General features: G+C 53.1%; 105 protein-coding genes and 1 pseudogene (2 of these 106 cut by a window edge). 62 read left to right on the forward strand and 44 right to left on the reverse strand.

Annotated elements, in window-relative coordinates; genetic code table 11:
• The 4 genes in view from moaC to E4Z61_RS00910 are tightly spaced (at most 44 nt apart) and all read left to right on the forward strand, a layout consistent with a single transcriptional unit that may run on beyond the window.
• Positions 1-268: the 3' portion of a cyclic pyranopterin monophosphate synthase MoaC gene (moaC, locus tag E4Z61_RS00895; protein ID WP_096757777.1), read on the forward strand. The gene continues 218 nt to the left of window position 1, outside the view; the window shows 268 of its 486 coding nt (coding positions 219-486); its start codon lies off the left edge, out of view; it ends in the stop codon at positions 266-268.
• The gene (moaD, locus tag E4Z61_RS00900; protein WP_135321113.1) at positions 261-506 is read left to right on the forward strand and encodes a molybdopterin synthase sulfur carrier subunit; all 246 of its coding nucleotides are present in this window, start codon (positions 261-263) and stop codon (positions 504-506) included. The genes moaC and moaD overlap by 8 nt, the downstream gene beginning before the upstream one ends.
• 1 nt (position 507) lies before the next feature.
• A complete protein-coding gene (moaE, locus tag E4Z61_RS00905; protein ID WP_135321114.1) occupies positions 508-960 on the forward strand; it encodes a molybdopterin synthase catalytic subunit MoaE in 453 nt (150 codons plus the stop codon).
• 44 nt (positions 961-1,004) lie between these two features.
• Positions 1,005-1,709, forward strand: a complete 705-nt coding sequence (locus E4Z61_RS00910; RefSeq protein ID WP_040230421.1) for a Bax inhibitor-1/YccA family protein — start codon at positions 1,005-1,007, stop codon at positions 1,707-1,709.
• Positions 1,710-1,748: 39 nt separating this feature from the next.
• On the opposite strand, the gene E4Z61_RS00915 is transcribed toward E4Z61_RS00910, so the two are convergent.
• From E4Z61_RS00915 to E4Z61_RS00925, 3 genes are read right to left on the reverse strand one after another with little or no spacing between them, the layout of a single operon-like run.
• Positions 1,749-2,711, reverse strand: a complete 963-nt coding sequence (locus E4Z61_RS00915; RefSeq protein WP_135321115.1) for a lysylphosphatidylglycerol synthase domain-containing protein — start codon at positions 2,709-2,711, stop codon at positions 1,749-1,751.
• The gene (gene clsB / locus E4Z61_RS00920; RefSeq protein ID WP_135321116.1) at positions 2,711-3,952 is read right to left on the reverse strand and encodes a cardiolipin synthase ClsB; all 1,242 of its coding nucleotides are present in this window, start codon (positions 3,950-3,952) and stop codon (positions 2,711-2,713) included. Before clsB ends, E4Z61_RS00915 begins: the two co-directional genes overlap by 1 nt.
• Positions 3,949-4,710 carry an endonuclease/exonuclease/phosphatase family protein gene (locus tag E4Z61_RS00925; protein ID WP_135321117.1) on the reverse strand — a complete coding sequence of 254 codons (762 nt, stop codon included), beginning with the start codon at positions 4,708-4,710 and terminating at the stop codon, positions 3,949-3,951. The genes clsB and E4Z61_RS00925 overlap by 4 nt, the downstream gene beginning before the upstream one ends.
• Positions 4,711-4,840: 130 nt before the next feature.
• Between E4Z61_RS00925 and E4Z61_RS00930 the strand changes: the two genes are divergently transcribed.
• A complete protein-coding gene (locus E4Z61_RS00930; RefSeq protein ID WP_135321118.1) occupies positions 4,841-5,251 on the forward strand; it encodes a YbhQ family protein in 411 nt (136 codons plus the stop codon).
• On the opposite strand, the gene E4Z61_RS00935 is transcribed toward E4Z61_RS00930, so the two are convergent.
• From E4Z61_RS00935 to cecR, 5 genes are read right to left on the reverse strand one after another with little or no spacing between them, the layout of a single operon-like run.
• Positions 5,213-6,319 (reverse strand): ABC transporter permease, encoded by a 1,107-nt coding sequence (locus E4Z61_RS00935; protein ID WP_096757769.1) that lies wholly within the window; start codon positions 6,317-6,319, stop codon positions 5,213-5,215. The two genes, E4Z61_RS00930 and E4Z61_RS00935, sit on opposite strands and share 39 nt — an antisense overlap.
• A 10-nt stretch (positions 6,320-6,329) precedes the next feature.
• Positions 6,330-7,463 (reverse strand): ABC transporter permease, encoded by a 1,134-nt coding sequence (locus E4Z61_RS00940; protein ID WP_135321119.1) that lies wholly within the window; start codon positions 7,461-7,463, stop codon positions 6,330-6,332.
• Positions 7,456-9,192: an ATP-binding cassette domain-containing protein gene (locus tag E4Z61_RS00945; RefSeq protein WP_135321120.1), complete on the reverse strand. Its 1,737-nt coding sequence runs from the start codon at positions 9,190-9,192 to the stop codon at positions 7,456-7,458. The genes E4Z61_RS00940 and E4Z61_RS00945 overlap by 8 nt, the downstream gene beginning before the upstream one ends.
• Positions 9,185-10,180 (reverse strand): secretion protein HlyD, encoded by a 996-nt coding sequence (hlyD, locus tag E4Z61_RS00950; RefSeq protein ID WP_135321121.1) that lies wholly within the window; start codon positions 10,178-10,180, stop codon positions 9,185-9,187. Before hlyD ends, E4Z61_RS00945 begins: the two co-directional genes overlap by 8 nt.
• Positions 10,177-10,854: a transcriptional regulator CecR gene (gene cecR / locus E4Z61_RS00955; RefSeq protein WP_135321122.1), complete on the reverse strand. Its 678-nt coding sequence runs from the start codon at positions 10,852-10,854 to the stop codon at positions 10,177-10,179. Before cecR ends, hlyD begins: the two co-directional genes overlap by 4 nt.
• A gap of 229 nt (positions 10,855-11,083) precedes the next feature.
• Here cecR and rhlE point away from each other — a divergent pair, with 229 nt between their 5' ends.
• Positions 11,084-12,427 (forward strand): ATP-dependent RNA helicase RhlE, encoded by a 1,344-nt coding sequence (gene rhlE, locus E4Z61_RS00960; RefSeq protein WP_135321123.1) that lies wholly within the window; start codon positions 11,084-11,086, stop codon positions 12,425-12,427.
• Positions 12,428-12,462: 35 nt separating this feature from the next.
• Here the strand turns inward: rhlE and E4Z61_RS00965 are convergent, their stop codons facing one another.
• Positions 12,463-13,197, reverse strand: a complete 735-nt coding sequence (locus E4Z61_RS00965; protein ID WP_135321124.1) for a GntR family transcriptional regulator — start codon at positions 13,195-13,197, stop codon at positions 12,463-12,465.
• Between the two features lie 201 nt (positions 13,198-13,398).
• On the opposite strand from E4Z61_RS00965, the gene E4Z61_RS00970 reads away from it, so the two are divergent.
• From E4Z61_RS00970 to E4Z61_RS00990, 5 genes are all read left to right on the forward strand, one after another.
• Entirely contained in the window at positions 13,399-14,751 is a 1,353-nt protein-coding gene (locus E4Z61_RS00970; RefSeq protein ID WP_135321125.1) for a class-II fumarase/aspartase family protein, read from the forward strand.
• Positions 14,752-14,784: 33 nt separating this feature from the next.
• Positions 14,785-16,206 carry a DASS family sodium-coupled anion symporter gene (locus tag E4Z61_RS00975; protein WP_135321126.1) on the forward strand — a complete coding sequence of 474 codons (1,422 nt, stop codon included), beginning with the start codon at positions 14,785-14,787 and terminating at the stop codon, positions 16,204-16,206.
• Positions 16,207-16,394: 188 nt separating this feature from the next.
• Entirely contained in the window at positions 16,395-18,545 is a 2,151-nt protein-coding gene (gene dinG, locus E4Z61_RS00980) for an ATP-dependent DNA helicase DinG (RefSeq protein WP_135321127.1), read from the forward strand.
• A gap of 29 nt (positions 18,546-18,574) precedes the next feature.
• Complete coding sequence (gene ybiB, locus E4Z61_RS00985; protein WP_135321128.1) at positions 18,575-19,543, forward strand: DNA-binding protein YbiB; 969 nt, start codon at positions 18,575-18,577, stop codon at positions 19,541-19,543.
• A 173-nt stretch (positions 19,544-19,716) separates the two neighbouring features.
• Positions 19,717-20,802, forward strand: a complete 1,086-nt coding sequence (locus tag E4Z61_RS00990; RefSeq protein ID WP_135321129.1) for a malate/lactate/ureidoglycolate dehydrogenase — start codon at positions 19,717-19,719, stop codon at positions 20,800-20,802.
• A gap of 94 nt (positions 20,803-20,896) precedes the next feature.
• Here E4Z61_RS00990 and ybiJ read toward each other — a convergent pair whose 3' ends face one another.
• From ybiJ to mcbA, 5 genes are all read right to left on the reverse strand, one after another.
• Positions 20,897-21,157 (reverse strand): DUF1471 family protein YbiJ, encoded by a 261-nt coding sequence (gene ybiJ, locus E4Z61_RS00995; protein WP_005123702.1) that lies wholly within the window; start codon positions 21,155-21,157, stop codon positions 20,897-20,899.
• A 301-nt stretch (positions 21,158-21,458) separates the two neighbouring features.
• Complete coding sequence (locus tag E4Z61_RS01000) at positions 21,459-21,725, reverse strand: DksA/TraR family C4-type zinc finger protein (protein ID WP_135321130.1); 267 nt, start codon at positions 21,723-21,725, stop codon at positions 21,459-21,461.
• A 77-nt stretch (positions 21,726-21,802) separates the two neighbouring features.
• A complete protein-coding gene (gene ybiX / locus E4Z61_RS01005) occupies positions 21,803-22,480 on the reverse strand; it encodes a PKHD-type hydroxylase YbiX (protein WP_135321131.1) in 678 nt (225 codons plus the stop codon).
• 43 nt (positions 22,481-22,523) lie between these two features.
• On the reverse strand, positions 22,524-24,809 hold the full coding sequence (locus E4Z61_RS01010) for a catecholate siderophore receptor Fiu (RefSeq protein ID WP_135321132.1): 2,286 nt from the start codon (positions 24,807-24,809) through the stop codon (positions 22,524-22,526).
• Between the two features lie 290 nt (positions 24,810-25,099).
• Positions 25,100-25,360, reverse strand: coding sequence for a DUF1471 family periplasmic protein McbA (mcbA, locus tag E4Z61_RS01015; protein ID WP_135321133.1), 261 nt, complete (start codon positions 25,358-25,360; stop codon positions 25,100-25,102).
• Positions 25,361-25,571: 211 nt separating this feature from the next.
• Between mcbA and rlmF the strand changes: the two genes are divergently transcribed.
• A complete protein-coding gene (gene rlmF, locus E4Z61_RS01020; RefSeq protein WP_135321134.1) occupies positions 25,572-26,498 on the forward strand; it encodes a 23S rRNA (adenine(1618)-N(6))-methyltransferase RlmF in 927 nt (308 codons plus the stop codon).
• Here rlmF and ybiO read toward each other — a convergent pair.
• The 6 genes from ybiO to rhtA form a co-directional block, all read right to left on the reverse strand.
• On the reverse strand, positions 26,495-28,729 hold the full coding sequence (ybiO, locus tag E4Z61_RS01025; RefSeq protein WP_135321135.1) for a mechanosensitive channel protein: 2,235 nt from the start codon (positions 28,727-28,729) through the stop codon (positions 26,495-26,497). The genes rlmF and ybiO overlap by 4 nt on opposite strands.
• Before the next feature lie 118 nt (positions 28,730-28,847).
• Positions 28,848-29,570 carry a glutamine ABC transporter ATP-binding protein GlnQ gene (glnQ, locus tag E4Z61_RS01030; protein WP_115258988.1) on the reverse strand — a complete coding sequence of 241 codons (723 nt, stop codon included), beginning with the start codon at positions 29,568-29,570 and terminating at the stop codon, positions 28,848-28,850.
• Positions 29,567-30,226 carry a glutamine ABC transporter permease GlnP gene (glnP, locus tag E4Z61_RS01035; RefSeq protein ID WP_135321136.1) on the reverse strand — a complete coding sequence of 220 codons (660 nt, stop codon included), beginning with the start codon at positions 30,224-30,226 and terminating at the stop codon, positions 29,567-29,569. The genes glnQ and glnP overlap by 4 nt, the downstream gene beginning before the upstream one ends.
• Before the next feature lie 109 nt (positions 30,227-30,335).
• A complete protein-coding gene (gene glnH, locus E4Z61_RS01040) occupies positions 30,336-31,082 on the reverse strand; it encodes a glutamine ABC transporter substrate-binding protein GlnH (RefSeq protein ID WP_096757752.1) in 747 nt (248 codons plus the stop codon).
• 365 nt (positions 31,083-31,447) lie between these two features.
• Positions 31,448-31,951 (reverse strand): DNA starvation/stationary phase protection protein Dps, encoded by a 504-nt coding sequence (gene dps / locus E4Z61_RS01045; RefSeq protein WP_096757751.1) that lies wholly within the window; start codon positions 31,949-31,951, stop codon positions 31,448-31,450.
• Between the two features lie 304 nt (positions 31,952-32,255).
• Positions 32,256-33,143 carry a threonine/homoserine exporter RhtA gene (rhtA, locus tag E4Z61_RS01050; protein WP_135321137.1) on the reverse strand — a complete coding sequence of 296 codons (888 nt, stop codon included), beginning with the start codon at positions 33,141-33,143 and terminating at the stop codon, positions 32,256-32,258.
• Positions 33,144-33,496: 353 nt separating this feature from the next.
• Here rhtA and ompX point away from each other — a divergent pair, with 353 nt between their 5' ends.
• Positions 33,497-34,012, forward strand: a complete 516-nt coding sequence (ompX, locus tag E4Z61_RS01055) for an outer membrane protein OmpX (protein ID WP_135321138.1) — start codon at positions 33,497-33,499, stop codon at positions 34,010-34,012.
• A 64-nt stretch (positions 34,013-34,076) separates the two neighbouring features.
• Here ompX and E4Z61_RS01060 read toward each other — a convergent pair whose 3' ends face one another.
• Positions 34,077-35,663 (reverse strand): phosphoethanolamine transferase, encoded by a 1,587-nt coding sequence (locus tag E4Z61_RS01060; protein WP_135321139.1) that lies wholly within the window; start codon positions 35,661-35,663, stop codon positions 34,077-34,079.
• Between the two features lie 275 nt (positions 35,664-35,938).
• Complete coding sequence (mntS, locus tag E4Z61_RS01065) at positions 35,939-36,067, reverse strand: manganase accumulation protein MntS (protein WP_135321140.1); 129 nt, start codon at positions 36,065-36,067, stop codon at positions 35,939-35,941.
• A 186-nt stretch (positions 36,068-36,253) separates the two neighbouring features.
• Between mntS and mntR the strand changes: the two genes are divergently transcribed.
• Positions 36,254-36,727, forward strand: a complete 474-nt coding sequence (gene mntR, locus E4Z61_RS01070; RefSeq protein WP_135321141.1) for a manganese-binding transcriptional regulator MntR — start codon at positions 36,254-36,256, stop codon at positions 36,725-36,727.
• Positions 36,724-37,833: an anion transporter gene (locus tag E4Z61_RS01075; protein WP_135321142.1), complete on the forward strand. Its 1,110-nt coding sequence runs from the start codon at positions 36,724-36,726 to the stop codon at positions 37,831-37,833. The genes mntR and E4Z61_RS01075 overlap by 4 nt, the downstream gene beginning before the upstream one ends.
• Positions 37,834-37,895: 62 nt before the next feature.
• Here the strand turns inward: E4Z61_RS01075 and ldtB are convergent, their stop codons facing one another.
• Positions 37,896-38,816: a L,D-transpeptidase gene (gene ldtB / locus E4Z61_RS01080; protein ID WP_135321143.1), complete on the reverse strand. Its 921-nt coding sequence runs from the start codon at positions 38,814-38,816 to the stop codon at positions 37,896-37,898.
• A gap of 224 nt (positions 38,817-39,040) precedes the next feature.
• On the opposite strand from ldtB, the gene E4Z61_RS01085 reads away from it, so the two are divergent.
• Positions 39,041-40,633, forward strand: coding sequence for an ABC-F family ATPase (locus E4Z61_RS01085; protein WP_135321144.1), 1,593 nt, complete (start codon positions 39,041-39,043; stop codon positions 40,631-40,633).
• Between the two features lie 143 nt (positions 40,634-40,776).
• On the opposite strand, the gene E4Z61_RS01090 is transcribed toward E4Z61_RS01085, so the two are convergent.
• Positions 40,777-42,039, reverse strand: coding sequence for a DUF1479 domain-containing protein (locus E4Z61_RS01090; protein ID WP_135321145.1), 1,263 nt, complete (start codon positions 42,037-42,039; stop codon positions 40,777-40,779).
• 274 nt (positions 42,040-42,313) lie between these two features.
• Here E4Z61_RS01090 and E4Z61_RS01095 point away from each other — a divergent pair, with 274 nt between their 5' ends.
• Positions 42,314-44,245, forward strand: coding sequence for a M48 family metallopeptidase (locus E4Z61_RS01095; protein WP_135321146.1), 1,932 nt, complete (start codon positions 42,314-42,316; stop codon positions 44,243-44,245).
• Between the two features lie 45 nt (positions 44,246-44,290).
• Here E4Z61_RS01095 and E4Z61_RS01100 read toward each other — a convergent pair whose 3' ends face one another.
• The 3 genes from E4Z61_RS01100 to E4Z61_RS01110 form a co-directional block, all read right to left on the reverse strand.
• Entirely contained in the window at positions 44,291-45,106 is an 816-nt protein-coding gene (locus tag E4Z61_RS01100) for a Cof-type HAD-IIB family hydrolase (protein ID WP_135321147.1), read from the reverse strand.
• A 120-nt stretch (positions 45,107-45,226) separates the two neighbouring features.
• A complete protein-coding gene (locus E4Z61_RS01105; RefSeq protein ID WP_135321148.1) occupies positions 45,227-47,659 on the reverse strand; it encodes a glycyl radical protein in 2,433 nt (810 codons plus the stop codon).
• A gap of 5 nt (positions 47,660-47,664) precedes the next feature.
• Entirely contained in the window at positions 47,665-48,564 is a 900-nt protein-coding gene (locus E4Z61_RS01110; RefSeq protein ID WP_135321149.1) for a glycyl-radical enzyme activating protein, read from the reverse strand.
• Between the two features lie 132 nt (positions 48,565-48,696).
• Here E4Z61_RS01110 and fsa point away from each other — a divergent pair, with 132 nt between their 5' ends.
• The gene (gene fsa, locus E4Z61_RS01115; RefSeq protein ID WP_135321150.1) at positions 48,697-49,359 is read left to right on the forward strand and encodes a fructose-6-phosphate aldolase; all 663 of its coding nucleotides are present in this window, start codon (positions 48,697-48,699) and stop codon (positions 49,357-49,359) included.
• Between the two features lie 70 nt (positions 49,360-49,429).
• On the opposite strand, the gene moeB is transcribed toward fsa, so the two are convergent.
• Both moeB and moeA read right to left on the reverse strand, forming a co-directional pair.
• The gene (gene moeB, locus E4Z61_RS01120; protein ID WP_135321151.1) at positions 49,430-50,179 is read right to left on the reverse strand and encodes a molybdopterin-synthase adenylyltransferase MoeB; all 750 of its coding nucleotides are present in this window, start codon (positions 50,177-50,179) and stop codon (positions 49,430-49,432) included.
• Between the two features lie 2 nt (positions 50,180-50,181).
• Positions 50,182-51,417 carry a molybdopterin molybdotransferase MoeA gene (gene moeA / locus E4Z61_RS01125; protein ID WP_135321152.1) on the reverse strand — a complete coding sequence of 412 codons (1,236 nt, stop codon included), beginning with the start codon at positions 51,415-51,417 and terminating at the stop codon, positions 50,182-50,184.
• 201 nt (positions 51,418-51,618) lie between these two features.
• Here moeA and iaaA point away from each other — a divergent pair, with 201 nt between their 5' ends.
• The 5 genes from iaaA to gsiD are packed head-to-tail and all read left to right on the forward strand — an operon-like array spanning position 51,619 to position 57,886.
• A complete protein-coding gene (iaaA, locus tag E4Z61_RS01130; RefSeq protein ID WP_135321153.1) occupies positions 51,619-52,584 on the forward strand; it encodes a beta-aspartyl-peptidase in 966 nt (321 codons plus the stop codon).
• Complete coding sequence (gsiA, locus tag E4Z61_RS01135) at positions 52,571-54,442, forward strand: glutathione ABC transporter ATP-binding protein GsiA (protein ID WP_135321154.1); 1,872 nt, start codon at positions 52,571-52,573, stop codon at positions 54,440-54,442. Before iaaA ends, gsiA begins: the two co-directional genes overlap by 14 nt.
• Before the next feature lie 23 nt (positions 54,443-54,465).
• Entirely contained in the window at positions 54,466-56,004 is a 1,539-nt protein-coding gene (gene gsiB, locus E4Z61_RS01140) for a glutathione ABC transporter substrate-binding protein GsiB (protein WP_135321155.1), read from the forward strand.
• 47 nt (positions 56,005-56,051) lie between these two features.
• Entirely contained in the window at positions 56,052-56,972 is a 921-nt protein-coding gene (gsiC, locus tag E4Z61_RS01145) for a glutathione ABC transporter permease GsiC (RefSeq protein ID WP_135321156.1), read from the forward strand.
• A 2-nt stretch (positions 56,973-56,974) separates the two neighbouring features.
• The gene (gene gsiD, locus E4Z61_RS01150; protein ID WP_096757731.1) at positions 56,975-57,886 is read left to right on the forward strand and encodes a glutathione ABC transporter permease GsiD; all 912 of its coding nucleotides are present in this window, start codon (positions 56,975-56,977) and stop codon (positions 57,884-57,886) included.
• Between the two features lie 78 nt (positions 57,887-57,964).
• On the opposite strand, the gene rimO is transcribed toward gsiD, so the two are convergent.
• A complete protein-coding gene (gene rimO, locus E4Z61_RS01155; protein WP_135321157.1) occupies positions 57,965-59,272 on the reverse strand; it encodes a 30S ribosomal protein S12 methylthiotransferase RimO in 1,308 nt (435 codons plus the stop codon).
• A gap of 481 nt (positions 59,273-59,753) precedes the next feature.
• On the opposite strand from rimO, the gene glgP reads away from it, so the two are divergent.
• Positions 59,754-62,204, forward strand: a complete 2,451-nt coding sequence (gene glgP / locus E4Z61_RS01165; protein WP_135321159.1) for a glycogen phosphorylase — start codon at positions 59,754-59,756, stop codon at positions 62,202-62,204.
• A 32-nt stretch (positions 62,205-62,236) separates the two neighbouring features.
• Here the strand turns inward: glgP and E4Z61_RS01170 are convergent, their stop codons facing one another.
• A complete protein-coding gene (locus E4Z61_RS01170) occupies positions 62,237-63,163 on the reverse strand; it encodes a LysR family transcriptional regulator (protein WP_135321160.1) in 927 nt (308 codons plus the stop codon).
• Between the two features lie 231 nt (positions 63,164-63,394).
• Here E4Z61_RS01170 and bssR point away from each other — a divergent pair, with 231 nt between their 5' ends.
• Both bssR and E4Z61_RS01180 read left to right on the forward strand, forming a co-directional pair.
• Complete coding sequence (bssR, locus tag E4Z61_RS01175; RefSeq protein WP_135321161.1) at positions 63,395-63,778, forward strand: biofilm formation regulator BssR; 384 nt, start codon at positions 63,395-63,397, stop codon at positions 63,776-63,778.
• A 102-nt stretch (positions 63,779-63,880) separates the two neighbouring features.
• Positions 63,881-64,993 carry a PQQ-dependent sugar dehydrogenase gene (locus E4Z61_RS01180; RefSeq protein ID WP_135321162.1) on the forward strand — a complete coding sequence of 371 codons (1,113 nt, stop codon included), beginning with the start codon at positions 63,881-63,883 and terminating at the stop codon, positions 64,991-64,993.
• A gap of 17 nt (positions 64,994-65,010) precedes the next feature.
• Here E4Z61_RS01180 and E4Z61_RS01185 read toward each other — a convergent pair whose 3' ends face one another.
• The gene (locus E4Z61_RS01185; RefSeq protein ID WP_135321163.1) at positions 65,011-65,637 is read right to left on the reverse strand and encodes a glutathione S-transferase family protein; all 627 of its coding nucleotides are present in this window, start codon (positions 65,635-65,637) and stop codon (positions 65,011-65,013) included.
• Between the two features lie 325 nt (positions 65,638-65,962).
• Between E4Z61_RS01185 and dacC the strand changes: the two genes are divergently transcribed.
• Positions 65,963-67,165: a serine-type D-Ala-D-Ala carboxypeptidase gene (gene dacC, locus E4Z61_RS01190; protein ID WP_135321164.1), complete on the forward strand. Its 1,203-nt coding sequence runs from the start codon at positions 65,963-65,965 to the stop codon at positions 67,163-67,165.
• Positions 67,166-67,222: 57 nt separating this feature from the next.
• Here dacC and E4Z61_RS01195 read toward each other — a convergent pair.
• Positions 67,223-67,497, reverse strand: a pseudogene (locus tag E4Z61_RS01195) (MFS transporter); the annotation flags it as partial.
• A 219-nt stretch (positions 67,498-67,716) separates the two neighbouring features.
• On the opposite strand from E4Z61_RS01195, the gene E4Z61_RS01205 reads away from it, so the two are divergent.
• From E4Z61_RS01205 to hisP, 6 genes are all read left to right on the forward strand, one after another.
• Complete coding sequence (locus tag E4Z61_RS01205) at positions 67,717-68,286, forward strand: UbiX family flavin prenyltransferase (RefSeq protein WP_135321165.1); 570 nt, start codon at positions 67,717-67,719, stop codon at positions 68,284-68,286.
• Positions 68,287-68,573: 287 nt separating this feature from the next.
• The gene (gene argT / locus E4Z61_RS01210; RefSeq protein ID WP_135321166.1) at positions 68,574-69,356 is read left to right on the forward strand and encodes a lysine/arginine/ornithine ABC transporter substrate-binding protein ArgT; all 783 of its coding nucleotides are present in this window, start codon (positions 68,574-68,576) and stop codon (positions 69,354-69,356) included.
• A 238-nt stretch (positions 69,357-69,594) separates the two neighbouring features.
• Positions 69,595-70,377 carry a histidine ABC transporter substrate-binding protein HisJ gene (gene hisJ / locus E4Z61_RS01215; RefSeq protein ID WP_135321167.1) on the forward strand — a complete coding sequence of 261 codons (783 nt, stop codon included), beginning with the start codon at positions 69,595-69,597 and terminating at the stop codon, positions 70,375-70,377.
• A 91-nt stretch (positions 70,378-70,468) separates the two neighbouring features.
• Positions 70,469-71,155, forward strand: a complete 687-nt coding sequence (locus tag E4Z61_RS01220; protein ID WP_135321168.1) for a histidine ABC transporter permease HisQ — start codon at positions 70,469-70,471, stop codon at positions 71,153-71,155.
• On the forward strand, positions 71,152-71,865 hold the full coding sequence (gene hisM, locus E4Z61_RS01225) for a histidine ABC transporter permease HisM (RefSeq protein ID WP_135321169.1): 714 nt from the start codon (positions 71,152-71,154) through the stop codon (positions 71,863-71,865). Before E4Z61_RS01220 ends, hisM begins: the two co-directional genes overlap by 4 nt.
• Positions 71,866-71,872: 7 nt before the next feature.
• Positions 71,873-72,646 (forward strand): histidine ABC transporter ATP-binding protein HisP, encoded by a 774-nt coding sequence (gene hisP / locus E4Z61_RS01230; RefSeq protein ID WP_135321170.1) that lies wholly within the window; start codon positions 71,873-71,875, stop codon positions 72,644-72,646.
• Between the two features lie 36 nt (positions 72,647-72,682).
• On the opposite strand, the gene E4Z61_RS01235 is transcribed toward hisP, so the two are convergent.
• The 4 genes from E4Z61_RS01235 to yfcG all read right to left on the reverse strand — a co-directional run bounded on the left by E4Z61_RS01235 (position 72,683) and on the right by yfcG (position 75,228).
• Positions 72,683-73,192, reverse strand: a complete 510-nt coding sequence (locus E4Z61_RS01235) for a GNAT family N-acetyltransferase (RefSeq protein WP_135321171.1) — start codon at positions 73,190-73,192, stop codon at positions 72,683-72,685.
• Positions 73,193-73,262: 70 nt separating this feature from the next.
• Positions 73,263-74,156, reverse strand: coding sequence for a TIGR01777 family oxidoreductase (locus E4Z61_RS01240; RefSeq protein ID WP_135321172.1), 894 nt, complete (start codon positions 74,154-74,156; stop codon positions 73,263-73,265).
• A gap of 19 nt (positions 74,157-74,175) precedes the next feature.
• Positions 74,176-74,538, reverse strand: a complete 363-nt coding sequence (folX, locus tag E4Z61_RS01245; RefSeq protein WP_135321173.1) for a dihydroneopterin triphosphate 2'-epimerase — start codon at positions 74,536-74,538, stop codon at positions 74,176-74,178.
• 54 nt (positions 74,539-74,592) lie between these two features.
• Complete coding sequence (gene yfcG / locus E4Z61_RS01250; RefSeq protein ID WP_135321174.1) at positions 74,593-75,228, reverse strand: GSH-dependent disulfide bond oxidoreductase; 636 nt, start codon at positions 75,226-75,228, stop codon at positions 74,593-74,595.
• A 136-nt stretch (positions 75,229-75,364) separates the two neighbouring features.
• Between yfcG and yfcF the strand changes: the two genes are divergently transcribed.
• Genes yfcF through yfcD form a run of 3 tightly spaced genes read left to right on the forward strand, consistent with a single transcriptional unit; the run spans position 75,365 to position 77,227 of the window.
• Complete coding sequence (gene yfcF, locus E4Z61_RS01255; protein ID WP_135321175.1) at positions 75,365-76,009, forward strand: glutathione transferase; 645 nt, start codon at positions 75,365-75,367, stop codon at positions 76,007-76,009.
• A 55-nt stretch (positions 76,010-76,064) separates the two neighbouring features.
• Complete coding sequence (yfcE, locus tag E4Z61_RS01260) at positions 76,065-76,616, forward strand: phosphodiesterase (RefSeq protein ID WP_135321176.1); 552 nt, start codon at positions 76,065-76,067, stop codon at positions 76,614-76,616.
• A 56-nt stretch (positions 76,617-76,672) separates the two neighbouring features.
• Positions 76,673-77,227, forward strand: a complete 555-nt coding sequence (gene yfcD / locus E4Z61_RS01265; RefSeq protein ID WP_003839343.1) for an NUDIX hydrolase YfcD — start codon at positions 76,673-76,675, stop codon at positions 77,225-77,227.
• A 56-nt stretch (positions 77,228-77,283) separates the two neighbouring features.
• On the opposite strand, the gene yfcC is transcribed toward yfcD, so the two are convergent.
• The 3 genes from yfcC to ackA form a co-directional block, all read right to left on the reverse strand.
• Positions 77,284-78,804 carry a putative basic amino acid antiporter YfcC gene (gene yfcC / locus E4Z61_RS01270; RefSeq protein WP_135321177.1) on the reverse strand — a complete coding sequence of 507 codons (1,521 nt, stop codon included), beginning with the start codon at positions 78,802-78,804 and terminating at the stop codon, positions 77,284-77,286.
• A gap of 198 nt (positions 78,805-79,002) precedes the next feature.
• The gene (gene pta, locus E4Z61_RS01275) at positions 79,003-81,147 is read right to left on the reverse strand and encodes a phosphate acetyltransferase (protein WP_135321178.1); all 2,145 of its coding nucleotides are present in this window, start codon (positions 81,145-81,147) and stop codon (positions 79,003-79,005) included.
• A 75-nt stretch (positions 81,148-81,222) separates the two neighbouring features.
• Complete coding sequence (gene ackA, locus E4Z61_RS01280) at positions 81,223-82,425, reverse strand: acetate kinase (protein ID WP_135321179.1); 1,203 nt, start codon at positions 82,423-82,425, stop codon at positions 81,223-81,225.
• A 339-nt stretch (positions 82,426-82,764) separates the two neighbouring features.
• On the opposite strand from ackA, the gene yfbV reads away from it, so the two are divergent.
• From yfbV to E4Z61_RS01300, 4 genes are all read left to right on the forward strand, one after another.
• A complete protein-coding gene (gene yfbV / locus E4Z61_RS01285; protein ID WP_045445597.1) occupies positions 82,765-83,220 on the forward strand; it encodes a terminus macrodomain insulation protein YfbV in 456 nt (151 codons plus the stop codon).
• 83 nt (positions 83,221-83,303) lie between these two features.
• Positions 83,304-83,798 carry a YfbU family protein gene (locus E4Z61_RS01290; RefSeq protein ID WP_135321180.1) on the forward strand — a complete coding sequence of 165 codons (495 nt, stop codon included), beginning with the start codon at positions 83,304-83,306 and terminating at the stop codon, positions 83,796-83,798.
• Positions 83,791-84,468 carry a sugar phosphatase gene (locus tag E4Z61_RS01295; protein WP_135324850.1) on the forward strand — a complete coding sequence of 226 codons (678 nt, stop codon included), beginning with the start codon at positions 83,791-83,793 and terminating at the stop codon, positions 84,466-84,468. The genes E4Z61_RS01290 and E4Z61_RS01295 overlap by 8 nt, the downstream gene beginning before the upstream one ends.
• Before the next feature lie 77 nt (positions 84,469-84,545).
• Entirely contained in the window at positions 84,546-86,378 is a 1,833-nt protein-coding gene (locus E4Z61_RS01300) for an SLC13 family permease (protein ID WP_135321181.1), read from the forward strand.
• A gap of 48 nt (positions 86,379-86,426) precedes the next feature.
• Here the strand turns inward: E4Z61_RS01300 and yfbR are convergent, their stop codons facing one another.
• Together yfbR and alaA are read right to left on the reverse strand one after the other, a co-directional pair.
• The gene (gene yfbR / locus E4Z61_RS01305; protein ID WP_135321182.1) at positions 86,427-87,026 is read right to left on the reverse strand and encodes a 5'-deoxynucleotidase; all 600 of its coding nucleotides are present in this window, start codon (positions 87,024-87,026) and stop codon (positions 86,427-86,429) included.
• An 84-nt stretch (positions 87,027-87,110) separates the two neighbouring features.
• Positions 87,111-88,328: an alanine transaminase AlaA gene (gene alaA / locus E4Z61_RS01310; protein WP_135321183.1), complete on the reverse strand. Its 1,218-nt coding sequence runs from the start codon at positions 88,326-88,328 to the stop codon at positions 87,111-87,113.
• 926 nt (positions 88,329-89,254) lie between these two features.
• Between alaA and lrhA the strand changes: the two genes are divergently transcribed.
• The 14 genes from lrhA to nuoN all read left to right on the forward strand — a co-directional run bounded on the left by lrhA (position 89,255) and on the right by nuoN (position 105,776).
• Positions 89,255-90,193 (forward strand): transcriptional regulator LrhA, encoded by a 939-nt coding sequence (lrhA, locus tag E4Z61_RS01315; RefSeq protein ID WP_135321184.1) that lies wholly within the window; start codon positions 89,255-89,257, stop codon positions 90,191-90,193.
• 625 nt (positions 90,194-90,818) lie between these two features.
• A complete protein-coding gene (nuoA, locus tag E4Z61_RS01320) occupies positions 90,819-91,262 on the forward strand; it encodes an NADH-quinone oxidoreductase subunit NuoA (RefSeq protein WP_003028077.1) in 444 nt (147 codons plus the stop codon).
• Positions 91,263-91,277: 15 nt separating this feature from the next.
• Positions 91,278-91,940: an NADH-quinone oxidoreductase subunit NuoB gene (nuoB, locus tag E4Z61_RS01325; RefSeq protein WP_003028075.1), complete on the forward strand. Its 663-nt coding sequence runs from the start codon at positions 91,278-91,280 to the stop codon at positions 91,938-91,940.
• An 85-nt stretch (positions 91,941-92,025) separates the two neighbouring features.
• Positions 92,026-93,828: an NADH-quinone oxidoreductase subunit C/D gene (gene nuoC / locus E4Z61_RS01330; RefSeq protein WP_096756372.1), complete on the forward strand. Its 1,803-nt coding sequence runs from the start codon at positions 92,026-92,028 to the stop codon at positions 93,826-93,828.
• Positions 93,829-93,830: 2 nt separating this feature from the next.
• Positions 93,831-94,331, forward strand: coding sequence for an NADH-quinone oxidoreductase subunit NuoE (nuoE, locus tag E4Z61_RS01335; RefSeq protein ID WP_003028069.1), 501 nt, complete (start codon positions 93,831-93,833; stop codon positions 94,329-94,331).
• Positions 94,328-95,665, forward strand: a complete 1,338-nt coding sequence (gene nuoF / locus E4Z61_RS01340; protein WP_135321185.1) for an NADH-quinone oxidoreductase subunit NuoF — start codon at positions 94,328-94,330, stop codon at positions 95,663-95,665. The genes nuoE and nuoF overlap by 4 nt, the downstream gene beginning before the upstream one ends.
• Before the next feature lie 80 nt (positions 95,666-95,745).
• Positions 95,746-98,472, forward strand: coding sequence for an NADH-quinone oxidoreductase subunit NuoG (gene nuoG, locus E4Z61_RS01345; RefSeq protein ID WP_135321186.1), 2,727 nt, complete (start codon positions 95,746-95,748; stop codon positions 98,470-98,472).
• The gene (gene nuoH / locus E4Z61_RS01350) at positions 98,469-99,446 is read left to right on the forward strand and encodes an NADH-quinone oxidoreductase subunit NuoH (protein ID WP_003028063.1); all 978 of its coding nucleotides are present in this window, start codon (positions 98,469-98,471) and stop codon (positions 99,444-99,446) included. Before nuoG ends, nuoH begins: the two co-directional genes overlap by 4 nt.
• A gap of 14 nt (positions 99,447-99,460) precedes the next feature.
• The gene (gene nuoI / locus E4Z61_RS01355) at positions 99,461-100,003 is read left to right on the forward strand and encodes an NADH-quinone oxidoreductase subunit NuoI (protein ID WP_135321187.1); all 543 of its coding nucleotides are present in this window, start codon (positions 99,461-99,463) and stop codon (positions 100,001-100,003) included.
• Between the two features lie 11 nt (positions 100,004-100,014).
• A complete protein-coding gene (gene nuoJ / locus E4Z61_RS01360; RefSeq protein ID WP_135321188.1) occupies positions 100,015-100,569 on the forward strand; it encodes an NADH-quinone oxidoreductase subunit J in 555 nt (184 codons plus the stop codon).
• Complete coding sequence (nuoK, locus tag E4Z61_RS01365; RefSeq protein ID WP_006683663.1) at positions 100,566-100,868, forward strand: NADH-quinone oxidoreductase subunit NuoK; 303 nt, start codon at positions 100,566-100,568, stop codon at positions 100,866-100,868. Before nuoJ ends, nuoK begins: the two co-directional genes overlap by 4 nt.
• Positions 100,865-102,706 (forward strand): NADH-quinone oxidoreductase subunit L, encoded by a 1,842-nt coding sequence (gene nuoL, locus E4Z61_RS01370; protein ID WP_135321189.1) that lies wholly within the window; start codon positions 100,865-100,867, stop codon positions 102,704-102,706. Before nuoK ends, nuoL begins: the two co-directional genes overlap by 4 nt.
• Before the next feature lie 76 nt (positions 102,707-102,782).
• Positions 102,783-104,312 (forward strand): NADH-quinone oxidoreductase subunit M, encoded by a 1,530-nt coding sequence (gene nuoM, locus E4Z61_RS01375; protein WP_135321190.1) that lies wholly within the window; start codon positions 102,783-102,785, stop codon positions 104,310-104,312.
• Between the two features lie 6 nt (positions 104,313-104,318).
• Entirely contained in the window at positions 104,319-105,776 is a 1,458-nt protein-coding gene (gene nuoN, locus E4Z61_RS01380; protein WP_135321191.1) for an NADH-quinone oxidoreductase subunit NuoN, read from the forward strand.
• A gap of 58 nt (positions 105,777-105,834) precedes the next feature.
• On the opposite strand, the gene E4Z61_RS01385 is transcribed toward nuoN, so the two are convergent.
• Together E4Z61_RS01385 and rbn are read right to left on the reverse strand one after the other, a co-directional pair.
• Positions 105,835-106,839, reverse strand: coding sequence for a chemotaxis protein (locus E4Z61_RS01385; RefSeq protein WP_135321192.1), 1,005 nt, complete (start codon positions 106,837-106,839; stop codon positions 105,835-105,837).
• A 64-nt stretch (positions 106,840-106,903) separates the two neighbouring features.
• Positions 106,904-107,821: a ribonuclease BN gene (gene rbn, locus E4Z61_RS01390; RefSeq protein ID WP_135321193.1), complete on the reverse strand. Its 918-nt coding sequence runs from the start codon at positions 107,819-107,821 to the stop codon at positions 106,904-106,906.
• A gap of 67 nt (positions 107,822-107,888) precedes the next feature.
• Here rbn and E4Z61_RS01395 point away from each other — a divergent pair, with 67 nt between their 5' ends.
• From E4Z61_RS01395 to menE, 8 genes are all read left to right on the forward strand, one after another.
• The gene (locus tag E4Z61_RS01395; protein WP_135321194.1) at positions 107,889-108,350 is read left to right on the forward strand and encodes a GNAT family N-acetyltransferase; all 462 of its coding nucleotides are present in this window, start codon (positions 107,889-107,891) and stop codon (positions 108,348-108,350) included.
• Positions 108,351-108,403: 53 nt separating this feature from the next.
• Positions 108,404-108,709 carry a stress response protein ElaB gene (elaB, locus tag E4Z61_RS01400; protein ID WP_135321195.1) on the forward strand — a complete coding sequence of 102 codons (306 nt, stop codon included), beginning with the start codon at positions 108,404-108,406 and terminating at the stop codon, positions 108,707-108,709.
• 104 nt (positions 108,710-108,813) lie between these two features.
• The gene (menF, locus tag E4Z61_RS01405) at positions 108,814-110,112 is read left to right on the forward strand and encodes an isochorismate synthase MenF (protein ID WP_135321196.1); all 1,299 of its coding nucleotides are present in this window, start codon (positions 108,814-108,816) and stop codon (positions 110,110-110,112) included.
• Positions 110,113-110,196: 84 nt separating this feature from the next.
• A complete protein-coding gene (gene menD / locus E4Z61_RS01410; RefSeq protein WP_135321197.1) occupies positions 110,197-111,867 on the forward strand; it encodes a 2-succinyl-5-enolpyruvyl-6-hydroxy-3-cyclohexene-1-carboxylic-acid synthase in 1,671 nt (556 codons plus the stop codon).
• Positions 111,864-112,622, forward strand: a complete 759-nt coding sequence (menH, locus tag E4Z61_RS01415; protein ID WP_135321198.1) for a 2-succinyl-6-hydroxy-2,4-cyclohexadiene-1-carboxylate synthase — start codon at positions 111,864-111,866, stop codon at positions 112,620-112,622. Before menD ends, menH begins: the two co-directional genes overlap by 4 nt.
• Positions 112,623-112,636: 14 nt before the next feature.
• Complete coding sequence (menB, locus tag E4Z61_RS01420; RefSeq protein WP_096756386.1) at positions 112,637-113,494, forward strand: 1,4-dihydroxy-2-naphthoyl-CoA synthase; 858 nt, start codon at positions 112,637-112,639, stop codon at positions 113,492-113,494.
• Complete coding sequence (gene menC, locus E4Z61_RS01425) at positions 113,494-114,456, forward strand: o-succinylbenzoate synthase (protein WP_135321199.1); 963 nt, start codon at positions 113,494-113,496, stop codon at positions 114,454-114,456. Before menB ends, menC begins: the two co-directional genes overlap by 1 nt.
• A protein-coding gene (gene menE / locus E4Z61_RS01430; protein WP_135321200.1) for an o-succinylbenzoate--CoA ligase crosses the window boundary here: on the forward strand, positions 114,453-115,343 show its 5' portion. The gene runs 522 nt beyond the window's last position; only the first 891 of its 1,413 coding nucleotides appear in the window; it begins with the start codon at positions 114,453-114,455; the stop codon falls past the right edge of the window. The genes menC and menE overlap by 4 nt, the downstream gene beginning before the upstream one ends.

Genomic DNA, 115,343 nt, shown 5'->3' on the forward strand with positions numbered 1-115,343 from the left:
CCCGCTGTGTCACCCACTGATGCTGAGCAAAGTGGAAGTCAATTTGCGCGCCGAGCCGGAACACAACCGCGTACGCATTGAATCGCTGTGTCGACTGACCGGCAAAACCGGCGTCGAAATGGAAGCGTTAACGGCGGCCTCGGTGGCGGCGCTGACCATCTACGATATGTGCAAAGCAGTACAAAAGGATATGGTGATTGGTCCGGTGCGCCTGCTGGCAAAAAGCGGCGGCAAATCGGGCGATTTTAAGGTGGATGCAGATGATTAAGGTGCTTTTCTTTGCCCAGGTGCGAGAACTGGTGAATACAGATGCGTTAGAGGTAGTCGCCGATTTTCCGACGGTGGAAGCGCTGCGCCAGCATCTGGCAGCACAAAGCGATCGTTGGTCGCTGGCGCTGGAAGACGGCAAACTGTTGGCTGCCGTAAACCAGACGCTGGTGAGTTTTGACCATCCCCTCAATGCAGGTGATGAAGTGGCCTTCTTCCCACCGGTAACCGGAGGCTGATATGGCTGAAACGAGAATTGTTGTTGGGCATGCGCCGTTCAGCGTTGGGGAGGAATATCCCTGGCTTGCCGAGCGCGATGAAGACGGCGCGGTGGTCACTTTTACCGGTAAAGTTCGTAATCACAATCTCGGTGACAGCGTGCAGGCGTTGACGCTGGAGCATTACCCTGGCATGACCGAAAAAGCGCTGGCGGAAATCGTCGTTGAGGCGCGTGAGCGCTGGCCGCTGGGTCGCGTGACGGTGATTCACCGTATTGGTGAACTGTGGCCGGGCGATGAAATCGTCTTCGTTGGTGTGACCAGCGCACATCGCAGCAATGCCTTTGAGGCCGGGCAGTTCATTATGGATTACCTGAAAACGCGTGCACCGTTCTGGAAGCGCGAAGCTACGCCGGAGGGCGAACGTTGGGTCGACGCCCGCGACAGCGATAAGCAGGCGGCAAAACGCTGGTAGAGTAGTACACTTGTTTTAGGCTCATACTGATTCAGGAGATTGTCATGGACCGATTCCCACGATCCGATTCTATTGTGCAGGCCCGTTCCGGCCTGCAAACCTATATGGCGCAGGTATACGGCTGGATGACCTGCGGGCTGTTGCTGACGGCGTTTATTGCCTGGTATGCGGCGAATACGCCAGCGGTGATGATGTTTGTCTTTTCCAGCAAAATCACCTTCTTTGGGCTGATCATCGCCCAGCTTGCGCTGGTGTTTGTCCTTTCCGGCATGGTGCAAAAACTTAGCGCCGGCATGGCCACCACGCTATTTATGCTCTATTCGGCATTAACTGGGCTGACGCTGTCGAGCATCTTTATCGTCTATACCTACTCGTCAATCGCCAGCACCTTTGTGGTTACAGGCGGGATGTTCGGTATCATGAGCCTGTACGGTTACACCACCAAACGCGATCTCAGTGGCTTCGGCAATATGCTGTTTATGGCGTTGATCGGTATTGTACTGGCCTCGCTGGTTAACTTCTGGCTGAAGAGTGAAGCGCTGATGTGGGCAGTGACCTACATTGGGGTGATAGTGTTTGTTGGCCTGACCGCCTATGACACGCAGAAGCTGAAAAATATCGGCGAGCAAATTGACCTGCGCGACAGTTCCAACCTGCGTAAATACGCGATCCTAGGGGCGTTAACGCTGTATCTGGACTTCATTAACCTGTTCCTGATGCTGCTGCGTATTTTCGGTAATCGCCGCTAATAATCTGTTGCCGGATGGCGTAAGCCGCCATCCGGTGAATTATTTCGCCATCGCCTTTTCGTTTTTTGCCCGCAGCTTTTTCGCCCGACTCTCCAGCAGAAGATAGCTCATTAACGCCAGCAGGAGCGGGATAAAATAATAGAGCATGCGATATGCAAGCAGGGCAGCGATGATCGTACCCTGCGAGATATTCTCTCCGGCCAGCAACGCCATAAATACTGCCTCCAGTACGCCGATCCCTGCCGGAATATGCACGATAACGCCGGCGATACTGCTCACCAGCAGCACGCCCAGCACGAAGAAATAGTTGATATTCTGACCCAGCAACAGCCAGATAATCATCCCCATAACCATCCAATTAGTGCCGGAGATGGCCATTTGCGCGAGGGCAAATTTCCAGGAGGGCAGCACCAGTTTTTGCCCTTTAATCGTAAGATGGCGATGTTTGGCGAAGGTGCAACACCATAGGTACACAGCAATAACCAGCAGCAGCGACACGCCCAGAATGCGCAGAGTGCCCTCGTCGATGTACCAGTGCGCGGGCAGTTGAACGACGCCGAAGGTAAAAATAAATCCGCCCAGCAGAATATAGCCCAGCCAGTTGGTGGTAATGCTGAGTGAGAAAATGCGAGTGATCGTGCTGCCCGGTAATCCGAGACGGTAATAGAGTCGATAGCGCATACCAATGCCGCCCACCCAAGTGCTTAACGTCAGGTTAAAGGCATAACAGATAAACGACACCAGCATCACCTGGCGTTTTGCCAACTTATGTCCGCAGTAATAGCGCCCGAGCAAATCATAACAGCCATACAGCAGATAGCTGACGATCACCAGACCAATAGCGCTGAGCAGGACGAGCCGGTTGTAATCACGGATAACCGTCCAGACCTCTTCCCAGTTAACCTTGTAGGCATAAACCACCAGCAGCACGATCACCGCGATAAAAAACAACCAGGTGAGGATCTTTTTTACCAGTCGCCAGCGCGGGGATGCTTTTGCCATCAGGGTTTCCCTCCTGCATCCTCAGTCTGAATACGGTTCTGCGTTTCCAGGGTTGGCTGCGCGGGCGGATCGACCTCGGTGAGGTGCGGTGTATGCGCCGGTAGCCAGCCGATCAGCGCCGGAAAGTGGCGTAAAAAGTGGAACGCCAGCACGCTTTTGGTCAGGTTCCACCAGGTGCGCCTGGGCAACATGGACTCATTCACCTGCTGACAATCCTCGGCAATAATAGGGTTCAGATTATCCCTCAGGACCTGGTTAAACGCGCGGTCATGAATAATGATGTTTGCCTCCAGATTGAGCGACAGGCTCAGCGGGTCGAGGTTGCTGGAGCCCACCGTTGCCCAGTGATCGTCCATTAGCGCAACTTTGCCGTGCAGGGGTTTGCGACGGTATTCATAAACCTGTACGCCGCCTTTCACCAGATAGTTGTACAGCAGGCGAGCGCCGACTTTCACAATTGGCATATCCGGTTCTCCCTGCACTATCAGTTTTACCCGTACACCGCGCCTCGCCGCCTTGCGTAGTGCATGCAGAAGGCGATAACCGGGGAAGAAATAAGCATTGGCAATGATCACTTCGCGTTTGGCCTGGGTGAGCATTTTCAAATAATGGCGTTCAATATCATCGCGATGTTCTTCGTTATCACGCCAGACAAACAGCGCCTGCGCTTCGCCGGGCTGGCGATTTTCGATTGCCCGATGATGACGTCGCCACCAGCGGCGCACGGCGCTTTGCCCCGGCAGGTTTTCTAGCACAAAGGTCAGGATGTCTACCACGATAGGACCTTCAATACGTACGGCATAATCCTGCTTGGCCTCCGGGCCGTAATCGGACATATGCTCTGCGGAATAGTTAATCCCGCCGACAAAAGCGACACGATCGTCAATCACTACAATTTTGCGGTGCATCCGGCGAAAAAGGTTGGTGCGCATGCCGAACAGACGCGGGCGCGGATCGTAATAGCGGAAAACCACACCGGCTGTGGTGAGTTCGTCAACAAAGCCATCGCTGAGGTCCGGTGACCCGTAGCCATCGAGTAGCACTTCGGCTTTGACACCACGCTGAGCTGCACTGAGTAGCGCCGCATGAAGTTGCTTTCCGACCTCGTCTTCAAACCAGATAAACGTCTCGAGGATGATTTTTTGCTGCGCTTGCTCAATGGCCTTAAAGACGGCGGGGTAGTACTGGTCGCCGTTTTCCAGTAGTTGAATTTGATTGCCTTCACGCCAGCCATATTTCATAAATGAATCTCCGCGCTCAGGGGGGCATGGTCAGACAAATGTCGCCAGTGACGCAGCGCCAACGCCGTTGGGGTACTGGCATTGGCGTTTTTCACATAGATCCTGTCGAGGCGCAGTAGCGGAAAACGCACCGGAAAGGTTCGCGCCGGGCGTCCGTGGGCACGGGTAAAAATCTCGTCAAGACCAGCTTGAACTTTCAACGGATAATTGGCTGTTTGTCGCCAGTCGTTGAAATCACCGGCCACCACTACGGGCTCTGCGTCCGGCAAGGCATTGACCCAATCCGCCAGCATGGTCAACTGCGCCTGGCGATGGGCCTCACGCAAACCGAGATGCACACACATCACATGAATCGGGTGAGGGAGCATTGGCGGCACGATGCGGCAGTAAAGCACGCCGCGCTTTTCAGTGCTCCCGACTGATACATCGTGATTTTCATAATGTTCAATGGGATAGCGCGACAGGACCGCGTTGCCGTGATGCCCCTGCGGGTAAACGGCATTGCGTCCGTAGGCAAAATCGCGCCACATGGTATCTGCGAGAAATTCGTAGTGTGTGGTATCGGGCCAGTTTTCCACGTGCAGGGAATGAACCGCATGCGCGCCCATCACTTCCTGCAGGCATACAATGTCTGCGCCGACTGACCTGACGGCGTCCCGTAGCTCAGGCAAAATAAATCGCTTATTAAAGGCGGTAAAACCTTTGTGGGTATTAATTGTGAGCACATTGAATGAAAATCGATCTGCTGGTTCGGCCATAGGTCTCCTGTCGGCGTCATTTTTCTTTTAAATAGTGTAGTAGGCGTCACAAAAGGGTGCGGTGTTACGGAATTTTCCGTAAAGTCCGGTACTCTGAATAATTAGTTAAAGATCCTTCAGGAGAAAAGCCATGAAGTGGCAACAACGTGTTCGTGTCGCAACAGGTCTTAGTTGCTGGCAGATTGTGTTGCATTTACTGGTAGTGGCATTGCTGGTAATGGGCTGGATGAGCGGCACGCTGGTGCGCGTCGGCCTGGGATTATGCGTCGTTTACGGCGTCACGGTTTTATTAATGCTGGCGTTGCAGCGTCATCATGAACAGCGCTGGCGTGATGTCGCCGACGTACTGGAAGAACTGACTACCACGTGGTATTTCGGTGCGGCAATGATCGTACTGTGGCTGCTGTCCCGCGTACTGCAAAACAACGTCTTACTGGCGTTGGCGGGGCTGGCTGTCCTTGCCGGACCCGCGGTGATTTCGCTGCTGGCGAAAGACAAAAAACTACATCACTTTGCGTCTAAACATCGCATACGCCGCTGACCCGGTCGTGGCCGCTATCACCAACAGCGGCCACAAACTTCCCCAGACAATCTTCAGACTCGCATCCTTCAGGTAAATCTGTTTCGTGATATCCGTAAAGTGGCGGATTGGGTTTATCCATGTCAGATTCTGCAGCCAGACCGGCATATTTTCGACCGGAGAGACGTACCCTGACAGCAAAATCGCTGGCATCATAAAGACGAACACACCGATAAACGCCTGCTGCTGTGTTGAACACAGCGATGAAATCAGCAGACCAAAGCCCACCAGCGACAGCCCGTAAATCACCATCGTAAAGTAGAACAAACCCAGTGAACCGGCAAACGGAATGTGATAAGCCCAGATGCCAATCGCCAGCACAATGGTGGCCTGAAAGGTGGCTACGATCAGCGCGGGCACGGCTTTGCCAATGAATATTTGCCAGGTCGTGAGCGGAGAAACCAATAGCTGATCCAGCGTGCCTTGCTCACGTTCACGGGCCACTGACAGCGAAGTGACGATCATCACACCGATGGTGGTGATCATGGCGATCAGCGACGGAACGACGAACCATTTGTAATCCAGGTTCGGGTTATACCAGTTACGTACCACCAGTTCGCTGTTGTTCGGCTTCGCTTTACCGTCCATCAGCTCCTGCTGGTATTCCTTGACGATCTGTTGCAGATAATTTGCCGCGATCTGCGCGCTGTTGGAGTTGCGTCCGTCAAGGATCAGCTGCATTGGTGCCTGCTGGAAGGTATCCAGATTACGCGAAAAGTCGGCTGGAAAGCGCACCAGCAGCAGCGCCTTTTGCGTGTCGATAGTGGGCTGGATCTCCTGTGGGCTTTTCAGCAGTAGGATATGAGTAAAGGCACTGGCGCGGGCAAAGCGCTGGGTTAATTCCACCGAATGTTTGCCGTTGTCTTCGTTATAGATGGCGATGGTGGCGTTGGTCACTTCTAACGTTGCCGCAAACGGAAACAGGATGACCTGAATCAACACCGGTAAAATCAGGATTGCTCGCGTCTGCGGCTCGCGTAACAGCGATTGCAGCTCTTTGCGAATTAATGTCCATAAACGATGAAACATGCCTGTCCCCTTAATCTAGCCGACGTTTGGTTTTAAGCCACGTCAGACCAATAAACATCACCGCCGAAGCGATTAAAAACAGCACGTTGATAATCAACACCACCGGAATATTTCCCGCCAGAAACAGGCTTTGCAAGGTGCTGACGAAATAGCGTGCGGGAATGATATAGGTCACCGCGCGAATAATGGCGGGCATGCTGTCTATCTGGAAGATAAAGCCCGACAGCATAATCGACGGCAAAAACGCTGCGTTTAACGCGACCTGTGCGGCGTTAAACTGGTTGCGGGTGATGGTGGAGATCAGTAATCCCATACCAAGCGTACTGAGCAGAAACAGGCTGGTGATAAAAAATAGGATCAGCAGCGAGCCGCGATAGGGCACGCCAAGAATAAATACCGACACCAGCATGCACAGCAACATCGCCAGCATGCCGAGAAAATAATAGGGGATCAGCTTACACAGCAGTAATTCGACGCGGGTGACTTCCGTAGACAGCAGTGCTTCCATGGTGCCGCGCTCCCACTCACGCGCGACCACTAATGAGGTCAGGATCGCGCCGATGACCGTCATAATAATGGTCACTGCGCCTGGAATGATAAAGTGCTGACTGATTGCTGCCGGGTTAAACCAGTAGCGGGTTTGCACGTCGATCAACGGCTCGAACGATTCCCCGCGATCTTCTGCCCGCTGTTTTTGCCAAATCTGCCAGATGCCTTCGACATAACCCTGCACAAAGTTGGCAGTATTCGGTTCGCTGCCATCGGTGATCACCTGAATGGGCGCAATGTCGTTTGGCCGCGCCATCTGCTGGGCAAAGTCCACCGGGATCACCACCAGCCCGCGAATGCGCCCGGCCTGCATCTTCTCAACCAATTCCTGGCGGTTATCACTGATGGTGGCGTCAATATACGGAGAGCCGGTCATGGTATGAGTAAAATCCAGCGCTTCTTCGCTTTGTTGTTCGAGTAAAATCCCCACCCGAAGCTTGCTGGAGTCGAGGTTAATGCCGTAGCCGAAGATAAACAGCAACAGCAGTGGGATCACCACGGCAATCAGCCAGCTACTGGGATCGCGCACGATCTGCCGCGTTTCTTTAATGCACAATGCACGCACGCGTCGCCATGAAAGAGAGTGATTACTCATGCGCATGCTCCTTATCCCAGTCATTGATAAGCGTGATAAACGCCTGCTCCATGGTTGGGTCCGGCGTATCATTATCGGCGGCTTGCGCCTTCAGGTCATCCGGCGTGCCGCTGGCAATCAGCTTGCCACGGTACACCAGTCCGATACGGTCACAATATTCCGCTTCGTCCATAAAGTGGGTGGTGACCATCACCGTCACGCCTTTCTCCACCATGCTGTTGATATGCAGCCAGAACTCCCGACGGGTGAGGGGATCGACCCCGGAGGTCGGTTCATCGAGGAACAGAATATCGGGTTCATGCATCAGCGAGCAGGCCAGTGCCAGCCGCTGCTTAAAACCTAGCGGCAGTTCGTCGGTGGCGTGGGAAGCGATGCTTTTCAGACCGAACGCCTCGCTCATACGATCGATTTTGTCTTTCTGCGCCCGACCGCGCAGGCCGTAGACGCCGGAGAAAAAGCGCAGATTCTGTTCAACCGTCAGGTTGCCGTAGAGAGAGAATTTCTGTGCCATATAGCCCAGATGCTGGCGTGCTTTCCCTGAACTGACTTTCAGGTCCATATCCAGCACTAGTGCCTTACCGGAGGTGGGGACCAGCAGGCCGCACATCATTTTAAAGGTGGTCGACTTGCCCGCACCGTTGGGACCTAACAGGCCAAAAATCTCACCGCGCTGCACGGCAAAGTCCACATGGTCGGTGGCGGCAAAATCACCAAATTTTTTGGTCAGCGCTTTGGCTTCAATCACCGTTTCACCCGCTGTACCTTCCACGGTATGCAGGATAGCGCCCAGTGGAGATTCAGACGTTCCCGCACCGCCGAGTAAATCAATAAATGCATCTTCAAAGCGCGGGGCGGTGCTGGTGATGGTGATTTCCGGCATGCCTTGAGCCTGGCGAATATCCTCCGCCGTAGCCTCTTTTTTCAGGATCAGGCGAACAGATTTCCCCTGAATCATGCCGTCGCTGACCTGCGGCAGTTTGAGCGTGCGTTGTAGCAGTTTGCGGTTATTTTCCTGCGGGCTGCTCATTAAAAAACTACGCCCCGCCATGGTTTGCGTGAGCTGAGTCGGATCGCCCTGATATAACAATTCACCCTCGTTCATCAGCAGCACATCACGGCACTGCTCGGCTTCATCCAGATACGAGGTACTCCAGAGGATCAGCATGCCATCCCCGGCCAGTTCATGCACCATTTGCCACAGCTCGCGGCGGGAGATTGGGTCGACGCCCACGCCCGGCTCATCCAGCAGCAGCACTTTAGGCTCACCGACCAGCGTACAGGCAAGGCCTAGCTTTTGCTTCATCCCGCCGGAGAGTTTGCCCGCCAGACGCCCGGTAAATGGCCCCAGCGAAGTGAATTCCAGCAGGCGGGCAAAGGTTTTTTCCCGCGCTTCACCGGTCACGCTGCGTAAATCGGCATAGAGATTGAGGTTCTCCATGACGGTCAAATCTTCATACAGGCCGAATTTCTGCGGCATATAACCCAGTACCGCATGCAGGGCGCTGTCGTTAACGATCGGATCAAAGCCAATCACCGTCGCGCTGCCGTCGTCCGGTTTCAACAGACCCGCCAGCATCCGCATCAGCGTGGTTTTCCCTGCGCCGTCAGGACCTACCAGACCGGTGACATAGCCTGCGTGAATCGTGCAGTTGAGCGGGGCGACTGCCGGTTTTTCCATCCCGGCGAAGCGCTTAACCAGCCCGTTAAGGGTAATGACTGCGTCATTCATGCCGCGCCTCGTCACCGAACTTCACCGTCACCGGCATCCCTTGACGTAGCGCGTCGTCAGCATCGGTCACCACAATACGCAGGCGATACACCAGATCGGTGCGCAGGTCCGGTGTCTCCACTGTTTTCGGGGTGAACTCTGCTGTGGGTGATACAAAGCCGATTTGACCGTGGTACGGTTTGTCCGGCCGGCCATCGGTGTAGAGCAGAATCTCGCGGCCCGGCTGCGCCTGGCTTAGATTGCGTTCGTCAACATAGGCGCGAACCCAGACCGGTCGGGTAAGCGACAGCGTCAGCACTGTGCCTCCTGCGTTCAGCATACTGCCGGGCTCGACCGCACGGGTAAGCAGCGTGCCGTCAGACGGGGAAGTCAGCGTGGTGTCATGCAGATCGAGTTCAGCCTGCGCCAGTTGTGCCTGGGCCTGTTCGAGGGTCGCTTTCGCCTGGGCGATATCCTGCGGACGATTACCACTACGGTACTGACTGAGTTTATCCTGCGCAGATTTCAGCGTCGCCAGCGCCTGGTCACGTGATGAACGGGCATTTTCCAGATCGTTGGCGGAGATGGTGCGGCTTTTCCACAATCCTAGCTGGCGATTATAAAAGTTCTGCGCGTAGTCATACGCCGCCTGCGCCTGTTTCACGGCCGCCGCGGTTTGCGCGATCTCTTCTGCACGATACCCTGCCAGCATCAGGTCATACTGCGCCTGCGCGGCGGCAACGTTGGCTTTAGCCTGCATCAGTGCGTTTTCGTACGGCGCATGGTCCAGTTCGCCCAGTACCTGACCGGCGGTAATCGCATCGCCTTCGTCAACCGCCAGCGAGGCCAGCCTGCCGCCTACGCGAAAACTTAAATTGACGCTGCGGATATCGACGTTGCCGTACAGGGTCAGGCCGTTATCTTGTTGGCTTTGATACCACCACGTTCCACCGGCAATCACGGCAACGAGGGCCGCGATAACCAGCCCGAGAACGACAGGTTTTTTCATGACTCCAGACTCCTTTGCGTTAAACCTTGCAGAATAAGATCAATGTGACAGGTGATCGTTTGGTTAATCAGTGCGGTTTTATCCTCATCAAATTGTGACCAGCCCGTGCGCAGCAGAATGGTTTCTTTCCCCAGACGGAAAGCCAGCACCTCACCCAGTATGGCGTGGGTGTGCAGGATCATTTGGGTATCACTGGCATCGCGACCCGTATAGGCAGCAATCAGGCGGGTCAGGTGGCTGTGCAACGGGTTAATCACCTGGTCGTGCACCAGTTGATAGGCTGCGGTGGGTGAGAGCTGTTCGCGTGAGATAAACTTGCTAAGGTTAACCGTATCGTCTTGGGTTAATAACATGATCATGTTTTTGCAGGCGCGGAGGATCAGTTCGCGCATGGCGGCCCGGTCCGGCTCTGGTTGGGCAAACAGGCGCTCGGCTTCTTCAGCGTGGGGGCGAAACTGTGAACCGATAAAATCCGCAATCCACTGGGCGCAGGCGAGATATAAATCCTCTTTTGACCCAAAATAGTAGGTAATCGCGGCGATGTTCTGTCCGGCCTGGGCGGCAATATCACGCGTGGTGGCATGCAGGCCATATTCACCAAACTGTGCCAGCGCAGCGGCAATAAGCTGGTTCTTTGCCTGTTCACCTTTGGTTGTCATGGTGGATGTATTCATGGCGTGGCCAAATTATTAATCAATCGATTGATTAAGATTATGACTGATATCTGCACTTGTCTAGTCTGGTAGCTTATTTTGTTTTTCGCGGCTGGCGGGATAATTTATGCGGTACATCACAAAAACTGCTACACTCCGCCCCTTCATGACATTGTGGTTTTTGTCATCTCTTTTGCGAGCATCTCCCTGAAAACTACACCGGTAACGGTCAGGGCGGTTCGGAGTAGTTATGTCTTTTGATTCCCTTGGTTTAAACCCTGATATCTTGCGCGCTGTTGCCGAGCAGGGTTACCGTGAACCTACCCCTATTCAGCAGCAGGCTATCCCTGCGGTGCTGGAAGGCCGCGATCTGATGGCGAGCGCCCAGACCGGTACGGGTAAAACGGCAGGTTTTACCCTGCCGCTGTTACAACATCTTATTACTCATGCACCGCATGGCAAAGGCCGTCGTCCGGTGCGTGCGCTGATCCTGACGCCAACCCGCGAACTGGCGGCTCAAATTGGCGAAAACGTCCGCGATTACAGCAAATATCTGAACATTCGCTCACTGGTGGTTTTCGGTGGTGTGAGCATTAACCCGCAGATGATGAAACTGCGTAGTGGTGTAGATGTGCTGGTGGCAACGCCAGGCCGTTTACTCGATCTGGAACATCAAAACGCAGTGAAACTGGATCAAGTTGAGATCCTGGTACTGGATGAAGCTGACCGTATGCTGGATATGGGCTTTATCCATGATATTCGTCGCGTGCTGGCTAAACTGCCGGCTAAACGTCAGAACTTGCTGTTCTCCGCAACGTTCTCTGACGACATTAAATCGCTGGCAGAAAAACTGCTGCATAACCCGCTGGAAATTGAAGTCGCGCGTCGCAATACCGCGTCTGAGCAGGTCAGCCAGTTTGTTCACTTCGTGGATAAAAAACGCAAACGTGAATTGCTGTCACAGATGATTGGTCAGGGTAACTGGCAGCAGGTGCTGGTCTTTACCCGTACCAAGCATGGTGCAAACCACCTGGCAGAACAGCTGAATAAGGATGGCATCCGCAGCGCGGCAATCCACGGCAATAAATCGCAGGGTGCACGTACGCGTGCGCTGGCCGATTTTAAATCTGGCGATATTCGCGTGCTGGTGGCGACCGACATTGCTGCGCGTGGGCTCGACATTGAAGAACTGCCTCACGTGGTGAACTACGAGCTGCCAAACGTACCGGAAGATTACGTCCACCGTATTGGTCGTACCGGTCGTGCTGCGGCAACCGGTGAAGCGCTGTCTCTGGTGTGCGTTGATGAGCACAAACTACTGCATGACATCGAGAAACTGCTGAAAAAAGAGATCCCACGTATTGCCGTTGATGGCTATGCGCCGGACCCGTCGATTAAAGCAGAGCCAATCCAGAACGGACGCCAGCAGCGTGGTGGCGGCGGTCGTGGACAAGGCGGAGCGGGTCGCGGTCAACAGCCTCGTCGTCAGGACGGCGGTGCGCCAAAGGCGAAACCGCGTAGTAGCGAAGGTAAACCGGCAGGCGACAAGCCGCGGCCACCGCGTCGCCCGCGCAGACCGTCTTCAGCGCAGTAAGCGAATTAAAAACCTGCCAAATCGGCAGGTTTTTTTTACTCTCCAGAACTCTGCGATTTCAGCACTATCGAGCAGGTATAGCGCCCTGCTGGATGGATCGAGATCGTCGTTTCAAAGACCTTTCCTTCTCTGTCCAGATAGCGGCGCACAATTCGCATTGCTGGTGACTCAGGCTCCACGTTAAGGATTTTTGCCACTTTTTTGGGTACACCTACCGCGGTGATTGTCTGATGCACTTCATGACTTTTAATGCCGTAGTGCGTTTCGATCAAATCGCTAATCAACGAATGCGGATCATCGCGAATGTAAGTACGCAGCTTCGCATACTCTGTACTGGCGTAGCTGTCCGTCCAACAGATTGGCGCATCCGGGTTTTGTGCATCTTCGCGGGTACTGGCAATGTGCAGCCAGCGTGAGCCTGGCGGACAGCCAATCATCTGAGAAAGCTCGATATCAGCCACAATCTCATCAATTTTCTTGATGACACGCAGATTATTTTTGGCCAGCAGCAACAGATCCTCAAGGTGCGAAAGCGGGTGATTAACACCGTTGGTTTGCGGTTCGCAAACACGGGTTCCTGCACCCTTACGCCGTGAAATCAGCCCCTGTTCCGTTAATTCCCTCAACGCTTCTCGTATGGTGTGGCGACTGACCTGCCATGTTTCACACAGTTCCATTTCTGTGGGGAACAGCGAACCGGGGGCAAATGTGCCCACTGAAATTTGCTGTGCCAGTTCACGTGCTATTCGTTTGTACAGAGATTCTTTCATCGCAGTTTCGTCAAAAATTAATGATCACTGTCACAAAAATATGTACGGGCTATTCCATACATTCCTTATGAATATTATAAATGTCCGGACATTTAAATGTACGGACATATTGTTATGTCTGGACATTTGATCGGTGTTTGTACTTCCAACAAACGACCTAAGATACGCATCTTATCATTATCAGATTTTCCAGGGGGATTTATGGCTTCGAATGTACTTGATTCTATTCTGTTCAGGGATTCTTTCGGTACGCCCGCTATGCGCGCGGTGTTTGACGATCGTGAACTGGTTCGCAAATACGTGGAAGTGGAGGTGGCATTAGCGAAAGCCCAGGCTCGCTGTGGCGTGATCCCGTTGTCAGCGGCGCAGGAAATTGCTGAGAAATGTAATGCCGACACGCTTGATTTTGATTTGCTGAGACATGAAACGGAAATCGTTGGCTACCCGATTCTGCCTTTAGTGCATCAGATTTCAAAACAGGCTGGGGAGTCCGGAGGTTATGTGCACTGGGGGGCAACCACTCAGGACATTATGGATACGGCGGTAGTCCTGCAAATTCGTGATGCCTTTGAATTAATCGAATCCGATATGAACACACTCCGCGCAACGTTGGCTGACCTTGCACGCCGTTACCGCGATACGCCAATGGCGGGAAGAACCCATTTGCAGCAGGCGCTACCAGTCACCTTCGGTTATAAAGCGGCCATTTGGCTGGATATGTTTGAACGTCATACCGAGCGTCTTGCGCAGATGCGTCCGCGCGTGCTGGTCGGTGAGTTTGCGGGGGCGGCGGGGACGTTGGCATCACTGGGTGACAAGGGGTTGGCGGTACAAAAAGCCATGATGGAAGAACTTGGGCTTAATGTTCCGACGTCTACCTGGCATGTGGCGCGTGACGGTTTTGCGGAAGCGGTGAATCTGCTGGCAGTGATAACCGGTTCGCTGGGCAAAATTGCCTATGATGTGATGCTGATGGCGTCTAATGAATTTGGCGAGCTGTATGAACCGTTTGTCAAAGGACGTGGTGCCAGTAGCACTATGCCGCAAAAACGTAACCCCATCTCCAGCGAATTGATGCTGGCGTGTGCCAAAGGTGTACGTCAGCAGGCGGGGCTGATGCTGGATGCGATGGTGCAGGATCTGGAACGGGCGACCGGACCATGGCATGCGGAATGGATTGCGATCCCGGAAAGTTTTGTCCTCAGCGCGGGGGCGCTGCATCAGGCTAACTTTATGCTGGCAGGACTGGTCGTTGACGAAGCGGCGATGAAGCGCAACCTCGGTATGACGAACGGACTGATTGTGGCTGAAGCGGTGATGATGGGCCTGGCTCCGTACATCGGCCGTCAGGATGCGCATGACGTGGTGTATGACGCGTGCCGTATCGTCAACGAACAAGGAGGACGCCTCGCCGATGTGCTGAATGCCATGCCATCGGTCGCTGAACGCCTTGACCCACAGATTATCGAAGGGTTAACCGATCCGGCGAATTATCTGGGGATGGCGCCTGCCATGGTGGATCAGGTACTGGCCAAATATATGTCGCGGAAATGAATGCTCTCGGGCTAACGGAATGAGGATATTTTTATGTCAACGAATTCTGTCGCGGGAAAATCCATTCTGTCGTTCCTGATACCGCTGGCGATTGGCGGAATCATTTGGTTTTATCCCGTACCTGAGGGACTGACGCCTCAGGCCTGGCATATGTTTGCTATTTTTGCAGCGACCATTGCCGCCATTCTGACCCAGCCGCTCCCTTCGGGGGCGGTCATGTTGATTGCGCTTTGTGTAGTGATTTTTACCAAAACGCTACCGGAAGCCAAAGCCCTTTCCGGTTTTGCTTCCGGTACGGTGTGGCTTATCTTTTGCGCCTATGTTCTTTCTCTGGGGTTTGTTACCTCGGGGCTGGGAAAACGTATCGCGTATAAGATGCTGTCGCTTTTTGGGGGAAGTAGCCTTGGCATTGCGTATTCGCTGGGCGTTTCCGATCTGATTATGGCCCCGGCTATGCCTTCGGTGACCGCGCGTTCTGGCGGGATTATTTTTCCGATCACCCGCTCAATCAATGACGTTCTGGGATCGGCTCCGGGAGTAACGGGTAAGCGTATTGGCGATTTTTTAACCATGGTATGTTTCCAGTTCACGCCGATCACCGGGGCGATATTTCTCACCGGGATGGCCGCCAACCCGCTGGTGGCAAGCCTGGCAAAGTCCTCGTTAGGCGTTGAGATAACGTGGGGCGGATGGTTTATTTCCGCAGTGGTCCCGGCGATGGTCTGTTTCTGCCTGATGCCGCTACTGGTTTATAAGTTGTTGGATCCAGAGCTTAAGCGTACGCCAGAGGCAAAAGCAATGGGCAAGCAGGCGCTGGGCGAGCTCGGTGTGATGAGCAGTAACGAGAAAAAAGTCGCCTTTGGCTTTGTGCTGGCACTCGTCGGCTGGGGCACCAGTTTGATTACCGGATTATCCGCAACGTCTGTCGGGCTGGGGCTTGCTGCTTATCTGTTTGCCTCTGGTGCAGTAAGCTGGAAAAGTCTGCTCAATGACCATGCCGCGTGGGATACGGTCATCTGGTTTAGCGTCATTATCAGTCTGGCGACCGGACTTGCCGATCTGGGTTTTATCAAATGGATGACGGTAAAACTGGGCAGCGGTATCCAGGGATTTGGCGCGATTGAGTCCTTTGTTATGCTGGGGGTTCTTTATATTTACGTCCATTATCTCTTTGCTACCGCAACCGGGCACGTGGCTGCGCTGTACGCTCCTTTTGCCGCAACGGCAATCGCTGCGGGTGCGCCGCCGATGATGGTGGCTATCTGCTTTGGTATCTTCAGTAACCTGATGTGGGGAAATACGGAGTATGGCGGCGGACCCGGGCCAATCTATTTTGCGCAAGGTTATTTTGAGCGACCGCGTTTTTACAAAATCAACCTCTGCGTAGTGACGGTGAATGTGATCATCATTTTTGCCGTGGGCATGCTGTGGTGGAAGTTGCTGGGATATTATTAAACGACGCGCTGTACTGTGCTTATCAGGTCTACGTTGACGCATCTGTAGGCCTGATAAGGCGTTTACGCCGCCATCCAGCAATGCGTATCAAAGTTGCGAGCTGTTTTCCAGAACCCGGGAAAAAGGTACAGTCAGTGCCTGAAATGTGCCACAATAGTGGCTGTTTATACAGTATTTCAGGTTTTCTCATGGCATTAACAGCGGCGCTGAAAGCGCAAATTGCCGCCTGGTATAAGGCGCTTCAGGAACAGATCCCCGACTTTATCCCCCGAGCACCGCAGCGGCAGATGATTGCTGATGTCGCTAAAACGCTGGCTGGGGAAGACGGGCGACATCTGGCTATCGAAGCGCCGACCGGCGTCGGGAAAACGCTCTCCTATTTAATTCCGGGAATTGCCATTGCCCGTGAAGAACAAAAGACGCTGGTGGTCAGTACCGCCAACGTTGCGCTGCAGGATCAAATCTACAGTAAAGACTTACCGCTGCTGCGCAAAATCATCCCGGACCTGCGATTTACCGCCGCGTTTGGGCGCGGGCGTTATGTTTGTCCGCGTAACCTGGCGGCGCTGGCCAGTAGCGAACCCAATCAGCAGGATCTGCTGGCGTTTCTTGACGATGAACTGACGCCAAACAACCAGGAAGAACAAAAACGCTGCGCCAGGCTCAAAGGCGATCTCGACACCTACAAATGGGACGGGCTGCGCGATCACACTGATATCGCCATTGATGATGGGCTCTGGCAGCGCCTGAGCACCGATAAAGCCAGTTGCCTGAACCGCAACTGTCACTACTACCGAGAATGCCCGTTTTTTGTTGCCCGCCGAGAAATCCAGGAAGCCGAAGTGGTGGTGGCAAACCATGCGCTAGTGATGGCGGCTATGGAGAGTGAGGCTGTCTTGCCGGAACCGAAAAACCTGCTGCTGGTGCTCGATGAAGGCCACCATCTACCGGACGTCGCGCGCGATGCGCTGGAAATGAGCGCAGAAATCACCGCGCCCTGGTATCGGCTCCAGTTGGATTTATTCAGCAAATTAGTGGCTACCTGCCTGGAGCAGTTCCGCCCGAAAACTACGCCGCCTTTGGCCAATCCAGAGCGTCTGAACGCCCACTGCGAAGAGCTGTATGAACTAATCGCTTCATTAAACAACATCCTTAATCTGTATCTGCCTGCCACCCAAGAAGCCGAACACCGCTTTGCAATGGGCGAGTTGCCTGCGGAAGTGATGGAGATTTGTCAGCGTCTGGCCAAACTCACTGAAATGCTGCGCGGGCTGGCGGAGCTGTTCTTAAACGATCTCAGTGAAAAAACGGGCAGCCACGATATTGTGCGTCTGCATCGGGTTATTTTGCAGATGAACCGGGCGCTGGGTATGTTTGAAGCGCAAAGTAAGCTGTGGCGGCTGGCTTCTCTGGCGCAGTCATCAGGCGCACCGGTGACCAAATGGGTGACGCGCGACGTGCGTGACGGACAACTCCACGTCTGGTTCCACTGCGTGGGGATCCGCGTTAGCGATCAGCTTGAGCGCCTGCTGTGGCGCAGTGTGCCGCATATTATTGTTACCTCCGCAACGTTGCGCTCGCTCAATAGTTTCTCGCGCCTGCAGGAGATGAGCGGCCTGAAAGAAAAGGCCGGGGACCGCTTTGTGGCGCTGGACTCACCGTTTAATCATGTCGAGCAAGGCAAAATTGTCATTCCGCAGATGCATTACGAACCGTTGATGGAGAACGAAGAGCAGCATATTGCCGAAATGGCGGCCTATTTCCGCGAGCAGGTGGAAAGCAAAAAACATCAAGGTATGTTGGTGCTCTTTGCCAGCGGTCGCGCGATGCAACGTTTTCTTGAGCACATGACCGATCTGCGTCTGCTGTTGCTGGTGCAGGGCGATCAGCCGCGTTACCGTCTGGTGGAACTACACCGTAAGCGGGTGCAAAACGGTGAGCGTAGCGTGCTGGTCGGGCTGCAATCCTTTGCCGAAGGTCTCGATTTGAAAGGCGACCTGTTGACTCAGGTGCATATTCACAAAATCGCGTTTCCACCCATCGACAGCCCGGTGGTGGTGACCGAGGGGGAGTGGCTGAAAAGCCTGAATCGTTACCCCTTCGAGGTGCAGAGCTTACCTGCAGCGTCGTTCAACTTGATCCAGCAGGTTGGGCGACTCATTCGTAGCCACGGTTGCTGGGGCGAAGTGGTGATTTACGACAAGCGTTTATTGACCAAAAACTATGGTCAGCGTTTACTGAATGCGTTACCCGTATTTCCGATAGAGCAACCTGCTGTGCCAGACGTTATAGTAAAACCAAAAGAAAAAGCGAAACCCACGCGCCGCCGTCGGCGTTAACGATGTGAGCAACAGGCAAGGAGTTATCGATGGATTACCGCAAAATCATCAAAGAGATCGGGCGAGGTAAAAATCACGCGCGTGACCTGGATCAGGATACCGCTCGTGGACTGTATACCCACATGTTGAACGGCGACGTGCCTGACCTTGAGATGGGGGGCATATTGATTGCTCTGCGCATTAAAGGAGAAGGTGAGGCGGAAATGCTGGGCTTTTATGAGGCGATGCAAAACCATACCATGCGCCTGACGCCGCCCGTCGCTAAACCGATGCCTGTTGTCATTCCCAGCTACAATGGTGCGCGTAAGCAGGCGAATTTGACGCCGTTGCTGGCTATTTTGCTGCATAAACTGGGTTTTCCGGTGGTGGTGCACGGAGTGAGTGAAGATCCGACCCGCGTGTTGACGGAAACTATTTTTGACTTGATGGGCATTGCGCCAACCCTGCATGCGGGGCAGGCGCAGGCAAAACTAGAAGGGCATGAACCGGTGTTTATCCCGGTGAGCGCGCTGTGTCCTCCGCTGGAGAAACAGCTGGCGATGCGCTGGCGAATGGGGGTGCGTAACAGTGCGCATACGCTGGCGAAATTAGCCACGCTGTTTGCCGAAGATGCGGCACTGCGTCTTGCCAGTGTTTCGCACCCGGAATACGTATCGCGCGTGGCGAAATTCTTTGGCGATATCGGCGGACGCGGCCTGCTGATGCACGGTACGGAAGGGGAAGTGTACGCCAACCCTCAGCGTTGCCCGCAGATAAGCCTGATAGATTCGTCCGGCGTGCGAGTGTTGCAGGACCGTCAGAGTGAAATGCCTGACGAGCCGGTACCGCTGCCGGTGGCAAAAGATCCGGAAACCACGGCGCGCTGGATAGAGCGTTGCCTGGACGGAAGCGAGCCGATACCGGCCTCGTTGAAGATTCAGATGGCGTGTTGCCTGGTGGCAACCGGCGAAGTTGCCACGCTGGCTGAAGGATTTACCCGCGTCGAACAATGCTTCTGATGCGCTAACGTTCCCGGCGGACCTGTTTTGCAGGCCCGCCGATGCCCTCTATTTTTACCATTCCTGCAATGTGAAATTTCTGCACGTTTATTGACCTCCTGACCGTCGTGGCGCAGCATAGTTTGTTGAAAAATAAGAAACACAACAAACACGCAACACAACAGGAGATAACGATGAACAGTGGACACCGCTTTCATGCGCCCGCGCTGCACGCCTTTATTCAGGCTATTTTCCGTCATATGGGCAGCGAGGAGCAGGAAGCGCGCTTAGTGGCCGATCATCTGATCGCCGCGAACCTCGCCGGGCACGATTCCCACGGCATTGGCATGATCCCAAGCTATGTTCGCTCATTCTCGCAGGGACATCTGCAGATCAACCGTCATGCCAAGGTGGTCAAAGATGCGGGGGCGGTGGTAACGCTTGACGGCGATTGCGCGTTTGGCCAGGTGGCGGCGCATGAGGCTATCGCACTCGGAATCGAAAAAGCACGCCAGTATGGTATCGCCGCTGTGGCGTTACATAATTCGCACCATATTGGACGCATTGGTTATTGGGCTGAGCAATGCGCCGATGCAGGTTTTGTCTCCGTGCATTTTGTGAATGTGGTGGGGATCCCGATGGTCGCACCGTTTCATGGCCGTGATAGCCGTTTTGGCACCAATCCCTTCTGCGCCGTGTTTCCACGTAAGAATGACTTCCCGCTGCTGCTGGACTACGCAACCAGCGCCATTGCCTTTGGTAAAACGCGCGTCGCGTGGCATAAGGGCGAACCAGTTGCTCCGGGGTGTCTGATTGACGCAGACGGTGCGCCCACAACCGACCCGGCTGTGATGCAAGAGTCTCCGTTGGGCTCGTTGCTTACCTTCGCCCAGCACAAAGGCTACGCGCTGGCGGCGATGTGCGAAATTCTTGGTGGTGCGCTTTCCGGCGGTAAAACAACGCACGAAGAGAGTTTGCAGGACAGTGCTGATGCGATCATTAACTGCATGACGACAATTATTCTTAACCCGACGTTATTTGGGGCACCGGATTGCGACAATCAGGTTGCGGCATTTGCGAAATGGGTCAAAGCTTCGCCGCATGCCGAGGAGACTCCAATTCTGTTACCGGGGGAGTGGGAGGTGAATACCCGCGAGGCACGACTGGCGCAGGGCATCCCGCTGGACGCCGGAAGCTGGCAAGCGATTTGCGAAGCGGCGCAGCAAGTGGGGATGCCGGACGCGGCGTTGCAGGAATTCCGTCAACAGCTGGAACAGTAAGCAAAAAAAAGCCCGTCCAGTGGACGGGCAAACAAAGGGTAACAAACAGGGTCAATGAGGGTTGGAGCATTGGGTCGTGCAGGTAATTCGTCGGTTATTTGTAGATAACCGCAGTGCCGCTCATTTTGTCTTTGCCGACAGCGGACGTAATGCTGTAGCCACTTGCACCTGCAGCGGCAGCTTTTTCAGCCAGTTTTGCTTCCAGGCCATCCAGCGTAGTTGCGCCATCAGCAGATACCACACCAATTTTATTCATGCTTTGTGCCTGAGTGGAAGAAACCGGCTCGGCAGCGAAAACGCCAAATGACAGGGTAGACAGGGCGATGGCGGCAACAGCAAATTTGATATTTTTCATGATTAATCTCTCGCAGGTTATTCTGTTAGTCAGTTGTTTTGTTCGGTAGACGTTGTTCTGTCGATGTGAGAAGTATCACGTTTTTTTATGTGAGAGAAAATCGAATAGAATTGACGGCATCAATCAAAAAAATTGAATGACAAATAACTTATTGAATATTAATAAATTCAGGCGACGGATTTACAGTTCTTATCATTGCGCTTTACAGAGCAAGTGACAACGGCACATTTTGCTACACCCGTCGCGAAAAACCGTGCTCGTAAAGGAAATCGTATGCGCTGAAATTTTTGGTAAAGAAGGGTCAGCGTAGCTGGCTGTCTTTCGATCCTCTGCGATTATATCCTGAGTATGTGGAATTATGTGAATCTTTATCCTGTTGGCAGGTTATGCATAAACGTACCCCTGGAACCGCCTCTCGTCGGGCCTGAGGGATAGGATTGCCACATTCTTCGCATTCATACAGGCTTTCTCCCGTGGGTAACTCGCCACGAGCACGTGCGACAGCATCTTCAATAGTATTGTTGATCTGTTCGTTCACTGCGTCGTCATTTGCCCATCCAGATGCCATAGTCACCTCCATACATTCGGGTTGTATAATAATTATAGTGAATGGTATGGGCAAAAAACGAACACGCAAGCACGACTTCAGATTTCAGACCATTCGCGCAGCAGGTTATGATAAAGATTAAGGAGAGATGGGATCTCGGCGCTTTCGCCATGGCGCGCTTTCAGGGACTGGATGTTCTTATCCAGTTCAAAGAGCATGGCGCGTTTTTTATCGTCACGGATCATCGACTGGATCCACATAAACGAGGCCACGCGGACGCCGCGCGTCACAGGAGTCACACAGTGCAGGCTGCTGGAAGGGTAAAGCACCAGGTCGCCCGCCGGGAGTTTTACCGCATGCTGGCCGTAGGTGTCATTGACCAGCAGTTCCCCGCCCTCATAGCTGTCGGGATCGCTTAAGAATAACGTGGCGGAAAGGTCGGTACGCATCCAGCCGCTTTCCGGATGGCTACGCACCGCACCATCGACGTGAAAGCCGTAGGTCTCAGCGTTCTGATAACGATTGAACAACGGCGTGGAAAGCGTTTTGGGTAACGCGGCGGCAAAGAACAGCGCACTATTGTTGACGGCGGCCAGCACCTCTTTCTGTAACATGGCATAGCGCTCGCTACGGGTATCAACTTGCTGGTTATTTTTAACCTGTGCACCCTGAGCGCCGGTGGTGGCGCGGCCATCTATCCATTCTGCTGTGTCCAGTTGTTCACGAAACCAGGCAACGTCCTGCGGCGATAAGACGCCAGGAATGTGGTACATCATCAGTGTCTCTCCTGAAAGTGGGGCTTACGCCCCACGCGATAAATCAGAAATGCATATTGGCGGTGAGCAGGAAGGTTCTTGGCTCACCCGGGTGGTAACGGTATCCGCTCTTGTTGATCGAGGAGACATAATCGGTGTCGAACAGGTTGTAGACGTTGAGCTGGAAATCAAGATTGCGGTTTACGCGATATCCCAGTTTGGCATCAGCGACCCAGTAGCTTTCGGTAAAGGATGGCGTGCCTACTGCACCGTCAGCGCCGCGATGCATACTGCCCACGTAGCGTGCGCCTGCGCCAACGGAAATATCATCAGTGGCCTGATACTGACTCCACAGGGTGAACGCATGTTCCGGCGTATACGGCAGGGAGGATGAACCATCCTGAGCGACGTCTTTGCCACTATGTACCGTGGCACGCTGCTGGGTATACCCGCCAATCACCTGCCATGCCGGGGTAATGTTCCCGGCGACAGAAAGTTCGTATCCTTCAACGCGTTTCTCGCCGTACTGGGAATAGGTGCCGTCGTCGTTCTGTTCGACTTCGTTCTCAATGTCGGTGCGGAAAATTGCGGCGGTTAACAGCAGGCGTTTATCCAACACTTCCCATTTGGTACCAATTTCGCTGGTCTTCGCTTTTTGCGGTTTAAAATCGGTACGGTTGGCGCTATTGCCGGTACCGCTCTGGGCGAGGGCAAAGTTGCTGCCGCCTGGCGGTTGCTGCGAGACGGCATAGTTAATGTAAACATTGCCGTTATCCGTCAGATGATAAAGCGCCCCGGCTTTCCAGTTCACCAGGTTACCGGATTTAGTGGTATCAATGGTGGTGACCGGTGATCCTTTTGCTACGCCTGTCGGGCAGGCGACGGCACCGCGTCCGGAAGCCCCACATGCGGTAGCGCTGTCATACTCGGTGCGGTAGTTATCGAGTCGAATGCCGCCGTTCAGTTCAAATTCACGGGTAATTTGTAAGGTATCGAACGCATAAATGCCGAAGGTATCGGTCTGACCGTTGGCGTTGGCACCGTTACGGTTCAACCCGCCCACGCTGACGTTGCTGTTGGGATGGTAAATATTCACCGGCGGCGGTGTGATCGGCGCTACGCCGTAGTTGGTCTGTGTTTCGCGCGTAAACTCCACGCCGGTGCTGATGTCATGACCGATGGCACCAGTATAAAATTTTGACGTCAGATTGGTCTGGTTGGTGAGGATTTTGTTGCTGACATCTTTGGTGTTCGCAACCCGCGACCAGCTCCAGGTGTCAACGCTGCTGGTGGGTTGGGTGATATTTGACGCACCGCCCATCACCGCTGTCATCAGGTAATCTTGTTTTACACGTGACCAGCGTGTGGTGTTGCGCACGGTGGTGGTGTCGTTCAGGTCATGCTCAAAACGCATTGTTGCGGTATCGGTCGTTGAGTCGTCGTAATCCGAATCGGTGCCGTAGAAGTTATTTGTATCTACTTTCCCGGAATGGTTCAAGGCAGAAGTCCCCGCAGAAGGCGCGGAATAACCCGGCAGGCCGATGGTGGGAATGCCCCCGTCCGGCGTGTTGTGCTGGGTGACGTGCAGATAGTTCAGATACAGGCGGTTTTCAGTACCTAAACCAAAAGCGACAGACGGCGCAACGCCGTAGCGTTCGTTTTTAACGTTATCGCGTCCGGCGTCGTGTGTTTTTTCACCCATCAGGTTTAACCGTGCGGCGGTGGTGTCGCCAAGGACCTGATTGATGTCCAGTGTGCCGCGGCGCAGCCAGGCGCTGCCGACGCTGGCAGAAGCATCAATACCTGAGTCGGTGCGCGGTTGTTTGCTGATCATATTGATCGAGCCGGTCGGCGCGCTGCGGCCATAATCGGTGCCGGAAGGACCCTTGATGACTTCAACCTGTTCGGTATTGAAGGTATCGCGCGTAACGCTGCCGATATCGCGAACACCGTCGATGTAAATGCTGTTTGAAGTGTCTGCCCCACGCATATAAATAGCATCACCGGTGGTGGAGTTCCCGTTTTCACCGGCGAAAAATGCGCCCACGCCCGGAACGTTCTTCAGCGCATCGGTCAGGTTTGTTGCCCCCTGATCCTTGATAACCTGCTCAGAAATCACCGTCATGGTGCGCGTAGTATCAGCAACCGGACGGGAGAATTTCGGATCGGCAGAGTGTGTGGGAGCGTACAGCGATGGCTTGGCTGCTTCTACGACCAGCGTATCTTCTTGTTTCTTATCCTGATCGCCAGCGGCAACAGCTTGAGCTACCGGAGACAGACTGATACACAGACCGGCAAAAAAGGTCAGCGAATGGAAACTACTGGACGGCAGGTTGCGATTTTTATCCATGTTAATGAGTAACTTATTATTTTTTGAGTAGAAGGTTTCACTCGTGCGAAGGGACATCTCTCTGGATGTTATGCCTGCAGGTCTCGCCGTAATGAAATGCGCAATTGATAATGATTTTGATAAGCATTATTAATCAGGGCAACTTTTTAGCATTCATTAATTCAAAAATAAATACATTTATTTACATTGGAATCAAAATTCGAACATGATGGTTACAGTTTGTGCAGAGGTTGCGCTGAGGGCAGAAAAGAAAACTGCATTCAGGATGAATGCAGTTAGGCTGAGGGAGGTTATTTGTAGATCGTTGCTGTACCGTACATCTGGTTTTTACCGCCAGCAGAATTAACCACATAGCCTTTTGCGCCTTGCTCTTTCGCTTTTTCAGCCAGTTTATCTTCAAGATCGCTCAGACTTGAAGCGCCGGTAGCCGATACGGTTCCGGAGGCTTGCAGCGGACCGGTGGCAGGGTTGGTGTTAGGCGGGGCAGCAAAAGACGCAAATGTCATGCCGGTGAGTACGGTAGCGGCAAGGAATGTGAGGCATTTCTTCATGATGATATCCTCTGAGAGACAACAGGTGGTGCCTGATAAGTTTAGGACGTCATGGCATGATAATTACGGCAAAAAATCGATGATCAACTGCTCATTTTTCGAGCAATTCATTTTGCGTAAATCAGGCAAAAATTATCGATTTTCCCTGTTGTGTGTGTTTACCGCGTGGCGTTATGCGGGTATCTTACGCCGCTGTTAAAAGGAGAATGTTATGCCCCCCCAGAAACCGGGATTACACCCACGCAACCGCCACAATGGCCGTTACGATCTTGCTACGTTATGCCAGGTTACGCCCGAATTGACGCAATTTCTCACGCTTACGCCAGGTGGCGAGCAGAGCGTTGATTTCGCGAACCCATCGGCCGTGAAGGCGCTGAATAAAGCACTGTTGGCACATTACTATGCGGTGGCTAACTGGGATATTCCGCAAGGCTTCCTGTGCCCACCGGTACCGGGTCGGGCTGATTACATTCACCATCTGGCCGATCTGTTGGGTGAAACGACAGGTACTATCCCTGTTAATGCGAGCGTGCTGGACATCGGCGTTGGGGCAAACTGTATTTATCCGCTAATTGGCGTGCATGAGTATGGCTGGCGGTTTACCGGTAGCGAGACCAGCCAAGAAGCGTTGAGCAGCGCACAGGCGATCATTAACGCCAATCCGGGTTTAACCCGAGCTATCCGCCTGCGCCGTCAGAAAGTGCCATCGGCTATCTTCAGCGGAATCATTCATAAGAATGAACAGTTCGAAGCCACGCTTTGTAATCCTCCGTTCCATGACTCTGCTGCTTCAGCCCGTGCCGGAGGCGAGCGCAAGCGTCGTAACCTGGGACAGGATAAAGACGATGCCCTGAACTTTGGCGGCCAACAGCAGGAGTTATGGTGTGAAGGCGGCGAAGTAGCATTTATCAAAAAAATGATCGCGGAAAGCCAGACCTTTGGTCGCCAGGTCATGTGGTTCACCACGCTGGTTTCACGGGGTGAAAACCTGCCGCCGCTGTACCACGCCTTGACGGATGTGGGGGCGGTGAAAGTGGTCAAAAAAGAGATGGCCCAGGGACAAAAGCAAAGCCGCTTTATTGCCTGGACCTTTATGGATAACGATCAACGTCGCCGTTTTATGGCGCGTCAACGCTAAATCGTCGACTCCGTCGGCGGCAGCGGATCAGCGGCTGCCGTGGGGCCATTCGCCGGTGCAGGCAGGACCTGGTAGGTCTGTACTGGCGTACGCACGTAGGCCTGGTCAAAATGTTTTTTCACCTGACTGTCGAGCGCAAAGCGTACTGCCCACTGCTTCAGCGGTAAGGTGGTAAACGAAACCCGCAGCGTAAACGCCGTATTGGTTAATCCCACAATCCCGGCAAATGACGGCTCGCCAATAATAAATCCGCGAATATCTTCCATTTCCATTACTGCCGCGACCGCGTCTTTCAACGCCTGATTGGCTTTTTCCGCATCCTCATGACGGTCCACGTCGTAATTGGCGACGACCGATCCGATGCCGCGCACAAAGTTGGCGAAGGTGGTTATCGAAGACCATGGGATAATATGGTACGCCCCGGTGTCCTGGCGTACGCCCACTGAACGAATCGACATTCGCTCAACAGTGCCGGTTAGCGGACCGATGGTTACTAAATCTCCGGTATTCATGCCATTTTCAAACTGGATAAAGATCCCGGTAATAATATCCTTCACCAGCGTCTGCGAGCCGAACGATATCGCCAGCCCCAGCGCGCCAGCACCCGCCAGTAACGGGGCAATATTAACCCCAATTTCTGACAGCACGATCATAATAGTAATGGTGCTGATAATCACCGCCAGCGCGTTGCGAAACAGCGTCAGTAACGTGCGGGTACGCGCACTGGGCAGGGGCCGTCCATGGATATCCGAGGTCAGACGATTTTCAATCAGGCTGGCGAGCAGGGTCCAGCCGATGGCGGAGAAGAATAAAATTAGCGCGATGCGGATCAGGATATCTACCGTTTTTTCGCCTGCGCCGTAATGCAGCCAGTTCCAGAAATCGAACAGCCCCCAGGCGTTGAGGAGCAGCATTACGGCGACACAGACCGTCAGGATCCGTGCGATGCTTAACGCCGTAGACAGCCAGCCATTCAGTCGTTTTTGCAATTCCGGGTAGCTGCGCTGGGTATGTGGTGAAAGCGTAATAGTTTTGGCGATCCAGCGGGAAAACATGCCGGAAACAAAGGCGGCGATGCCGATAATCACCAGGCTGCGCAGCGTTGCCCCCATCATAAATTTCAGGCTGTTACCCGGATCAAACAACGAGAAGAAAAATAGCACGATGAAATAGGCGCTGGCCAGCCAGTGCCATACCAGTGCAAAGGCGCGGATAAACAGACTGAAAAAAGCCAGTGACCTTTCAGCCAGATTCTGCAAATGCTGGGTGATATCTCTTTTGTTCCTGAAGATTAGATACAGCGCCCACAGCGTAATGCACAGCATGATGATGACGTTAGCCATGGCGCCAACCTGCACATTGACCTGATTAGAGATAATGGGCACCACTACGATAAGTCCATAGCCAATCAGGCTGCTTAGTGCGCTCAGGCGACGATTCCAGTAGCGTGCCCCCGCATCCTGAATATTGAACGGACGCAACTCTGCCACCGTCGGGCAAAATATCAGACGCAAAATGGCCTTGAAGAACTCGATCAGCGCGAAGGCATTGAGAAACAAACTTTGCTGGAAAGCGATGGTGCGGCTGCCGGCATTCATTCTGTCGCTCAATATCTGCCCAACGAACAGCGTCAGCGCCAGCAGCAATAAATCGATGATGAACGCACCAATAATCATTGCGGGAAGCTGTAGCCAGTTGCTGCGCTCGCGATTTTTTTGCCGCGCCCATTGTCCCATTTTGCGATACAGCGGCAACGCACATAAGCGTATCAGCCCGTAAAACCCGAACACGGACACTGCCAGCATGAAGAAGTGGGTCAGGGCATTGGTGAAAGATTGCGGATTAAATGATTTGTGCGGTGCGTCGGTGATGTTGCGATAAAGCTGGGCAAATCGGCTGGAGAGGGCTTCCCCGTAGTGGCGACTGACATCGGTCACGTTCTCGAGTACCGTTTTTTCCTCCGTTAGCGTGGGAGGAACGATAGTCGGTACCGGGTCAGGTGGAGGCGTTGCCGCTACTTTTCGCAGTTGACCTATCAACTCCTGGCGTGAGGCGTCATTCTCCAGCACGTCGGCCAGGGCACCGTAAGCGGCCTTCTTTTGCTCAATGTCAGGTTCTGCAGCAGGCTCGGCTGGCGGGTTGGCGGATGCTGTGGTCGTTACGCCGGGTATGGTGACCGCCTGAGCCGGGACGCTCAGCAGAAAAAAGCAGATGAACAAGATCCACCGCATGACTCCTCCCATGAGAAACAAACACAAAAGGATAAGTATAGATGTCAGGGCGGGAGGAGCGTGAAATCAGAAGATTCTGGGGAGGAACCTCCCTTCGGGGGGAAGGGAGGTGTCAGCATCAGGAAACGTGCTGTAAAAATTCCTGCAGGCGCTGGCTGGGCGGATTTTCAATTAAGGTTTGCGGATTACCGTCTTCGGCAATGCGGCCCTTATCAATGAAGATCAGGCGTGAGGCCACTTTTTCGGCAAAGCCGATTTCGTGGGTCACAATCACCATCGTCATGCCTTCTTCCGCCAGATCCTGCATAACTTTCAGCACTTCGTGACGCAGTTCCGGATCAAGGGCTGAGGTTGGCTCATCAAACAGCATCATTTTTGGCTTCACCGCCAGCGCACGGGCGATCGCCACGCGCTGCTGCTGGCCGCCGGATAGCTCAGAAGGATAGTGATGAGCACGCTCAGCAAGGCCCACTTTAGCCAGTAACTCTTTGGCCTGTTTCTCAGCCTGATCTTTCTTCGCCCCACGTACGCGCAGCGGCCCAAACATGACGTTTTCCAACGCCGTCAGGTGTGGGAACAGATAGAACTGCTGGAACACCATCCCGGCTTCCTGGCGGATTAACCGCTCGTCGACCTTCGGATCGTTGACCTTTAGTCCGTCGACAATTAGCTCACCGGAGGTTATCTCTTCCAGCTTGTTAATGCAGCGCAGTAGGGTGGATTTACCGGAACCGGAAGGGCCGATAATCACCACCACTTCACCCTGGCCAATATTCAGATCAATGTTATGCAGCACCTGGGTGGGACCAAAATGCTTAGAGACGTTTTTAAATTCAATCACAGGATTTTCATCCTTCTTTCCAGACGACGCAGAACGAAGCTCAGCACCAGCGTAATAATCAGATAGAACACCGCAACGGCGCTCCAGATTTCCAGTGCGCGGAAGTTACCGGCAATTATTTCCTGACCCTGACGAGTCAGTTCAGCGACGCCAATGACAATAAACAGCGAGGTATCTTTAATGCTGATGATCCACTGGTTGCCCAGCGGCGGCAGCATACGACGCAGCGCGAGAGGCAAAATAACGTGGCGAATAGTCTCTGTACGCGAGAGACCCAGCGCCAGCCCGGCTTCGCTGAAACCTTTATGAATTGAGAGCACTGCGCCACGGGTAATTTCTGCGATGTAGGCACCGGAGTTAATCATGATGGTGACGACGGCGGCGCTGAAAGGATCAATGCGCAAATCGTTAAAGGCCATCGGCAGGGCAAAGTAGATAAACATCACCTGCACAACGATGGGCGTGCCGCGGATGACTTCGATAAATACCAGCGCAACGTGGTTGGCTATCCAACCGCCGAAGGTACGTGCAAACCCTGCTGCAAGTCCGATGATCAGACCGCCAGCCAGACCGAGGACCGAAATCCACAGAGTCATTTTGGCGCCTTCAATCAAGAGCGGAATGGCGGGCCAAATGGCACTCCAGTCAAACTGCATATGTCGTTCCTGTTACCGTGGTGAGAAAAACAATGAGCCATAACGTGATGACTCAAAAATTGTAGGCCCGGTACGCGTTAGCGCCACCGGGCGTTACAGAAGGCCATTTTTATTTAGGTTCAGTACCGAACCATTTTTTGTAGATTTCGTTGTATGTGCCGTTCTCTTTCAGCGTTTTCAGCGCGCCGTTTACTTTCTCACGCAGTTCGTCGCTGCCTTTCGGGAAGGCAATACCGTACTGCTGGGCTTCCAGAGAGTCGCCTACGGCTTTAAACTGACCGTTACCTGCAGTTTTGATGAAGTAAAGAATGTTTGGCGTGTCGTGCAGCACGGCGTCTGCGCGGTTAGTACCCAGTTCCATATATGCGTTATCAATGTTCGGGAACTGACGCAGATCTTTGGTTTTGATGTTCGCTTTTGCGTAATCGACAGAACCGGTTCCGCCTTTCACTGCAACCACTTTACCATCCAGATCTTTAACGCTTTTCACGTCGTTATTGTTTGCTTTAACCATTACTAACAGGCCGCTTTTGTAGTAGCCGTCAGAAAAATCGATCGCTTTTTTACGTTCTTCGGTGATGGTGATACCTGCCAACGCCAAATCGATATTTTTGGTTTGCAGTGCCGGAATGATGCCGCTGAAATCCATCGGTTTCAGTTCATAATCCAGCTTCAACTCTTTGGCGACAGCAGCCCACAGATCCACATCAAAACCGACGTATTTGTCACCCTGCTTAAATTCAAACGGAACAAAAGCAGTGTCGGTTGCGACAACGAGTTTCTTATCCGCGGCATGAGAAGACACCGCAAAAGCCAGGGTAAGTGCAGCCAGTGAAACTTTTAATACAGACTTCATAGGATTTCCTTTTATATCCACGGGGCGATCCCCTGCGAGAACATATGGCTTAATGAAAAAATCGTGCCAATTTTGCAACTTATTGTTTTAACAAGAAGGTGCTACGTTTTGCTGCACAATAAGTAGGGCAAAGCAGGCTGCCTGCACCATTCTGGGGCACTTATTTGGTGCGCGAAGGGAGCGATGCAAACGATATGACTATTTAGCGTAAAAATTGTTGATAAAACAATCTTTCATTAACGATTGTGTGAAGTGATTATTACAAATATTTTACTTTACAGTCGCGGGCAATCAATGTTACGCACCAAAAAAGTGCAAAACCCCCGCCGGGGCGAGGGTGCTATAGGTATTTCTTATCATGGACGTTATTCGATGTTGGCTTCGATGAACCACAGGAATTTGTCGAGATCGCGCGATGCGGCGGTGAAAATATCTGCGGTATCTTCATCTTTGGCTTCGCTAATGGCTTTACGCACGCTGTTAGCGACTACGGCATAACGTTCAGCCAGCTCTTTCAGGTGATCCTGCACGCTGTGGATATCCAGCGGGTAGCTTTTCAGCGACGTTTTGCTGTTAATAACCTGCGTGGTTCCCAGTGCAACGCCACCTAACTGCACGGCACGCTCGGCCATGGTGTCGAGGTGATCGGTTAACGCAGTTCGAAAGCCATCCAGCATTTCATGTACGGCAATAAAATTGGCACCACGCATGTTCCAGTGCGCTTGCTTAGTGATGAGTGACAGGTCAATGAACTGGATCACCTGCTGATTCAACAACTCCACGGTCGCTTTCTTATCACTGTCGGATACATCGTTACGGGTATAAAGAAGGGGGGATGCTTTTGTTTTTACCAATTTTGCGGTACTCATAATCTCATATCCTCTTGATATTTATGTCCCAGGTCATTCAACGAGAGTAAGTATAGACCTAAATTCAGCTTTATTTTTCTGGCCTTACCTATCACTTTAATAGTGAACAGTTTGGGAAATATAAATATCCAATGGGATCAATTGCATAAATGTAAATGTAATCTGTTGTCAGCTATTTTTTCTGGATGTTTATATTCGAGATAAATAGGCAGTGCGAAAGAGTAGCGGGATAGGAATAATAATCATTGAGATAAACAAAAAGATATTCTGCATGATTATGCAAACCATGCAGAATGTCGACAGGTTAATTCACGTCGAGTTGCTTAATTTGCGGCTCTTTACGGATGGTGAGCGTAGAACCCATTGAGGCGGCAATAATGGCCCCCAGTGCCAGCATCTGTACCATCGTCAGCGTCTCTCCGAGGAAGATCATTCCGGAAACCGCAGCCAGCGCAGGTTCCATGCTCATCAACGTGCCAAATGTGCGTGTAGGCAGGCGCGTTAACGCGATCATCTCCAGCGAGTAGGGCAGTGCCGTAGAGAGGACGGCGACCGCCAGGCCCAACGGCAGAAGCGACCAGTGCCACAGCGCCTCGCCAGCCTGTATGACGCCCAGCGGAACGAAAATGATCGCCGCAATCAGCGAACCTACCGCCACGGTTGCCGGGCCGTGCTCTGCGCCAGCGCGCTGGCCGGTAAGAATATAGACCGCCCAGCAGGCACCAGCCCCCAGCGCCAGCGCGGCACCGGTTAAGTCTACGTGCGACACGTCCTGACCCAACGGCAGCAGGAACCAGAGTCCAAGTACGGCCAGTGCCACCCAAATGAAATCAACAGGGCGCCGGGAGGAGAACAGCGCCACCGCCAGCGGCCCTGTAAATTCCAGCGCCACGGCAATCCCCAGCGGGACGGTCTGAATCGACAGGTAGAAGAGATAGTTCATCCCGCCCAGCGACAGGCCGTAAAACAGCAGAGGAAGACGCTGCTCTTTGGCAAAGCGTAACCGCCAGGGTTTAAAGAATGCGATGAGGATTAATGTTCCCAGTGCCAGACGTAGCGCGGTCACACCTGGCGCACCGACGAGCGGGAACAGCGATTTCGCCAGCGATGCGCCGCTTTGTATGGAAGACATCGCAATCAGCAAAACCAAAATAGGCAACCAGACTGGCGCTTTACGTAACGATCCCGGCATCCTTTCTCCTGTCAAATTATGTCAATAGAGGTAAAACAGCGAGTGTAATGGAAATAGACACAGGTGGTTGAGTATTCGTTGAAAAAAAATTTGCTGAGATACGTACAATGGCATGAAATCGATGGATTAATAATCTGCGTGATTAGGAATGTTCTGGATGAATGTGCCGTGTTGTGCGCGCAATAATGGCATTATTCGTTATAAAAATGATGTTAATTGAAAGAGATAGCTTGTTTTTGAAATGTTCTGTTACATGAAATTTTCCGTTAGACATCGCTAATCGCAAAGAGTTTCCCATCAATTTTTGGTATATTTAAAACTTAAGATTTACTTGAAGCACATTTGAGGTGGTTATGAAAAAAATTGCATGTCTTTCAGCACTGGCCGCTGTTCTGGCTTTCTCCGCAGGTTCCGCTGTTGCGTCTACTTCTACCGTTACCGGTGGTTATGCTCAGAGCGATGCTCAGGGCGCTGCGAACAAAATGAACGGTTTTAACCTGAAGTATCGTTACGAGCAGGACAACAACCCGCTGGGCGTAATCGGTTCCTTCACTTACACTGAAAAAGATCGTACTGATGCTTCTGGTGACTACAACAAAACCCAGTACTACGGCATCACTGCAGGTCCTGCTTACCGTCTGAACGACTGGGCAAGCATCTACGGTGTAGTAGGTGTTGGCTACGGTAAATTCCAGAACGCAGCATCTCCGGCTGATAACCACACCACCAGCGACTACGGTTTCTCTTACGGTGCTGGTCTGCAGTTCAACCCGATCGAAAACGTCGCTCTGGACTTCTCTTACGAGCAGAGCCGTATTCGTAGCGTTGACGTAGGTACCTGGATTGCGGGTGTTGGTTACCGCTTCTAATCACTTCGGTGATATAAAAAATCCGCCTTATGAGGCGGATTTTTTTTGCCTGCGGTTTGCGAGGTTAACGTGATTTAGTCTCGAAGATGTCGGTGCCAAGATGGTTGTAGTCCACCTTTTGTAATTTGAAGTTGGTGATATACACCGGCCCGGCTTTCTTCTCTGAGATAAAGCGGTAGCGGTTAGTGATTTCCTTGGCGCTGATACCCGTCCACTGTGAGAAGAAGCTCAGGAAGTCATTCGCGGAACGACGGGCTTTAATGACCCGGTGTGCTTTATCGTCGCTGGATACCACCATAAATGGTACCTGGAAATTCTGCTGGAACTGATCGTCGTGCGCCAGATACTGCACCTCTTTACCGCGTTCTTTAAAGGCGAGGCCATGATCGGAGAAGTAGACCATCGAGAAGCTGTCGCCGCTATTACGCAGTTGATCGTAGAGCTGACGCAGCAGGTCATCGGTCTGCTTCATGGTGTATAGATAACACGATGTCTCTCTCGACTGGACGAAGGTTTCGTATTTCCCCTGAGTACGGTCGCAGGCTTGCGGATGCGAACCCATCAAGTGCAGCACGATGAGCTGTGGCTGAGTACGCTCGGTTTCCAATACCTGGGCGGTCATTTTCAACAGTGCTTCATCACGGGTGTTTTTATCGGCTTCGAAGTCGCCGTTTTTCAGGAAGTGAACCTCGTCAGCACGCTTGGCGATACTGGCGATTGCCGTATCATATTCACCGATCTGCCCCTGATTAGAGAACCACCACGTCTGGAACCCAGCGCGGTTGGCGAGAGTGACAAAGTTATCCTGGAACTGCGGCTTATCATCGACCACCCGATTAAGCGTTAAGCCAAGCGATTTCTGCGTTGACCCGCTGGCCGCGATGTAATCTGCAAAAATATAACCGTTAACGCTACTGGCAAAGGGAGTGTTATCCCAGTGGCCGCCGAACGCGCCTAACGCATCACGGCGGGCGCTTTCACCAATCACCACGACATAGGTGTGGTACTTAGGTTTCACCGCCGTCACCGTCCAACTGTCCTTGACGCTCGCCAGCTTCGCCATGCGCTCCTGTTCGTCGAGGACTTCGTGGTTATTGACGATAACGTCCTTGGCAAAGCGGAACACCGGATATCCAGTATCTTTTAATTTGAAGACGCCGCCCCAGGCCAGGTTTTGCACTGGCGTAACAAAGAACGCCACGACGCTGACCAGCAAACACAAACTGTCGAACTTATTCCAGCGGCGTTTCGTCGCATCTTTTTTACGTCGCACGGCAAGTACGCCAAGGGCAAAGATAAATATCCCAACCAGGTAGTTGTACCAGGGGAAGATGGTCAGGATTTCAGTGGACTCTTCCATGTTGGTCGAGTGCAGCGCCAGCAGGGTATTGAAGTTTGGCGAACCGTAAGCCTGACCAAACGGAAAGTACATCGCTGCAATCAGTGAACAAATGCCAATCAGCACTTTTTGCGTGCGCGGAGCATAGCGCCACAGGAGCAGCAATATACAGGTAAAGGCGACGCTATAAAGCAGGCTAAGCGGGTAGCCCAATGCGAGGTTTATCAGCAGAGACTGTAAGAAATAGAAGCCAGTCCACGGGCTAAGCGCCCGGCTACGAGCAATAAGTGAATCTTTGAGGGTTAAATTCATATGTCACTGTTGCAAAAACGCCATGTGCTTACCCTGGCGCAAAGGGTCATTGCCTGCCTGAGAGAGCGAGAAGAGGGATGAGGTCCGCATCTGCGAGCCGCAATATACGCAGGGCTGCGAAAAGATAGAGTGTGTGCGAGAGAAGGTCAACTACTACAAAGAAAATGTTTTGCGAGGGAGATGGCAAAATGGACAAAAAGAAGGGTTATTGCGGGAAACAGACCAGTGTATCGACGCTATGGCAGGAAAATGAAGCGGCGTACCGCGACGCCGCATTATTTGCCTGAGGGTTTATCCTGCTCTGGTTTGCCGTTGATCATGTCGCACAGCATAGAGATCAGCATCAACCGTACTTTAAAAGGAGAGTGACTAAACACGCGCATACACCTCTTGAATTCATTCATATGAACCTCCTGACTTCACGATCCCATCAATCCGTGAGGGATGTCTTTATTATATACAGATATAGCACAGGCTATATTATATAGCTATTGCTAAAACGTTAAATTTTTGTGCCCGCGCAACTCTGGTTTACAATGAGCGCTCTCTAATCAGATGCCGTTAACGCGTCACAGGAACGAGGAAGCAGAATGAGTCGTCGCGCAGGTATGCCAACAACAAAAAAAGTGACGCAATTAGTGAATGTTGAGGAACATGTTGAAGGGTTTCGTCAGGTCAGGGAGGCGCATCGTCGCGAACTGATTGATGATTACGTGGAGCTGATTTCCGACCTCATTATCGAAGTGGGGGAAGCGCGTCAGGTGGATATGGCCGCTCGGCTTGGGGTTTCTCAACCCACCGTCGCCAAGATGCTCAAGCGCCTTGCCTCCGTGGGGTTGATTGAAATGATCCCCTGGCGCGGCGTGTTCTTAACCGCAGAAGGAGAGAAACTGGCCCAGGAGAGTCGCGAACGTCATCAGATCGTAGAGAATTTTCTGCTGATGTTAGGTATCAGCCCGGAAATTGCTCGTCGCGATGCGGAAGGGATGGAACACCATGTGAGTAAGGAAACGTTGGAGGCTTTTAGCCGATTTACCCAACAGCAAGGAACAGGCTCTGAATGAGTTTTCCTTTATTACGCGCATTGCAGCGCGATCGTTTTTTCCAACTGCTCATCATCACCGGTATTGTTCTGAGTCTGTTCACACCGTTTACCCCTGGGAGCTGGCCGGGGGCCATTGACTGGCACACGATTATTACCCTCAGCGGCCTGATGTTACTGACTAAAGGCGTGGAGTTGAGTGGTTACTTCGATGTGCTAGGGCGCAAGATGACCCGCCGCTTCAAGACGGAACGCCAGTTAGCGATATTTATGGTGCTGGCGGCGGCGTTACTGTCGACGTTTCTGACCAACGATGTCGCCCTGTTTATTGTGGTGCCGCTGACCATCACCCTGAAAAAACTGTGCGAGATTCCGGTGAACCGCCTCATTATTTTTGAGGCGCTGGCGGTGAACGCTGGATCGCTGCTGACGCCAATCGGTAATCCGCAGAACATCCTGATGTGGGGGCGCTCCGGACTGTCATTCACCGCGTTTACCTGGCAAATGGCACCGCTTGCCGGTGCGATGATGCTGACGCTGGTGGTGCTGTGCTGGTTTAGTTTTCCGCGTACAGATTTGCACTATCATACCGGCACGCGTGCGCCGGACTGGCAGCCCCGGCTGGTGTGGAGTTGCCTGGCACTGTATATCGTCTTTCTGACGGCGCTGGAGCTGAAGCAGGAACTCTGGGGTTTGGCGATTGTGGCGACAGGCTTTATGGTGCTGGCTCGCCGCGTGATCTTCAGCGTGGACTGGACGCTGCTGCTGGTGTTTATGGCGATGTTTATCGATGTACATCTGTTGACGCAGTTACCCGTACTCCAGGGGATTTCGGGCCACTTTGGTACGCTTTCCCAACCTGGACTATGGTTGACGGCAATCGGTCTGTCGCAGTTTATCAGTAATGTACCCAGCACTATTTTACTACTGAACTATGTCCCGCCAACGCTACTGCTGGCCTGGGCTGTCAATATTGGCGGTTTTGGACTGTTACCGGGATCGCTGGCGAATCTTATTGCTTTACGAATGGCAAACGACCGGCGTATCTGGTGGCGTTTTCATTGGTATTCGGTGCCGATGCTGATTTGGGCGGCGCTGGTGGGATATGGTTTGCTGCTGTTGCGGTAGTAGCGGCAGAGAGGCAATAAAAAAGGCGGATGAATCATCCGCCTTTTTCGTTTCAGGTCTGCTTAGTTCAGGCGAACCGGCATACCGGAACGGTTCTGTACCGCCTGCTCAACGACGGCCTGATCGACGTCCGGCTGACCGGTGATGCTGGTAATGCTCTTGTTCAGGGAAATCGGTACGATTTCGCCGCCTTCGAACTGTGCTTCAGTGGTAGACAGTGGGTTATGCACCTCAATGTAACGACTGCCGTCTGGTTCGGTCGTGGCTTTTACCGGTTCGTCAATAAACTGGACGCGCGTGCCAACCGGAACGTTTTCGAACAGGAACTTGATGTCTTCATTACGCAGACGCACGCAACCGTGGCTGACGCGTAGGCCGACGCCGAAGTTCGCGTTGGTCCCGTGGATGGCATACAGGCGACCGATATACAGTGCGTACAGACCCATCGGGTTATCCGGACCGGCTGGAACAACCGCTGGCAGCGGTTCGCCCGCAGCGCGGTATTCAGCGTGCATCTTGGCGGTTGGCGTCCAGGTCGGGCCTGCTTTCTTACGCTCAACTTTGGTGGTCCAGTTGATCGGCGTGTCTTTGCCTAACTGGCCGATACCAATCGGTAAAACGATAACGGTGTTGGTGCCTTTCGGGTAGTAGTACAGACGCATTTCTGCGCTGTTGATAACAATACCTTCATGCACGGTATCCGGCAGGATCAACTGCTGAGGAATGTTCAGCACGGTGCCGCCCTTCGGCAGGAAGGTATCCACGCCCGGGTTGGCTTCCAGCATGTTAGACAGACCCATCTGGTATTCAGCCGCATAGTACTCCAGCGGTTGGGTGTTGCCTTCAGGAATGGTGATGACCTGGTTTTGGCCAATCAAACGGCTACCATCGGTAGGCAGCGGGTACGTGACGGCTGAGGCAGTGTTACAAAAACCAACTACTGCGAGTGCCGCCGCGAAAAGCGTTGTCAATTTCATATTCATTTTTACGAGATTCTGAAGCCTGGCAGGCTAGTGGGTTGAGATTTATGTAGTGTTGGGCACGCATTATATGTGCATTCTATGCAACAAGGAATTCGGATGTGTACTAAATCACATTTTTTTCCTTTTGGTTTCACTTTATTCCTCTCGCATGAAGGCGCGATCTTATTCCAGACTTATGGCATAATAAGCGGTTCGTCACATATTTCTTCTTTCAGGATACGCCAGTGTTAGTTTCCAGCAACGTCACCATGCAGTTCGGCAGTAAGCCGCTGTTTGAAAATATTTCCGTCAAATTTGGCGGCGGCAACCGTTACGGCCTGATTGGCGCCAACGGTAGCGGTAAATCCACTTTTATGAAAATTCTCGGCGGCGACCTCGAACCGACGCTGGGTAACGTTTCCCTCGATCCGAACGAACGCATCGGTAAGCTGCGTCAGGATCAGTTCGCTTTTGAAGAGTTCACCGTTCTGGACACCGTCATTATGGGTCACGCTGAACTGTGGGAAGTGAAGCAGGAACGTGACCGTATCTATGCGCTGCCGGAAATGAGCGAAGAAGATGGTTATAAAGTCGCCGATCTCGAAGTTAAATACGGTGAGATGGACGGCTATTCGGCTGAATCTCGTGCCGGTGAACTGCTGCTGGGCGTTGGTATTCCGGTAGAACAACATTACGGCCCGATGAGCGAAGTTGCACCCGGCTGGAAGCTGCGTGTGCTGCTGGCGCAGGCGCTGTTCTCTAACCCGGACATCCTGCTGCTCGATGAACCGACCAACAACCTGGACATCGACACCATTCGTTGGCTGGAGCAGACGCTGAACGAGCGTGACAGCACCATGATCATCATTTCGCACGACCGTCACTTCCTGAACATGGTCTGTACGCACATGGCGGATCTGGACTACGGCGAGCTGCGTGTTTATCCGGGTAACTATGATGAATACATGACGGCAGCAACCCAGGCGCGTGAGCGTTTGTTGGCCGATAACGCCAAGAAAAAAGCGCAAATTGCCGATCTGCAATCCTTCGTCAGTCGCTTTAGCGCCAACGCCTCAAAATCTCGTCAGGCGACCTCTCGTGCGCGTCAGATTGATAAAATCAAACTCGACGAAGTAAAAGCGTCCAGCCGTCAGAACCCATTCATCCGTTTCGAACAGGATAAGAAACTGTTCCGTAACGCGCTGGAAGTGGAAGCGCTGACCAAAGGTTTCGATAACGGCCCGCTGTTTAAAAACTTCAATTTGCTGCTGGAAGTGGGCGAAAAGGTTGCCATCCTGGGGGCTAACGGCGTGGGTAAATCTACCATGCTGAAAGTACTGGTCGGCGACATGGCGCCGGATAATGGCACCGTTAAATGGTCTGAGAATGCGCAAATTGGCTACTACGCGCAGGATCACGAATATGAGTTCGAAAACGATTTGACCGTTTTCGAATGGATGAGTCAGTGGAAACAAGAAGGCGACGATGAGCAGGTCGTTCGCAGCTTCCTTGGTCGTCTGTTGTTCAGCCAGGACGATATCAAAAAGCCTGCTAAGGTGCTGTCCGGTGGTGAAAAAGGGCGCATGCTGTTCGGTAAGCTGATGATGCAGAAACCGAATATTCTGGTGATGGACGAACCGACCAACCACCTGGATATGGAATCGATTGAATCGCTGAACATGGCGCTGGAAATGTACCAGGGCACGCTGATCTTTGTTTCTCACGACCGCGAATTCGTCAGCTCGCTGGCCACACGTGTGATTGAGATTACGCCGGAACGTGTGATTGACTTCACCGGTAACTACGAAGATTACCTGCGTAGTAAAGGCGTCGAATAATTTTCCCGTCGTCTTTCGTGTTACAGGTGTGTTGGCTGCACCTGTTCACCCTGGTCACTTACTTATGTAAGCTCCCAGGGATTTACAGGCTGGCCGCCTTCCTGTAACGAGAAATACTTAGGGAAAATTGTGTAAGTTACAAATTAAATAATCCCCAGTGCACGTTTACCGTGAATATTTAAATCATCCAGCGTGAAGCGTCCTTCCCAGTTTGTTTCGTAATCTTCACGCGGGAAATCACCCGGCGATACACCTTTTTCCAGCGCGGCCTTCACCTTATGTGCATAGGCGAGATTCTTCTCACACATCGGTGCGGCGGGGATGTACATCACGTTACCCCAACCCTGTTGATTCTCAACCGGCGCAACGGAATGGATCACATCGCAATGCCACCACACGGAATCGCCGGCATCCAGTTGCGGAATGCTGGTTAACGCTTCGATCAACAACGGATGCCATTGCTGTGAAATTGGCAGCACTCGTCCGGGTGCGACGCCGCACAGCTCATCTTCCGGGACATCGTCAAGCAGCGGGCGTAACAGTACATAAGCCATCGCTTCAGGAATGGGAACCACATGCAGTAACCCTTGGCCCGGCAACATATCGGAAAGTGCCGTCCAACCCTGGAAGGTGCGAAACACGGAACACTTAGTGGTGTTATCGACCGTATACTCTTCGACATCGGTACGATGTGCCGCATGCCACGGATCGTAATCGGCCAGATTACCGTTAAAGACAGAGGCAAAAACGCGCTGGTACGCCGGAAGCAGCCAGCGCTCCAGCGCGCCGGAGTCAGTATGCGCCCCGAGGCCTTTGGAAGTGGTTCCTGGTGGACGGCGGCGGATACGGTCAGGATAGATTACGCTGACGTCTGGGTTAAACCACTGTTTACCTTCACTTTCATAGGTCCACAGGTGATTAAGGAACGACTGTGCGTTAGCCATTTCTTCACTCTGGCGGGCCTGCATTTGCGCCTGTGACCAGTAGATCGGGTAGATTTCAGGGCGCGAGGCGCTCAGGGTACCGAAGAAGTTATCGCCGGGCCCTTTGTAAACTTCATCAAAATGGTTGCGATCCAGGTAATCCAGCATCGACTGATCCCATGCCAGCGCCTGCTCGCGGGGGAAATGGCCCTTAATGACCGCACATCCGCGACGTCTAATCTCTTCTCGCTGCTCTGCGCTCACGCGGCCCGCTTTGATATCGGCATAAGATAATATCGGCCAGACCGGAGCACCTTGCGCTTTGAGCGCGTTGATCTCCGCCACGCGGGTGGCAATGGTATCGCTAAGCTGACTGAAGATTTGCTGGACGTCACCAAGCTGTGTCCGCAATTCCTGCTTCATCTGACGGATCGCTGCTTTGTGATCGGCAGGTAACGTGTCGCTGGTAAAAGTAAGAGCCATAACCACCTCGCATTAACTTTCATTCGAAACTGATTTATCTTGCAAGTGATAATATAGGTTAAAAATAAGTTAATGCAAATTTAAAAAAACAATATGGCACACGTGGAGGAAATTGGACGTTTTGCCTGATTTGACATGAAAATGGAGGTTGACGGGGAAAAAACGTTAACCAGCAACCAGGGGGGCTATCTATACTTCTTTCCTCAGTGACATTTCGCCCACTAAAGACCGGAACAAAGAGGATGGGCCTGGTCTAACAAAAGGACATTTTTCAATGGAAAGAAAAGGAACGCTTCATCTCTTTACCGTTCCAGTCTGCATTCTGATTTATGCGTTCTGGCAGTGCTGGCGGGTAGCTGATGATATCAATGGCGTTGGAGAGGCGAATCTCCGGTTGATACTGGCGATGTTGGCGATAGCGCTTGCCGGCGCGGCTTTAGCTGTAGTGGGGATGGCAGTGGGGTTATGTAAGACTAGCGCCCGCGCTTCGCGACATTCCCAGAGTACCCTGATTCGCACATTTACGCGCTGTCGACGGTTGTTGCCCTTTGTGATGGCTACAGAAATTATAGTCTGTGGTTTGGCCGTTATTTGCCTGGCGTTATCGGAAGTTATCTGGATTTTGTCGCATATCGGTGGGGCGGGTGGTTTCAAACTTGTGGCGATCATCCTGATTGCCGCCGGCGCCATTTTCTGGATGCTATTAAAAAGTCTGGCTTCCATCAAACGCTGTTTCACCCTCTTTCAACTTGATGATACAGACATTTGCGGGGTGAATGTCACCGCAGAGAATAACCCAGCGCTATGGCAATGGATACGTGACATCACCCGGCGTGGGGAACTGATCGTACCTGACAATATCGTGGTCGGTTTTTTTGACGGCTTCTTTGTCACCGCCAATGCCGTTCAAATTGAAGATGGCAAGCGATTGACGGGCAATACACTCTATTTGCCGCTAACGTCGATGGCGTTTCTGGATGAAGCGGAAACGGCTGCGGTGATTGGTCACGAACTGAGTCATTTTACAGGAGAGGATACGCAGTATAGCCTGCGTTTCGCTCCGCTGTATGCCGGTATCCAAAACAGCCTTGAACATATGGCGAACAGCTCGCAGGGGTTTTCCTGGCTTGATCGCATAGTACTGCGCCCGTCGCTGGATATGGGACTCTGGTTTTTGCAGAACTTCCATGAAACGGTCAGTGACTGGAGCCGAATCCGTGAATATACGGCTGATGGTATCGGAGCAAAGATTTCTTCTCCCGCTGCGTTCGCATCGGCATTACTGCGTATATCAGCGCTGGATGTACCGGTTTCCCGATTTATTGAGGACCTTTTGCACGGGCGAGTGACCAGCGCGAACTGGCTTGCCGATCTGCTTTCTACGCTGCAGGATATTGGGCAGCTTGAGCCGCATAACAGTCTCGATAATGAAATAGCGCATCCGATGGATAGCCATCCGACGACACGTGAACGCATTGCGGCACTGGCGGTGCCGCTGGACGGTGAACTGTTGACGCGGGCTGCCCGGCCGGTCGTAAAAGATGACAACGCGTTTTTCCGTGGGTTATTCACCGATGCGGATGCTTTGAGCGCATCGCTTTCACGCACTATGTCGGTAAAAATTGCCTCACAACGCGAAGTTTATCGCCAGGCGCTTGAAGCCGAAGCCGGGTTGGCAACAGAATCGGTGGCGCTGTGGATGAGTGCTAAAGGGCCATGGTATATGATTGTTGCAAGCTTTTTGCTGCTGTCGGGCGGTGGGGCTTTGCTGCTGTTCAAGACGGTCAGCGTGTGGTGCTGGTTGATTCCTTTAGGTGGAATCGCCTTTGGGCTGTTGGGCATTGCCACCTTACGGCGAACGTGGCAGCCGCTGCTGGTGTTGACGCAGGACGCGATCACCAGTCCGTGGTTGCCTCAGCCGTTACCGCTTAACTATATTTCCAGCTATAACCTGACGATTATTTCCAGTTCGATGACGATTGAATTCTTCATTAACGACGAATATCAACCGAATATCACCACCAAACGGTTTATGCAGGTTATTCGGTTTAATCCGAAAAAACATGCGGTTGCGATTGTGGTGGCCGGTGATTTGTTACGCCAGCAGGAAGAGGGAAAAGTTAAGCTGGATGCTCAAGCATTACTGGAGCTTATCGGGCAATACATTGCGTCTTCCTATGCTCGCGCTGAGCTAGAGGATTTCTGACGAGATGGGTGGCGTACAAATACCGGAGCTAAGCTCCGGTATTTGTCAGGCGTTAAACGGCGAGGTGTTATCGAGTACGGACTGGATCACGTTCAGTGCGCCCTGATGATTGTTGTCATCGGTCTGATAGCGGGCAATCGCTTTAATGCTGTCGGCGGCATTTGCCATGGCGAAAGAGTAGTGCGCCATTTTCAGCATTTCCGCATCGTTACCGCTGTCGCCAATGGCAACGACATTCTGTGGCGACAGGTTCCAGCGTTTTAGCAATCGGCTGATGCCATTGGCTTTATGTAAACCAGGAATGATCAGATCGATAAAACCAAAACCGCTGGTGACGGGCTTCATAATACCGTCCAGTGAGCTATGTAAGTGGTCGATAACTAACGGGATTTTCGCATCAGGCAGATTTAGCGAGAACTTGAACAGCACATCATCAATGTCCTGATAGTCCGTCACGGGTTTCAGGCGATGATAGTGTTTTGACATCAACGCGACAAAGGACTCCGGGGCATTTTTGCTAACGTAGGCGCTTTTCAGTCCACAGGCCACAAAGTTCAGTTGCTTATCTTTTAGCAGTTCACCAATGACAATGCGGGATTCGTGGTGGGTAAGTTCGCCGTGAAAAAGCTGTTTGCCGTGTTCATACACCAGCGCGCCGTTCTCTGCGACAAAAGAGATCTCGTCTTTGAGTTGCGGGAAAAAGGAGATGAGCTGGTAATACTGGTTGCCGCTGGCCACGACAAATTCAATATCTCTTTTTTTCAGTTCCTGGTACTGCGACATAAATCGCTGGCGATCGTACTGCTTGGCATCGTCGAGAAAAGTTCCGTCCATATCGGTGACGATAACTTTGATGGTCATATCTGCTCCTGGTATTTACTGCAACCAGAAACATTCTAATAACAATGTGACCTGTAGCACAAATTTATTTCATTCGAAACTAAAATGCCCGGCAGGCGAAAATGCCCCCGGGCAATGGGATTACAGCATATGTTCGGTGCGGGCGATGATATCGTCCTGAGCATCCGGAGACAGCGCGGTGAAGAAGGCTGAGTAGCCAGCCACACGCACCACCAGATCACGGTATTGATCCGGGTGTTTTTTCGCTTCCAACAGCGTTTCGCGCGAAACGATGTTGTACTGAATATGCCAGCCTTTGTGCTCTTCAAAGAAGGTGCGCAGCAGGAACATCAGCTTCTGCTTATCAGATTCATTTTCCAGCGTGGCCGGATTCAGCTTCTGGTTTAACAGCACGCCACCGAGGATCGCACTGGTCGGCAGTTTGCCCACTGAGCCAATCACCGCCGTTGGGCCGAGGTGGTCGGTACCGGATGCCGGGCTTGCGCCTTCCGCCAGCGGGGTATGCGCTTTACGGCCATCCGGCGTTGCCATCGTTGCGGCGCCAAACGGCACGTTTGCTGAGATGGAAGAGGTGCCGGCATAGTAATTGCCACCGACCGGGCCGCGACCGTAACGCGGGTTATGATACTGCTTCAGCTCATCGATATAGGTCTGATAAGCGCGGGCCAGTAGGGTATCGACGCTGTCATCATCGTTACCGTATTTCGGTGCGCCGTTGATTAAACGCTGGCGCAGTTGTTCATGAGTGAGGCCATTGAAGTCATCCGCCAGCGCAGCCGCCAGCTGTTGCTGACCGATAATACCCTGATCGAAGATCAATTTTTTCACAGCTGCCAGACTGTTACCAAGGTTAGCAATGCCGACCTGCAAACCGGATACCCAGTCATATTTTGCGCCGCCTTGCTTAATACTCTTCGCCCGCTCAATGCAATCATCCACCAGCGCTGAGCACAGGATGTCGTGGACGTTTTCTTCCAACATGGTATCGACTACATACTCAATCTCGATGGATTTGCGTGTGTAGTAGCGGATCTGCGTGTCCCAGGCCGCCATCACTTCATCGAAGTTATGGAAGTTACCGGCAGAGAGCGCTTTTTCCTGTGGCAGGAATACTTTACCGCTGGTGGCATCGCGGCCGCCTTCCAACGCGGCCAGCATCACACGAGCAAAGTTAATAAAGCTCATGCCAGTGCAGCGATAGCCCCATTTGCCGCCAACGGCGGTTTCGATGCAGCCAATGGCCGCATAGTCGTAAGCGTCCTGCGGCTCAATGCCCAGCTTAATGAATTCCGGAATGACTATTTCATCGTTGTTAAAGGCTGGCATTCCGAAGCCGCAGCGGATGACCTGCACGCAGGCATCAAGGAAATCGTTACTCATTCCGGCGTGATAACGCACGCTGAGATTCGGCTGGGTGGAACGCAGACGACCGCAGGATTCCAGAATGGCGTAGGAGAGCGGGTTGACGGCATCCATCGGCTGACCGTTGACCAGATTCTGGCCGCCGATAGTGACGTTTTGATACAACGGGCTGCCTGCTGAGGCTTTCGAGTGAGAGCCGGAGCGGATTTTGTTCACTTCCAGCAGCTTCAGCCAGCAGCTGTGCAGCAGCTCAATGGCGTGCTCGCGGTCGAGACTCTGGTTCAGCTCCACATCGCGACGATAGAACGGGTAGAGATACTGGTCCATACGGCCAAACGACACCGAGTGGCCGTTCGATTCGATTTGCAGGATCAACTGGATGAAATAGCACAGCTGCAGCGCCTGCCAGAATGTTTTTGGCGGTTCGTGGGCGATCACATCGCAGTTGTCTGCCATTGCCAGCAGCTCATCGCGACGGCTTTCACGGGTTTCAGTCGCCGCCATTTTACGCGCCAGGCTGGCGAAACGTTCGATATGCAGGCTGACGGCATCCAGCACAATATCAATCGCTTTCAGGAACTGATCGCCATGAAGGTCTTCCAGGCAGGTCAGGTTAATGCGGGAACGACGTTCATCGACTTTGTGGCGCAGCCCATCAATGCCTTTTTCAAGCAGCAGCGGGAAGTTCACCGCCAGGTGCGCATCGCCGGAGGTCATGTTGCCTTCTGCTTTGATGATGCCAGTTTCCAGCAGGCCTTTTTGTTCGTCGGTAAACATGCCGTAGCAGCGATCCTGCACGGTCTGACCACGCCACCACGGGCATATTTCATGCAGTACGCGCTTATTCTCTTCGCTGACCGCAAAGCCTGCACCAGGACGGTCGGCCAAATCGTCGATCTCTTTTTCAATCCACGACACGGTATATTCCGGGAAGATCGGTGCGGCACGGACTTCACTCGCCTGGTTACCGATAATCAACTCATCGTGTTTAATCCAGATGGTACGTTCCGCCAGATGGTGAGCCAGCGCCAGTGCGCGGCGTACCGGGATGGGTTTGTCCAGATGTTGCTGATACATCTCGGTATAGTGCTGGGCGCGCTCGGTACAAACTGGTGGTTTCACAATGTGGATCAGGGCCGTTTTATGCGCTTTAGTACGGTCGCTGAGTGTGTCCAGTTTCAGAGTCGTCATGGTTGTTATCCTCGTAGGGTCGCGGTTAAGCCTTTATGGCTGGCGTACTGCTGGGCAAATTCGAGCAGCGCAGGCGCATCAAGAGGTTTATCCGGGGCGTTGTAGGGTTGACTGAGTAAGTGGTATTTGTTGATGCCCAGGGTGTGGTAGGGCAAAAAATGAATCTCGCTGACGTGAAGTTCATCGGCGGTAAAATCGGTAATGGCTTTAATGGCCTCTTCGTTGGCGTTGAAACCCTGAATCAGCGGTACGCGAATAATCATTTTTTTACCGGCAGCGGCCAGTTTTTTTAGATTTTCCAGCACGCGAGCGGCGTTGCCATCGGTCCACTGCTTAAACGGCGTATCGGCGACGTGTTTTAAATCGGCAAGAAACAGATCGATGTTCGCTAACGAAGGCTCAATATACTTCCACGGCACGTGCAGGCAGGTTTCGACCGCAGTATGAATGCCCGCATCGTGGCTGGCTTTGAACAACGCCGCAGCCAGCTCCGGCTGCATAAACGGTTCACCGCCGGAAAGCGTTATCCCGCCATCGCTGCGGTCGTAGAAGGGTTTATCGCGCAGCACGGTGGACATGATCTCCTCCACGCTTTTTACTTCACCGCAGACGGTAAGCGCCTGGGTTGGGCAGCAGTGGGTCAGCGCGGTGAGAGTCTCATCGGTCAGTTTTTCGCGATGAATAAGCAGGCCGCTCAGCGCTCGCTCAATAACGTCAGGTGCAGCCTGAGCACACAGGTCACAGCCGTCCAGACAAAGGCGAGCGTCGTACAGCAGATCCTGTGTACGGGCACGACTCTCCGGGTTCTGGCACCAGCGACAGCCCAGGGAGCATCCCTTAAGGAACACTACGGTACGGATACCGGGACCATCGTGGGTGGAATAACGCTGGATATTGAAAATCATAAGCGGCCTCTTATCTTTCGTATAAAGATTAAATTACTTTCGAATGAAAGTTATATTGACGTGCGTCAACTAACCGCGCGGTTTCGTCGTGCTACCTTTAATTCATGCTAATTATTCGTTTGAGGACAGGTTATGGAACTCTATTTGGATACATCTGATGTTGATGCGGTCAAAACTCTGGCGCGTGTTTTTCCGCTGGCAGGGGTGACCACTAACCCAAGCATTGTGGCGGCAGGTAAAAAGACGCTGGAAGTGTTACTGCCGCAATTGCAGGAAGCGATGGGCGGGCAAGGCCGTCTGTTTGCGCAGGTGATGGCGACGACCGCTGAAGGGATGGTCAGTGACGCGCGTAAACTACAGGCAATCATTCCGGATATCGTGGTGAAAGTACCGGTCACAGCAGAAGGTCTGGCGGCAATTAAGTTACTGAAAGAAGAAGGGATCCCGACGCTGGGTACTGCGGTCTACGGTGCAGCGCAGGGACTGCTGGCGGCGCTGGCAGGGGCGGAATACATTGCGCCATACGTTAACCGAGTGGATGCTCAGGGCGGCGATGGCATCCAGACTGTGACCGATCTGCAGAATTTACTGAAAATGCATGCTCCGCACGCCAAAGTACTGGCAGCCAGTTTCAAAACACCACGTCAGGCGCTGGACTGCCTGCTGGCCGGCTGCGAGTCCATCACACTGCCGCTGGATGTCGCTCAACAGATGATTAGCTCTCCAGCCGTTGATGCTGCCGTGGCGAAGTTCGAACATGACTGGCAGAGCGCGTTTGGACGTACGTCGATTTAAGTGGAATGCTGACCCGGCCTACGACTCTTGCTTTGTAGGCCGGATAAGATAACGCCATCATCCGGCAATATTACAACCCGCACACCTCACAGCCGGGATTGCGCATCAGCTTCATTTCCCGAAACTGGCAGGTCATCGCATCGTACATCACGATTTTACCGCTTGCCGGTTTACCGAAGTTTGCCAGTAGCTTAATGGCCTCCATCGCCTGCAGCGAACCGATTACACCAATCAGCGGGGACATCACGCCGGCCTCCACGCAGGTTAAGGCGTTTTCACCGAACAGGCGGCTCAGACAGCGGTAGCAGGCTTCACCCTCCTGATACGTAAAGACGGTGATTTGTCCTTCCATACGAATGGCTGCACCGGATACCAGTGGAGTCTTTGTGGCAAAGCAGGCGGCGTTGAGCTGGTTGCGCACCGTGACGTTATCTGTGCAGTCCAGCACCAGGTCATGTTCTACAATCAGCGCATGCATCGCGGCATCATCGAGCAGTGCATTCACCGGCGTAATGGTGATATGTGGATTAATCCGCGTCAGCGCATCGCGCGCCGATTCAACTTTTGGCTGCCCGACGGTTGCGTCGCTATGCAGCGTTTGGCGCTGGAGATTGGAAACCGACACGGTATCAAAGTCGAGCAGGGTCAAATGCCCGACGCCCGCGCCCGCCAGGTACTGGGTCGCGGCGCAGCCAAGGCCCCCCAGACCAACGACCAACACCCGCGCCTCTTTTAGCGCTTCCTGACCTTCAAAGTCGAAGCCGCGCAGGATGATTTGCCGGTTATAGCGCAGCATCTCCTGATCGCTGAGTTCCGCCATTATTACAGGCCCCCAAACAGCGCGTTAAACGGCTCAACGTCGACCCATTCTCCGGCTTCAACGTTACCGCGATCGCGTTCAAGGACGATAAAACAGTTGCCCTGGCTGAAGGAGCTAAAAATATGCGAACCCTGATGGCCTGTGGTGGTGACCTCTAGTTCGCCATCTGCCGTGCGCTGTAATACTCCGCGCTGAAAATCCAGACGGCCTGGCGTTTTCTTCAGACGTGATGCGGTGCGTACGCGCTGGCGTGGCGGTAATCCGCTGGCGGTGTTGCCGCTCAGTTTTGCGAGCAGCGGTTGCACCAACTGATAGAAAGTGAGGGCGGCAGATACTGGATTGCCCGGCAGGCCACAAAACCAGCTGTTGCTCAGTTTACCGAAAGCGAACGGTTTACCCGGTTTGATAGCCAGTTTCCAGAAGGCTATTTCACCCAGTTCTTCCAGAATGGTTTTGGTGTAGTCTGCTTCCCCGACCGACACGCCGCCGGAGCTTATCACCACATCGGCCTGGCTGTCGGCTTCGATAAACGTCGCGCGCAGGGCGTGAGGATCGTCGCGGATAATACCTAAGTTGATGACATCGCAGCCCAGTTGTTGCAGCATCAGGTGTACGGCCAGGCGGTTGGTGTCGTAAATCTGTCCGTCGCCCAACGGTTGGCCTGGCAGTTGCAGCTCATCACCGGTGGAAAACAGCGCCACGCGCACTTTGCGCACGACCTGTACATTGGCAATACCGAGCGAGGCAAGCACCGGGAGCTCGGCGGTTGTCAGGCGAGTCCCGGCAGGGAATACCACCGCGCCATTAGCAATATCTTCACCACGCAGACGAATATTTTGTCCACTGCGGACATCAGCGGTAAAACGAATTCCGCCGTCAGTCTGTTCCGTTTGCTCCTGCATCACCACGGCTTCACAACCGGTAGGCACCGGCGCGCCGGTCATAATGCGGATGCAGGTCCCCGCAGGCCATTCCCCGTGAAAAGGCTGTCCGGCAAAGGATTTACCGGCCACCGCAAGCGGCAGACCGGATTGCAGATCAGCTAAACGCAGCGCATAGCCATCCATTGCTGAGTTATCGAACCCCGGCACATCAATTGGCGAGACGACGTCCGTTGCCAGCACGCGACCAAAGCATTCCACCAGCGGCAGCGTTTCAACGGCGGTGAGAGGGGTAACAGACGACAGCATTTGTGAGAGTGCCGTTTCGAGCGGCATCAGTCCGGCGGTATATTCCATGAGAAGACTCCTGCGAGGCAAAATCGAATCCGGTCATTATGTCAGAAAACAGGCGTAGACAGTATGCCACCTCAGTCTTAGGTGCGGGCCTTTATCTTTACATGACGTCTGCATCTTTCTATATTCAAAAATCGAATCAATAACTCACAGAAATTCTGCTATTTATAACCACGTTTCCTGCCACCTTAATGGACGACAAAAATGGGCAAAGCAGTCATTGCAATTCACGGCGGCGCTGGCGCAATAACCCGCACGCAGCTGAGTCAGGAACAGGAATTGCGTTACATACAGGCGTTGTCAGATATCGTTGACGTGGGGCAACGTATGCTGGAGGCGGGACAAAGTGCGCTGGATGTGGTGACCGAAGCCGTGCGCTTGCTAGAAGAGTGCCCTCTGTTTAATGCCGGAATTGGCGCTGTATATACCCGTGATGAAACCCATGAACTGGATGCCTGCGTGATGGACGGAAATACGCTGCAGGCGGGAGCCGTCGCTGGAGTCTGCCACCTGCGTAATCCGATCCTCGCGGCCCGTCTGGTGATGGAAAAAAGTCCGCACGTCATGATGATAGGCGAAGGGGCGGAAAACTTTGCCTTCGCGCAGGGCATGGAACGCGTTAGCGCGGATATTTTCTCGACGCCAGAACGGTATGCCCAGCTACTGGCAGCACGTGCGACAGGAGAAACGGTGCTTGATCATGGCGGTACGCCGCTGGATGAGAGCAACAAAATGGGCACCGTCGGTGCGGTGGCACTGGATAAGGACGGTAATCTGGCGGCGGCGACGTCGACTGGCGGCATGACTAACAAACTGCCTGGACGCGTCGGGGATAGCCCGTTAGTCGGTGCCGGTTGTTACGCCAATAACGCCAGCGTGGCGGTCTCGTGTACCGGAACCGGAGAAGTGTTTATTCGCGCGCTGGCGGCTTATGACATCGCCGCGCTGATGGATTATGGCGGACTGAGCTTATCAGAGGCGTGCGAACGCGTGGTGATGGAAAAATTACCGGCGCTGGGTGGTAGTGGCGGGCTTATTGCCGTCGATCATGAAGGCAATGTGGCCTTACCGTTTAATAGCGAAGGCATGTACCGTGCCTGGGGATACGCTGGCGATACGCCAACCACCGGTATTTACCGGGAGAAAGGAGATACCGTTGCCACACAGTGATGAGCTTGACGTCAACGATGTACTGGCGGTCAGCAATCTGAATATTGCGTTTGAGCAAGAGCGGAATCGGGTCAGTGCGGTGCGCAATCTGTCATTTCGCCTCAAGCGTGGGGAAACGCTGGCGATTGTTGGTGAATCCGGTTCAGGAAAGTCGGTCACTGCGCTGTCGCTAATGCGCCTGATTGAACAGGCGGGCGGTGAGGTCAACTGTGATGAAATGCTACTTCGGCGACGCAACCGGCAGGTGATTGAACTGGGTGAACAAAGCGGGTCGCAGATGCGTCATGTGCGCGGCGCAGATATTGCCATGATCTTCCAGGAGCCGATGACATCGCTTAATCCGGTGTTCACCGTGGGTGAGCAGATTGCCGAGTCCATTCGTTTGCATCAGGGAGCAAGCCGTGAAGAGGCGATGGAAGAGGCCAAACGGATGCTCGATCAGGTGCGAATACCGGAGTCGAGGGCCATTTTATCGCGTTTTCCGCATCAGCTTTCTGGCGGTATGCGCCAGCGGGTAATGATTGCCATGGCGCTGTCGTGCCGTCCTGCGGTGCTGATTGCCGATGAGCCGACCACGGCGCTGGATGTCACCATTCAGGCGCAGATCCTGCAACTGATTAAAGTGTTACAGCAGGACATGTCCATGGGGGTGATTTTTATCACCCACGATATGGGCGTTGTTGCCGATATTGCCGACCGCGTACTGGTGATGTATCAGGGAGAAGCTGTTGAAACCGGTAGCGTTGAGCAAATTTTTCACGCCCCGCAACACCCTTATACTAAAGCGCTTCTGGCTGCCGTGCCGCAACTCGGAGCGATGAGTGGGTATGACCTTCCGCGCCGTTTCCCGCTGATTTCGCTGCAGGATCCCGACCACTGTGAGCCACAAACCGAACAGGACACGGTGGTGGAGGGCGAGCCGATTCTGCAGGTGCGTAATCTGGTGACGCGTTTTCCGCTGCGTAGCGGCATTCTCAATCGCGTGACCCGCGAGGTACATGCGGTGGAAAACGTCAGTTTTGATTTGTGGCCTGGCGAAACGCTCTCGCTGGTGGGAGAGTCCGGCTGTGGTAAATCGACTACCGGGCGGGCGTTGTTGCGATTAGTAGAGTCACAGCGCGGTGAGATCACCTTCAACGGGCAGCGCATTGACACGCTGGCCAGCAGCAAGCTTCAACCGCTACGCCGTGATATCCAGTTTATTTTCCAGGACCCTTATGCGTCGCTCGATCCGCGCCAGACGGTAGGCTACTCCATTCTGGAGCCGCTGCGGGTTCACGGTTTATTGCAGGGGGATGCCGCAGCGAAACGGGTCGCGTGGCTGCTGGAGCGTGTAGGGTTACTTCCTGAACACGCCTGGCGCTATCCGCACGAGTTTTCCGGCGGTCAGCGTCAGCGTATTTGTATTGCCAGGGCGCTGGCGCTCAATCCAAAAGTGATCATTGCCGATGAATCGGTTTCGGCGCTGGATGTCTCGATTCGCGGGCAGATTATCAATTTGTTGCTCGATCTACAGCGGGAAATGGGTATCGCCTATCTGTTTATTTCTCACGATATGGCGGTGGTCGAGCGTATCAGCCACCGTGTAGCGGTGATGTACCTGGGGCAAATTGTCGAGATTGGCCCCCGTCGGGCGGTGTTTGAAAATCCACAGCACCCGTACACCCGAAAATTAATGGCGGCGGTTCCGGTTGCCGATCCGTCACATCAGCGGCCGCAGCGCGTGCTGCTGTCGGATGATATCCCCAGCAATATCCGCAAACGCGGTGAAGAAATTTCCCCCGTGTCACTCCAGTTAGTGGGGCCGGGGCATTATGTTGCGCGTCCGCAGGCGGAAAATGCGCTTTTGCGTCTATAACAGGCAGGGTTCAGGAGAATAACATGAGACAAATTGTTGCTCGAAAATGGCTGGTTGCGCTGGGGGTTGCTTCAGCACTGGCAGCATCCCCTGCCTGGTCGGCAAAAGATGTGGTGGTGGCGGTAGGGTCCAATTTCACTACGCTCGATCCGTATGACGCGAACGACACGTTGTCGCAGGCGGTGGCGAAATCGTTTTATCAGGGGCTGTTTGGCCTCGATAAAGAGATGAAGCTGAAAAATGTGCTGGCAGAAAGCTACACCGTTTCTGATGATGGCCTGACGTATACTGTAACACTGCGTCAGGGGGTGAAGTTTCAGGATGGCACCGATTTCAATGCTGAGGCGGTCAAAGCTAATCTTGAGCGGGCCAGCAATCCGGAAAATCATCTTAAGCGGTATAACCTGTATAAAAATATTGATAAAACCGAGGTCGTCGATCCGTCGACGGTGAAAATTACGCTAAAACAGCCGTTCTCGGCGTTTATCAATATTCTGGCGCATCCGGCAACGGCGATGATTTCTCCGACGGCGCTAAAAAAATACGGTAAAGATATCGGCTTCCATCCTGTTGGTACTGGGCCGTACCAGCTTGAAACCTGGAATCAGACCGATTTTGTGAAGGTGAAAAAGTTCCCCGGCTACTGGCAGCAGGGCTTGCCGAAGCTTGATACGATTACCTGGCGTCCGGTGACGGACAATAACACCCGAGCGGCGATGCTGCAGACCGGCGAGGCGCAGTTCGCTTTTCCAATCCCTTACGAGCAAGCCGCGTTACTGGCGAAGAATAAAAACCTGCAACTGGTTGCCAGTCCGTCAATTATGCAGCGCTACATCAGCATGAACGTGACGCAAAAACCGTTTGATAACCCGAAGGTGCGCGAGGCGCTGAACTATGCCATCAACCGCCAGGCGCTGGTCAAAGTGGCTTTTGCCGGTTATGCCACACCGGCTACCGGCGTGCTTCCGCCAGCAATCGCCTACGCGCAAAGCTATACGCCGTGGCCGTACGATCCGGCGAAAGCCCGTGAATTGCTGAAAGAGGCTGGTTATCCCAACGGATTTACTACCACACTTTGGTCATCACATAATCACAGCACAGCGCAGAAAGTGCTGCAATTTACCCAGCAGCAGTTAGCGCAGGTGGGGATCAAAGCACAGGTTACGGCGATGGATGCCGGGCAGCGGGCAGCGGAAGTTGAAGGTAAAGCGCAGAAAGAGAGCGGGGTACGAATGTTCTACACCGGCTGGTCTGCGTCAACAGGTGAAGCTGACTGGGCGCTGTCGCCGCTATTTGCATCACAAAACTGGCCGCCAACGCTGTTTAACACTGCGTTTTACAGTAACAAGCAGGTGGACAGCGATTTAGCCGCTGCGCTGCAAACTAACGATCCTGGCGAAAAAGCGCGGTTGTACAAAGATGCGCAGGATATCATCTGGAAAGAGTCGCCGTGGATCCCGCTGGTGGTAGAGAAACTGATCTCTGCACACAGCACAAAGTTGACCGGATTCTGGATTATGCCGGACACCGGATTTAGTTTTGATGATGCGGATTTGCAATAAGCTATTCACTCGGCCCCTGAGCACCGGGGGCCGCCGAAGGGAGTCTGATGCTTAATTATGTTTTCAAGCGCCTGCTGGGGTTAATTCCAACTCTGCTGATCGTTGCGGTGCTGGTGTTTTTGTTTGTTCATCTGCTGCCTGGCGATCCGGCCCGGTTGATTGCCGGGCCGGAGGCCGACGCCGAGGTTATTGAACTGGTGCGCCAACAGTTGGGTCTGGACCAGCCGCTGCATCTTCAGTTCTGGCACTACATGACGAATGTGCTGCAAGGTGACTTTGGCACCTCTATGGTGTCGCGTCGTCCGGTTGCCGAAGAGATTGCCAGCCGCTTTATGCCCTCACTGTGGTTGACGATTGCCAGCATGACGTGGGCGGTATTGTTTGGCATGACAGCGGGGATCATCGCCGCCGTATGGCGAAATCGCTGGCCAGACAGGTTGAGTATGACGCTGGCGGTCACCGGGATCTCCTTCCCGGCGTTTGCCCTCGGCATGCTGTTGATGCAGATTTTTTCCGTGGAACTCGGCTGGCTACCCACCGTGGGTGCGGATTCATGGCAGCATTATATTCTCCCCTCCATCACGCTGGGTGCGGCGGTGGCGGCGGTATTGGCGCGTTTTACCCGCGCTTCGTTTGTCGATGTGCTTAGCGAAGATTACATGCGCACTGCACGGGCAAAGGGAGTGAGTGAAACATGGGTGGTGTTAAAACACGGTCTGCGTAACGCGATGATCCCGGTGGTGACAATGATGGGGTTGCAGTTTGGCTTTTTGCTTGGCGGCTCCATTGTGGTTGAGAAAGTTTTCAACTGGCCAGGGCTCGGACGACTGTTGGTGGACTCTGTCGAAATGCGAGACTACCCGGTGATTCAGGCCGAGGTGTTGTTGTTTTCTCTGGAGTTTATTCTTATTAACTTAGTGGTGGATGTGCTCTATGCCGCCATTAATCCGGCTATCAGGTACAAGTAAGGATGCGATTTTTTAACTGGCGCCGACAGGCGATTTTAAATGCAATGCCGCTCGTTAAGCCTGAACAGATCCGTACACCGTGGCATGAGTTCTGGCGGCGTTTTCGTCGCCAGCGTGTGGCGATGATCGCCGGATTATTTGTGCTGGCCTTGATTCTGGTGGCGATATTTGCCCGCTGGCTGACGCCGTTTGATGCCGAGAATTACTTCGATTATGACCGCCTCAATGACGGACCGTCGATGCTGCACTGGTTTGGCGTCGATTCGCTGGGGCGGGATATTTTTAGCCGTGTGCTGGTTGGCGCGCAAATTTCGCTGGCGGCGGGGGTTTTTGCCGTTTTTATTGGCGCGGCGATAGGTACGGTACTGGGCTTGTTGGCAGGCTATTACGAAGGCTGGTGGGATCGGCTGATTATGCGCATTTGCGATGTGTTATTCGCTTTTCCGGGTATTCTACTGGCGATAGCGGTGGTGGCGGTACTTGGAAGCGGTATTGCTAACGTCATTATTGCCGTAGCCATCTTCTCCATTCCGGCCTTTGCGCGACTGGTGCGTGGTAATACGCTAGTCCTCAAACAGCAGACCTTTATTGAGTCGGCGCGCAGCATTGGTGCCAGCGATACGACCATCATCTTCAACCATATTCTGCCGGGAACGGTCTCGTCGATCGTGGTCTTTTTTACTATGCGCATCGGGACGTCGATAATCTCCGCCGCGAGTTTGTCGTTCCTGGGATTGGGTGCCCAGCCACCGACTCCGGAGTGGGGCGCGATGCTCAACGAAGCACGGGCGGATATGGTGATTGCCCCACACGTGGCGATTTTTCCTGCGGTGGCGATATTCCTGACGGTGCTGGCGTTTAACTTACTGGGGGATGGTCTGCGCGATGCGCTGGACCCGAAGATAAAAGGGTAGAAACAAGGCCGGATGAGGCATGTATGCCGCCATCCGGTAATAGGCCCGGTAGTGCAAGCTTACCGGGTTTACAACGCGTTAAACGCGGGCGCCCCACAGATCGTATTCGTCTGCGTTTTCAACCTTCACGCGGATGATATCGCCAGGCTTCACGTTTGTTTCGCCATTCATGTACACCGCGCCGTCGATTTCCGGGGCGTCAGCCATGCTACGACCAATCGCGCCCTCTTCGTCAACTTCATCCACGATGACCAGAATTTCGCGGCCCACTTTTTCCTGCAAACGTTCAGCAGAGATCTGCTGCTGCAATTGCATAAAGCGATTCCAGCGTTCTTCTTTCACCTCTTCCGGGATTTGGTCTGGCAGCTCATTGGCCCCTGCACCTTCTACCGGGCTGTATTTAAAGCAGCCGACGCGATCCAGGCGTGCTTCTTTCAGGAAGTCGAGTAGCATCTGGAAGTCTTCTTCGGTTTCACCCGGGAAGCCGACAATGAACGTTGAGCGTAAAGTCAGTTCAGGGCAGATTTCACGCCACTGCTTAATACGCGCTAACTGGCGGTCTACGGAACCTGGGCGCTTCATCAGCTTCAGAATACGCGGGCTGGCGTGCTGCAGCGGGATGTCCAGATACGGCAGGATTTTACCTTCCGCCATCAGCGGAATGACATCATCGACGTGCGGGTACGGGTAAACATAGTGCAGACGGGTCCAGATCCCCAGCTTCGACAACTGCTCGCACAGATCAACCATGCTGGTTTTGACCGGCTCGCCGTTATGGAAACCGGTGCGGTGCTTCACATCCACGCCGTAAGCAGAGGTGTCCTGTGAGATCACCAGGATCTCTTTGACGCCCGCATCAACCAGACGTTTGGCTTCGCTGAGCACCTCACCAATCGGGCGGCTCACCAGATCGCCGCGCATGGACGGAATGATGCAGAACGTGCAGCGGTGATTACAACCTTCAGAGATTTTCAAATAGGCGTAATGACGCGGAGTCAGCTTGACGCCCTGCTCAGGAACCAGACTCTGAAACGGGTTGTGCTTCGGTTTCGGCACGTAATGGTGAACGTGTTCCAGAACCTGCTCGTAACTATGCGGTCCGGTGATTTCCAGCACCTTCGGGTGGACTTCACGGATCTGATCGACTTTCGCGCCCAGACAACCGGTGACAATCACCTTGCCATTCTCGTTCAGTGCTTCGCCAATCACTTCCAGCGATTCTTGTACAGCGCTGTCGATAAAGCCGCAGGTGTTAACGATAACCATATCCGCATCGTCGTAATTCGGCACTACGTCATAACCTTCGGTACGAAGTTCAGTCAGGATGCGCTCAGAATCAACGAGGTTTTTCGGACAACCTAGTGAAATAAAACCAATTTTTGCCATTTTTCTTATACTGTACATTGCTCGTAATCGGGGGATTATACAGATGCCTTCGTGCGACATCTATATCTGATGATCAGAAGTCGGATGCCATAAAGGGGAATCCCGGTAAATGATTTACCGACAGCAGAAAGGTGTTTAGAGAGTCTAATTCCGGCTTTAAGTGTCACTTCTTGGCTATAGAGAAGAAGTCTTATAAATTTAATTCATCGAGCGTTATCCATGAGGTTAAATTTGAAAGACATTGCTTTGCAGTCAAAACTTAAAATGGCGAGAACCCTTTATGCTAATGGCGTGAGCTTATATTATATTTCTCTCGCTACCGGTTTAAGTTGGCGTTTATTAATGAATGAACTTCATTCCATTACTCGTCATAAAGTGAGCCCGCAAAATAATAAACGCTTATAAATCCACTTTTAATTTATTTTTCTTCTATTCTTCTGCCCCTGTCCTGTCCTGTCCTGTTCTGAGAGGTAACGTTGATATGTATATTTCCCCCCTTCCTACAGCCGCTGATATTGATGTTGATAAACTCAGGGATGATATTGCCAATAAGCTCTTATTTACGATTGGTAAAGATCCTGCGATTGCGACTAAGCGCGAATGGTTAAACGCAACGCTATATGCCGTCCGCGATCGTATGGTCGAACGCTGGCACCGTTCAAACCGGGCGCAATTCTCTCAGGACGCTCGTCAGGTTTATTACCTGTCGATGGAGTTTTTGATTGGACGTACTTTGTCTAATGCGCTGCTTTCTTTAGGGATTTATGACGAAGTGAACAGCGCACTCGAGGCCATGGGACTGGATCTGGAAGAGCTGATTGATGAAGAAAATGACCCCGGGCTTGGCAATGGCGGCCTCGGGCGACTGGCTGCTTGTTTCCTTGACTCGCTGGCCACGCTGGGCTTGCCAGGATGTGGCTACGGTATTCGCTATAACTACGGTATGTTCAAACAAAGTATCGTCAACGGGGTACAAAAGGAGTCGCTGGACTACTGGCTGGAATACGGGAATCCATGGGAGTTTAAGCGTCATAATACCCACTATAAGGTGCGTTTTGGTGGCCGTATTCAGCAGGAAGGCAGTAAAACCCGCTGGGTTGAGACCGAGGATATTCTGGCCGTAGCGCATGACCAGATTGTCCCAGGTTATGCCACCGACACTACCAATACCTTGCGCTTGTGGAATGTGCAGGTTAATAGCGAAGTTAATTCAGGCAAAGTGAATCTGAATGATGATTTTGCCGTTGAAGTGGAAAACAAATACCACTTTGACAAGATCTCGCGGGTGCTGTACCCGGATGACTCCACCGATGCGGGGCGTGAACTGCGTTTACGCCAGGCTTATTTCCTGGCCTCAGCAACGATTCAGGATATATTGAGTCGTCATTACCAACTGCACAAAACCTACCATAATCTGGCCGATAAAATTGCGATTCACCTTAATGATACCCATCCGGTTCTGGCGATCCCTGAACTGATGCGTCTGTTAATCGATAACCATCAATTCGCATGGGATGATGCGTTTGACGTGACCTGTCAGATCTTCTCCTATACCAACCACACCTTGATGAGCGAAGCGCTGGAAACATGGCCGGTGGAAATGCTGAGCCGGATCCTGCCTCGTCATTTGCAAATTATTTTTGAAATTAACGATCGCTTCCTGAAATCCGTTCAGGACAAATATCACGATGATAGTGAGTTGCTCAAACGGGTCTCGTTAATTGATGAATCGCATGGCCGGGTGGTGCGGATGGCCTGGTTGGCCGTGGTGGTCAGCCATAAAGTGAACGGGGTGTCAGCATTACATTCAAAGTTGATGACGGAATCACTGTTTGCCGACTTCGCGCGTATCTTTCCGATGCGGTTCACCAACGTGACGAATGGCGTGACGGCCCGTCGCTGGCTGGCGCTGGCTAATCCGCCGCTGGCGAGCGTACTGGATGAGAATATTGGTCAGAACTGGCGCACCAAACTGATGCAGCTTGCAGAGTTGAAGCAGTATCTTGATTATCCGAGCGTGAATGACGCGGTGTATCGCGCGAAGCACAAAAATAAGCAACGGCTGGCGCACCATATTGCCACTCAGTACGGGATAGTGGTGAATCCTGAAGCCCTGTTTGATGTACAGGTGAAGCGCATCCATGAGTACAAGCGGCAATTATTGAATGTGCTCCATATTATTACCCGCTACAACCGTATTAAAGCCGCGCCGGATGAAAACTGGGTTCCTCGCGTGAATATCTTTGCTGGCAAGGCCGCCTCGTCGTATCACATGGCGAAACAAATTATTCGCTTAATTAACGATGTGGCGCAGCGGGTAAATAACGATCCGCAAATCGGCGGCAAGCTGAAGGTGGTGTTTATCCCGGATTACAGTGTCAGCCTGGCGCAGTTGATCATTCCAGCTGCCGATCTTTCCGAGCAAATATCACTGGCGGGAACCGAAGCCTCCGGCACCAGTAACATGAAGTTTGGTCTAAATGGTGCGTTGACCATTGGCACGCTGGACGGCGCGAATATTGAAATGCAGAAATATGTCGGTGAAGATAATATCTTTATCTTTGGCAATATGGCACAGGAAGTTGAAGCTTTACGACGTGACGGCTATAACCCAAGAACGATTTTTGAGAATGATGCTGAACTGCATCAGGCACTGACGCAAATTGGCACCGGCCTGTTCAGCCCGCAGGAGCCTGGGCGGTATCAGAACATCCTGGATTCATTGATTAACTTCGGTGACTATTACCAGGTGTTAGCGGATTATCGCAGTTATGTCGATTGCCAGGATACGGTGGATGAGCTGTATCGTACTCCTCGTGAGTGGACGACGAAAACGTTGCATAATATTGCCAATATGGGGTATTTCTCGTCGGACAGAACGGTACAGGAATATGCCGATAATATCTGGCGTATTACCAATATCCGTATCTAACTCTTAATCATAATGGACATTCTCCCTGACTTTCAGGGCAGGGAGGATGCTTGTAAATCGGCAAGAATCGGTGCCAGAATATTATGGGTATTGGTTTCTTTACGCGACGAGGCGAAAATACTGAATTGTGGTAACGGGAACGGCGTATTTATTTCTTTCAAGCTATAAAGATGCGCATGTGTAGCAAAAACTTTTTCCGGGATCACTCCTAAACATTGGGTATTTGCCACAATAGTGAGTATCGAGGTAAAAGAAGAGGTCAGCAGACAACGATCTCCGGTTCTGAATTTTTTATCAACGATGCTTCGGTGATAAATAATTTTCTCATTTTTGGTATTGTAGCCCACCAGATTCGCACTTCTGAACATTTCCTCACTGATCGAATTACCATATAACGTATTATTTTTTGACGCCGCCAGCACCAGCCGCATATCACATATTTTTTGGCAGGAAATACTGCCAGACTCAACGGAAAAGGTAGAAAAAACAACGTCAGCCTGGCGCATCGTTAGCAGTTCGATAATGCTTTGTTCATTTAAATCGGCGGTGAGATGTAAGAGACTGATATCTGCGTTGTTATTGATTATTTTTTCCGTGACGTCGGGAATAACGATGGGTGAAATAAACGATTCCGTATACAGCGTGAGCCTTTTTTTGGATGCCGGGGAGGTATGTGGCATCAGTAACGACAGTTTATCGATAATCGGGATCGCATTATCATAAAGCTCGTCGGAGTAGACGGTTGGTAACAGCGCATTGCCGCTGCGGACAAATAAATTATCCCCCATCAGTTCGCGCAGTTTTCTTAACGACTGGCTGACGGCTGAGGGTGAAATATTCAACATGTCAGCGACGCGGGTGATGCTCCCGACGCTATAGATTAAACAGAAGATCGTCAGCAGATTCAGGTCTATCTTTGATAACGTGCGTATCTTCTCGGCATCATGTGCTTTGGACATAGACCCCTCATCATCCGTGTCACGACAGTAACCCATCAGGTATAGCAAAAAATTTTCACTACGTCAGAGACAGACTTTTTCCGTGTACGCAATTACAGCGATCTCCGCTGTAAGTTGTAACATTGTAAATAATGTTAATCAATTAGGGTTTATTGATGTAGAGCATCAATTTGTTCAAAAAACAACCATACTATTAAGTTGCATGATGGTTGGAAAGAGGAGGAACAAGGTATGGTTGTTGACAGACTGAGAACCGATCTTCTCAACAAGTTGATAAACGCCCGCATCGATCTCGCCGCTTATCTGTTGTTGAGGAAAGCGAAAGGGTATATGTCAGTGAGTGAGAGCGATCGTCTGCGTGATAATTTTTTTGCCCTGAATCGCGAACTACACGACCAATCACAGCTCCACGGTATGCATCTTGATCAGGAAGAGTGGAATGCCCTGCGCCGTGCTGAAGGGGCGTTAGCCGCCGCCGCTGTTTGTCTGATGAGTGGACATCACGATTGTCCGACCTATATCGCCGTTAACGCAGAGAAACTTGAAAACTGCCTGACAACGCTGACGCTGAGTATCCAGAGTTTGCAAATGTACTCAACGCTGGAACACGTCTGAACCAGGGGGAGGGCGCTCCCCCTTTTCGTTAAGATTGTGTAAAAATCACGGGATATCGTGCCTTGCTGGCTACGCTTTATGCAGAGCCATTAAGGAGGTGCTATGCGTCGACTCTTTCTCTGTGCGGCCCCACTCTTGCTGTTCGCCCCTTATACCTACCCAGAATCTTCTGCACTGAAGGTTGAGGTGCTGCAAACCAAACTTGACCATCCCTGGTCGCTGGCTTTTTTACCGGACAATCGCGGCATATTAGTCACGCTTCGGGGAGGACAACTGCGGCTCTGGCAACCGGGGGAAGGACTTTCCGACCCGCTGACCGGGGTCCCAAAGGTTTGGGCACAGGGTCAGGGGGGACTACTTGATGTGGTGCTCGCCCCGGATTTTGAGCGCTCCCGGCGCGTGTGGCTCAGCTTTGCTGAGGCCGACCATGAGGGTAAAGCGGGTACGGCTGTCGGTTATGGGCGACTGAGCGACGATTTAAAACACCTGCAGGGATTCCAGACGGTTTTTCGCCAGATGCCGAAACTCTCAACGGGCAACCATTTTGGTGGGCGCATGGTGTTTGATGGTAAAGGCTACCTGTTTATTGGTCTCGGCGAGAATAACCAGCGCTCTACCGCTCAGGATCTGGACAAGTTGCAGGGCAAGGTTGTGCGCTTGACCGATGAGGGCAAGATGCCGCCGGACAATCCTTTTGTGAACCGGACCGACGCCCGACCTGAAATTTGGTCGTATGGCATCCGTAACCCACAAGGGATGGCGATGAATCCCTGGAGTGACGCGCTGTGGTTAAATGAACATGGTCCGCGTGGAGGGGATGAAATTAATATTCCCGAGAAAGGAAAAAACTACGGCTGGCCGATAGCGACCTGGGGGATTAACTACAGCGGTTTAAAAATACCTGAAGCCAAAGGGGAAATTGTTGAGGGTACGGAACAGCCTGTCTTCTACTGGGAAAAGTCGCCGGCAGTCAGTGGGATGGCTTTTTATGACCGTGACACCTTTGCGCAGTGGCAACATAAATTGTTTATCGGCGCGTTGAAAGACCAGGATGTGATCGTATTAAGCGTCAAAGGGAATCAGGTCACTGAGGATGGACGCATTTTACGGGAAAGAGGTCAGCGGATCCGCGATGTGCGTGTCGGACCTGACGGTTATTTGTATGTGTTAACCGACGAGTCCGACGGGCAGCTACTGAAGGTGAGCCCTCGGTAGCCGCATCGATGCAGCACTTAGCTGACCGGGATCATCACCGCTTTCTGGAACGCCGGACGTTCGGTAAGCTGCTGATACCAGCGCTCAAGGTGAGGGCGCTCGGTCCAGCTCAGGCCAACGTTAAACAGGTTGTAGATAAACGGCGCGATGGCGATATCGCCGGGCCCAAACTCGGCCCCGGAGAACCACGGTTGGTCGGCCAGCGCGTTGTCGAGCATGGCAAACAGGTTGTCGCAAACCTTCACGCCCGCGTCAATAGCCGCCTGGTCGCGTTGTTCCGCCGGTGTTCTGACCAGGCCAAATAAGATAACCCGATGGGCAGGACTTAACGTCTGGTTGGCCCAGTCCATCCATTTTTCGCCTACTGCACGTTTTGCCGGAGCATCGATCCACAACCGTTTTTGCCCGTACTGGGCGGCCAGATAGCGAACGATGGTATTGGATTCCCACAGTAAAACGTCAGTTTCATCATCGCGTAGCAGGGGGACCAGACCGTTTGGATTCATCGCCAGGTAGTCGGCATCGTGGTTAATACCGTGCTTCCCACCCGCCAGTATTTGGCTATACGGCAGTTCCAGCTCTTCGAGCGTCCACAACACTTTTTTCACGTTGGTCGAGTTATTGCGACCCCACAGTGTAATCATAGTAACCCCGCGTAATCATTGAGCAGCTTGATGGCTGCATTCGGTATTAAACCCGTTACATGGTGGGGTAAACCTGATATTTACGCAATAACGTGTAAAAAAATCGTGATGAAGGCGGCGCAGCGCAGTGTTATTGCATAAACTTTAAAAACTTTACCAACTTACAGTTTCTTTAAGCTCGTTAGTGCGTTATTACTCACCGCACTTATTTTACACGTCATCCATCAGACTTCTGCATGGGTTGGCCGAGTTAGCTTGGCCGGTTTTGTGTAAACACGGTGTGGTATGACGTGGTTTTTTTGGAATGGATACTCGGGTGGCATTTATGACGCAATACTTCTCTTCACTTCGCAGCTTGGCTGCGGGTTCTGCACTCTTAATCCTTTTGGCGCCGACCGTACAGGCGGCGGAGCAACCAACGGCTCCACCGAGCGTGGACGCGCGAGCATGGATCCTGATGGATTACGCCAGCGGGAAGGTGCTGGCTGAAGGTAATGCTGATGAGAAATTGGATCCTGCCAGTCTGACCAAGATCATGACCAGCTATGTGGTCGGCCAGGCGTTGAAGGCCGGGAAAATTAACCTGAATGACATGGTTACCGTGGGCAAAGATGCCTGGGCGACCGGTAATCCGGCCCTGCGTGGTTCTTCGGTGATGTTCCTCAAGCCCGGTGATCAGGTGGCGGTGTCCGATCTGAACAAAGGCGTTATCATTCAGTCGGGTAATGATGCTTGTATTGCGCTGGCGGATTACGTCGCCGGGAGCCAGGAATCATTTATTGGCTTGATGAATGGCTATGCGCAAAAACTGGGACTGACCAATACCACCTTCCAGACCGTGCATGGACTAGATGCAGCAGGGCAATTCAGTACCGCGCGTGACATGGCGCTGCTCGGGAAGGCGCTAATCCACGATGTACCGGAAGAGTACGCCATCCATAAAGAGAAAGAGTTTACCTTTAACAAAATTCGCCAGCCGAACCGCAACCGTCTGCTGTGGAGCACCAACCTGAACGTGGATGGAATGAAAACGGGTACTACGGCAGGGGCGGGTTACAACCTGGTGGCTTCCGCGACCCAGGGCGATATGCGCCTGATCTCCGTGGTGCTGGGGGCGAAAACTGACCGTATTCGTTTTAATGAGTCAGAAAAACTGCTGACCTGGGGCTTTCGCTTCTTTGAAACCGTCACGCCGATTAAACCAGATGCTACTTTCGTGACTCAGCGCGTGTGGTTTGGTGATAAGAGCGAAGTGAATTTGGGCGCCGGGGAAGCGGGTTCTGTGACTATTCCGCGCGGTCAGCTCAAAAACCTGAAAGCCAGCTTTACCCTGACTGAACCGCAGTTAACCGCGCCGCTGAAGAAGGGTCAGGTCGTCGGGACTATCGACTTCCAGTTGAATGGGAAATCCATCGAGCAGCGTCCGTTGATGGTGATGGAGGCCGTTGAAGAAGGCGGTTTCTTTAGCCGGATGTGGGATTTTGTGATGATGAAATTCCACCAGTGGTTTGGTGGCTGGTTCTCTTAATCATACCGATTGCCGGATGGCGCAGCTCACTTCGTCATCCGGTTTTTTTATTACGTCTCGGATACACAGAATGTTCACCAGCAGGAAGGTCATTACCTGCATCATCAATAGCTGAGCGTTTTTACGCAGTCCGGCCAGCTGCTCGCGCAGAGTAAAATTATAGGCCAGCGACAACGGTACGCGCTCTTTCCCCCACAAAAAGCACAGAAAAACATCACCACGCCCACGGTGCACAGAACGGTTACGCCGTATTGATAGCCTTTCTCCAGGTTGCCTTGACCAAAGAATTCCACCATCCACGGCAGGCCGATGGCGACCAGAAAACCCGCAAGCTTGGGCGCATCCAGCGTTAACCACCGTAGCGGTCGATAAACGCGAGCTTGGACAAGATGCGTTCCGTTTGCTGCTCAATGAGCAAGGGGAGCGAAATCTGCAGCTGCCGGTCAGACTGGTCGTGCGTGAAAGTTCCCTCAGCGATTCAGCACATTCACGGTTGCGCCCTACGACGTAATCCGGCAAAGTCTCGTCATCAGGAAAAAAGGGCTCCTACAGTGAAACGACTCATCATTGGTATTTCTGGCGCCAGCGGTGCAATTTATGGCGTGCGGCTGTTACAGGTTTTGCGTGACGTTTCCGATGTGGAAACCCATCTGGTGATGAGTGCGGCGGCGCGGCAGACGCTGGCGCTGGAAACGGATCTCTCTGTGCGCGACGTGCAGGCATTAGCCAATGTGAATCACGACGCGCGCGATATCGCCGCCAGTATTTCATCCGGTTCGTTCCAGACGGCAGGGATGGTCATTCTGCCCTGTTCAATTAAAACGCTTTCCGGCATTGTTCACAGTTACACCGATGGGCTGCTGACCCGGGCCGCAGACGTAGTGCTGAAAGAACGCCGTCCGCTGGTGCTGTGCGTGCGTGAAACGCCGCTACATTTAGGGCATTTGCGACTGATGATGCAGGCGGCAGAAATAGGCGCGGTGATTATGCCGCCAGTTCCGGCGTTTTATCATCGTCCTCAGACGCTTGATGATGTGATCAATCAAACAGTTAATCGCGTTCTCGACCAGTTCGACATCACGCTTCCGCAGGACTTGTTTACGCGCTGGCAGGGGGCATAAGCCGCTCCGCCTGTGTGCAAATCTGCATTCATTGCCCTGTTTCAGGGCAATTTTGTAACCGCGATCATATCCTCAACATTTAATTCGTTAAAACTCAACGAAACGCTGCGGTTCAACCGTCATACCTGCTATCTTCAAAATCAGGACAATATTGCAACGTTTTATTAACATATTTAACGTCGAATATCCTCATCGACGCGAAAATGGCATAAGACCTGCATGAAAAAGTCTGCAAACACACAACACAACGTAAAACATAATAAAATTATGCCACTTGAGGGTTATGTATGAAGAAGACGGTACTTGCTTTGTCTTTGCTGGTAGGACTTTCCGCAACCGCGGCCAGCTACGCAGCGCTTCCGCAGACAGTTCGTATTGGTACAGATACCACCTACGCTCCTTTTTCTTCTAAAGATGCCAAAGGCGATTTTGTCGGCTTTGATATCGATCTCGGAAATGAGATGTGTAAGCGTATGCAGATAAAATGTACCTGGGTTGCCAGTGACTTTGATGCGCTGATCCCCTCCCTGAAAGCGAAGAAAATCGATGCCATCATCTCCTCGCTTTCCATCACCGAGAAGCGCCAGCAAGAGATCGCTTTCTCAGACAAGCTTTACGCAGCAGACTCGCGTCTGATTGCCGCGAAAGGTTCACCAATCCAGCCAACTCTTGATTCGCTGAAGGGGAAACATGTTGGCGTACTGCAAGGCTCCACCCAGGAAGCCTATGCTAACGATACCTGGCGCAGCAAAGGCGTGGATGTGGTGGCCTATGCGAACCAAGATCTTATCTATTCTGACCTGACGGCAGGGCGCCTGGATGCCGCGTTGCAGGACGAAGTCGCAGCCAGCGAAGGGTTCCTGAAACAACCTGCAGGTAAGGACTACGATTTTGCAGGTCCTTCGGTAAAAGACAAAAAATACTTTGGTGACGGAACCGGGATTGGCTTGCGCAAAGATGATGCTGAGCTGAAAGCCGCGTTTGATAAAGCGCTGGGCGAGCTGCGCAAAGACGGCACCTACGACAAAATGGCGAAAAAGTACTTTACCTTTAATGTCTACGGCGACTGATACGGGAATGGATTGCACCAGAGGGGTTACCCATTACGGTGCATAATAAATTCAGTGCACTGTTTTGGTGCTCTTATCGCTGACTTAATGAGCATGATTGCATAGTTAAGCGCTTTTCATGCAAAAAAATACCGCCGACAAGGTAGAATACTTTGCCTTGTCGGCCTGATTAATGGCACGATAACTGCACCTGGTCCTGTAAAGATCCCCTATAAAAGACAGTCTGTTGAGGATAGTTATGAAAAAACTGGTGTTGTCTCTTTCTCTGGTTCTGGCTTTCTCCAGTGCTACCGCAGCTTTTGCAGCTATTCCGCAAAAAGTGCGTATCGGTACCGATCCCACTTATGCTCCGTTTGAATCGAAAAATGCGCAGGGTGAATTGGTTGGTTTTGACATCGATCTGGCGAAAGAACTCTGCAAACGCATTAATACACAATGTACCTTCGTTGAAAACCCACTGGATGCGTTGATCCCTTCGTTAAAAGCGAAGAAAATCGACGCTATCATGTCTTCGCTTTCGATCACTGAAAAACGTCAGCAGGAAATCGCCTTTACCGACAAGCTCTATGCAGCAGACTCTCGTCTGGTGGTTGCTAAAGATTCCGCTATCCAGCCGACCATTGAGTCGCTGAAAGGCAAGCGTGTCGGTGTACTTCAGGGCACGACTCAGGAAACGTTCGGCAACGAACACTGGGCACCTAAAGGTATTGAAATTGTCTCCTATCAGGGGCAGGACAATATTTATTCTGACCTGACGGCTGGGCGTATTGACGCCGCGTTCCAGGATGAAGTTGCGGCCAGTGAAGGTTTCCTGAAGCAGCCAGTAGGCAAAGATTACAAATTCGGCGGCCCGTCTGTGAAAGATGAGAAGCTGTTCGGAGTAGGTACCGGCATGGGGCTGCGCAAAGACGATAACGAACTGCGCGAAGCACTGAATAAAGCGTTTGCAGAAATGCGCGCTGACGGGACTTACGAGAAGCTGGCGAAAAAGTACTTTGATTTTGATGTTTACGGCGGTTAATCCCCCCGTATTTTGATAAAGCCCGCTCCCTCCTGCCACGCGGGAGGGAGAAAAGAGGCCTAGAGCTACCACACACGACAGGACAGGCAGCATGTTGTATGGCTTTTCAGGTGTTATTTTACAGGGCGCAATTGTTACGCTTGAGCTGGCTCTCAGCTCAGTGGTACTGGCGGTTCTGATAGGTCTTGTCGGCGCGGGTGCAAAGCTGTCGCAAAGCCGGGCAATGGGGCTTATTTTCGAAGGGTATACGACGTTGATTCGCGGAGTACCCGATCTCGTCTTAATGTTGCTCATTTTCTACGGATTACAAATCGCACTTAACTCCATTACTGACGCAGTTGGTATCAGCCAGATTGATATCGATCCGATGGTGGCGGGGATTATCACGCTTGGTTTTATCTACGGGGCCTATTTTACCGAAACTTTCCGTGGCGCGTTTATGGCGGTTCCCAGAGGCCATATTGAAGCAGCGACAGCGTTCGGTTTTACCAGCTCACAGATTTTCCGCCGGATTATGTTTCCGGCGATGATGCGCTACGCGCTACCGGGAATTGGTAATAACTGGCAGGTTATTCTAAAGGCGACGGCGTTGGTTTCGCTGCTCGGCCTGGAAGACGTGGTGAAAGCAACGCAGCTTGCCGGGAAGAGTACCTGGGAACCGTTTTATTTTGCCGTGGTGTGCGGGGTTATCTATCTGGTGTTTACCACCGTGTCTAATGGTGTGCTGCTGTACCTTGAGCGCCGCTACTCCGTGGGTGTGAAGAGGGCTGACCTGTGATTGAGATTATTCAGGAATACTGGAAATCCCTGCTGTGGACCGACGGCTACCGTTTTACCGGCGTGGCGATCACCCTGTGGTTGCTGATCTCATCCGTGGTGATGGGCGGGATTTTGGCGTTGTTTTTAGCGATTGGTCGCGTATCCAGCAATAAGTTTATCCAGTTTCCCATTTGGCTATTTACTTATATTTTTCGTGGGACGCCGCTTTACGTTCAGCTACTGGTGTTTTATTCCGGGATGTACACGCTGGAGATCGTGAAAGGGACGGACCTGCTCAACGCGTTTTTCCGCAGCGGCCTTAATTGCACCGTGCTGGCATTAACGCTGAATACCTGCGCTTATACCACCGAGATCTTTGCCGGGGCCATCCGTTCGGTGCCTCACGGTGAGATTGAAGCTGCGCGCGCCTACGGTTTTTCTTCATTCAAAATGTATCGCTGCATTATTTTGCCTTCCGCATTGCGTATTGCACTGCCTGCGTACAGCAATGAGGTTATTTTAATGCTGCACTCCACGGCGCTGGCCTTTACGGCAACGGTGCCGGATCTGTTGAAAATTGCTCGCGATATCAACTCGGCGACATACCAGCCGTTTACCGCCTTCGGGATTGCTGCCGTGCTGTATTTGATGATTTCGTATGTCCTGATCAGTCTGTTCCGTAAAGCGGAAAAACGCTGGTTGCAGCATGTATCCTCTAAAACGCACTGAGAACATGATGTCTGAGAATAAATTAAACGTTATCGATTTACACAAACACTACGGCGAACATGAAGTGCTGAAAGGGGTATCGCTGCAGGCTAATGCGGGCGATGTTATCAGTATTATTGGCTCGTCAGGTTCCGGTAAAAGTACCTTCCTGCGCTGCATTAACTTTCTCGAAAAACCGAGCGCTGGGTCGATTGTGGTCAGCGGTCAGAATATTGGCCTGGTACGCGACAAAGATGGCCAGCTTAAGGTGGCGGACAAAAATCAGCTGCGTCTGCTGCGCACGCGCCTGACCATGGTCTTTCAGCATTTTAACCTGTGGAGCCACATGACGGTGCTGGAAAATGTTATGGAAGCGCCCATTCAGGTGTTGGGGCTGAGCAAGCAGGAAGCCCGCGAGCGCGCGGTGAAATATCTGGCAAAAGTGGGTATTGATGAACGCGCACAGGGTAAATATCCGGTGCATCTGTCCGGTGGTCAGCAACAGCGTGTCTCCATTGCGCGCGCGCTGGCGATGGAGCCCGAAGTGCTGCTTTTTGATGAACCGACGTCAGCGCTTGATCCAGAGCTGGTAGGTGAAGTGTTGCGTATAATGCAACAGTTGGCCGAAGAGGGGAAAACCATGGTGGTCGTCACCCACGAAATGGGGTTTGCCCGTCATGTCTCCACGCACGTGATTTTCCTGCATCAGGGGAAAATTGAAGAAGAAGGCAACCCGGAGCAGGTCTTCGGCAACCCGCAAAGCCCACGCTTACAGCAGTTCCTTAAAGGATCGCTGAAATAAGCGCTTGATTGCCCGGCGGCGTGTCGCTTGCCGGGCTTACGACTTGCTGCACTCCAGACGATAAACCCAGTCGTCATAACGCACGCCATTCACTTCATACGCTTGTTCAAGCACCTGGGTGCGCACAAAACCGGTTTTCTCCAGTATGCGCACGGAGCCTTTATTGTCTGCCAGTACGTACGCGTTGATTGCCGTTACGCCAGCGTGCTGAAAGGCATACTCGCACACTGCGCGCACGGCCTCGCTTGCGATACCTTTTCCCTGTGCCTCTGGAATGATGACGTAACCAATGTCGGCTTCCTGCGGGTAAAGATGGCTAATCTGCAAGCCAATATCACCCAGCGGGGTGGCGTCATGATGTTGGCGGATGACGAAAGTGTGTGGCGCATTCAGCCGCCGGGCGAACAGCAGGCGCGTTTCTTTTGCCGGGGAGATATTGCCCATAAAACGCATGATGTCCGGGCTTTCGCGCAGCCGCAGGAAAAACGGCCAGTCAGTCGGTTGAAACGGGGAAAGGGTAAGTCGCGGGGTGGTAATTATCGCCATAAATTCGCCATTACAGAAGTCAGGCCTATAACCTTACCACCGTAATGGCGACAGTGAACAGCAATCGGAGTTATCGAATGACGTCAGCCAGCGCTTCCTCTAAGTCATACCAGCGAAACGCAAAACCAGATGCTTCCAGGCGCTTGGGTAATGCGCGCTGGCCACCGAGGACCAACACCGAAGACTCTCCCATCAGCAATCGCATAGCCGTGGCGGGAACACGCAAGACGGCTGGGCGATTCAGAGCATGGCCCAGCGCATGGGCAAACTGCTCGTTACGTACCGGATACGGCGAGACCATATTGAAGGGACCGCGCAAATCGTTATCCAGCAGCCAGATGATCGCGTTGACCATATCATCAATATGGATCCAGGCCAGATACTGACGCCCGTTGCCGATGGGGCCACCCAGACCAAGGCGAAACGGTGGGACCATTTTCCCCAGGATCCCGCCAGCCGACGCCAGCACGACGCCGGTTCGTAGTAGGCAGACGCGCGTGTGATCGCTTTGCGCACCGCAGGCGATCTGTTCCCACTGGGCGCACAGCTTGTGGGTAAACTCGTTGTGCGGTGGTTCCTCTTCCGTAACGACGACTTCACCTAAATCGCCGTAGTATCCGGCGGCAGAGCCGGAGATTAACACTGCAGGCGGCGCATCGCTGGCTTTGATTAAATCGACCAATTTCTGGGTAATTCCCCAACGACTCTGGCACAAACGCTCCTTTTGCTCAGCCGTCCAGCGCTTATCGGCGATGGGTTCTCCGGCAAGGTTAACGATAGCGTCGATGCCATTGAGGTTGGGCCTGCCCTCCAGCCCTTTCCAGAGCGTAACCCGGGAGTCTAGAATCTGACTGGCCTTATCAGGCGTGCGTGTTACCACGGTTATCTGATGTCCCAGCTCCAGCAGGCGGGGGATCAAATGGCGTCCAATCAGGCCAGTACCGCCGGTAATCAGAATCTGCATATCGCCTCCCGGGTAGTGGTTATCGCTGCCAGCTCAGCGTCATAGAAACGGAGTCGGCGTAGCGTAATGCGTGAAGTTTATCGATCTCTACTTCAGCATAAGTGACCCAGTGATGTTCACGTGCGATATCGAGCACATCTTGGGTTAATTTTTCCAATAATGAGAAGCGGTTACTTTCTACGTGCGAAATAATGCTCTTGGTGATAGTGCGATAATTCAACGCATCGTTGATATCTTCGCTGGATCGGGCTTTGTCTGCTGGGTAATGAATGGCGATGTTAATGACGATATCCTGGCGATTCAGGATCTCCTCTTCTTTGATGCCAATAAAAGTGCGCAGACGAAGGTTTTTTATACGAATAATCGCGTCAGGTTGTGACATTGCAGGTTTCCTCCATGTATGAACCTCTGCATGATACACGAGAACCGAATTGTGTTACCTCTTCTCACTCTGAGTGTGCTGCATCGCACGTTCCGTGGCGGGCCGTGTACGAATGCGTTCGTACCAGTTATTGACCGCCGGATAATTGTCGAGATCGATGCGTTGACGCTGGTGGGCATTAATCCACGGCCAGCAGGCAATATCCGCAATGCTGTAGTGATCGCCACCCAGCCAGGGGGATGTTTCCAGACGTTTGTTCATCACGTTGTACAACCGCTGGGTTTCAACCTGATATCGTTCAATAGCGTAAGGGATAGTCTGCGGCGCGAAGTGATTGAAATGATGATTCTGGCCTAGCATGGGACCCAGACCGCTAACCTGCCAGAACAGCCACTGCAACGTGGTGTGGCGTTCGCGCAATTCGCCGCTGAGCAGCTTGCCGCTCTTCTCCGCCAGGTAGAGTAAAATTTCACCCGATTCAAACAGGCTGATTGGCCTCCCGCCGTCTTCCGGTGCGCTGTCGATAATGGCCGGGATTTTATTATTCGGCGAGATTTGCAGAAAATCAGGATGAAATTGATGCCCTTTGCTGATATCGATATGAATCAGACGGTATTGCAACTGCGCCTCTTCGAGAAACAGCGTGATTTTGTGGCCGTTGGGCGTAGGGGTGTAGTAGAGGTCAATCATCTCAGCATCCGTTTTGTTATTGCACCGGGTCATTACAAGTATAGAAAGCCTCCAGATGTATGTGAGTTTTCATCAAGTGACAGGGTGAGAAAGACTCTATATTTTGAAAGCAAGCCAATTCACTTCCGAGGACATTATGAGCAAACCTGCAATTACGCTGTGGTCAGATGCCAACTTTTTCTCCCCGTATGTATTGTCTGTGTATGTTGCTCTGCAAGAGAAGGGGCTGCCTTTTATGCTGAAAACCGTCGATCTCAGCGCTGGCGAGCATTTACAACCCGCATGGCAAGGGTATGCGTTGACGCGCCGTGTACCGGTTCTTGAAATCGACGGTTTTGAACTGAGCGAATCCTCGGCCATCGCTGAATTTTTGGAAGATCGTTTCGCGCCGCCGCAATGGGAGCGAATCTACCCGCACGATCTGCAAAAACGTGCGCGGGCTCGCCAGGTTCAGGCGTGGATCCGTAGCGATCTGATGCCTATCCGTGAAGAGCGCTCAACGGATGTGGTTTTTGCTGGCGTGAAGAAAGGCCCGTTGAGCGAGGGAGGAAAAGCCAGCGCGGAAAAACTGTTCGCCACTGCGGGCAGTTTACTGGCTCACGGGAAACAGAATTTATTTGGCGAATGGTGTATCGCTGATTGCGACTTAGCGCTAATGATTAATCGCTTGGTGCTAAACGGTGATGACGTTCCACAGGCGTTAGCCGACTACGCCACCTTCCAGTGGCAGCGGGCGTCGGTACAACGTTTTATCGCGCTTTCAGCGAAGCGTTCCTGCTGATAATCGAGCCATAATCCAGTATCATTAAGAGGTATTTTACGACGAGGAGTGAGTGATGAAACTGATGTTCGCATCGGACATTCATGGGTCGTTGCCAGCCACGGAGCGCGTGATTGAATTGTTTGCCCACAGTGGGGCGCAATGGCTGGTGATATTGGGTGATATTTTAAACCACGGTCCGCGTAATGCGCTGCCACAAGGCTATGCGCCTGCGCAGGTTGCCGACCGTTTGAACGAGCAGGCCGCACGTATTATTGCGGTGCGCGGCAATTGCGACAGCGAAGTGGATCAGATGCTCCTGCATTTTCCAATAACCGCGCCGTGGCAGCAGATTCTGACGGAAAACCAGCGGCTCTTTTTGACGCACGGACACCTTTTTGGTCCGGAAAACCTCCCGGCACTCAACGCGGGCGATGTGCTGATTTACGGGCATACGCACCTGCCGGTTGCCGAGAAGCGTGGCGATATTTATCACTTTAACCCCGGTTCGGTCAGTATTCCGAAGGGAGGTTTTACGGCAAGCTACGGGATTCTGGATGATAATGTTCTCAGCGTAATGGCACTCAATGATCAAAGTATCATTGCACAGGCCGAGATTAATCCGTAATTTACCCCACAAACGTAAACGCGCCGTAAGAGCGCTAGAAAAAAGAAGGTTTCCTGATGGTGGAACAGCGTCGTTTGGCAAGTACGGAATGGGTGGATATTGTGAATGAAGACAACGAAGTCATCGCACAGTCCAGCCGGGAACAAATGCGGGCGCAGCGACTACGTCATCGTGCGACGTATATCGTCGTGCACGATGGTATGGGCAAAATTCTGGTTCAGCGTCGTACCGAGACAAAAGATTTTTTGCCCGGCATGCTGGATGCCACCGCGGGCGGTGTTGTTCAGGCTGATGAGCAAATGCTTGAATCCGCCCGCCGTGAAGCAGAAGAGGAATTGGGGATTGCGGGCGTGCCGTTTGCCGAGCACGGTCAGTTTTATTTTGAAGACCAGAACTGTCGCGTCTGGGGCGGGCTGTTTAGCTGCGTGTCCCACGGGCCGTTCGCGCTGCAGGAAGAAGAAATTAGCGAAGTTTGCTGGCTGACGCCGGAAGAAATTACCGCACGCTGCGACGAGTTCACACCAGACTCGCTGAAAGCGCTGGCGCTGTGGATGACCCGCAACGCCAAGAATGAAGGGGCGAAAGCCGAAAAGCAGGAAGAAGCTGAGTAAAATCTGCTTATCCGGCCTACAACGTCGAGAAATCGTGTAGGCCGGGCAATCGTTTTTTAATGGTAACCCATTATCTGCGCACCAATCACTACCACGCTGGACATAATAAACAGCAGACCCAGCAGCGTGGCACCTACCTTCAGCCAGTTGCGAAAATCCACCCGACAAACGCCCAACGTCGCCATTAATGATGCTGAGGTTGGATAGATAATGTGGCTGAAGCCGTCGCCAAACTGGAAGGCCAGCACGGTTACCTGACGATTTACGCCAACCAGATCGCCCAGCGGCGCTAACAGCGGCATGGTCAACGCTGCCTGACCCGAGCCGGAAGTAACGAAGAAATTAAACACCGCCTGGAACAGCAGCATAAACCATGCAGCGATAGCATTGTCCAGACCGCTAATACCGTTGGCGATGCTGTGCAGCAGGGTATTCAGCACGCTGGCATCTCCCGCCTCACCATTGCCTACCAGCAGCAATATCCCCTTGGCAAAACCGACCAGCAGGGCAGGGGCAATCATCATGCGCGCACCCTCAGTAAATGAGGACGCCATGATGTTGACCGTCATGCCATTGAGCCGAAAGACGACGCCGATAATGCCAATCAGCAGCCCCATGGTGAAGAACTGGCTGGCAATCTCAGGAATGAACCATGCGTTGACAATAACGCCCCAGATGACCCACACAATCACACCCGTCAGCACCATCAGTACCAGCCAGTCGCCGAGCGTGAAGCGGCGCTCAATGACCTCATCTTGCTGTTCGCGGAAGAAACGGTCTGATTCATGAACGCGGGACAACAGGGGATTCTTTTTGATGCGTGCCGCATAGGCCAGCGTGAAGGTCAGGCCTATCATGGTGGCAATGACCCACACCACGATACGCAAACCTGAGCCGGAGAGCACCGGAACGCCAGCAATGCCCTGCGCGACAACCACACAGAACGGGTTCATCCACGAACTGGCAAAACCGATTTGGGTGGCAATATAGGTCACCAGCACGGTGGTGATACTGTCGTAACCTAATCGTACCATCAGCGGCGCGATGATAATGGCAAAGGCGACCGCTTCTTCCCCCATGCCAAATACCGCACCACCCAATGAGAAGAGAATAAACAGCACCGGGATAAACAATACCTCGTTACCCCGGGTATGACGGATGAGCGCCAGGATGCCGTTATCAATGGTTCCGGTGCGCATCACGATGCCAAACGCGCCGCCAATCACCAGCATAAACATAATGATGCCGACGGCGGTGCCGAATTTAGAGCCAGAAGTTAAGCCTTCAAACGGGAAGTTCATCAGGCCAGGACTTTCATCGCCGGTGGTAAAGAACTTAACCGGGTGATACTGCTCTTCACCGGCTTCATTGGTCAGAATACGGAAAGAGTGGGGATCGACCACTTTACGGGTTTTGGTCTGCCCATCAACCTGGTACTGAACCTCCTGGCTGTCGAACATCCCGACGGGAACAACCCAGGTTGCCAGGCTGGTTAAAATGGCGACGAAAAAAATAATCACCAGCGTATCGGGCATGGCCCATTTTTTGGCTGGTTGTGATTCTGTTACTGCAGACATGAAAGACTATCCCTGTTGCAAAGCAAAGAGGGTAAGTATGCAAACAGGAGAATAGTTATTCATTGATGCAGCGCATCCTGGCAAATGTTTCAGAATATGCCAACGGGAAAAAAGATATAAAAAAACCGGAAATATCAGCTATTTCCGGTTTGATAAGCAGATGTGTTGCCGGATAAGACATCCGGCACACGCAGCAAATTACTGCTGCTGCTGGGAAGACTGGATCGCGGTCAGTGCGATGGTGTAGACGATATCGTCTACCAGCGCGCCACGAGACAGGTCGTTCACCGGCTTGCGCATACCCTGCAGCATCGGCCCGATGGAGATCAGGTCGGCTGAACGCTGTACCGCTTTGTAGGTGGTGTTACCGGTGTTCAGATCCGGGAAGATGAACACGGTAGCGCGACCTGCAACCGGAGAGTTCGGCGCTTTGGATTTTGCTACGTCAGCCATAACGGCGGCGTCGTACTGCAGCGGACCATCGATCATCAGGTCAGGGCGTTTTTCCTGAGCCAGACGCGTCGCTTCGCGAACTTTCTCTACGTCGCTACCTGCACCAGAGGTGCCGGTGGAGTAAGAGAGCATTGCTACGCGCGGTTCGATACCGAAGGCAATCGCGGAGTCTGCGGACTGAATAGCGATTTCTGCCAGCTGTTCTGCAGTCGGATCCGGGTTGATCGCGCAGTCGCCGTAAACGTAAACCTGATCCGGCAGCAGCATGAAGAACACGGAAGACACCAGAGAGCTACCCGGCGCGGTTTTGATCAACTGCAGCGGTGGACGAATGGTGTTCGCAGTGGTGTGAACAGCACCGGAAACCAGGCCGTCAACGTCGTCCTGCTCCAGCATCAGGGTACCGAGAACCACGTTGTCTTCCAGCTGTTCGCGGGCAACGGTTTCGGTCATACCTTTGTTTTTACGCAGCTCGACCAGGCGAGCAACGTAGCTTTCGCGAACCACATCCGGGTCAACGATTTCTACGCCAGCGCCCAGTTCAACGCCCTGAGACGCTGCAACACGGGTGATTTCATCTGGGTTACCCAGCAGCACGCAGGTCGCGATACCACGTTCAGCACAGATGGCTGCCGCTTTAACGGTACGCGGTTCGTCGCCTTCTGGCAGAACAACGCGTTTGCCCGCTTTACGCGCAAGCTCGGTCAGCTGGTAGCGGAACGCTGGCGGAGACAGACGACGGCTGCGCTCAGAGGTCGCAGTCAGGGATTCAACCCAGTCAGCGTTAATGTAGTTAGCAACGTATTCCTGAACTTTCTCGATGCGCTCGTGATCGTCAACCGGAACTTCCAGGTTGAAGCTCTGCAGGCTCAGAGAGGTCTGCCAGGTGTTGGTGTTCACCATAAATACCGGCAGGCCGGTTTCGAATGCACGTTCGCACAGTTTGGTGATGCGCGCGTCCATTTCATAGCCGCCAGTCAGCAGCAGGGCACCGATTTCTACGCCGTTCATGGCCGCCAGGCATGCTGCAACCAGCACGTCAGGACGATCGGCAGATGTTACCAGCAGAGAACCAGCACGGAAGTGCTCGAGCATGTGCGGAATGCTGCGTGCGCAGAAAGTCACAGACTTCACGCGACGGGTATTGATATCGCCTTCGTTAACGATGGTAGCGTTCAGGTGACGCGCCATATCGATTGCACGAGTTGCGATCAGATCAAAGCTCCACGGCACTGCGCCCAGAACCGGCAGCGGGCTGGATTCTTGCAGTTTAGCCGGGTCAACTTTAACCACTTTCGCTTTGGAAGAGTCGTCAAAAATCTCGGACAGATCCGGGCGAGTACGGCCCTGCTCATCAACCGGTGCGTTCAGTTTGTTAACGATAACGCCAGTGATGTTGGTATTTTTTACGCCGCCGAAGCTGCTGCGAGTCAGTTCAATACGCTCGTTCAGCTGTTCCGGGGTGTCAGTACCCTGAGACATTACGAAGACGATTTCCGCGTTCAGCGTTTTCGCGATTTCGTAGTTCAGAGACTGAGCGAACTGATGCTTACGGGTCGGGACCAGGCCTTCAACCAGCACCACTTCTGCATCTTTGGTGTTCGCATGATAGTTTGCGATGATCTCTTCCATCAGCACATCTTTCTGATTGCTGGAGAGCAGAGATTCAACGTGGCTCATCTTCAGCGGCTCAGCGGCTGGCAGAGATGAGTTTGCACGCACGATAGCGGTAGTCTGGTCTGGCGCATCGCCACCGGCACGCGGTTGAGCGATCGGCTTAAAGACGCTCAGACTTACGCCTTTGCGTTCCATTGCACGGATCACGCCAAGGCTGACGCTGGTCAGACCGACGCTGGTTCCGGTAGGGATCAGCATAATAATACGGGACACGGTTTATCCTCTTTCGTTACCGTCGGTTTCGACGGGTTACAAAACAGCACCGCCAGCTAGGCTGGCGGTGTGAAATCAGGCAGTCAGACGGCTCGCGTCTTGCGCGATAACCAGTTCTTCGTTGGTTGGGATAACCACCGCAGGACGGGTACCTTCTTTGTTGATGAAACCAGATTTGCCGAAACGTGCGGCCAGGTTACGTTCGTGGTCAACTTCAAAGCCCAGAACGCCCAGTTTGCCCAGAGACAGTTCACGAACCATCGCGGCGTTTTCACCGATACCACCGGTGAAGACGACGGCATCCAGACGACCGTCCATCAGCGCAGTGTAAGAACCGATGTATTTCGCCAGACGGTGGCAGTAAACGTCCATTGCACGTTTAGCGTCTTCTTTAGTCGCGTAGTTGTCTTCAACATAGCGGCAGTCGCTGGTGACTTCGGTCAGGCCCAGCAGGCCAGACTCTTTGGTCAGCATTTTGTTGATCTGGTCAACGCTCATGCCCAGGGTGTCGTGCAGGTGGAAGATGATCGCTGGGTCGATGTCACCGGAACGAGTACCCATCACCAGGCCTTCCAGCGGGGTCAGACCCATGGAGGTATCAACACATTTACCGTTACGGATAGCAGAAACAGAACCACCGTTGCCCAGGTGGCAAGTGATGATGTTCAGTTCTTCGACCGGTTTGTTCAGAACTTTTGCAGCTTCCTGAGTTACATAGAAGTGGCTGGTACCGTGCGCGCCGTAGCGACGAACGCCGTGCTCTTTGTACAGGCTGTACGGCAGGGCGTAAAGGTAAGATTCTTCCGGCATAGTCTGATGGAACGCGGTGTCAAACACAGCCACGTTTTTGTCTTTCAGATTCGGGAAGGATTTCAGCGCTTCTGCAATACCGATCAGGTGAGCCGGGTTGTGCAGCGGTGCGAAAGACGCAGAATCTTTGATGCCCTGGATAACGGAATCATCGATAACCACGGAGCTGGTAAACTTCTCGCCGCCGTGTACGATACGGTGACCGATAGCAGTCAATTGCGCGGACAATTCTGGTTTTTGTGCCAGAATAGTGTTAACGATAAAGTTCAGCGCTTCACTGTGAGCGGCGCCTGCACCTAAAGCCGCTTCTTGTTTACCGCCGTCCATTTTCCACTTGATACGTGCTTCTGGGAGATGGAAACATTCGGCTAAACCAGAGAGGTATTCTTCACCGTTTACTGCATCGATGATTGCAAATTTCAGTGAGGAGCTACCGCAGTTCAGAACCAGTACTAACTTACTCGACATGGAAGTACCTATTTATGATACGTGGCTAAAAAAACGTCAGGGAGTCATAGAGCGTAGCGCATGATGACACTGACGTTTATGATTAACATCATGCACCGTTGTCTTTTTGGGCATGATGGAATAAATACCTTTGAGTCTATGTCATTTTGCGTATTTTTCAGCCAATGGCATACTGTATGCCAATTTGACGACTCAATGATTTTGGACTAAAGGCCTTACAGGCCGACACAGGATACCTGATTGTGGGTATCGAAGACAAAATGTTTTGAACGATGTCCCTTGTAGTTGTTGTTTTGCACAAATTTTTTAATTTTTATATGTGAAGTTGAGGTAACCGCCATGTCGACACCGGATAATCGCTCCGTAAATTTTTTCAGTTTGTTTCGCCGGGGGCAGCACTACGCTAAGACGTGGCCGATGGAAAAGCGCCTGGCACCAGTATTTGTTGAGAATCGCGTGATCCGTATGACGCGTTACGCGACCCGTTTTATGCCGCCTATCGCCGTCTTTACCCTCTGCTGGCAAATCGCGCTGGGTGGACAACTGGGACCGGCCGTAGCGACTGCGCTGTTTGCGCTCAGCCTGCCGATGCAGGGCATGTGGTGGTTAGGGAAACGTTCCGTAACGCCGCTGCCGCCCTCGATTCTCAACTGGTTCTATGAAGTCCGGGGAAAATTACAGGAAGCCGGGCAAGCATTGGCCCCGGTAGAAGGGAAGCCCGATTATCAGGCGTTAGCTGACACGCTTAAGCGTGCCTTCAAACAACTGGATAAAACTTTCCTCGATGATTTGTAATTGACCCCTGATTACGCATATAAAAGAAGGCACAAGATGCCTTCTTTTTTTTCATCGCAGCAGTAGTGATACAGGAGTCCCAAATGGAAATGACCAACGCTCAACGTCTTATTTTGTCTAACCAGTACAAAATGATGACTATGCTCGATCCCACCAACGCCGAGCGTTATCGTCGTTTGCAGACGATTATTGAACGCGGTTATGGCTTGCAGATGCGCGAGCTGGATCGTGAGTTTGGTGAGCTGACGGAAGAAACCTGTCGCACGATTATCGATACCATGGAGATGTATCACGCATTACACGTTTCCTGGACTAACCTTAAAGACGCCCAGGCTATTGATGAGCGACGCGTCACGTTTTTGGGTTTTGATGCCGCAACGGAAGCGCGTTTCCTCGGCTATGTACGTTTTATGGTCAATGTGGAAGGGCGTTACACACATTTTGATGCCGGTACGCACGGCTTTAACGCCCAAACGCCAATGTGGGAGAAATATCAGCGCATGTTGAGTGTCTGGCACTCCTGCCCGCGTCAGTATCATCTGAGTGCGAATGAAATTAATCAAATCATTAATGCCTGAGGGGGCCAACGTGCAGTGCAAAGGCTTTCTGTTTGATCTGGATGGAACGCTGGTTGATTCCTTACCTGCGGTAGAACGAGCGTGGTGCAACTGGGCCGATCGTTTTGGTCTCGATCACGCCGAGGTGCTGGGATTTATTCACGGCAAGCAAGCCATCACCTCTCTGCGACACTTTATGGTGGGCAAGTCAGAGGCGGAGATCGCTGCGGAATTTACGCGCCTGGAGCAAATAGAGGCCACGGAAACCGCTGGGATCACCGCGCTGCCGGGGGCGGTTGATTTACTCAACCATCTCAATAAAGCGGGCATTCCATGGGCGATTGTGACCTCCGGCTCAATGCCGGTGGCACGTGCGCGTCATAGGGTTGCGGGTCTGCCAGCCCCGGAAGTGTTTGTCACTGCCGAGCGGGTAAAAAGAGGCAAGCCAGAGCCCGACGCCTATCTGCTAGGCGCGCAGCTATTGGGCCTTGCACCGCAGGAGTGTGCGGTGGTGGAAGATGCACCCGCCGGGGTGCTCTCAGGGCTTGCTGCAGGATGTCATGTCATCGCGGTGAACGCCCCAACGGACACGCCGCGACTGGATGAGGTCGATTTTTCTCTGACCAGTCTGGAGCATATTTCTGTGACTAAACAACCCAACGGAAATGTGGTCGTTGTAAGAAATACCTGATCATGATTTAGCCCCAGATTGTTGGGGCTTTTTTATGGCAGAATCGGTCCATCCCTCTCATTTAACAAGGATATGTTGTGAACGGTCAATTGATGTGGGTTCTCTCATTGCTGGCGATTGCCGTGGTCTTGTTTGCGACGGGCAGAGTGCGTATGGACGCGGTCGCTTTGCTGGTCATTGTTGCCTTTGTTCTGAGTGGAACACTGAGCATTTCTGAAGCCTTTTCCGGTTTCAGCGATCCTAACGTTATTTTGATAGCCGCCCTGTTTATTATTGGCGACGGCCTGGTACGTACCGGAGTGGCGACCGTGATGGGGGCCTGGCTGGTGAAGGTGGCTGGTAGCAGCGAAGTGAAAATGTTGGTGCTACTGATGATCACCGTCGCCGGACTCGGCGCGTTCATGAGTTCTACCGGTGTTGTCGCCATCTTTATTCCGGTTGTCTTAAGCGTCTCCATGCGCATGCAAATCTCACCGTCACGCCTGATGATGCCGCTCAGCTTTGCCGGGTTGATCAGCGGTATGATGACGCTGGTGGCTACGCCGCCTAACCTGGTTGTCAACAGTGAGCTCCTGCGTGAAGGGCTTAACGGTTTCAGCTTCTTCAGCGTGACGCCGCTGGGGCTGGTGGTATTGGTGCTCGGCATTATTTATATGCTGCTGATGCGTTTTATGCTGAAGGGCGATGAAGCCGGTCAGCAGGGGGATGGATGGAAGCGCCGGACCTTTCGCGATCTCATTAAAGAGTATCGCCTCACGGGGCGCGCTCGTCGCCTGGCCATTCGCCCAGGTTCTCCCATGATTGGCCAACGTCTGGATGATTTAAAACTGCGTGAGCGCTACGGGGCGAACGTCATTGGCGTTGAACGCTGGAGGCGCTTTCGGCGTGTCATTGTCGACGTAAACGGGGTTTCTGAGTTTCGTGCCCGCGATGTTTTGCTGATTGATATGTCTACCGCCGATGTGGACCTGCGCGAATTTTGTAGCGAGCAACTGTTAGAGCCGATGGTACTGCGCGGCGAATATTTCTCCGAACAGGCGCTGGATGTGGGCATGGCAGAAATTTCGCTGATCCCGGAATCGGAATTAATTGGTAAGACGGTGCGGGAAATCGGATTCCGTACCCGCTATGGGCTTAACGTGGTTGGATTAAAGCGCGATGGTGCGGCGCTGGCTGGGGCGGTCGTCAATGAACCGCTGCTGATGGGCGATATTATTCTGGTCGTGGGCAACTGGAAGCTGATCACCGCGCTTGGGAAAAAAGGGCGCGATTTTGTGGTGTTAAATATGCCCGTTGAAGTCAGTGAGGCATCTCCGGCGCACAGCCAGGCACCGCATGCGATTTTCTGCCTGGTGCTGATGGTTGCACTGATGTTGACCGATGAAATCCCCAACACGGTCGCCGCGATTATCGCCTGTCTGCTGATGGGCAAATTCCGCTGTATTGATGCAGAAAGCGCATATAAAGCCATCCACTGGCCGAGTATTATTTTGATCGTCGGGATGATGCCCTTTGCGCTGGCCTTGCAAAAAACCGGCGGTGTCGATCTGGTGGTGAAAGGCCTGATGGATGTCGGTGGGGGATATGGCCCATACATGATGCTGGGCTGCCTGTTTGTACTATGCGCCACCATCGGGTTATTTATCTCGAATACCGCGACGGCGGTGCTGATGGCACCGATTGCGTTAGCGGCGGCGAAGTCGATGGGGGTTTCACCGTATCCTTTTGCGATGGCGATTGCGATGGCGGCTTCTGCAGCCTTTATGACGCCGGTGTCTTCCCCGGTTAACACGCTGGTGCTGGGACCGGGCAACTACAGCTTTAGCGATTTCGTGAAGATTGGCGTGCCGTTTACGGTGATTGTCATGGCGGTGTGCATCGTGATGATCCCAATGCTGTTTCCGTTTTGATTTTCTAACCCTTCGCCGGATGAGCGCTAGCCGCCATCCGGCGAAACATCACAAAGGGGAATCCTGGCTGATTTCATCCAGCGAGAGGTGGAAACTCGGTACAAATACGGCTAAAAAATAGTCCATTTCTTCACTGCGGCGCGACTCCAGCGTTTTTTCCAGCCGTGTTTTCGCCAGCTTAAATTCATTATTTCCGGCTGAAAGTTCCTCAAGGCATTTCAGATAGGCGCAAAGCGCATCGGCCTGTTTAACGATCGCTCTCTCTTCATCGCTGCTGGCGTGTTCATCAATTAACGGCGCAAAAATATCTCGCAGCTCATCAGGGACCATATCGACCAGTTTCTGCTGGGCTATTTTCTCGATGGCTTTATATTCCTGGGCAATTTGCGAGTTAAAGTATTTCACCGGGGTAGGGAGGTCACCGGTCAGCACTTCGGAGGCATCGTGATACATCGCCAGCAGGGCAATGCGTTCAGCGTTAACCTGACCGCCAAACTTTCGGTTCTTGATTGCCGCCAGTGCATGCGCAACCATCGCCACTTGCAGACTGTGTTCAGACACGTTTTCGGTGCGCACGTTGCGCATCAGCGGCCAGCGGTTAATGAGTTTCAGACGGGAGAGGTGGGCAAAAAAATGGCTCTGCTTCATAACGACCCTTACTCAGTGACTTCAGTAAAGGTATTTTGCGCAGAGAGTGCTACCGGATGCAAATCTCGGTAGCACTCTACTTTATTACAGCTGGTGATAGCCTGACAGGAAACGTTCAAATTTACTCAGCGACATTTCAATATCGTCAATACGCGGCAGCGTGACGATGCGGAAATGATCCGGCCACGGCCAGTTGAATGCCGTACCCTGGACCAGCAGCACTTTTTCCTGTAGCAGGAAGTCGAGTACCATCTTCTGGTCGTCATGAATGTTGAAGCGCTTAGCATCAATTTTCGGGAACATGTACAGCGCGCCGCGTGGCTTCACGCAGGATACACCGGGAATGTCGTTGAGCAGTTCCCAGGCACGGTTGCGCTGTTCATACAGGCGTCCACCCGGCATGATAAATTCGCTAATGCTTTGGTATCCGCCCAGTGCGGTTTGAATGGCATGCTGCGCCGGAACGTTGGCACACAGGCGCATTGAGGCCAACATTTCCAGACCTTCGATATACCCTTTGGCGTGTTTCTTCGGTCCGTTCAGTACCATCCAGCCCTGACGGAAACCCGCAACGCGGTAAGTTTTTGACAGGCCGTTGAAGGTGATGGTCAGCAGATCCGGGGCCAGTGGGGCAATAGAATGATGTTCCGCGTCATCATAAAGAATTTTGTCGTAAATCTCGTCAGCAAAGATAATGAGATTATGCTGGCGAGCAATCTCAACAATCTCCATCAGCAGCTCTTTAGAATAGACAGCGCCGGTAGGATTGTTGGGGTTGATGATGACGATCCCACGCGTGCGCGGGGTGATTTTGGCGCGAATATCGTCGAGGTCCGGGAACCAGTCTGAGGATTCATCGCACAAGTAGTGCACCGCTTTACCGCTGGAAAGCGATACCGCTGCCGTCCACAGCGGATAATCAGGCGCAGGTACCAGCATTTCGTCCCCGCTATTCAGTAACGCCTGCATCGCCTGAACAATCAATTCGGAAACACCGTTACCGATATAAATGTCTTCAACGGTAACGTCGCGCATCCCGCGAGCCTGGTAATGCTGCATTATTGCTTTACGGGCGGAATAAAGACCTTTTGAGTCGCAATATCCTTGCGCGGTGGGCAAATTACGGATCACATCAACCAGAATTTCATCGGGCGCTTCAAACCCGAATGGCGCCGGGTTGCCGATGTTCAGTTTCAGAACCTTATTACCTTCTTCTTCCAGGCGCTTTGCTTCTTTCAGAACCGGGCCGCGAATGTCATAACAGACGTTTTCTAATTTGCTGGATTTTTCAATGGGGGACATAACGTTGACCTTTTTAGCTGTGAATGCCACTCCCTGCCGTGGAAGTCAGCCCAGCACAATGTACTCCCACGACGGTAAGTTTTGAAGGGTCTTTAGTAGAAGGTTTTGAAAAGCTGTGAAGTTATAATTAGCTGTTAATAACTAAGTAACGCAATTGTATCAGAATAATAATCTTGAAAATTGTATTTTAATGGTTTTATGCTTCACTACGCTGGCTCTGGTGTGGTGGTTTGTCTGGTCAAAAAAAGTTAAGTCTGTACAGCAAAGGGTCGCCGACACCTAACCTGAATGACGTAATTCGAAAATACTGAGGTTTTAACTGCACAGACTGTTATCGGCCTGATCCGGGCGCAGTCGGGTGTGAATCTATTGTTAAGTGAAATTAATGAATTGGGGAATTTTTAATTAATTATTATTTAATATTTAAACAGCGCTGGGTTGAATAGGCTAATAATACGAAAACCGTTGCTCTGACATCACACCAATTTGGCTCGAATTATTCGCGATAACACTTATAAATATAGTGGTTTTAGGTTAAGATAAGCCCTATGAAATGATGCGTAGTACGAAATTCACGATAATTCAAATGTTTGTTTGTTGTTCCTAACATACTGAAAACTTAGTTCTTAATGTGTAAATTATTGTTCATTAACTATTTTTTAAATTTACAAAATTTACATGTTTTCCAATAGTTAGAATCATCCAGCTACTAAAAATATGGCTCTTTCTCATTGCTATATTCCGATGAGTGTCACGGGTATTATATAGCTCAGAAAGAGAATTGTTTCGCTTGTTAAACCAAATACATCCTTATTTTCACTTGGTTACACTGAGCGAAACTGCAAGGGAGGCACATTACAAATGGAGTTGTTTGATTCTGAATGCACAGCATTAACCCGGTATGACCCGCGAGTAAGTGAAAAACTATGATAAATGCAAATCGTCCGATAATTAACCTCGATCTCGATCTGCTGAGAACCTTCGTTGCTGTTGCCGATCTGAATACCTTCGCGGCTGCGGCAGCTGCGGTATGTCGCACTCAGTCTGCAGTGAGTCAGCAAATGCAACGCCTTGAGCAACTCGTGGGGAAAGAGTTGTTCGCGCGCCATGGACGCAACAAACTGCTGACCGAACATGGTATCCAGCTGTTGGGTTACGCCAGAAAAATACTGCGTTTTAATGATGAGGCTTGCTCATCATTAATGTTCAATAATCTTCAGGGAGTGTTAACTATCGGCGCTTCTGACGAATCCGCCGATACGATACTGCCGTTTTTGCTCAACCGCATAAGTTCGGTTTATCCGAAGCTTGCGCTGGACGTAAGAGTTAAGCGTAACGCCTACATGGTCGATATGCTGAGATCCCAAGAAGTGGATTTGGTAGTGACCACCAATCGTCCAGGCGATTTTGAATGCCTGAATCTGCGTACCTCACCTACGCACTGGTATTGCGCAGCAGAATATATCCTGCAAAAAGGTGAACCGATACCGTTGGTTCTGCTGGACGATCCGAGTCCGTTTCGCGACATCGTGCTGTCTACGCTAAACGCAGCGCAGATCCCGTGGCGTCTGGCCTATGTCGCTTCAACATTGGCAGCAGTTCGTGCTGCGGTAAAAGCGGGCCTCGGTGTCACGGCTCGTCCCGTTGAAATGATGAGTCCTGACTTACGCGTGCTGGGTGTTGCGGACGGATTACCGCCATTGCCTGATACAGAGTATCTGCTGTGCAGCGATCCGACCACGAAAAATGAGTTAGCAGAAGTTATCTTTAAATCAATGCAGACATATCAAAATCCTTGGCAATACAATCAGTTTACCCCTGAAGGGGGAGATGATTCGCTGATTGTTGAAGGCGACTTTGAGTAACGCGTCACAAATATTCGTTTTAAACTGTAAGTGTAAAAAAGAGCCACTGATGATGAAAAAACATCCAGCGGCTCTTTTTTTATGCAAATATTGCTGGTTTATGTCATTTTCTATACGAAAACTTAACAAAATCAGCAGATAAAAAAACAGACTGGAAATAGGGTGAAAAACAATCAACAGCGTTGCTAATTGTTTCCATGTTAAAAAACTAGAGAAATTGTTGCTGTTTTTTATGGTGAATTAACAAAAGCGTGTCACAGATCAAGAAAATACTCCCATTTAGGGGGAGGCATCTGCACGAATTCCTGTCAAAATAGAGGTGTATTATCTTTTTACTTCACTACGGACACGATTCAACAACGTTAAAATTGACTGATGACACGATCGAAATGAGTCTAAATAGCACTTTATGTTAACGAAATTGAATTGGTGTAAAATAATGTGAGGGAACTTTTGTTAAAGTTGACAAAAGGTTATAGAAAGGAGTAAAAAACCCCATCAATTGGCTGTATAAATGGTTTTCTACAGTGATTGTAAGGTTTTTTTTATTCCTCCCCATGAATCGATGTGGCGTTCATCTGCCGTAAAGAGCAGAGAATTTGGCGCTACTTTTGATGAGTAAGCAATGAGTATGTCAACATCCACTGAAATCATCGCTCATCACTGGGCATTCGCTATCTTTCTTATTGTTGCCATTGGCCTGTGCTGCCTGATGCTCGTCGGCGGCTGGTTTTTAGGTGGTCGCGCGCGCGCGAGATCTAAAAACGTGCCGTTTGAATCAGGTATCGACTCGGTCGGCACCGCCCGCTTGCGCCTGTCTGCCAAGTTTTATCTGGTAGCCATGTTCTTCGTTATCTTCGACGTTGAAGCGCTGTATCTTTTCGCATGGTCTACGTCTATCCGTGAAAGCGGCTGGATTGGCTTTGTGGAAGCTGCAATTTTTATTTTTGTGTTACTGGCAGGTCTGGTTTATCTGGTGCGTATTGGCGCGCTGGACTGGACGCCCGCGCGTTCACGCCGCGAGCGTATGAACCCGGAAACGAACAGTATCGCTAATCGTCAACGCTAACCGCGAGGCATTAAGATGGATTATACGCTCACCCGCATAGATCCTAACGGTGAGAACGACCGTTACCCCCTGCAAAAACAGGAGATCGTAACCGACCCCCTGGAGCAAGAAGTTAACAAAAATGTGTTCATGGGCAAACTGCATGACATGGTTAACTGGGGCCGTAAAAACTCAATTTGGCCATACAACTTTGGCCTTTCCTGCTGCTACGTTGAGATGGTGACTTCGTTCACCGCCGTGCATGACGTGGCCCGTTTTGGTGCAGAAGTATTGCGTGCATCTCCGCGTCAGGCAGACCTGATGGTCGTGGCTGGTACCTGCTTTACCAAAATGGCCCCGGTTATTCAGCGCCTCTACGATCAGATGCTGGAACCGAAGTGGGTTATTTCCATGGGCGCATGTGCTAACTCCGGCGGTATGTATGATATTTACTCCGTCGTACAGGGCGTTGATAAGTTTATCCCGGTAGATGTGTACATCCCAGGATGTCCGCCGCGTCCAGAAGCTTACATGCAGGCGCTGATGCTGCTGCAAGACTCCATTGGTAAAGAACGCCGTCCGCTCTCCTGGGTGGTTGGCGATCAGGGCGTTTATCGCGCCAATATGCAGTCAGAGCGCGAGCGTAAGCGCGGCGAACGTATTGCTGTAACGAATCTTCGCACACCGGACGAGATTTAATTTGCGCCCGTCGGCAGCAGCACTTCCTTCGTTTATCACTACATAAATAGCGCGAAGCACTGCCGACCACCACGGACCATTTGCAATGGTGAACAATATGACCGACTTAACCGCGCAAGACGCTGCATGGCAAACACGGGATCATCTCGATGACCCGGTCATTGGCGAACTGCGTAACCGTTTTGGGCCGGATGCCTTTACCGTTCAGGCGACTCGCACCGGGGTACCCGTTGTTTGGGTCAAGCGTGAACAATTACTGGAAGTTGGCGATTTCTTAAAGAGACTGCCGAAACCTTACGTCATGCTGTTTGACTTACACGGCATGGACGAACGTCTGCGTACGCACCGCGAAGGGTTACCCGCCGCGGATTTTTCCGTTTTCTATCACCTGATCTCCATTGAACGCAATCGCGATATCATGCTCAAGGTGGCATTATCTGAAAACGATCTGCGCGTACCGACTTTCACCAAACTGTTCCCTAACGCCAACTGGTATGAGCGTGAAACCTGGGAAATGTTTGGTATCGATATCGAAGGCCACCCGCACCTGACGCGTCTGCTGATGCCGCATACTTGGGAAGGCCATCCGCTGCGTAAAGATTACCCGGCGCGTGCGACTGAATTCGATCCGTTTGAGCTGACTAAAGCCAAGCAGGATTTGGAAATGGAATCACTGACCTTCAAACCAGAAGACTGGGGCATGCAACGCGGTACCGAAAACGAGGACTTCATGTTCCTTAACCTCGGTCCGAACCACCCGTCTTCTCACGGTGCATTCCGCATTGTTCTCCAGCTTGACGGCGAAGAGATAGTCGACTGCGTGCCTGACATCGGCTACCACCATCGTGGTGCCGAAAAGATGGGTGAACGTCAGTCCTGGCACAGCTACATTCCGTACACTGACCGTATCGAGTACCTCGGCGGCTGCGTGAACGAAATGCCTTACGTGTTGGCGGTAGAAAAGCTGGCGGGCATTACAGTACCGGATCGCGTCAACGTGATTCGCGTCATGCTTTCCGAACTGTTCCGTATCAACAGCCACCTGCTGTATATCTCCACGTTCATTCAGGACGTCGGCGCGATGACCCCTGTGTTCTTCGCCTTTACCGACCGTCAGAAAATCTATGACGTGGTAGAAGCAATCACCGGTTTCCGTATGCACCCGGCCTGGTTCCGTATCGGCGGTGTCGCGCACGACCTGCCGCGTGGTTGGGACAAACTGCTGCGTGATTTCCTCGACTGGATGCCGAAGCGTCTGGATTCCTACGAGAAAGCCGCACTGCGCAACACCATCCTGAAAGGCCGTTCTCAAGGCGTTGCCGCTTACGGTAAGAAAGAAGCGCTGGACTGGGGTTGTACAGGTGCTGCGCTGCGTGCAACCGGAATTGATTTCGACGTGCGTAAGTCACGTCCGTATTCTGGCTATGAAAACTTCGACTTCGAAATCCCGGTTGGCGGTGGTGTTTCCGACTGCTATACCCGCGTGATGCTGAAAGTTGAGGAGCTGCGTCAGAGTCTGCGCATCCTTGAGCAGTGCCTCAACAACATGCCGGAAGGCCCGTTCAAAGCGGATCACCCGCTGACCACGCCACCGCCGAAAGAGCGCACGCTGCAGCATATCGAAACCCTGATCACCCACTTCCTGCAAGTGTCGTGGGGCCCGGTTATGCCGGCGCAGGAATCCTTCCAGATGGTGGAAGCAACCAAGGGTATCAACAGTTACTACCTGACCAGCGATGGCAGCACCATGAGTTACCGTACTCGTATCCGTACTCCGAGCTATGCGCATTTGCAGCAGATCCCGGTAGCGGTACGCGGCAGCCTGGTGTCCGACCTGATCGTCCATCTGGGTAGTATCGATTTTGTTATGTCAGATGTGGACCGCTAATTATGCACGAGAATCAACAACCACAAACCGAGGCTTTTGAGCTGAGTGCGGCTGAGCGTGAAGCGATTGAGCACGAGAAGCACCACTACGAAGACCCGCGTGCGGCGTCCATTGAAGCGCTGAAAATTGTTCAGAAGCAGCGTGGCTGGGTGCCGGATGGGGCGATCTATGCGATCGCTGACGTGCTGGGTATCCCGGCAAGCGACGTTGAAGGTGTTGCGACATTTTACAGCCAGATCTTCCGCCAGCCGGTAGGTCGCCACGTGATCCGTTACTGCGACAGCGTGGTGTGCCATATCAACGGCTATCAGGGGATCCAGGCTGCGCTTGAGAAAAAACTCAACATCAAGCCGGGGCAGACGACCTTTGACGGTCGCTTTACGCTGCTGCCGACCTGTTGCTTGGGGAACTGCGACAAGGGGCCGAACATGATGATCGATGAGGACACTCACGCTCACCTGACCCCGGAAGGCATTCCCGAACTGCTGGAGCGGTATAAATGAAAGACATTATCCGTACTCCCGAAACGCATCCGCTGACCTGGCGTCTGCGTGATGACAAACAGCCGGTATGGCTGGACGAATACCGTAGCAAAAACGGCTACGAAGGTGCGCGTAAGGCCCTGACCGGCCTTTCACCGGACGAAATCGTCAATCAGGTTAAAGACGCTGGCCTGAAAGGGCGCGGCGGCGCGGGCTTTTCCACCGGTCTGAAGTGGAGCCTGATGCCGAAAGACGAATCCATGAACATCCGTTACCTGCTGTGCAACGCCGATGAAATGGAACCGGGCACCTATAAAGACCGCCTGTTGATGGAACAGCTGCCGCACCTGCTGGTGGAAGGTATGCTGATCTCCGCGTTTGCGCTGAAAGCATACCGTGGTTATATCTTCCTGCGCGGTGAATATATCGAAGCGGCTGTGAATTTGCGTCGCGCGATTGCTGAAGCGACCGAAGCCGGTCTGCTTGGCAAAAACATTATGGGCACCGGTTTCGATTTCGAGCTGTTTGTGCACACCGGGGCAGGGCGTTACATCTGTGGTGAAGAAACCGCGCTGATTAACTCTCTCGAAGGTCGTCGTGCTAACCCGCGTTCCAAGCCGCCGTTCCCGGCAAGCTCTGGTGCATGGGGTAAACCGACTTGCGTTAACAACGTCGAAACTCTGTGTAACGTTCCAGCGATTCTCGATCAGGGCGTGGAGTGGTACCAGAACATCTCGAAGAGCAAAGATGCTGGCACCAAGCTGATGGGCTTCTCCGGTCGCGTGAAGAATCCGGGACTGTGGGAGCTGCCGTTCGGCACTACCGCGCGTGAGATCCTCGAAGATTACGCTGGCGGCATGCGCGATGGCCTGAAGTTTAAAGCCTGGCAGCCGGGCGGTGCGGGTACTGACTTCCTCACCGAAGCGCACCTCGACCTGCCGATGGAGTTCGAAAGCATCGGTAAAGCGGGCAGCCGTCTGGGTACCGCGCTGGCGATGGCAGTCGATCATGAGATTGGTATGGTTGGGCTGGTGCGTAACCTGGAAGAGTTCTTTGCCCGCGAGTCCTGTGGCTGGTGTACACCGTGCCGTGATGGTCTGCCGTGGAGCGTGAAAATTCTGCGCGCGCTGGAGCGTGGCGAAGGTCAGCCTGGGGATATCGAGACACTTGAGCAACTGTGTCGTTTCCTCGGTCCGGGCAAAACCTTCTGTGCGCACGCACCGGGTGCAGTCGAACCGCTGCAGAGCGCGATTAAATATTTCCGCGAAGAATTCGAAGCTGGCATCAAGCAGACCTTCAGCAATACCCACGCTATTGGTGGTATTCAGCCGAACCTGCTGAAAGAACGCTGGTGATTGCAGGGTTAGCCCTGTGTCGCGATAAGAAATTCGATTAACGCTCGGTTACGACCGAGCCAACTGGAAGCATGCTGACTATGGCTACGATTCATGTAGACGGCAAAGAATATGAGGTCAACGGAGCGGACAATCTGCTAGAAGCTTGTCTGTCCCTCGGCCTTGATATTCCGTACTTTTGCTGGCACCCGGCGCTGGGAAGCGTCGGTGCTTGCCGCCAGTGTGCGGTGAAGCAATATCAAAACGCGGAAGACACGCGTGGTCGCCTGGTGATGTCTTGTATGACACCGGCTACCGAAGGCACCTTTATTTCGATTGATGACGAAGAAGCGAAACAGTTCCGTGAAAGCGTAGTGGAGTGGTTGATGACTAACCACCCACACGACTGTCCGGTCTGCGAAGAGGGCGGTAACTGCCACCTTCAGGATATGACCGTAATGACCGGTCATAGCTTCCGTCGCTACCGCTTTACCAAGCGCACCCACCGTAACCAGGACCTGGGGCCGTTCATCTCTCACGAAATGAACCGCTGCATCGCCTGCTATCGCTGCGTTCGTTACTACAAAGATTACGCCGATGGCGCGGATCTGGGCGTGTATGGCGCACATGACAACGTCTACTTCGGTCGCCCGGAAGATGGCGTTCTGGAAAGCGAATTCTCCGGTAACCTGGTAGAAATTTGCCCGACCGGCGTGTTCACTGATAAAACGCACTCCGAGCGTTATAACCGTAAATGGGACATGCAGTTTGCGCCAAGCATCTGCCAGCAGTGTTCCATTGGCTGTAACACCAGCCCGGGTGAGCGTTATGGCGAACTGCGTCGTATTGAAAACCGCTATAACGGTACCGTTAACCATTACTTCCTCTGCGACCGTGGTCGTTTTGGCTATGGTTACGTGAACCTGAAAGACCGTCCGCGTCAGCCGGTACAGCGTCGTGGCGATGACCTGATCACCCTCAACGCCGAGCAGGCAATGCAGGGCGCGGCTGACATTCTGCGTCAGTCGAAGAAAGTGATCGGCATTGGCTCTCCGCGCGCCAGCGTTGAAAGCAACTTCGCGCTGCGTGAACTGGTCGGTGCGGATAACTTCTATACCGGTATCGCTCAAGGCGAACTGGACCGTCTGCAACTGGCGCTGAGCGTGCTGCGTGACGGCGGTATTCATACCCCGGCACTGCGCGAAATCGAATCTTATGATGCGGTTCTGGTGTTGGGCGAAGATGTCACCCAGACCGGCGCACGCGTTGCGCTGGCGGTACGTCAGGCGGTGAAAGGCAAAGCACGTGAAATGGCGGCGGCGCAGAAAGTGGCCGACTGGCAGATCGCGGCCATCCTCAACATCGGCCAGCGCGCCAAACACCCGCTGTTCGTGACTAACGTCGACAGCACCCGTCTGGATGATATCGCGGCATGGACCTACCGTGCGCCGGTTGAAGATCAGGCGCGTTTAGGTTTTGCTATCGCCCATGCGCTGGATAACAACGCCCCGGCTGTTGACGGTATCGATCGTGACCTGCAGAACAAAATCGATGTCATCGTTCAGGCGCTGGCCGGGGCGAAGAAACCGCTGATTATTTCCGGTACTAATGCCGGTAGCGCTGAAGTGATTCAGGCCGCTGCCAACGTGGCGAAAGCACTGAAAGGTCGCGGCGCGGACGTCGGCATCACCATGATTGCTCGCTCTGTTAACAGCATGGGCCTCGGCATGATTGGCGGTGGCTCCCTTGAGGATGCGCTGACTGAGCTGGAAACAGGTCGCGCTGATGCCGTTGTGGTACTGGAAAACGATCTGCATCGCCATGCTTCTGCAACGCGTGTTAACGCCGCGCTGGCGAAAGCACCGCTGGTACTGGTTGTTGACCATCAGCGCACTGCGATTATGGAAAACGCCCATCTGGTGCTTTCCGCTGCAAGCTTCGCTGAAAGCGATGGTACGGTCATTAACAACGAAGGCCGCGCACAGCGTTTCTTCCAGGTGTATGACCCAAGCTACTACGACAGCAACATTGTCATGCTGGAAAGCTGGCGCTGGCTGCACTCACTGCACAGCACCGTGCAGAGCCGTGAAGTGGACTGGACGCAGCTTGATCACGTGATCGACGCAGCCGTGGCCGCGCTGCCGCAGCTGGCAGGCATTAAAGATGCCGCGCCGGACGCGAGCTTCCGTATTCGCGGGCAGAAACTGGCGCGTGAGCCGCATCGTTACAGTGGTCGTACCGCTATGCGTGCCAACATCAGCGTACATGAACCGCGTCAACCGCAGGACAAAGACACCATGTTTGCCTTCTCTATGGAAGGGAACAACCAGCCGTCTGCGCCGCGTTCGCAAATTCCGTTTGCCTGGGCACCAGGTTGGAACTCTCCACAAGCGTGGAACAAGTTCCAGGATGAAGTGGGCGGAAAACTGCGTCATGGCGACCCGGGTGTGCGTCTGATCGAAGCGTCTGAAGGTGGTCTGGACTACTTTACTACCGTTCCGGCGAGCTTCCAGGCGCAGGATGGTCAGTGGCGTATCGCACCGTACTATCATCTGTTTGGCAGCGACGAAATGTCCCAGCGCGCGCCGGTCATCCAGACCCGCATGCCGCAGCCGTACATTAAACTCAATCCGGCTGATGCCGCGAAGTTGGGCGTCAATACCGGTACGCACGTTTCCTTTAGTTATGATGGCAGCACGGTCACATTACCGGTTGAAATCTCTGAAGGGTTGACGGCGGGGCAGGTTGGTTTGCCGATGGGTATGCCGGGTATCGCGCCAGTTCTGGCAGGTGCGCGTCTTGAGGATCTGCAGGAGGCACAACAATGAGTTGGATTACACCCGATCTGATTGAGATCCTGCTGAGCATTCTCAAAGCGGTGGTGATCCTGCTGGTGGTGGTCACCTGCGGGGCATTCATGAGCTTTGGTGAACGTCGTCTGCTGGGTCTGTTCCAGAACCGTTACGGACCGAACCGTGTGGGCTGGGGCGGTTCGCTCCAGCTGGTTGCGGACATGATCAAGATGTTCTTTAAAGAAGACTGGATCCCGAAATTCTCGGATCGCGTCATCTTTACCCTGGCACCGATGATCGCCTTTACTTCGCTGCTGCTGGCCTTCGCTATTGTGCCGGTCAGCCCGAACTGGGTGGTGGCCGACCTTAACATCGGGATCCTGTTCTTCCTGATGATGGCAGGTCTGGCGGTGTACGCGGTGCTGTTTGCCGGTTGGTCGAGCAACAACAAATACTCGTTGCTCGGCGCGATGCGTGCGTCTGCGCAGACCCTGAGCTACGAAGTGTTCCTCGGGCTTTCCCTGATGGGCGTAGTGGCGCAAGCCGGTTCATTTAACATGACCGACATCGTCAATAACCAGGCTGATATCTGGAACGTTATTCCGCAGTTCTTTGGTTTTGTCACCTTTGCCATCGCGGGCGTAGCGGTCTGCCACCGTCACCCGTTTGACCAGCCGGAAGCCGAGCAGGAACTGGCTGATGGTTACCACATTGAATATTCCGGAATGAAATTCGGTCTGTTCTTCGTGGGTGAGTACATCGGTATCGTCACCATTTCTGCGCTGATGGTTACCCTGTTCTTCGGTGGCTGGCATGGCCCGTTCTTACCGCCATTCGTCTGGTTCGCGCTGAAAACCGCGTTCTTTATGATGATGTTCATTTTGATTCGTGCGTCGTTACCGCGTCCTCGTTATGACCAGGTAATGTCCTTCGGCTGGAAAGTTTGCCTGCCGCTGACGCTCGTCAATTTGCTGGTAACGGCGGCTGTCATTCTGTGGCAGGCGCAATAAGGGACACAAAGACCATGACCTTAAAAGAATTACTTGTAGGCGCAGGCACCCAGCTTCGTAGTATCTGGATGATCGGCCTGCATGCGTTCGCAAAACGCGAAACGCAGATGTACCCGGAAGAGCCGGTCTATCTACCGCCCCGTTTTCGTGGTCGTATCGTTCTGACGCGCGACCCGGACGGCGAAGAGCGCTGCGTTGCCTGTAACCTGTGTGCAGTAGCGTGTCCGGTAGGCTGTATCTCTCTGCAAAAAGCAGAGACCAAAGATGGTCGCTGGTATCCGGAGTTTTTCCGCATCAACTTCTCACGCTGCATTTTCTGCGGTCTGTGCGAAGAAGCCTGTCCGACAACGGCCATTCAGCTTACGCCAGATTTCGAACTGGGTGAGTACAAGCGCCAGGATCTGGTTTACGAGAAAGAGGATCTGCTGATCTCCGGTCCGGGTAAATATCCGGAATATAACTTCTACCGGATGGCAGGTATGGCAATCGACGGCAAAGATAAGGGCGAAGCAGAGAACGAAGCCAAGCCTATCGACGTCAAGAGCCTGTTACCGTAAGGAGAGGGGCAATGGAGTTCGCTTTTTATATCTGTGGCCTGATAGCCATTCTCGCAACCTTGCGGGTCATCACCCACACCAATCCGGTACACGCACTGCTGTACTTGATTATTTCGCTGCTGGCGATTTCTGGGGTGTTCTTCTCGCTGGGTGCTTACTTCGCGGGTGCGCTGGAAATTATCGTCTACGCGGGTGCCATCATGGTGCTGTTCGTGTTCGTGGTCATGATGCTCAACCTGGGCGGTGCTGAAATCGAACAGGAACGCCAGTGGCTGAAACCGCAGGTGTGGATTGGTCCGGCGGTTCTGTCGGCTATCATGCTGGTAGTGATTGTTTACGCCATTCTCGGCGTTAACGATCAGGGCATAGACGGGACGCCAATTAGCGCGAAAGCGGTCGGTATTTCGCTGTTCGGACCTTATGTCCTGGCAGTTGAACTGGCTTCTATGCTGCTGCTGGCGGGTCTGGTTGTGGCCTTCCATGTTGGTCGCGAAGAGCGTTCTGGCGAAGTGCTGAGCAACCGCACTGATGACCGCGCGAAAAGAAAAACGGAGGAGCACGCATGATCCCCTTACAACATGGACTGATCCTCGCGGCTGTCTTATTCGTACTGGGCTTAACCGGTCTGGTTATCCGCCGCAATCTGCTGTTTATGCTGATCGGTCTGGAAATCATGATTAACGCCTCTGCGCTGGCCTTTGTGGTCGCCGGAAGCTACTGGGGCCAGACCGATGGTCAGGTGATGTACATTCTCGCCATCAGCCTTGCGGCTGCGGAAGCGAGCATTGGACTTGCGCTGTTGCTGCAACTTCATCGCCGTCGCCAGAACCTGAACATCGATTCAGTAAGTGAGATGCGTGGATGAACATGCTTGCCTTAACCATTATTCTGCCATTTATTGGCTTTGTATTACTGGCGTTCTCTCGCGGCCGTTGGTCAGAAAATCTGTCTGCTACCGTGGGTGTCGGGTCGATTGGCCTGGCCGCGCTGGTCACCGCATTTGTTGGCGTTGATTTCTTCGCCAATGGCCAGCAGGCCTACAGTCAGCCGCTGTGGACGTGGATGTCTGTTGGTGACTTTAACATCGGTTTTAACCTGGTGCTGGACGGCTTGTCGCTAACCATGCTCTCCGTGGTAACCGGCGTCGGTTTCCTGATCCACATGTTCGCCTCCTGGTATATGCGTGGAGAAGAGGGTTACTCTCGTTTCTTCGCCTACACCAACCTGTTTATCGCCAGCATGGTCGTTCTGGTACTGGCGGATAACCTGCTGCTGATGTACCTCGGCTGGGAAGGCGTGGGCCTGTGCTCCTATCTGCTGATCGGTTTCTACTATACCGATCCGAAGAATGGCGCAGCGGCAATGAAAGCCTTCGTGGTGACCCGTGTGGGTGACGTGTTTCTGGCGTTCGCACTGTTCATTCTCTACAACGAGCTTGGCACGCTGAACTTCCGTGAGATGGTTGAACTGGCGCCTGCGCACTTTGCAGACGGCAATAATATGCTGATGTGGGCGACCCTGATGCTGCTGGGCGGTGCGGTCGGTAAATCGGCACAGCTGCCGTTGCAGACGTGGCTTGCTGACGCGATGGCCGGCCCGACGCCTGTCTCTGCGCTTATCCACGCCGCAACGATGGTTACCGCTGGTGTCTACCTGATTGCACGTACTCACGGCCTGTTCCTGCTGACGCCGGAAATTCTGCACCTGGTGGGGATTATCGGGGCTATCACGCTGGTGCTGGCAGGTTTTGCTGCACTGGTTCAGACCGACATCAAACGTGTTCTCGCGTACTCCACCATGAGCCAGATTGGCTACATGTTCCTGGCGCTTGGCGTTCAGGCATGGGATGCGGCGATTTTCCACCTGATGACGCACGCCTTCTTTAAAGCGCTGCTGTTCCTGGCATCCGGCTCGGTTATCCTTGCCTGCCACCACGAACAGAACATCTTCAAAATGGGTGGCCTGCGTAAGTCTATTCCGCTGGTGTATCTCTGCTTCCTGATCGGTGGTGCGGCGCTGTCGGCTCTGCCGCTGATTACCGCAGGCTTCTTCAGTAAGGATGAGATTCTGGCTGGTGCGATGGCGAACGGTCATATCAATCTGATGGTTGCAGGTCTGGTCGGTGCGTTTATGACCTCTCTGTACACCTTCCGTATGATTTTCATCGTGTTCCACGGCAAAGAACAAATTCACGCGCACGCAGGGAAGGGGATTACCCACCATCTGCCGCTGATTGTGCTGATGATCCTGTCCACCTTCGTTGGCGCGCTGATCGTGCCTCCGCTGCATGGCGTGCTTCCGGCAACGACCGAACTGCCGCATGGCAGCGTGATGACGCTGGAAATTACCTCCGGTATTGTTGCGATCGCGGGCATCCTGATTGCAGCATGGCTGTGGCTGGGCAAACGCACGCTGGTGACTTCGATTGCCAACAGTGCGCCGGGCCGTCTGTTGGGCACCTGGTGGTATAACGCCTGGGGCTTTGACTGGCTGTATGACAAAGTGTTCGTCAAGCCGTTCCTGGGTGTTGCCTGGTTGCTGAAACGCGATCCGCTTAACTCGATGATGAATATCCCGGCTGTGCTCTCCCGCTTTGCAGGCAAAGGTCTGCTGCTCAGCGAGAACGGTTATCTGCGCTGGTATGTCGCGTCAATGAGCATCGGTGCGGTCGTCGTGCTGGCATTGCTGATGGTTCTGCATTGATCGTAAAGTGAATTTTATTCAAATTCGTTGAAAATCAGGCCTCTGTTAGAGGCCTTAAAAAGGAACAAATATCGCCATGTTATTACCCTGGCTAATACTGATTCCCTTTATCGGCGGCTTCCTGTGCTGGCAGACCGAACGCTTTGGCGTGAAGATGCCACGCTGGATTGCGCTGATTACCATGGGACTGACGCTGGCACTTGGCCTGCAACTGTGGTTGCAGGGCGGCTATTCACTGACGCAATCCACCGGTATTCCGCAGTGGCAGTCTGAGTTTGTCGTGCCGTGGATCCCGCGCTTTGGCATCTCTATTCATTTAGCAATCGACGGTCTGTCATTGCTGATGGTGGTGCTGACCGGTCTGCTCGGCGTTCTGGCGGTGCTGTGTTCCTGGAATGAAATCGAAAAATACCAGGGCTTCTTCCACCTGAACCTGATGTGGATTCTCGGCGGCGTGATCGGCGTGTTCCTTGCCATCGACATGTTCCTGTTCTTCTTCTTCTGGGAAATGATGCTGGTGCCGATGTACTTCCTGATCGCGCTGTGGGGGCATAAAGCTTCTGACGGTAAAACGCGTATCACGGCGGCAACCAAGTTCTTCATTTATACCCAGGCGAGTGGTCTGGTGATGTTGATTGCCATCCTGGCGCTGGTGTTTGTGCATTATAAAGCAACCGGCGTCTGGACCTTCAACTATGAAGAACTGCTGAACACCCCGATGTCCCACGGCGTAGAATATCTGCTGATGCTGGGCTTCTTCATTGCCTTCGCGGTGAAAATGCCGGTGGTTCCGCTGCACGGCTGGTTGCCGGACGCGCACTCCCAGGCACCGACCGCAGGTTCCGTTGACCTGGCGGGGATCTTGCTGAAAACCGCAGCCTACGGTCTGCTGCGCTTCTCTCTGCCGCTGTTCCCGAACGCCTCGGCTGAGTTTGCACCTATCGCCATGTGGCTCGGCGTTATCGGTATTTTCTACGGCGCGTGGATGGCCTTTAATCAGTACGACATCAAGCGTCTGATTGCCTATACCTCCGTATCCCACATGGGCTTCGTCCTGATTGCTATCTACACCGGCAGCCAGTTGGCGTACCAGGGTGCGGTTATCCAGATGATTGCGCACGGTCTGTCTGCGGCCGGTCTGTTCATTCTGTGTGGTCAGCTGTACGAACGTCTGCATACGCGTGATATGCGTATGATGGGCGGCCTGTGGGGCAAAATGAAATGGCTGCCTGCGCTGTCGATGTTCTTCGCAGTCTGTACGCTGGGTATGCCGGGTACCGGTAACTTCGTTGGCGAATTTATGATTCTGTTCGGCAGCTACCAGGTGGTTCCGGTCATTACGGTGATCTCGACCTTCGGTCTGGTGTTTGCCTCTGTTTACTCGCTGGCGATGCTGCATCGCGCTTACTTCGGTAAAGCGAAAAGCCAGATTGCCAGTGTTGAACTGCCAGGGATGTCGCTGCGTGAGCTGTTTATCATCCTGTTGCTGGTCGTGCTTCTGGTACTGCTTGGCTTCTATCCGCAGCCGATTCTGGATACTTCGCATTCTGCGATGAGCAACATCCAGCAGTGGTTTGTTAATTCCGTTACTACTACAAGGCCGTAAATCGCCATGACAATAACTCCACAAAACCTGATTGCGCTGCTACCGCTGCTGATCGTCGGCTTGACGGTGGTGGTTGTAATGCTCTCCATTGCGTGGCGACGCAATCACTTCCTCAATGCCACACTGTCGGTCATTGGGCTTAACGCCGCGCTGGTTTCGCTTTGGTTTGTTGGCCAGGCGGGCGCTATGGACGTCACCCCGCTGATGCGGGTTGACGGTTTCGCCATGCTCTACACCGGGATGGTACTGCTGGCGAGCCTTGCCACCTGTACTTTTGCTTACCCGTGGCTGGAAGGCTATGACGACAACCGGGAAGAGTTCTACCTGCTGGTGCTGATTGCTGCGCTCGGCGGTATTCTGCTGGCTAACGCTAACCATCTGGCGGCGCTGTTCCTCGGTATCGAACTGATCTCTCTGCCGCTGTTTGGCCTGGTGGGCTATGCGTTCCGTCAGAAACGTTCGCTGGAAGCCAGTATCAAATACACCATTCTGTCTGCCGCAGCGTCTTCCTTCCTGCTGTTCGGTATGGCGCTGGTGTACGCGCAGTCTGGCAACCTGTCGTTTGTGGCACTCGGTAAGAGCCTCGGCGATGGCATGCTGAATGAGCCGCTGCTGCTGGCAGGCTTCGGTATGATGATTGTTGGCCTTGGCTTTAAACTCTCTCTGGTACCGTTCCACCTGTGGACGCCAGACGTATACCAGGGCGCTCCGGCTCCGGTTTCCACCTTCCTGGCGACGGCGAGCAAAATCGCTATCTTCGGCGTGGTGATGCGTCTGTTCCTGTACGCGCCGGTTGGTGACAGCGAAGCGGTACGTATTGTGCTGGGTGTGATTGCCTTTGCGTCCATCATCTTTGGTAACCTGATGGCGTTGAGCCAGACCAACATCAAGCGTCTGCTCGGTTACTCCTCTATCTCTCACCTCGGCTACCTGCTGGTGGCGCTGATTGCCCTGCAAAGTGGCGAGATGTCGATGGAAGCGGTAGGCGTGTATCTGGCCGGTTATCTGTTCAGCAGTCTCGGCGCGTTCGGCGTGGTCAGCCTGATGTCCAGCCCATACCGTGGCCCGGATGCAGACTCACTGTTCTCCTACCGTGGTCTGTTCTGGCATCGTCCGATCCTCGCGGCAGTGATGACGGTGATGATGTTGTCTCTGGCAGGTATCCCGATGACGCTGGGCTTTATCGGTAAGTTCTACGTACTGGCGGTCGGTGTGCAGGCTAACCTGTGGTGGCTGGTTGCCGCCGTGGTGGTCGGTTCCGCGATTGGTTTGTACTACTACCTGCGCGTTGCCGTGAGCCTGTACCTGAGCGCTCCTCAGCAGTTGAACCGCGATGCGCCGTCTAACTGGCAGTACAGTGCGGGCGGTATCGTGGTGCTGATCTCTGCGCTGTTGGTCCTGGTGCTGGGTATCTACCCGCAACCGCTGATCAGCATCGTGCAGTTAGCGACGCCGCTGATGTAAGCGACATCCTGAAACGAAAAAACCCGCCTCGGCGGGTTTTTTTATGCGGTGAAGATTATCAGGCTGAAATCTGACGACTTACCAGCGGCCCATTAAGGTCCTTCGCCGCACGTTCCAACACTTCCTGAATAACGGAAGACAGTTCGTTGATCTCGAACTTTGCGACGTAGCCATCGGCCTTCACTCTGCGCACGTGATCCTCATTGGCACTACCGGAAAGGGACGAGTGAATGACAACCGGGATCTTCTTCAAACGTTCATCTGTCTTAATCTTGCGGGTCAGCGTAAAACCGTCCATCTCCGGCATTTCCAGATCGGTGAGTACCAGGGCAATTTTCTCGCTGATGGGTTTACCTTCCGCCTGCGCTTCTGCACAAAGCTGCTGTATTTTTTCCCACGCATCTTTGCCTGTGACATGCATCTGATGTGGAATGTTCATGGCGTTTAGCCCTTTTTCCAGCATTGCGCGAGCGACCTTAGAATCTTCAGCCACAATCGCCACCGCACCCGGTGTGATATTGAATGTACTGGTTTTCAGATTGGTGGCGCGCAGATCGTGGTTTGACGGCACAATGTCATACAGGATCTGTTCGACGTCGAGTACCAGCGCCAGGTTGTTGGTCTCTTTGTTGTCATCCAGACAGGCGATGCTGGTGATGTAGCGACCATTGACGGCTTTCTCGGCGGTATGCACCTGCTGCCAGTCGAGGCGCATAATGTTTTCCACGGACTCTACTGCAAATGCCTGTACGCTGCGGGCGTATTCGGTGATCAGCAGGATGTTAAGTCCGGTCTCAGGTTTGCATCCCGCGACGGCGGGCAGATCGATTACCGGGATCACCTGATCGCGAATATTCACCATACCCAGCAACGGGGCTTTCATACCCGCCGGACGCGTAAATGCAGGCATCGGGACAATTTCGCGCAGCTTAAATACGTTGATACCAAACAGCTCTGATTTCTGCTCATTCAGTGATGTGCCGAGGCGAAACAGCAGCAGTTCAAAGCGGTTAGACAGGGTTAGATTTGTCCTGTCATCAATGTCTTTCTGAATATTATTCATCCTGTCCTCAGTGTGAACGCCAGCCTTTTTACTGTTATCGGCACTGAGGCAGAAAAATAGAGCGTTAAACCGTGAAAATGGCGAAATCGTGAGCCAGTTCGGTTGCCGGAAACAGCGCCCGGCACTCTTCGAGCAATCGCTGGCAGCCTTTTTCATCATAGCGCGAGCTGACGTGGGTCATAATCAACCGGCCAACGCCTGCCTCTCGTGCCAATTGTGCAGCCTGACGGGTGGAACTGTGTCCCCGGCTGTTGGCCTTTTCTTCCATTGAGGTATCCAGCGTGGTTTCATGCACCATCACATCCACACTTTTTGCCAGTTCGATGGCAGATGCGCACGGCGCGGTGTCGCCAAATATCGCCACTGATTTGCCCGGTATTGCCGGGGCAAGAAAATCGGCACCGTTAATTGAACGGCCATCTTCCAGTACGATGGTTTTCCCAGCTTTGAGATCCTGAAACCACGGTCCCGGCTTAACACCCACTGCCTTCAGCGCGTTGGAGTTAAGCGCACCGGGCTTGTCATGTTCCTCAACGCGAAAACCGTAGCACTCCAGCGGATGCTCCAGCGCAAAAGCGGTCACTTTACGCAGGCCATCGTCGAGAATCTCACCGGCGGTAATTTCCACAATTTCCAGTGGATAATCAGTCCAGGAGCCGCTCAGGCGTAATGCGGTCTCGGTAAACTCGCGTAATCCTTTTGGCCCGTACAGCGTCAACGGCTGGACGTTTCCGGACATCGAGCGGCTGCACAGCAATCCCGGCAGGCCAAAAAGGTGATCGCCATGCAGATGGCTGATAAAAATACGATCGAGTTTTCCGGGATTGAACGGTGTGGTGAGCATCTGGTGCTGCGTTCCTTCACCGCAATCGAAAAGCCACAATCCCGCCTGAGTCGGGTGTTGCAGATTGAGTAAAATTGCCGTTACATTGCGTGAGCGCGTAGGGACTCCCGCTGACGTGCCTAAGAAAATTAATTCCATCTTTGCGTTACACTTTGCGCCATCAATAAGGCAGGGTGTTCAGGTTATCACAACCAAGGGGCAGACAATGATTCACTGGCAAGATCTCCACCATACAGAACTGACAGTCCAGCAGCTGTATGCCATCCTTCAGTTGCGCTGTGCGGTGTTTGTTGTCGAGCAACAGTGTCCGTATCAGGATGTGGACGGCGATGACTTAGTGGGCGAAAACCGACACCTTCTGGGGTGGCAGAATGAAGAGCTGGTAGCGTATGCGAGGATTCTGAAAAGCGACGACGATCTTGAGCCTGTGGTTATCGGTCGGGTGATTATAAGCGAAGCGTTACGCGGGGAAAAACTGGGGCAGCAGTTGATGACGCAGACGCTGGCATCCTGTGCACAGCACTGGCCGCACAAGGCGCTATACCTGGGTGCACAGGCGCATCTGCAATCTTTCTACGCGCGGTTTGGTTTTGTTCCGGTTACGAATGTTTATGATGAAGATGGCATCCCGCACATCGGCATGGCGCGTGAGGGGTATCAGGCGTAAACAGCGCTGGTCGTCTATAGTTAGCGGGTACGTAAATAGAAAGGGAGAAAATAATGTCTTTTCATTCTTATGAATCACGTATTGATGACGACCTGGAATTATTGAGTGAAACGCTGGAAGAAGTTCTTCGCTCTTCGGGCGATCCTGCTGACCAGAAGTACCTTGAGCTAAAAGCGAAAGCCGAGCAGGCGTTAGAAGATGTGAGAAATCGCGTCAGCCACGCCTCGGACAGCTATTATTATCGCGCGAAGCAAGCTGTTTGCCGGGCAGATGACTATGTGCATGACAAACCGTGGCGCGGGATAGGCGTTGGCGCTACGGTCGGTTTAGTGATGGGTTTATTGTTAGCACGGCGATAAATTCGACACCTTCATCGCATTTGTCAGTACTCCCTAAACGGGGGTACTGCTTTTTCTCGTCAGTACCCCGTATAATGAGAGGTTTTTAACAGGGAGAGGTCTGCGTGCATTCAATTACTACTGCGCTGGAAAGTCTGATGCGCGTTTTGTCGCAAGAGATACCGGCAGCTCCTGGCATTCGTATTTACGACATCCCTTTCCCTCTGAATGACGCTTTCGACGCTTTAGGATGGCTGGCCAGTCAACCCGTCTGGCCGCAGTTTTACTGGCAACAGCGTAACGGCGATGAAGAAGCTGCCGTGCTGGGGGCCGTGGCAACATTTTCCTCGCTGGCAGTCGCCCAGCAGTTTTTACATCAGTATGACCATCATCCCGAACTGCGCATCTGGGGCCTGAATGCGTTTGAGCCCCAGCACGGCAATTTGCTGCTACCACGGCTGGAATGGCGGCGTTGCGCGGGCGTGGCGACCTTACGGTTACATCTGTATAGCGATGTTTCGCTGCTTGAAGATGCCGCACACGCGCGTGCTTTTCTTTCCGCGCTTGCCAACGTGAAGCCGCTTCCTGCTCTGCGCCTGAATTTAACCGGTGAACAGCACTGGCCGGATAAAGCCGGCTGGACGCACCTAATCGAGCTTGCCACCCAAACCATTGCCGGGGAAGCGCTCGACAAAGTGGTACTGGCGCGGGCGACCGATTTACAGTTCTCTCAGCCGGTTAACGCGGCGGCGGTCATGGCCTCCAGTCGTCGTTTAAACCTCAACTGCTACCATTTTTTTATGGCGTTTTCCGCCGAATGCGCTTTTCTGGGGTCTTCCCCCGAACGTCTGTATCGGCGGCGTGACACGGCGCTGCGTACCGAAGCGTTGGCCGGAACGGTCGCGAATCATCCTGACGACCACCGGGCCTGGCAACTCGGTGAGTGGCTGATGAAAGATGATAAAAACCAGCGCGAGAATATGCTGGTGGTGGAAGATATCTGCCAGCGGCTGCAAAACTGTACGCAAACTCTCGACGTATTGCCGCCGCAGGTACTCAGACTGCGCAAAGTGCAGCATCTGCGCCGCTGTATCTGGACGGAGCTGAATCAGCCGGACGATACGCTTTGTTTGATGCAACTCCAGCCAACGGCGGCAGTGGCGGGCATTCCGCGTGAACTGGCGCGCGCGTTCATCCAGCATAATGAACCTTTTGAACGTGAATGGTATGCCGGTTCTGCGGGATATATCTCTCTGCAGCAAAGCGAGTTTTGTGTGTCACTACGTTCCGCGAAAATTAGCGGTAACGTGGTGCGCCTGTACGCCGGGGCCGGGATCGTGCGTGGCTCAGATCCTGAACAAGAATGGCAGGAAATAGACAATAAAGCGGCGGGTTTACGTACTTTATTACAGATGGAAGCCTAATGAGTCACACATTATCGACTCATATCAAAAATCCATTTATTCGATTCTTTATACTGTGTCGCAATATTGATACCGGACAATCTTATGTCAGTAAGCGCATTTAACCGACGCTGGGCGGCGGTCATACTGGAAGCTCTCACTCGCCATGGCGTCAGGCATGTTTGCATTGCGCCTGGCTCTCGTTCGACGCCATTAACGCTGGCCGCAGCGGAAAATTCTGCCTTTATCCACCATACCCACTTTGATGAACGCGGATTGGGGCATCTGGCCTTAGGTCTGGCCAAGGTTAGCCGGCAGCCGGTCGCGGTGATTGTGACCTCCGGTACGGCGGTAGCGAATTTATATCCAGCGCTTATCGAAGCGGGCCTCACCGGTGAAAAACTGATTTTACTCACGGCGGACAGACCGCCTGAACTGATCGACTGCGGGGCGAATCAGGCGATTCGTCAGCCGGGAATGTTTGCCTCTCATCCGTCGCAAACGCTCTCTTTACCGCGTCCGACTCAGGACATCCCCGCCAGTTGGCTGGTTTCCACCCTCGATAACGCCTTGGCCTCACTGCACAGCGGTGCGGTACACATTAACTGCCCGTTTGCGGAACCGCTGTATGGCGAAATGGACGACACGGGCGTTGAGTGGCAGCAGCGCCTTGGCGACTGGTGGCAGGATGATAAACCCTGGCTGCGCGAAGCGCGTCGACTGGAAAGTGACAAACAGCGTGACTGGTTCTTCTGGCGGCAAAAGCGCGGCGTGGTGATCGCCGGGCGCATGACTGCGGAAGAGGGGAAGAAAGTGGCGCTGTGGGCGCAAACGTTAGGCTGGCCGCTGATTGGCGATGTACTGTCGCAAACCGGACAGCCGCTGCCGTGCGCCGACTTGTGGCTGGGTAACGCGAAAGCGGTAGATGAGTTACAGCAGGCACAGATTGTGGTGCAGTTGGGCAGCAGCCTGACCGGAAAACGTCTGTTGCAATGGCAGGCCACCTGTAACCCGCAAGAATACTGGATTGTCGATAACATCGAAGGACGCCTCGATCCCGCACATCATCGTGGGCGTAGATTAGTGGCGAAAGTGGGCGACTGGCTGGAACTGCATCCGGCAGAGAAACGTCAGCCCTGGTGTGTGGCGATCCCGCGCCTGGCTGAGCAGGCCTGGCAGGCGGTGGCAGCGCGTCGCGAGACATTTGGTGAAGCGCAACTGGCGCACCGCATTCGCGAGTATCTGCCGGAACAGGGGCAGTTGTTCGTCGGGAACAGCCTGGTGGTCCGTCTGATTGATGCGTTTTCGCAGCTTCCGGCAGGCTATCCGGTTTACAGTAATCGCGGCGCCAGCGGGATTGACGGTCTGCTGTCAACGGCGGCAGGCGTACAGCGTGCCAGTGCGAAATCAACGCTGGCTATCGTCGGCGATTTATCGGCACTGTATGACCTGAATGCGCTGGCCTTATTGCGCCAGGTTTCCGCGCCGTTTGTCCTGATTGTGGTGAACAACAACGGTGGGCAGATTTTCTCCCTGCTGCCGACACCGCAAAGCGAGCGTGAGCGGTTCTATCTGATGCCGCAGAACGTGCATTTTGATCATGCGGCAGCCATGTTTAACCTCAAATATCATCGCCCGGAAAACTGGGCGCAGCTGGAGAGTGCACTGGCGAGCGCCTGGCGTACTCCGACAGCAACGGTGATTGAGCTGGTAGTCAATGAAACTGACGGGGCGCAAACCCTGCAGCAACTGCTGGCGCAGGTGAGCCATCTATGATCCTGAATGCGCAGGCGAACAAGGGCCAGGCGGATGCACCCTGGCTGGTTTTCCTGCACGGCTTCTCCGGCGATTGTCGGGAATGGCAGACGGTCGGTGAGCAATTTACGGATTATTCGCGACTGTATATCGATCTTCCCGGGCATGGCGGTTCCGCTGATATTCACGTCAGCGGATTTGATGATGTCAGCGAATTGCTGCGTAAAACTTTATTTAGTTACAACATACTTAACTACTGGCTGGTGGGGTATTCTCTTGGCGGTAGAGTGGCGATGATGGCCGCTTGTCAGGGAATGTCTGGACTTTGCGGCCTGGTGGTCGAAGGCGGACATCCGGGGCTGCAAAGCGAAGATGAACGCGCACAGCGTCGCCTCTCCGACGGTCGCTGGGCTGCACGTTTTCGCAACGAACCACTAAGTGATGTTTTTAACGACTGGTATCAACAACCGGTTTTCGCCTCACTCATCCCTGTGCAACGCCAGATGCTGGTGGCGCTGCGTAGCCAGAACAATGGCGCTACGCTTGCCGCCATGCTGGAAGCGACCTCGCTGGCTGGTCAACCTGATTTACGTGCGCCGCTCACCGCGCGCACATTTCCGTTTTATTATTTATGTGGTGAACGTGACGATAAGTTCCGCGCTCTGGCGACGGAAATGTCAGTACCGAACCATGTGATTCGTAACGCCGGACACAACGCGCATCGGGATAATCCCGCAGGCGTGGTGGACTGTCTGGCTCAGATTCTGCGTCGCTGACTAAAGGACATTTTATGATCTATCCTGATGAAACAATGCTTTACGCACCGGTAGAATGGCTCGATTGCTCTGAAGGCTACACCGACATTCGCTATGAAAAATCCACCGACGGTATTGCAAAAATCACCATCAATCGTCCGCAGGTACGCAATGCTTTCCGTCCTGTTACCGTCAAAGAGATGATTCAGGCCATGTCTGATGCGCGCTATGACGACAATATCGGCGTGATTATTCTGACCGGTGCAGGCGACAAAGCGTTCTGCGCGGGTGGCGATCAGAAAGTACGCGGCGACTACGGCGGATACCAGGATGACTCCGGCGTACATCACCTGAACGTGCTGGATTTCCAACGCCAGATTCGTACCTGTCCGAAGCCGGTTGTGGCGATGGTTGCAGGTTATTCCATCGGCGGTGGCCACGTGCTGCACATGATGTGTGACCTGACGATCGCGGCTGAAAACGCCATCTTCGGTCAGACTGGCCCGAAAGTCGGTTCCTTTGACGGCGGCTGGGGTGCATCTTATATGGCCCGTATCGTCGGTCAGAAAAAAGCGCGTGAAATCTGGTTCCTGTGCCGTCAGTACGATGCGAAACAGGCTCTGGATATGGGGCTGGTCAACACCGTGGTTCCATTGGCGGATCTGGAAAAAGAGACCGTGCGCTGGTGTCGTGAAATGCTGCAAAACAGCCCAATGGCGCTGCGCTGCCTGAAAGCTGCGCTGAATGCCGACTGCGATGGTCAGGCGGGTCTGCAGGAACTGGCTGGTAACGCCACCATGCTGTTTTACATGACGGAAGAAGGTCAGGAAGGCCGTAACGCGTTCAACCAGAAACGTCAGCCTGACTTCAGCAAATTCAAACGGAATCCGTAATGCGTAGCGCGCAGGTATACCGCTGGCAGATCCCCATGGACGCGGGGGTGATTTTGCGTGACAGGCGGTTAAAAACGCGTGACGGGCTATATGTTTGCCTTCGTGACGGCGAGCGTGAAGGGTGGGGAGAGATCTCCCCACTGCCGGGCTTCAGCCAGGAGACCTGGGAAGAGGCGCAAACCGCGCTGCTGGCTTGGGTAAATGGCTGGCTGCAGGGGGATTCCTCCTTGCCGCAATTGCCTTCGGTGGCCTTTGGTGCAAGCTGCGCACTCGCCGAGCTTGAAGGTACATTGCCGGAGGCGGCGAATTATCGCGCTGCGCCGCTGTGTACCGGCGATCCTGATGATTTGGTGCTGCAGTTGGCGGATATGCCGGGTGAAAAGGTCGCGAAGATCAAAGTCGGCCTGTATGAAGCCGTACGTGACGGAATGGTGGCTAACCTGCTGCTTGAGGCGATCCCCGATCTGCATTTACGTCTTGATGCCAATCGTGCCTGGACGCCGCTAAAAGCACAGCAGTTTGCGAAATACGTCAATCCGGATTATCGCGGGCGCATTGCCTTCCTCGAGGAGCCGTGTAAAACCCGCGATGATTCTCGTGCCTTCGCGCGGGAAACCGGGATTGCCATCGCCTGGGATGAAAGCCTGCGTGAAGCGGACTTTACCTTTATGGCCGAAGAGGGTGTGAGTGCGGTGATCATCAAGCCTACGCTCACCGGCAGTCTGGACAAGGTTCGCGAGCAGGTTGCGGCCGCGCATGCGCTCGGTCTTACTGCGGTAATCAGTTCGTCTATTGAGTCAAGCCTGGGGTTAACCCAGCTGGCGCGGATTGCCGCCTGGTTGACGCCGCAGACCATACCGGGTCTGGATACGCTGAGCCTGATGCAGTGCCAGCAGGTTCGTACCTGGCCTGGCAGTACGCTGCCATGTATCGATGTGGATGCGCTGGAACGACTGCTATGACCGTGCAGGACATGCCCGATGGCGAACGCTTATCGGGCCTGGCGACTGATTTTACCGACTGGCCGTGGCGTTACTGGCGACAGGTTCGGGCACAGGCACCCGCTTTACGCCTCAATGATGAGGTACTTAACTGGCGCGATCTCTGCGTGCGCGTAGACGCGCTGGCCACGGGATTTGCCGCACAGGGTGTGGAAGAGGGCGATGGCGTGCTGCTGCGCGCCTGGAATCATCCTTCGTCTGCGCTTGCCTGGCTGGCATTGTTGCAGTGCGGAGCGCGGGTTTTACCGGTGAATCCTCAGCTGCCGCAGCCGCTGCTGGATGCACTGGTCCCTGATTTAACGCTGCATTTTGCGCTGGATCTGCAAGGAGATAGCCTCTTTCCGGGGCTGAGGCCGCTGCAGATGCAACCACAGTCTGGCGAGCATGCCGCCGTCTGGCGACCTCTGCGTTTGAGTTCGATGACCTTAACCTCAGGTTCAACCGGGCTGCCGAAGGCGGCGGTGCATACCTGTCTGGCACATCTGGCGAGTGCGCAGGGCGTGTTGTCATTAATGCCGTTTGGCGCAGAAGATGACTGGCTGCTTTCGCTGCCGCTGTTTCATGTTTCCGGTCAGGGTATTTTGTGGCGTTGGTTATTTGCCGGCGCACGCATGACCGTACGTGATAAGCAGCCGTTAGAGCAAATGTTGGTCGGATGTACTCATGCTTCTCTGGTACCTACACAGCTTTGGCGTTTGCTGGTTAACAACACCCCGGTTACGCTGAAAGCGGTACTGCTGGGGGGCGCGGCGATTCCGGTTGCGCTGACTGAACAGGCGCGCGAGCAGGGGATTCGTTGCTGGTGCGGTTATGGGCTGACGGAGTTTGCTTCCACGGTTTGCGCGAAA

Origin of the sequence: Citrobacter tructae (genome assembly GCF_004684345.1) — a bacterium.
In the GTDB taxonomy this organism is placed as follows: Bacteria; Pseudomonadota; Gammaproteobacteria; order Enterobacterales; family Enterobacteriaceae; genus Citrobacter; species Citrobacter tructae.

Bases quoted from the DNA above. Each gene is read 5' to 3' on its own strand.
- rhtA (WP_135321137.1), bottom strand. From the start codon at position 33,143: ATGCCGGGATCGTTACGTAAAGCGCCAGTCTGGTTGCCTATTTTGGTT.
- ackA (WP_135321179.1), bottom strand. From the start codon at position 82,425: ATGTCGAGTAAGTTAGTACTGGTTCTGAACTGCGGTAGCTCCTCACTG.
- nuoE (WP_003028069.1), top strand. From the start codon at position 93,831: ATGCACGAGAATCAACAACCACAAACCGAGGCTTTTGAGCTGAGTGCG.
- mntS (WP_135321140.1), bottom strand. From the start codon at position 36,067: ATGAATGAATTCAAGAGGTGTATGCGCGTGTTTAGTCACTCTCCTTTT.
- hlyD (WP_135321121.1), bottom strand. From the start codon at position 10,180: ATGAAAAAACCTGTCGTTCTCGGGCTGGTTATCGCGGCCCTCGTTGCC.
- rlmF (WP_135321134.1), top strand. From the start codon at position 25,572: ATGCCCCCCCAGAAACCGGGATTACACCCACGCAACCGCCACAATGGC.
- mcbA (WP_135321133.1), bottom strand. From the start codon at position 25,360: ATGAAGAAATGCCTCACATTCCTTGCCGCTACCGTACTCACCGGCATG.
- dps (WP_096757751.1), bottom strand. From the start codon at position 31,951: ATGAGTACCGCAAAATTGGTAAAAACAAAAGCATCCCCCCTTCTTTAT.
- E4Z61_RS00930 (WP_135321118.1), top strand. From the start codon at position 4,841: ATGAAGTGGCAACAACGTGTTCGTGTCGCAACAGGTCTTAGTTGCTGG.
- moaE (WP_135321114.1), top strand. From the start codon at position 508: ATGGCTGAAACGAGAATTGTTGTTGGGCATGCGCCGTTCAGCGTTGGG.
- moeB (WP_135321151.1), bottom strand. From the start codon at position 50,179: ATGGCGGAACTCAGCGATCAGGAGATGCTGCGCTATAACCGGCAAATC.
- rimO (WP_135321157.1), bottom strand. From the start codon at position 59,272: ATGGCAAAAATTGGTTTTATTTCACTAGGTTGTCCGAAAAACCTCGTT.
- clsB (WP_135321116.1), bottom strand. From the start codon at position 3,952: ATGAAATATGGCTGGCGTGAAGGCAATCAAATTCAACTACTGGAAAAC.
- yfcE (WP_135321176.1), top strand. From the start codon at position 76,065: ATGAAACTGATGTTCGCATCGGACATTCATGGGTCGTTGCCAGCCACG.
- nuoI (WP_135321187.1), top strand. From the start codon at position 99,461: ATGACCTTAAAAGAATTACTTGTAGGCGCAGGCACCCAGCTTCGTAGT.
- menB (WP_096756386.1), top strand. From the start codon at position 112,637: ATGATCTATCCTGATGAAACAATGCTTTACGCACCGGTAGAATGGCTC.
- lrhA (WP_135321184.1), top strand. From the start codon at position 89,255: ATGATAAATGCAAATCGTCCGATAATTAACCTCGATCTCGATCTGCTG.
- E4Z61_RS00965 (WP_135321124.1), bottom strand. From the start codon at position 13,197: ATGAAAGAATCTCTGTACAAACGAATAGCACGTGAACTGGCACAGCAA.
- E4Z61_RS01095 (WP_135321146.1), top strand. From the start codon at position 42,314: ATGGAAAGAAAAGGAACGCTTCATCTCTTTACCGTTCCAGTCTGCATT.
- E4Z61_RS01100 (WP_135321147.1), bottom strand. From the start codon at position 45,106: ATGACCATCAAAGTTATCGTCACCGATATGGACGGAACTTTTCTCGAC.
- E4Z61_RS01395 (WP_135321194.1), top strand. From the start codon at position 107,889: ATGATTCACTGGCAAGATCTCCACCATACAGAACTGACAGTCCAGCAG.
- nuoJ (WP_135321188.1), top strand. From the start codon at position 100,015: ATGGAGTTCGCTTTTTATATCTGTGGCCTGATAGCCATTCTCGCAACC.
- E4Z61_RS00975 (WP_135321126.1), top strand. From the start codon at position 14,785: ATGTCAACGAATTCTGTCGCGGGAAAATCCATTCTGTCGTTCCTGATA.
- E4Z61_RS00945 (WP_135321120.1), bottom strand. From the start codon at position 9,192: ATGAATGACGCAGTCATTACCCTTAACGGGCTGGTTAAGCGCTTCGCC.
- menD (WP_135321197.1), top strand. From the start codon at position 110,197: ATGTCAGTAAGCGCATTTAACCGACGCTGGGCGGCGGTCATACTGGAA.
- nuoC (WP_096756372.1), top strand. From the start codon at position 92,026: ATGGTGAACAATATGACCGACTTAACCGCGCAAGACGCTGCATGGCAA.
- nuoM (WP_135321190.1), top strand. From the start codon at position 102,783: ATGTTATTACCCTGGCTAATACTGATTCCCTTTATCGGCGGCTTCCTG.
- dacC (WP_135321164.1), top strand. From the start codon at position 65,963: ATGACGCAATACTTCTCTTCACTTCGCAGCTTGGCTGCGGGTTCTGCA.
- E4Z61_RS01060 (WP_135321139.1), bottom strand. From the start codon at position 35,663: ATGAATTTAACCCTCAAAGATTCACTTATTGCTCGTAGCCGGGCGCTT.
- glgP (WP_135321159.1), top strand. From the start codon at position 59,754: ATGTATATTTCCCCCCTTCCTACAGCCGCTGATATTGATGTTGATAAA.
- nuoB (WP_003028075.1), top strand. From the start codon at position 91,278: ATGGATTATACGCTCACCCGCATAGATCCTAACGGTGAGAACGACCGT.
- ybiB (WP_135321128.1), top strand. From the start codon at position 18,575: ATGGATTACCGCAAAATCATCAAAGAGATCGGGCGAGGTAAAAATCAC.
- fsa (WP_135321150.1), top strand. From the start codon at position 48,697: ATGGAACTCTATTTGGATACATCTGATGTTGATGCGGTCAAAACTCTG.
- gsiB (WP_135321155.1), top strand. From the start codon at position 54,466: ATGAGACAAATTGTTGCTCGAAAATGGCTGGTTGCGCTGGGGGTTGCT.
- argT (WP_135321166.1), top strand. From the start codon at position 68,574: ATGAAGAAGACGGTACTTGCTTTGTCTTTGCTGGTAGGACTTTCCGCA.
- E4Z61_RS00925 (WP_135321117.1), bottom strand. From the start codon at position 4,710: ATGGCCGAACCAGCAGATCGATTTTCATTCAATGTGCTCACAATTAAT.
- ybiJ (WP_005123702.1), bottom strand. From the start codon at position 21,157: ATGAAAAATATCAAATTTGCTGTTGCCGCCATCGCCCTGTCTACCCTG.
- E4Z61_RS01220 (WP_135321168.1), top strand. From the start codon at position 70,469: ATGTTGTATGGCTTTTCAGGTGTTATTTTACAGGGCGCAATTGTTACG.
- alaA (WP_135321183.1), bottom strand. From the start codon at position 88,328: ATGTCCCCCATTGAAAAATCCAGCAAATTAGAAAACGTCTGTTATGAC.
- E4Z61_RS01105 (WP_135321148.1), bottom strand. From the start codon at position 47,659: ATGACGACTCTGAAACTGGACACACTCAGCGACCGTACTAAAGCGCAT.
- moeA (WP_135321152.1), bottom strand. From the start codon at position 51,417: ATGGAATATACCGCCGGACTGATGCCGCTCGAAACGGCACTCTCACAA.
- E4Z61_RS00970 (WP_135321125.1), top strand. From the start codon at position 13,399: ATGGCTTCGAATGTACTTGATTCTATTCTGTTCAGGGATTCTTTCGGT.
- E4Z61_RS00940 (WP_135321119.1), bottom strand. From the start codon at position 7,463: ATGAGTAATCACTCTCTTTCATGGCGACGCGTGCGTGCATTGTGCATT.
- E4Z61_RS01090 (WP_135321145.1), bottom strand. From the start codon at position 42,039: ATGGCTCTTACTTTTACCAGCGACACGTTACCTGCCGATCACAAAGCA.
- E4Z61_RS01290 (WP_135321180.1), top strand. From the start codon at position 83,304: ATGGAAATGACCAACGCTCAACGTCTTATTTTGTCTAACCAGTACAAA.
- E4Z61_RS00990 (WP_135321129.1), top strand. From the start codon at position 19,717: ATGAACAGTGGACACCGCTTTCATGCGCCCGCGCTGCACGCCTTTATT.
- E4Z61_RS01010 (WP_135321132.1), bottom strand. From the start codon at position 24,809: ATGGATAAAAATCGCAACCTGCCGTCCAGTAGTTTCCATTCGCTGACC.
- rhlE (WP_135321123.1), top strand. From the start codon at position 11,084: ATGTCTTTTGATTCCCTTGGTTTAAACCCTGATATCTTGCGCGCTGTT.
- ybiX (WP_135321131.1), bottom strand. From the start codon at position 22,480: ATGATGTACCACATTCCTGGCGTCTTATCGCCGCAGGACGTTGCCTGG.
- E4Z61_RS01185 (WP_135321163.1), bottom strand. From the start codon at position 65,637: ATGATTACACTGTGGGGTCGCAATAACTCGACCAACGTGAAAAAAGTG.
- hisP (WP_135321170.1), top strand. From the start codon at position 71,873: ATGTCTGAGAATAAATTAAACGTTATCGATTTACACAAACACTACGGC.
- menH (WP_135321198.1), top strand. From the start codon at position 111,864: ATGATCCTGAATGCGCAGGCGAACAAGGGCCAGGCGGATGCACCCTGG.
- bssR (WP_135321161.1), top strand. From the start codon at position 63,395: ATGGTTGTTGACAGACTGAGAACCGATCTTCTCAACAAGTTGATAAAC.
- ybiO (WP_135321135.1), bottom strand. From the start codon at position 28,729: ATGCGGTGGATCTTGTTCATCTGCTTTTTTCTGCTGAGCGTCCCGGCT.
- E4Z61_RS01170 (WP_135321160.1), bottom strand. From the start codon at position 63,163: ATGTCCAAAGCACATGATGCCGAGAAGATACGCACGTTATCAAAGATA.
- elaB (WP_135321195.1), top strand. From the start codon at position 108,404: ATGTCTTTTCATTCTTATGAATCACGTATTGATGACGACCTGGAATTA.
- menC (WP_135321199.1), top strand. From the start codon at position 113,494: ATGCGTAGCGCGCAGGTATACCGCTGGCAGATCCCCATGGACGCGGGG.
- moaD (WP_135321113.1), top strand. From the start codon at position 261: ATGATTAAGGTGCTTTTCTTTGCCCAGGTGCGAGAACTGGTGAATACA.
- glnH (WP_096757752.1), bottom strand. From the start codon at position 31,082: ATGAAGTCTGTATTAAAAGTTTCACTGGCTGCACTTACCCTGGCTTTT.
- gsiC (WP_135321156.1), top strand. From the start codon at position 56,052: ATGCTTAATTATGTTTTCAAGCGCCTGCTGGGGTTAATTCCAACTCTG.
- hisJ (WP_135321167.1), top strand. From the start codon at position 69,595: ATGAAAAAACTGGTGTTGTCTCTTTCTCTGGTTCTGGCTTTCTCCAGT.
- iaaA (WP_135321153.1), top strand. From the start codon at position 51,619: ATGGGCAAAGCAGTCATTGCAATTCACGGCGGCGCTGGCGCAATAACC.
- E4Z61_RS01000 (WP_135321130.1), bottom strand. From the start codon at position 21,725: ATGGCATCTGGATGGGCAAATGACGACGCAGTGAACGAACAGATCAAC.
- gsiD (WP_096757731.1), top strand. From the start codon at position 56,975: ATGCGATTTTTTAACTGGCGCCGACAGGCGATTTTAAATGCAATGCCG.
- yfbR (WP_135321182.1), bottom strand. From the start codon at position 87,026: ATGAAGCAGAGCCATTTTTTTGCCCACCTCTCCCGTCTGAAACTCATT.
- nuoN (WP_135321191.1), top strand. From the start codon at position 104,319: ATGACAATAACTCCACAAAACCTGATTGCGCTGCTACCGCTGCTGATC.
- ldtB (WP_135321143.1), bottom strand. From the start codon at position 38,816: ATGAATATGAAATTGACAACGCTTTTCGCGGCGGCACTCGCAGTAGTT.
- ompX (WP_135321138.1), top strand. From the start codon at position 33,497: ATGAAAAAAATTGCATGTCTTTCAGCACTGGCCGCTGTTCTGGCTTTC.
- yfcD (WP_003839343.1), top strand. From the start codon at position 76,673: ATGGTGGAACAGCGTCGTTTGGCAAGTACGGAATGGGTGGATATTGTG.
- E4Z61_RS01385 (WP_135321192.1), bottom strand. From the start codon at position 106,839: ATGAATAATATTCAGAAAGACATTGATGACAGGACAAATCTAACCCTG.
- nuoF (WP_135321185.1), top strand. From the start codon at position 94,328: ATGAAAGACATTATCCGTACTCCCGAAACGCATCCGCTGACCTGGCGT.
- yfcC (WP_135321177.1), bottom strand. From the start codon at position 78,804: ATGTCTGCAGTAACAGAATCACAACCAGCCAAAAAATGGGCCATGCCC.
- E4Z61_RS01235 (WP_135321171.1), bottom strand. From the start codon at position 73,192: ATGGCGATAATTACCACCCCGCGACTTACCCTTTCCCCGTTTCAACCG.
- nuoK (WP_006683663.1), top strand. From the start codon at position 100,566: ATGATCCCCTTACAACATGGACTGATCCTCGCGGCTGTCTTATTCGTA.
- nuoG (WP_135321186.1), top strand. From the start codon at position 95,746: ATGGCTACGATTCATGTAGACGGCAAAGAATATGAGGTCAACGGAGCG.
- nuoA (WP_003028077.1), top strand. From the start codon at position 90,819: ATGAGTATGTCAACATCCACTGAAATCATCGCTCATCACTGGGCATTC.
- E4Z61_RS01075 (WP_135321142.1), top strand. From the start codon at position 36,724: ATGAGTTTTCCTTTATTACGCGCATTGCAGCGCGATCGTTTTTTCCAA.
- mntR (WP_135321141.1), top strand. From the start codon at position 36,254: ATGAGTCGTCGCGCAGGTATGCCAACAACAAAAAAAGTGACGCAATTA.
- dinG (WP_135321127.1), top strand. From the start codon at position 16,395: ATGGCATTAACAGCGGCGCTGAAAGCGCAAATTGCCGCCTGGTATAAG.
- E4Z61_RS00935 (WP_096757769.1), bottom strand. From the start codon at position 6,319: ATGTTTCATCGTTTATGGACATTAATTCGCAAAGAGCTGCAATCGCTG.
- glnP (WP_135321136.1), bottom strand. From the start codon at position 30,226: ATGCAGTTTGACTGGAGTGCCATTTGGCCCGCCATTCCGCTCTTGATT.
- E4Z61_RS01295 (WP_135324850.1), top strand. From the start codon at position 83,791: ATGCCTGAGGGGGCCAACGTGCAGTGCAAAGGCTTTCTGTTTGATCTG.
- folX (WP_135321173.1), bottom strand. From the start codon at position 74,538: ATGTCACAACCTGACGCGATTATTCGTATAAAAAACCTTCGTCTGCGC.
- cecR (WP_135321122.1), bottom strand. From the start codon at position 10,854: ATGAATACATCCACCATGACAACCAAAGGTGAACAGGCAAAGAACCAG.
- E4Z61_RS01180 (WP_135321162.1), top strand. From the start codon at position 63,881: ATGCGTCGACTCTTTCTCTGTGCGGCCCCACTCTTGCTGTTCGCCCCT.
- E4Z61_RS00915 (WP_135321115.1), bottom strand. From the start codon at position 2,711: ATGGCAAAAGCATCCCCGCGCTGGCGACTGGTAAAAAAGATCCTCACC.
- nuoL (WP_135321189.1), top strand. From the start codon at position 100,865: ATGAACATGCTTGCCTTAACCATTATTCTGCCATTTATTGGCTTTGTA.
- rbn (WP_135321193.1), bottom strand. From the start codon at position 107,821: ATGGAATTAATTTTCTTAGGCACGTCAGCGGGAGTCCCTACGCGCTCA.
- E4Z61_RS01110 (WP_135321149.1), bottom strand. From the start codon at position 48,564: ATGATTTTCAATATCCAGCGTTATTCCACCCACGATGGTCCCGGTATC.
- nuoH (WP_003028063.1), top strand. From the start codon at position 98,469: ATGAGTTGGATTACACCCGATCTGATTGAGATCCTGCTGAGCATTCTC.
- yfbV (WP_045445597.1), top strand. From the start codon at position 82,765: ATGTCGACACCGGATAATCGCTCCGTAAATTTTTTCAGTTTGTTTCGC.
- E4Z61_RS01240 (WP_135321172.1), bottom strand. From the start codon at position 74,156: ATGCAGATTCTGATTACCGGCGGTACTGGCCTGATTGGACGCCATTTG.
- yfcF (WP_135321175.1), top strand. From the start codon at position 75,365: ATGAGCAAACCTGCAATTACGCTGTGGTCAGATGCCAACTTTTTCTCC.
- E4Z61_RS00910 (WP_040230421.1), top strand. From the start codon at position 1,005: ATGGACCGATTCCCACGATCCGATTCTATTGTGCAGGCCCGTTCCGGC.
- yfcG (WP_135321174.1), bottom strand. From the start codon at position 75,228: ATGATTGACCTCTACTACACCCCTACGCCCAACGGCCACAAAATCACG.